At 61.3% G+C, this 111,085-nt stretch carries 114 protein-coding genes, 1 tRNA gene and 4 pseudogenes (1 of these 119 cut by a window edge); 65 read left to right on the plus strand and 54 right to left on the minus strand.

Translation table 11 applies throughout. From position 1 onward, the window contains the following. Positions 1–487 precede the first annotated feature (487 nt). The 7 genes and pseudogenes from G9X64_RS28460 to G9X64_RS28490 form a co-directional block, all read right to left on the minus strand. The gene (locus G9X64_RS28460; protein WP_171377851.1) at positions 488–2,458 is read right to left on the minus strand and encodes a hypothetical protein; all 1,971 of its coding nucleotides are present in this window, start codon (positions 2,456–2,458) and stop codon (positions 488–490) included. A 634-nt stretch (positions 2,459–3,092) separates the two neighbouring features. Next, positions 3,093–3,323: pseudogene (locus tag G9X64_RS28465) on the minus strand (magnesium chelatase domain-containing protein); the annotation flags it as partial. Positions 3,324–3,498: 175 nt separating this feature from the next. Then, a complete protein-coding gene (gene gshB, locus G9X64_RS28470) occupies positions 3,499–4,446 on the minus strand; it encodes a glutathione synthase (protein ID WP_171377852.1) in 948 nt (315 codons plus the stop codon). Between the two features lie 85 nt (positions 4,447–4,531). Next, positions 4,532–5,035, minus strand: a complete 504-nt coding sequence (locus tag G9X64_RS28475; RefSeq protein ID WP_168308000.1) for a cupin domain-containing protein — start codon at positions 5,033–5,035, stop codon at positions 4,532–4,534. Between the two features lie 115 nt (positions 5,036–5,150). Then, positions 5,151–5,519 carry a YraN family protein gene (locus G9X64_RS28480; RefSeq protein ID WP_168308001.1) on the minus strand — a complete coding sequence of 123 codons (369 nt, stop codon included), beginning with the start codon at positions 5,517–5,519 and terminating at the stop codon, positions 5,151–5,153. After that, complete coding sequence (rsmI, locus tag G9X64_RS28485) at positions 5,509–6,426, minus strand: 16S rRNA (cytidine(1402)-2'-O)-methyltransferase (protein ID WP_168308002.1); 918 nt, start codon at positions 6,424–6,426, stop codon at positions 5,509–5,511. The genes G9X64_RS28480 and rsmI overlap by 11 nt, the downstream gene beginning before the upstream one ends. Further along, positions 6,419–6,592, minus strand: coding sequence for a methyltransferase (locus G9X64_RS28490; RefSeq protein WP_168314398.1), 174 nt, complete (start codon positions 6,590–6,592; stop codon positions 6,419–6,421). Before G9X64_RS28490 ends, rsmI begins: the two co-directional genes overlap by 8 nt. Positions 6,593–6,685: 93 nt before the next feature. On the opposite strand from G9X64_RS28490, the gene dnaN reads away from it, so the two are divergent. The 8 genes from dnaN (at position 6,686) to G9X64_RS28530 (ending at position 12,630) form a co-directional block, all read left to right on the plus strand. Further along, positions 6,686–7,804, plus strand: a complete 1,119-nt coding sequence (dnaN, locus tag G9X64_RS28495) for a DNA polymerase III subunit beta (protein ID WP_003555981.1) — start codon at positions 6,686–6,688, stop codon at positions 7,802–7,804. A 54-nt stretch (positions 7,805–7,858) separates the two neighbouring features. After that, entirely contained in the window at positions 7,859–8,770 is a 912-nt protein-coding gene (locus tag G9X64_RS28500; protein ID WP_168308003.1) for a DUF72 domain-containing protein, read from the plus strand. 95 nt (positions 8,771–8,865) lie between these two features. After that, positions 8,866–9,465 (plus strand): phospholipid N-methyltransferase PmtA, encoded by a 600-nt coding sequence (gene pmtA / locus G9X64_RS28505; protein WP_128404583.1) that lies wholly within the window; start codon positions 8,866–8,868, stop codon positions 9,463–9,465. 1 nt (position 9,466) lies between these two features. Next, on the plus strand, positions 9,467–10,048 hold the full coding sequence (locus tag G9X64_RS28510; RefSeq protein ID WP_171377853.1) for a histidine phosphatase family protein: 582 nt from the start codon (positions 9,467–9,469) through the stop codon (positions 10,046–10,048). 6 nt (positions 10,049–10,054) lie between these two features. Continuing rightward, on the plus strand, positions 10,055–10,762 hold the full coding sequence (gene pyrF, locus G9X64_RS28515) for an orotidine-5'-phosphate decarboxylase (protein WP_168314655.1): 708 nt from the start codon (positions 10,055–10,057) through the stop codon (positions 10,760–10,762). Positions 10,763–10,791: 29 nt separating this feature from the next. Further along, the gene (locus tag G9X64_RS28520; protein ID WP_168308006.1) at positions 10,792–11,079 is read left to right on the plus strand and encodes a DUF1330 domain-containing protein; all 288 of its coding nucleotides are present in this window, start codon (positions 10,792–10,794) and stop codon (positions 11,077–11,079) included. Between the two features lie 112 nt (positions 11,080–11,191). Then, on the plus strand, positions 11,192–12,172 hold the full coding sequence (locus tag G9X64_RS28525) for a complex I NDUFA9 subunit family protein (protein WP_171377854.1): 981 nt from the start codon (positions 11,192–11,194) through the stop codon (positions 12,170–12,172). Between the two features lie 305 nt (positions 12,173–12,477). Continuing rightward, entirely contained in the window at positions 12,478–12,630 is a 153-nt protein-coding gene (locus G9X64_RS28530; protein ID WP_003544729.1) for a hypothetical protein, read from the plus strand. Between the two features lie 247 nt (positions 12,631–12,877). Here the strand turns inward: G9X64_RS28530 and G9X64_RS28535 are convergent, their stop codons facing one another. Then, complete coding sequence (locus tag G9X64_RS28535; RefSeq protein ID WP_168308008.1) at positions 12,878–13,675, minus strand: undecaprenyl-diphosphate phosphatase; 798 nt, start codon at positions 13,673–13,675, stop codon at positions 12,878–12,880. A 230-nt stretch (positions 13,676–13,905) separates the two neighbouring features. On the opposite strand from G9X64_RS28535, the gene G9X64_RS28540 reads away from it, so the two are divergent. The 9 genes from G9X64_RS28540 to G9X64_RS28580 all read left to right on the plus strand — a co-directional run bounded on the left by G9X64_RS28540 (position 13,906) and on the right by G9X64_RS28580 (position 24,103). Further along, the gene (locus G9X64_RS28540; protein ID WP_003544722.1) at positions 13,906–14,598 is read left to right on the plus strand and encodes a glutathione S-transferase family protein; all 693 of its coding nucleotides are present in this window, start codon (positions 13,906–13,908) and stop codon (positions 14,596–14,598) included. 12 nt (positions 14,599–14,610) lie between these two features. Next, positions 14,611–15,768, plus strand: coding sequence for a tRNA epoxyqueuosine(34) reductase QueG (queG, locus tag G9X64_RS28545; RefSeq protein ID WP_168308009.1), 1,158 nt, complete (start codon positions 14,611–14,613; stop codon positions 15,766–15,768). Beyond that, the gene (locus tag G9X64_RS28550) at positions 15,768–16,637 is read left to right on the plus strand and encodes an SDR family oxidoreductase (protein WP_168308010.1); all 870 of its coding nucleotides are present in this window, start codon (positions 15,768–15,770) and stop codon (positions 16,635–16,637) included. The genes queG and G9X64_RS28550 overlap by 1 nt, the downstream gene beginning before the upstream one ends. 407 nt (positions 16,638–17,044) lie before the next feature. Continuing rightward, complete coding sequence (locus G9X64_RS28555) at positions 17,045–17,407, plus strand: septal ring lytic transglycosylase RlpA family protein (RefSeq protein ID WP_018244428.1); 363 nt, start codon at positions 17,045–17,047, stop codon at positions 17,405–17,407. Between the two features lie 144 nt (positions 17,408–17,551). Then, positions 17,552–18,841 (plus strand): RsmB/NOP family class I SAM-dependent RNA methyltransferase, encoded by a 1,290-nt coding sequence (locus G9X64_RS28560; protein ID WP_171377855.1) that lies wholly within the window; start codon positions 17,552–17,554, stop codon positions 18,839–18,841. Between the two features lie 214 nt (positions 18,842–19,055). Then, positions 19,056–20,333 carry an imelysin family protein gene (locus G9X64_RS28565; protein WP_168308012.1) on the plus strand — a complete coding sequence of 426 codons (1,278 nt, stop codon included), beginning with the start codon at positions 19,056–19,058 and terminating at the stop codon, positions 20,331–20,333. 47 nt (positions 20,334–20,380) lie between these two features. Next, positions 20,381–21,919, plus strand: a complete 1,539-nt coding sequence (locus G9X64_RS28570; protein ID WP_168308013.1) for a di-heme oxidoreductase family protein — start codon at positions 20,381–20,383, stop codon at positions 21,917–21,919. Next, complete coding sequence (locus tag G9X64_RS28575) at positions 21,919–23,019, plus strand: imelysin family protein (RefSeq protein ID WP_168308014.1); 1,101 nt, start codon at positions 21,919–21,921, stop codon at positions 23,017–23,019. Before G9X64_RS28570 ends, G9X64_RS28575 begins: the two co-directional genes overlap by 1 nt. A gap of 4 nt (positions 23,020–23,023) precedes the next feature. Then, entirely contained in the window at positions 23,024–24,103 is a 1,080-nt protein-coding gene (locus tag G9X64_RS28580; protein WP_168308015.1) for a DUF1513 domain-containing protein, read from the plus strand. Between the two features lie 56 nt (positions 24,104–24,159). On the opposite strand, the gene G9X64_RS28585 is transcribed toward G9X64_RS28580, so the two are convergent. Next, on the minus strand, positions 24,160–25,236 hold the full coding sequence (locus G9X64_RS28585; protein ID WP_168308016.1) for a DUF2252 family protein: 1,077 nt from the start codon (positions 25,234–25,236) through the stop codon (positions 24,160–24,162). Between the two features lie 267 nt (positions 25,237–25,503). Between G9X64_RS28585 and G9X64_RS28590 the strand changes: the two genes are divergently transcribed. The 3 genes from G9X64_RS28590 (at position 25,504) to guaA (ending at position 28,266) form a co-directional block, all read left to right on the plus strand. Next, the gene (locus G9X64_RS28590; RefSeq protein WP_003544704.1) at positions 25,504–25,953 is read left to right on the plus strand and encodes a PaaI family thioesterase; all 450 of its coding nucleotides are present in this window, start codon (positions 25,504–25,506) and stop codon (positions 25,951–25,953) included. Beyond that, positions 25,950–26,588: a 5'-methylthioadenosine/S-adenosylhomocysteine nucleosidase gene (locus G9X64_RS28595; RefSeq protein WP_168308017.1), complete on the plus strand. Its 639-nt coding sequence runs from the start codon at positions 25,950–25,952 to the stop codon at positions 26,586–26,588. The genes G9X64_RS28590 and G9X64_RS28595 overlap by 4 nt, the downstream gene beginning before the upstream one ends. Before the next feature lie 115 nt (positions 26,589–26,703). After that, entirely contained in the window at positions 26,704–28,266 is a 1,563-nt protein-coding gene (gene guaA, locus G9X64_RS28600) for a glutamine-hydrolyzing GMP synthase (protein ID WP_027669259.1), read from the plus strand. A 131-nt stretch (positions 28,267–28,397) separates the two neighbouring features. Here guaA and G9X64_RS28605 read toward each other — a convergent pair whose 3' ends face one another. The 6 genes from G9X64_RS28605 to G9X64_RS28630 all read right to left on the minus strand — a co-directional run bounded on the left by G9X64_RS28605 (position 28,398) and on the right by G9X64_RS28630 (position 33,803). Continuing rightward, positions 28,398–29,624 (minus strand): MFS transporter, encoded by a 1,227-nt coding sequence (locus G9X64_RS28605; RefSeq protein WP_171377856.1) that lies wholly within the window; start codon positions 29,622–29,624, stop codon positions 28,398–28,400. Between the two features lie 57 nt (positions 29,625–29,681). After that, the gene (locus G9X64_RS28610; RefSeq protein WP_171377857.1) at positions 29,682–31,058 is read right to left on the minus strand and encodes an aldehyde dehydrogenase family protein; all 1,377 of its coding nucleotides are present in this window, start codon (positions 31,056–31,058) and stop codon (positions 29,682–29,684) included. Positions 31,059–31,082: 24 nt separating this feature from the next. Beyond that, entirely contained in the window at positions 31,083–31,382 is a 300-nt protein-coding gene (locus G9X64_RS28615; RefSeq protein ID WP_171377858.1) for a putative quinol monooxygenase, read from the minus strand. Between the two features lie 118 nt (positions 31,383–31,500). Beyond that, positions 31,501–32,184: a type 1 glutamine amidotransferase domain-containing protein gene (locus tag G9X64_RS28620; RefSeq protein WP_168308020.1), complete on the minus strand. Its 684-nt coding sequence runs from the start codon at positions 32,182–32,184 to the stop codon at positions 31,501–31,503. A 120-nt stretch (positions 32,185–32,304) separates the two neighbouring features. Then, the gene (locus G9X64_RS28625; protein ID WP_168308021.1) at positions 32,305–33,360 is read right to left on the minus strand and encodes an NAD(P)-dependent alcohol dehydrogenase; all 1,056 of its coding nucleotides are present in this window, start codon (positions 33,358–33,360) and stop codon (positions 32,305–32,307) included. 11 nt (positions 33,361–33,371) lie between these two features. Beyond that, on the minus strand, positions 33,372–33,803 hold the full coding sequence (locus G9X64_RS28630; protein WP_168308022.1) for a GlcG/HbpS family heme-binding protein: 432 nt from the start codon (positions 33,801–33,803) through the stop codon (positions 33,372–33,374). Positions 33,804–34,082: 279 nt separating this feature from the next. Here G9X64_RS28630 and G9X64_RS28635 point away from each other — a divergent pair, with 279 nt between their 5' ends. Next, the gene (locus G9X64_RS28635; RefSeq protein ID WP_171377859.1) at positions 34,083–36,947 is read left to right on the plus strand and encodes an ATP-binding protein; all 2,865 of its coding nucleotides are present in this window, start codon (positions 34,083–34,085) and stop codon (positions 36,945–36,947) included. A gap of 207 nt (positions 36,948–37,154) precedes the next feature. On the opposite strand, the gene G9X64_RS28640 is transcribed toward G9X64_RS28635, so the two are convergent. The 4 genes from G9X64_RS28640 to G9X64_RS28655 are packed head-to-tail and all read right to left on the minus strand — an operon-like array spanning position 37,155 to position 39,948. Continuing rightward, on the minus strand, positions 37,155–37,685 hold the full coding sequence (locus tag G9X64_RS28640) for a dihydrofolate reductase family protein (RefSeq protein ID WP_168308024.1): 531 nt from the start codon (positions 37,683–37,685) through the stop codon (positions 37,155–37,157). A 15-nt stretch (positions 37,686–37,700) separates the two neighbouring features. Beyond that, the gene (locus tag G9X64_RS28645; protein ID WP_168308025.1) at positions 37,701–37,874 is read right to left on the minus strand and encodes a hypothetical protein; all 174 of its coding nucleotides are present in this window, start codon (positions 37,872–37,874) and stop codon (positions 37,701–37,703) included. Between the two features lie 15 nt (positions 37,875–37,889). Next, the gene (locus tag G9X64_RS28650; RefSeq protein WP_168308026.1) at positions 37,890–38,924 is read right to left on the minus strand and encodes an SDR family oxidoreductase; all 1,035 of its coding nucleotides are present in this window, start codon (positions 38,922–38,924) and stop codon (positions 37,890–37,892) included. A 28-nt stretch (positions 38,925–38,952) separates the two neighbouring features. Continuing rightward, entirely contained in the window at positions 38,953–39,948 is a 996-nt protein-coding gene (locus G9X64_RS28655; RefSeq protein WP_171377860.1) for an aldo/keto reductase, read from the minus strand. 105 nt (positions 39,949–40,053) lie between these two features. Here G9X64_RS28655 and G9X64_RS28660 point away from each other — a divergent pair, with 105 nt between their 5' ends. Then, positions 40,054–41,001 carry an AraC family transcriptional regulator gene (locus tag G9X64_RS28660; RefSeq protein ID WP_168308027.1) on the plus strand — a complete coding sequence of 316 codons (948 nt, stop codon included), beginning with the start codon at positions 40,054–40,056 and terminating at the stop codon, positions 40,999–41,001. A gap of 238 nt (positions 41,002–41,239) precedes the next feature. Here G9X64_RS28660 and G9X64_RS28665 read toward each other — a convergent pair. Then, a pseudogene (locus tag G9X64_RS28665) lies at positions 41,240–41,766 on the minus strand (AraC family transcriptional regulator); the annotation flags it as partial. An 89-nt stretch (positions 41,767–41,855) separates the two neighbouring features. Further along, complete coding sequence (locus G9X64_RS28670) at positions 41,856–42,698, minus strand: SDR family NAD(P)-dependent oxidoreductase (RefSeq protein WP_168308028.1); 843 nt, start codon at positions 42,696–42,698, stop codon at positions 41,856–41,858. Between the two features lie 177 nt (positions 42,699–42,875). Here G9X64_RS28670 and G9X64_RS36775 point away from each other — a divergent pair. Beyond that, positions 42,876–43,030, plus strand: a pseudogene (locus G9X64_RS36775) (GNAT family N-acetyltransferase); the annotation flags it as partial. Between the two features lie 169 nt (positions 43,031–43,199). On the opposite strand, the gene G9X64_RS28675 reads toward G9X64_RS36775, so the two are convergent. After that, positions 43,200–44,171 carry a LysR family transcriptional regulator gene (locus G9X64_RS28675; protein ID WP_168308029.1) on the minus strand — a complete coding sequence of 324 codons (972 nt, stop codon included), beginning with the start codon at positions 44,169–44,171 and terminating at the stop codon, positions 43,200–43,202. 77 nt (positions 44,172–44,248) lie between these two features. On the opposite strand from G9X64_RS28675, the gene G9X64_RS28680 reads away from it, so the two are divergent. Then, entirely contained in the window at positions 44,249–44,773 is a 525-nt protein-coding gene (locus tag G9X64_RS28680; RefSeq protein WP_168308030.1) for a DUF8737 domain-containing protein, read from the plus strand. Positions 44,774–44,819: 46 nt separating this feature from the next. On the opposite strand, the gene G9X64_RS28685 is transcribed toward G9X64_RS28680, so the two are convergent. Then, positions 44,820–45,716, minus strand: coding sequence for a LysR family transcriptional regulator (locus tag G9X64_RS28685; RefSeq protein ID WP_168308031.1), 897 nt, complete (start codon positions 45,714–45,716; stop codon positions 44,820–44,822). Positions 45,717–45,820: 104 nt separating this feature from the next. Here G9X64_RS28685 and G9X64_RS28690 point away from each other — a divergent pair, with 104 nt between their 5' ends. Both G9X64_RS28690 and G9X64_RS28695 read left to right on the plus strand, forming a co-directional pair. After that, positions 45,821–46,192, plus strand: a complete 372-nt coding sequence (locus G9X64_RS28690; RefSeq protein ID WP_168308032.1) for an Atu4866 domain-containing protein — start codon at positions 45,821–45,823, stop codon at positions 46,190–46,192. Positions 46,193–46,367: 175 nt separating this feature from the next. Further along, positions 46,368–47,102: an SDR family oxidoreductase gene (locus tag G9X64_RS28695; protein ID WP_171377861.1), complete on the plus strand. Its 735-nt coding sequence runs from the start codon at positions 46,368–46,370 to the stop codon at positions 47,100–47,102. 111 nt (positions 47,103–47,213) lie between these two features. Here the strand turns inward: G9X64_RS28695 and G9X64_RS28700 are convergent, their stop codons facing one another. Next, positions 47,214–47,777 (minus strand): methylated-DNA--[protein]-cysteine S-methyltransferase, encoded by a 564-nt coding sequence (locus tag G9X64_RS28700; RefSeq protein ID WP_171377862.1) that lies wholly within the window; start codon positions 47,775–47,777, stop codon positions 47,214–47,216. 281 nt (positions 47,778–48,058) lie between these two features. Between G9X64_RS28700 and G9X64_RS28705 the strand changes: the two genes are divergently transcribed. From G9X64_RS28705 to ybaK, 4 genes are all read left to right on the plus strand, one after another. Then, entirely contained in the window at positions 48,059–48,658 is a 600-nt protein-coding gene (locus G9X64_RS28705) for a 2'-5' RNA ligase family protein (protein WP_171377863.1), read from the plus strand. 101 nt (positions 48,659–48,759) lie between these two features. Continuing rightward, positions 48,760–49,821: a M14 family metallopeptidase gene (locus G9X64_RS28710; RefSeq protein WP_171377864.1), complete on the plus strand. Its 1,062-nt coding sequence runs from the start codon at positions 48,760–48,762 to the stop codon at positions 49,819–49,821. 119 nt (positions 49,822–49,940) lie between these two features. Next, complete coding sequence (locus G9X64_RS28715; RefSeq protein ID WP_171377865.1) at positions 49,941–50,291, plus strand: ArsC family reductase; 351 nt, start codon at positions 49,941–49,943, stop codon at positions 50,289–50,291. Between the two features lie 30 nt (positions 50,292–50,321). Beyond that, complete coding sequence (gene ybaK / locus G9X64_RS28720; RefSeq protein WP_171377866.1) at positions 50,322–50,795, plus strand: Cys-tRNA(Pro) deacylase; 474 nt, start codon at positions 50,322–50,324, stop codon at positions 50,793–50,795. Between the two features lie 75 nt (positions 50,796–50,870). Here ybaK and G9X64_RS28725 read toward each other — a convergent pair whose 3' ends face one another. After that, on the minus strand, positions 50,871–51,314 hold the full coding sequence (locus G9X64_RS28725; RefSeq protein WP_171377867.1) for a MarR family winged helix-turn-helix transcriptional regulator: 444 nt from the start codon (positions 51,312–51,314) through the stop codon (positions 50,871–50,873). An 83-nt stretch (positions 51,315–51,397) separates the two neighbouring features. Between G9X64_RS28725 and G9X64_RS28730 the strand changes: the two genes are divergently transcribed. Together G9X64_RS28730 and G9X64_RS28735 are read left to right on the plus strand one after the other, a co-directional pair. Then, entirely contained in the window at positions 51,398–52,081 is a 684-nt protein-coding gene (locus G9X64_RS28730; RefSeq protein ID WP_168314683.1) for a glutathione S-transferase family protein, read from the plus strand. A 119-nt stretch (positions 52,082–52,200) separates the two neighbouring features. Continuing rightward, on the plus strand, positions 52,201–53,454 hold the full coding sequence (locus G9X64_RS28735) for an aminopeptidase (protein WP_168308040.1): 1,254 nt from the start codon (positions 52,201–52,203) through the stop codon (positions 53,452–53,454). A 173-nt stretch (positions 53,455–53,627) separates the two neighbouring features. Here the strand turns inward: G9X64_RS28735 and G9X64_RS28740 are convergent, their stop codons facing one another. Next, positions 53,628–54,221, minus strand: a complete 594-nt coding sequence (locus G9X64_RS28740; RefSeq protein ID WP_168314684.1) for an NAD(P)H-dependent oxidoreductase — start codon at positions 54,219–54,221, stop codon at positions 53,628–53,630. Positions 54,222–54,223: 2 nt separating this feature from the next. Continuing rightward, positions 54,224–55,804 (minus strand): exodeoxyribonuclease VII large subunit, encoded by a 1,581-nt coding sequence (gene xseA / locus G9X64_RS28745; RefSeq protein ID WP_168308042.1) that lies wholly within the window; start codon positions 55,802–55,804, stop codon positions 54,224–54,226. Positions 55,805–56,144: 340 nt separating this feature from the next. On the opposite strand from xseA, the gene G9X64_RS28750 reads away from it, so the two are divergent. Continuing rightward, complete coding sequence (locus tag G9X64_RS28750) at positions 56,145–56,390, plus strand: hypothetical protein (RefSeq protein ID WP_003544643.1); 246 nt, start codon at positions 56,145–56,147, stop codon at positions 56,388–56,390. A 120-nt stretch (positions 56,391–56,510) separates the two neighbouring features. On the opposite strand, the gene G9X64_RS28755 is transcribed toward G9X64_RS28750, so the two are convergent. Beyond that, positions 56,511–58,358: a hypothetical protein gene (locus G9X64_RS28755; RefSeq protein ID WP_168314685.1), complete on the minus strand. Its 1,848-nt coding sequence runs from the start codon at positions 58,356–58,358 to the stop codon at positions 56,511–56,513. 161 nt (positions 58,359–58,519) lie between these two features. Between G9X64_RS28755 and G9X64_RS28760 the strand changes: the two genes are divergently transcribed. Together G9X64_RS28760 and G9X64_RS28765 are read left to right on the plus strand one after the other, a co-directional pair. Then, on the plus strand, positions 58,520–59,527 hold the full coding sequence (locus G9X64_RS28760) for a glycosyltransferase (protein ID WP_171377868.1): 1,008 nt from the start codon (positions 58,520–58,522) through the stop codon (positions 59,525–59,527). Then, on the plus strand, positions 59,524–59,901 hold the full coding sequence (locus tag G9X64_RS28765) for a GtrA family protein (protein ID WP_168314687.1): 378 nt from the start codon (positions 59,524–59,526) through the stop codon (positions 59,899–59,901). Before G9X64_RS28760 ends, G9X64_RS28765 begins: the two co-directional genes overlap by 4 nt. Before the next feature lie 103 nt (positions 59,902–60,004). Here G9X64_RS28765 and G9X64_RS28770 read toward each other — a convergent pair whose 3' ends face one another. Further along, complete coding sequence (locus G9X64_RS28770; RefSeq protein WP_168314688.1) at positions 60,005–60,991, minus strand: Gfo/Idh/MocA family protein; 987 nt, start codon at positions 60,989–60,991, stop codon at positions 60,005–60,007. Positions 60,992–61,172: 181 nt separating this feature from the next. Here G9X64_RS28770 and G9X64_RS28775 point away from each other — a divergent pair, with 181 nt between their 5' ends. After that, positions 61,173–62,120, plus strand: coding sequence for an aldo/keto reductase (locus G9X64_RS28775; protein WP_168308047.1), 948 nt, complete (start codon positions 61,173–61,175; stop codon positions 62,118–62,120). 13 nt (positions 62,121–62,133) lie between these two features. Continuing rightward, positions 62,134–62,577 carry a GNAT family N-acetyltransferase gene (locus G9X64_RS28780; RefSeq protein ID WP_168308048.1) on the plus strand — a complete coding sequence of 148 codons (444 nt, stop codon included), beginning with the start codon at positions 62,134–62,136 and terminating at the stop codon, positions 62,575–62,577. Between the two features lie 8 nt (positions 62,578–62,585). Here G9X64_RS28780 and G9X64_RS28785 read toward each other — a convergent pair whose 3' ends face one another. After that, complete coding sequence (locus tag G9X64_RS28785; protein WP_168314690.1) at positions 62,586–63,239, minus strand: hypothetical protein; 654 nt, start codon at positions 63,237–63,239, stop codon at positions 62,586–62,588. A gap of 113 nt (positions 63,240–63,352) precedes the next feature. Between G9X64_RS28785 and G9X64_RS28790 the strand changes: the two genes are divergently transcribed. Next, positions 63,353–63,850, plus strand: coding sequence for a YciE/YciF ferroxidase family protein (locus G9X64_RS28790; RefSeq protein WP_097617111.1), 498 nt, complete (start codon positions 63,353–63,355; stop codon positions 63,848–63,850). Positions 63,851–63,883: 33 nt separating this feature from the next. On the opposite strand, the gene G9X64_RS28795 is transcribed toward G9X64_RS28790, so the two are convergent. Beyond that, complete coding sequence (locus G9X64_RS28795) at positions 63,884–64,792, minus strand: LysR family transcriptional regulator (protein WP_168308050.1); 909 nt, start codon at positions 64,790–64,792, stop codon at positions 63,884–63,886. Positions 64,793–64,919: 127 nt separating this feature from the next. Here G9X64_RS28795 and G9X64_RS28800 point away from each other — a divergent pair, with 127 nt between their 5' ends. Beyond that, a complete protein-coding gene (locus G9X64_RS28800) occupies positions 64,920–65,915 on the plus strand; it encodes an aldo/keto reductase (protein WP_168314691.1) in 996 nt (331 codons plus the stop codon). 107 nt (positions 65,916–66,022) lie between these two features. Beyond that, on the plus strand, positions 66,023–66,382 hold the full coding sequence (locus G9X64_RS28805) for a nuclear transport factor 2 family protein (RefSeq protein WP_168308052.1): 360 nt from the start codon (positions 66,023–66,025) through the stop codon (positions 66,380–66,382). 54 nt (positions 66,383–66,436) lie between these two features. On the opposite strand, the gene pheT is transcribed toward G9X64_RS28805, so the two are convergent. From pheT to infC, 5 genes are all read right to left on the minus strand, one after another. Further along, on the minus strand, positions 66,437–68,860 hold the full coding sequence (pheT, locus tag G9X64_RS28810; protein ID WP_171377869.1) for a phenylalanine--tRNA ligase subunit beta: 2,424 nt from the start codon (positions 68,858–68,860) through the stop codon (positions 66,437–66,439). Positions 68,861–68,876: 16 nt separating this feature from the next. Then, the gene (gene pheS, locus G9X64_RS28815; protein ID WP_168314693.1) at positions 68,877–69,959 is read right to left on the minus strand and encodes a phenylalanine--tRNA ligase subunit alpha; all 1,083 of its coding nucleotides are present in this window, start codon (positions 69,957–69,959) and stop codon (positions 68,877–68,879) included. A gap of 150 nt (positions 69,960–70,109) precedes the next feature. After that, positions 70,110–70,514, minus strand: a complete 405-nt coding sequence (rplT, locus tag G9X64_RS28820) for a 50S ribosomal protein L20 (protein WP_012759783.1) — start codon at positions 70,512–70,514, stop codon at positions 70,110–70,112. 38 nt (positions 70,515–70,552) lie between these two features. Continuing rightward, positions 70,553–70,756 carry a 50S ribosomal protein L35 gene (gene rpmI / locus G9X64_RS28825; protein WP_003544621.1) on the minus strand — a complete coding sequence of 68 codons (204 nt, stop codon included), beginning with the start codon at positions 70,754–70,756 and terminating at the stop codon, positions 70,553–70,555. Between the two features lie 325 nt (positions 70,757–71,081). Next, a complete protein-coding gene (gene infC / locus G9X64_RS28830; RefSeq protein WP_075225634.1) occupies positions 71,082–71,618 on the minus strand; it encodes a translation initiation factor IF-3 in 537 nt (178 codons plus the stop codon). Positions 71,619–71,796: 178 nt separating this feature from the next. Between infC and G9X64_RS28835 the strand changes: the two genes are divergently transcribed. Together G9X64_RS28835 and G9X64_RS28840 are read left to right on the plus strand one after the other, a co-directional pair. Continuing rightward, positions 71,797–72,663, plus strand: coding sequence for an alpha/beta hydrolase (locus G9X64_RS28835; RefSeq protein ID WP_171377870.1), 867 nt, complete (start codon positions 71,797–71,799; stop codon positions 72,661–72,663). 138 nt (positions 72,664–72,801) lie between these two features. Beyond that, on the plus strand, positions 72,802–73,401 hold the full coding sequence (locus G9X64_RS28840; protein WP_168308056.1) for a transglutaminase-like cysteine peptidase: 600 nt from the start codon (positions 72,802–72,804) through the stop codon (positions 73,399–73,401). 381 nt (positions 73,402–73,782) lie between these two features. Here G9X64_RS28840 and mbfA read toward each other — a convergent pair whose 3' ends face one another. Beyond that, positions 73,783–74,766 (minus strand): iron exporter MbfA, encoded by a 984-nt coding sequence (mbfA, locus tag G9X64_RS28845; protein ID WP_168308057.1) that lies wholly within the window; start codon positions 74,764–74,766, stop codon positions 73,783–73,785. Between the two features lie 171 nt (positions 74,767–74,937). Here mbfA and G9X64_RS28850 point away from each other — a divergent pair, with 171 nt between their 5' ends. Next, positions 74,938–75,405, plus strand: a complete 468-nt coding sequence (locus G9X64_RS28850; RefSeq protein ID WP_171377871.1) for a group III truncated hemoglobin — start codon at positions 74,938–74,940, stop codon at positions 75,403–75,405. Positions 75,406–75,407: 2 nt separating this feature from the next. On the opposite strand, the gene G9X64_RS28855 is transcribed toward G9X64_RS28850, so the two are convergent. The 3 genes from G9X64_RS28855 to G9X64_RS28865 all read right to left on the minus strand — a co-directional run bounded on the left by G9X64_RS28855 (position 75,408) and on the right by G9X64_RS28865 (position 78,236). Next, a complete protein-coding gene (locus G9X64_RS28855; protein WP_171377872.1) occupies positions 75,408–76,319 on the minus strand; it encodes an EamA family transporter in 912 nt (303 codons plus the stop codon). A gap of 330 nt (positions 76,320–76,649) precedes the next feature. Continuing rightward, a complete protein-coding gene (recX, locus tag G9X64_RS28860) occupies positions 76,650–77,201 on the minus strand; it encodes a recombination regulator RecX (protein WP_171377873.1) in 552 nt (183 codons plus the stop codon). A 9-nt stretch (positions 77,202–77,210) separates the two neighbouring features. After that, positions 77,211–78,236, minus strand: a complete 1,026-nt coding sequence (locus G9X64_RS28865; protein WP_171377874.1) for a histone deacetylase family protein — start codon at positions 78,234–78,236, stop codon at positions 77,211–77,213. A 133-nt stretch (positions 78,237–78,369) separates the two neighbouring features. Here G9X64_RS28865 and G9X64_RS28870 point away from each other — a divergent pair, with 133 nt between their 5' ends. After that, entirely contained in the window at positions 78,370–78,981 is a 612-nt protein-coding gene (locus G9X64_RS28870; RefSeq protein ID WP_171377875.1) for an HAD-IA family hydrolase, read from the plus strand. A 14-nt stretch (positions 78,982–78,995) separates the two neighbouring features. Here G9X64_RS28870 and G9X64_RS28875 read toward each other — a convergent pair whose 3' ends face one another. Next, on the minus strand, positions 78,996–79,514 hold the full coding sequence (locus tag G9X64_RS28875) for a GNAT family N-acetyltransferase (RefSeq protein WP_171377876.1): 519 nt from the start codon (positions 79,512–79,514) through the stop codon (positions 78,996–78,998). 21 nt (positions 79,515–79,535) lie between these two features. Next, positions 79,536–80,102, minus strand: a complete 567-nt coding sequence (locus G9X64_RS28880; protein ID WP_171377877.1) for a helix-turn-helix domain-containing protein — start codon at positions 80,100–80,102, stop codon at positions 79,536–79,538. 138 nt (positions 80,103–80,240) lie between these two features. Between G9X64_RS28880 and tenA the strand changes: the two genes are divergently transcribed. The 3 genes and pseudogenes from tenA to G9X64_RS28895 all read left to right on the plus strand — a co-directional run. Further along, positions 80,241–80,939 carry a thiaminase II gene (gene tenA / locus G9X64_RS28885; RefSeq protein WP_171377878.1) on the plus strand — a complete coding sequence of 233 codons (699 nt, stop codon included), beginning with the start codon at positions 80,241–80,243 and terminating at the stop codon, positions 80,937–80,939. 76 nt (positions 80,940–81,015) lie between these two features. Further along, entirely contained in the window at positions 81,016–82,848 is a 1,833-nt protein-coding gene (lepA, locus tag G9X64_RS28890) for a translation elongation factor 4 (protein ID WP_017962846.1), read from the plus strand. Positions 82,849–82,906: 58 nt separating this feature from the next. Next, a pseudogene (locus G9X64_RS28895) lies at positions 82,907–83,017 on the plus strand (type II toxin-antitoxin system CcdA family antitoxin); the annotation flags it as partial. A 34-nt stretch (positions 83,018–83,051) separates the two neighbouring features. On the opposite strand, the gene G9X64_RS28900 reads toward G9X64_RS28895, so the two are convergent. The 6 genes from G9X64_RS28900 to G9X64_RS28925 all read right to left on the minus strand — a co-directional run bounded on the left by G9X64_RS28900 (position 83,052) and on the right by G9X64_RS28925 (position 89,527). Continuing rightward, on the minus strand, positions 83,052–83,801 hold the full coding sequence (locus G9X64_RS28900; protein ID WP_168308067.1) for a ribonuclease activity regulator RraA: 750 nt from the start codon (positions 83,799–83,801) through the stop codon (positions 83,052–83,054). Between the two features lie 20 nt (positions 83,802–83,821). Beyond that, positions 83,822–84,985 carry a mandelate racemase/muconate lactonizing enzyme family protein gene (locus G9X64_RS28905; RefSeq protein WP_171377880.1) on the minus strand — a complete coding sequence of 388 codons (1,164 nt, stop codon included), beginning with the start codon at positions 84,983–84,985 and terminating at the stop codon, positions 83,822–83,824. A 34-nt stretch (positions 84,986–85,019) separates the two neighbouring features. After that, the gene (locus G9X64_RS28910; protein ID WP_168308069.1) at positions 85,020–86,117 is read right to left on the minus strand and encodes an ABC transporter ATP-binding protein; all 1,098 of its coding nucleotides are present in this window, start codon (positions 86,115–86,117) and stop codon (positions 85,020–85,022) included. A gap of 10 nt (positions 86,118–86,127) precedes the next feature. Continuing rightward, positions 86,128–87,018: a carbohydrate ABC transporter permease gene (locus G9X64_RS28915; RefSeq protein ID WP_131645200.1), complete on the minus strand. Its 891-nt coding sequence runs from the start codon at positions 87,016–87,018 to the stop codon at positions 86,128–86,130. After that, positions 87,015–87,974, minus strand: a complete 960-nt coding sequence (locus G9X64_RS28920; RefSeq protein ID WP_168308071.1) for a carbohydrate ABC transporter permease — start codon at positions 87,972–87,974, stop codon at positions 87,015–87,017. The genes G9X64_RS28915 and G9X64_RS28920 overlap by 4 nt, the downstream gene beginning before the upstream one ends. A 74-nt stretch (positions 87,975–88,048) precedes the next feature. After that, complete coding sequence (locus G9X64_RS28925; RefSeq protein ID WP_168308108.1) at positions 88,049–89,527, minus strand: ABC transporter substrate-binding protein; 1,479 nt, start codon at positions 89,525–89,527, stop codon at positions 88,049–88,051. A 206-nt stretch (positions 89,528–89,733) separates the two neighbouring features. Between G9X64_RS28925 and G9X64_RS28930 the strand changes: the two genes are divergently transcribed. The 4 genes from G9X64_RS28930 to G9X64_RS28945 all read left to right on the plus strand — a co-directional run bounded on the left by G9X64_RS28930 (position 89,734) and on the right by G9X64_RS28945 (position 94,307). Then, positions 89,734–90,444 (plus strand): GntR family transcriptional regulator, encoded by a 711-nt coding sequence (locus tag G9X64_RS28930; protein ID WP_168308072.1) that lies wholly within the window; start codon positions 89,734–89,736, stop codon positions 90,442–90,444. A gap of 53 nt (positions 90,445–90,497) precedes the next feature. Next, the gene (locus G9X64_RS28935) at positions 90,498–91,664 is read left to right on the plus strand and encodes a mandelate racemase/muconate lactonizing enzyme family protein (RefSeq protein ID WP_171377881.1); all 1,167 of its coding nucleotides are present in this window, start codon (positions 90,498–90,500) and stop codon (positions 91,662–91,664) included. Positions 91,665–91,728: 64 nt separating this feature from the next. Then, positions 91,729–93,090, plus strand: coding sequence for a mandelate racemase/muconate lactonizing enzyme family protein (locus tag G9X64_RS28940; RefSeq protein ID WP_171377882.1), 1,362 nt, complete (start codon positions 91,729–91,731; stop codon positions 93,088–93,090). 17 nt (positions 93,091–93,107) lie between these two features. Next, positions 93,108–94,307: a mandelate racemase/muconate lactonizing enzyme family protein gene (locus tag G9X64_RS28945; protein ID WP_171377883.1), complete on the plus strand. Its 1,200-nt coding sequence runs from the start codon at positions 93,108–93,110 to the stop codon at positions 94,305–94,307. Positions 94,308–94,414: 107 nt separating this feature from the next. Here G9X64_RS28945 and G9X64_RS28950 read toward each other — a convergent pair whose 3' ends face one another. The 3 genes from G9X64_RS28950 to G9X64_RS28960 all read right to left on the minus strand — a co-directional run bounded on the left by G9X64_RS28950 (position 94,415) and on the right by G9X64_RS28960 (position 96,393). After that, positions 94,415–94,867 carry a GFA family protein gene (locus G9X64_RS28950; RefSeq protein ID WP_168308076.1) on the minus strand — a complete coding sequence of 151 codons (453 nt, stop codon included), beginning with the start codon at positions 94,865–94,867 and terminating at the stop codon, positions 94,415–94,417. A 189-nt stretch (positions 94,868–95,056) separates the two neighbouring features. Continuing rightward, positions 95,057–95,605 carry a sugar O-acetyltransferase gene (locus G9X64_RS28955; protein WP_168314705.1) on the minus strand — a complete coding sequence of 183 codons (549 nt, stop codon included), beginning with the start codon at positions 95,603–95,605 and terminating at the stop codon, positions 95,057–95,059. A gap of 11 nt (positions 95,606–95,616) precedes the next feature. Then, entirely contained in the window at positions 95,617–96,393 is a 777-nt protein-coding gene (locus G9X64_RS28960) for a type 1 glutamine amidotransferase (RefSeq protein ID WP_171377884.1), read from the minus strand. Between the two features lie 90 nt (positions 96,394–96,483). Here G9X64_RS28960 and G9X64_RS28965 point away from each other — a divergent pair, with 90 nt between their 5' ends. Beyond that, complete coding sequence (locus G9X64_RS28965; RefSeq protein WP_171377885.1) at positions 96,484–96,777, plus strand: Rdx family protein; 294 nt, start codon at positions 96,484–96,486, stop codon at positions 96,775–96,777. A 10-nt stretch (positions 96,778–96,787) separates the two neighbouring features. Here the strand turns inward: G9X64_RS28965 and G9X64_RS28970 are convergent, their stop codons facing one another. Further along, positions 96,788–97,210, minus strand: coding sequence for a BA14K family protein (locus G9X64_RS28970; RefSeq protein ID WP_168314707.1), 423 nt, complete (start codon positions 97,208–97,210; stop codon positions 96,788–96,790). A gap of 168 nt (positions 97,211–97,378) precedes the next feature. Here G9X64_RS28970 and G9X64_RS28975 point away from each other — a divergent pair. The 13 genes from G9X64_RS28975 to G9X64_RS29030 all read left to right on the plus strand — a co-directional run bounded on the left by G9X64_RS28975 (position 97,379) and on the right by G9X64_RS29030 (position 109,163). Beyond that, a tRNA-Leu gene (locus G9X64_RS28975) sits at positions 97,379–97,465 on the plus strand. A gap of 735 nt (positions 97,466–98,200) precedes the next feature. Further along, positions 98,201–98,485 (plus strand): poly(hydroxyalkanoate) granule-associated protein, encoded by a 285-nt coding sequence (locus G9X64_RS37170; protein ID WP_168308081.1) that lies wholly within the window; start codon positions 98,201–98,203, stop codon positions 98,483–98,485. A gap of 520 nt (positions 98,486–99,005) precedes the next feature. Next, entirely contained in the window at positions 99,006–99,779 is a 774-nt protein-coding gene (rfbF, locus tag G9X64_RS28980; RefSeq protein WP_171377886.1) for a glucose-1-phosphate cytidylyltransferase, read from the plus strand. After that, complete coding sequence (gene rfbG / locus G9X64_RS28985) at positions 99,770–100,831, plus strand: CDP-glucose 4,6-dehydratase (RefSeq protein WP_171377905.1); 1,062 nt, start codon at positions 99,770–99,772, stop codon at positions 100,829–100,831. Before rfbF ends, rfbG begins: the two co-directional genes overlap by 10 nt. After that, positions 100,828–102,063 (plus strand): class I SAM-dependent methyltransferase, encoded by a 1,236-nt coding sequence (locus G9X64_RS28990; protein WP_171377887.1) that lies wholly within the window; start codon positions 100,828–100,830, stop codon positions 102,061–102,063. The genes rfbG and G9X64_RS28990 overlap by 4 nt, the downstream gene beginning before the upstream one ends. Then, a complete protein-coding gene (gene rfbC / locus G9X64_RS28995) occupies positions 102,060–102,602 on the plus strand; it encodes a dTDP-4-dehydrorhamnose 3,5-epimerase (protein ID WP_171377888.1) in 543 nt (180 codons plus the stop codon). Before G9X64_RS28990 ends, rfbC begins: the two co-directional genes overlap by 4 nt. Beyond that, entirely contained in the window at positions 102,599–103,843 is a 1,245-nt protein-coding gene (locus tag G9X64_RS29000; RefSeq protein ID WP_171377889.1) for a glycosyltransferase family 2 protein, read from the plus strand. The genes rfbC and G9X64_RS29000 overlap by 4 nt, the downstream gene beginning before the upstream one ends. A 122-nt stretch (positions 103,844–103,965) precedes the next feature. Further along, complete coding sequence (locus tag G9X64_RS29005; RefSeq protein ID WP_168308086.1) at positions 103,966–105,114, plus strand: DegT/DnrJ/EryC1/StrS family aminotransferase; 1,149 nt, start codon at positions 103,966–103,968, stop codon at positions 105,112–105,114. A 31-nt stretch (positions 105,115–105,145) separates the two neighbouring features. Further along, the gene (locus G9X64_RS29010; RefSeq protein ID WP_168308087.1) at positions 105,146–105,898 is read left to right on the plus strand and encodes a cephalosporin hydroxylase family protein; all 753 of its coding nucleotides are present in this window, start codon (positions 105,146–105,148) and stop codon (positions 105,896–105,898) included. Beyond that, a complete protein-coding gene (locus tag G9X64_RS29015) occupies positions 105,883–106,431 on the plus strand; it encodes a GNAT family N-acetyltransferase (RefSeq protein ID WP_246271045.1) in 549 nt (182 codons plus the stop codon). Before G9X64_RS29010 ends, G9X64_RS29015 begins: the two co-directional genes overlap by 16 nt. A gap of 1 nt (position 106,432) precedes the next feature. Further along, the gene (locus G9X64_RS29020; RefSeq protein ID WP_168308088.1) at positions 106,433–107,158 is read left to right on the plus strand and encodes a WbqC family protein; all 726 of its coding nucleotides are present in this window, start codon (positions 106,433–106,435) and stop codon (positions 107,156–107,158) included. Then, positions 107,155–108,009, plus strand: a complete 855-nt coding sequence (locus G9X64_RS29025) for a phytanoyl-CoA dioxygenase family protein (protein WP_168308089.1) — start codon at positions 107,155–107,157, stop codon at positions 108,007–108,009. Before G9X64_RS29020 ends, G9X64_RS29025 begins: the two co-directional genes overlap by 4 nt. After that, a complete protein-coding gene (locus G9X64_RS29030; RefSeq protein WP_171377890.1) occupies positions 108,006–109,163 on the plus strand; it encodes a class I SAM-dependent methyltransferase in 1,158 nt (385 codons plus the stop codon). The genes G9X64_RS29025 and G9X64_RS29030 overlap by 4 nt, the downstream gene beginning before the upstream one ends. Positions 109,164–109,198: 35 nt before the next feature. On the opposite strand, the gene G9X64_RS29035 is transcribed toward G9X64_RS29030, so the two are convergent. Next, complete coding sequence (locus G9X64_RS29035; RefSeq protein WP_171377891.1) at positions 109,199–109,531, minus strand: hypothetical protein; 333 nt, start codon at positions 109,529–109,531, stop codon at positions 109,199–109,201. Positions 109,532–109,590: 59 nt separating this feature from the next. Further along, positions 109,591–111,085: the 3' portion of a GumC family protein gene (locus G9X64_RS29040; RefSeq protein WP_171377892.1), read on the minus strand. 113 nt of this gene lie beyond the right edge of the window; only the last 1,495 of its 1,608 coding nucleotides appear in the window; its start codon lies off the right edge, out of view; its stop codon occupies positions 109,591–109,593.

The following is a 111,085-nucleotide window of genomic DNA, read 5'->3' on the forward strand; positions in this document are numbered from 1 at the left end:
CTCAATTCTCAATGGAAATTATGCGCCTAACCGGCTCAGTTCTGCGTGGAAAACAACACTGGTGTTCGTAGACATCTTTCAAAGTGGCGCACGTGAGGGGGACGAATGTCCGCGTTCTTTCCTATTTTCCATTCGTGTTTCCATCGGATGAAATTTAAGTGTCTTCGGTGTAGCGGCCCGACGCTGGAAGCGGTTGTCAACCACCCAACTGGTGGCGGCTCCAAGGAAAGGTAAATGAGCAGCTTTGCAGTGATGAGATCGAACTCCACGGACGGATCATCCAATCTAGCAAAGCTTGGCCAACCTTTGATCGGGACGTCAAAACGGATAACCTGCACTTTGACGCGTTCCCGATTTTTCCGCGATGTATCAATTTTCCACACATCGTCGGTAAATTGGCAGTCCCTGGTAAGCCACCACCGGGGCGCAAGCGCAGCTATGATCTGATCATGTTTGCTTCGGCGGGCAGGTTTAGGGTCTATGCTCATCAATATAACACCGGGAGCACGTCGTCGTTCGCTGCCAAGCGCTTCTGTACTATCGCAATAGCTCGCTGGAATCGCAACCTATGCCTGCCCCGCTCTAGCAAATTGCAGTAACCGTCAATGATGACTTGGTAAGGCAGCCATGATCGTACCCAACGCCAGGGATTCAGCGACTGCAAACGCTCGCGAAGCCTTCCCAACGCTAGCCTGGCAAGATGTAATATCTCTAAGGAACGATCATCAACGACGAGGAGACGGTTTTCTTCGCTAACCGTACCGACACTCGGTACAATATCCTCTTTCGAGCTATGAACGGATGCAAAATCAAGCCCGGAACCGAGACCTAGTTGCTGCCTCTTCTTTAGGTCATGTTCACTCAAGCCTAGCCAGCGAGCAGCATCGACGATACCAATAGACGCGGTGCTCTCCCAAAGCTCCATGAAAATTCGCATTTTTGACGAGTACACGGCATGTATTGTTGTTTCAGTCAGGTACTGATGCGTCATGTGCTCCGACGAATGATCCGCCAGAGCCATCGGAAGCCGTACGTTGAAAACGCCTTTGGCTGCCTCGATGTTTATGAAAGTCTTTCTGATAGCCCGATGAGTGAATGGGAGGCCGCCCAGTCTGGGATGGGGCGCAAGACGATCTAAGAATGCATACCACCAGCCTTTGTCCACTGAAGCTATATTGCTGGAGGCGTTCCCGTCGAACCGCTCTCGCCAAATCCAGAGGCTATTAGCCGAAACATTGCCATCGCGATCCGCCTTCTCCCGTAGGGGCAAACTCATGTCGAGCCATTGTTCAATGAGCTTTACTCCTGGGAGACGACCGTCCTGACCCTTGATCGGAAGGTTAGCTTCCGAAGTGTCAGTGTCCGAGAGAACGCCATTGATCTTCAAATTGTTAGCTCTGTTTTTAGCCGAGCCAACGGATTTAATTCTTCGCCGACCACGACTTGCTTCACCGACGAACGGGTTTCGCCCTAAATCTGCGCATGGCTGCATATTCCAGCCGGTGTCGATGAGAACGATTACAAAAGCGGCATGAAGCGCGCGAGGCGTGGCTCCCAGGTACGGTCGCAGTTTCGATTGGCCTCCAGCCGATACGATAAAACCTTGGACGCGGCATTGGGGTGATGCGCACTTGTATTCGTCATAGGTAATTGAATACAGAAGCTTTATTCCTAATTCAAAACGCTTCCGACTTCCCTTTTTTCCAAGGCTATGGCTGGATATTCCTTCTTTCATAAGTATCTCGTCAATTTGCCGAGCTGATGGTGTACCGTCGTCGAACACGATGCGTTGGCCGTCGAGGAACAGCTTGTACTCTTCAACGAATTCGTTCTCCAACTCGTCCCGGAGCAGCTGTAGTAACTCTATATTTTCCTTCAAAGCCGCGTCCTCGGCTTCTAACCAGGACACCGATGGCTTTAGTCGCCCTATCTCGCGTGATAGATCGGCAAAGACTGGTGTCCTCGTTCCGGGAATATGTGGAATGTGACCCGATACCGTGAACGGAGGCAGAAAGTTAACGTTTGCCAACAGCTTGCTTAGCCGTTTGATGCCATCCCAGAAGCCCGCCCTCGTTTTATCGTTTGTTGACGAGGTAAAGCTAAAATCATCGAAGTTCTTTAGTCTTTCGAAAGCGTCGGAGAGGGCACGCTCGACGTCGGCTTTGACTATCCTTTTGAGGTTCCCGTCCATTATCGCCCGAAAAAAATCGCTACCTTCCGCCTTACAACGTGCGGCGAGTCCCCCTTGCAACATAAAGCGTCGCCACGGGCCGAAGTAGTTCGCGCCTGTTGTCGCATTCAAGCCTCGTAACGTGGCTTGGAGTGCGGTGACTAGCGGCTGCAAGCGCGCCAAACCGTAGACCGGAACAAGCACGCTTAAGTCGTACTTCGCATGTCCGGGAACATAAAACTCCAACGCCTCAGTTGGCGCGTCAAATTCAGTGAAATCCTCATCCATTGGCAGATCAGCTCACGTCTTATCGAACTTTTCCTTCATGAAAGGAATTCTTGCGGAAGAATCCCGAAAACCACGAATTAGTGTTTTTTTCTTTTTTTTGACATCTAGATCAAAGAATTCCTTTATGAAATCGTTTCTACGTAGAATATATTTCCACTCCCAGGACATGTCAAGCGCCGGAGCGCAAGGTCCGGCACACACCCGCATTTGGTGTGAAAAGGGTCGCCGGATGCCGCTCCAGCCCTGTCCATGAGGTTTCCCCGGAGACTTCACACAATCGACAATGCGACTTGGAGTTGTTCAGCCCTGGATGAGTGTTGTCACGATGCTCAGTGCAAACCTGTTCGCCCGAACGGCGACATCTTTACCGTCGGACAGGAATTCTCATCCGAGAGCCGTTCTTCGCAACGACAGGAATTCCTTGAAAATCTTTCAGACCTTTTCTGAGCTGGCAAAAAAACGATGCGAGCGCGAACAGCCTGCAATTTGTGAGTTGCAGGCCACCTCTTAATCGAGCCGGTAAGGTCAGCGCCCACTAATCGCAGCGCGATTGACGTATCATCAGCAGGTGATTAATTTTCTTGTAAACTCAAAAACTTAGATCAGATACATTTTTTCGATGCTGGTTTCGGTCGCCTTCCTTCGGCAGGTCGGCAGGCGCCAGATTGACCGTCACCCGCTTCGCCGGCAGCGCCAGGCCTGAGGCGTGGAGGGCCGCCTGCACGCGCTCGCGGCTTTCGGCAACCGCCTTGTCGGGCAGACCGACGATCTGCATGCCGACCTTGCCGGGAGCGACCATGACCTGGACCTCGACCGGCACACCTTCGATACCCTGAAATGCCACCGTACTGACACGCGCGACCATATGCCCATCCCTTGTCCCGCAAACTCTTATACCGCCCCCGGCCGTTCAGGGCCAGCGGTTGCAATCTGGCATGGAAGCTGGAATAAAACAAGAACAATCAAAGAACATAGTCAGGCATCCGCTGTGACCTTGGTTGTGCTCGGTCGCGGGACCAGAACGGTCATGAGCGGCTGGCTCAGCCGCGCTTGCGCTCGATCGCATCCCAAAGCAGCGCTGCTATATCGGCGCCGCCGAACTTCTTGACCTCGCGAATGCCTGTGGGCGAGGTGACGTTGATCTCGGTCATGTAACCGCCGATCACGTCTATGCCGACGAGCAGGAAGCCGCGCTCCCTCAGCGCCGGGCCGATGCGGGCGCAGATTTCCTGTTCGCGCGGCGTCAGTTCGGTCGCCTCGGCGCGGCCGCCGACATGCATGTTGGAGCGGCTGTCGTGTTCGGCCGGAACACGGTTGATGGCGCCGGCGAATTCGCCGTCGACCAGGATGATGCGTTTGTCGCCCTTGCGCACGTCGGGCAGATATTGCTGGGCGATGAAGGGTTCGCGGAAAAGCTGGCCGAACATTTCCAGCAGCGAAGAGAGGTTGCGGTCGTCGCGGGTCGAATGGAAGACGCCGGCGCCGCCATTGCCGTAGAGCGGCTTCAGGATGATATCGCCCATCTCGTCGCGGAAGCGGCGGATCTCGGTGGCATCCTTGGTGATCAGCGTCTTCGGCATCAGATCGGAGAATTCGGTGACGAAGATTTTTTCCGGCGAATTGCGTACCCAGGCCGGATCGTTGACGACGAGCGTCTTCGGGTGGATGCGCTCGAGCAGATGCGTCGAGGTTATATAGGCCATGTCGAAGGGCGGGTCCTGGCGTAGCAGCACGACGTCCATGGTCGAGAGATCGACGCGCTCCGGCGCGCCAAGCTCGAAGTGATCACCCTTGACGTCGCGCAGCATCATCGGCTCGACGTGGGCATAGAGCTTACCGTCGCGAAAGCTCAGGCGGTCGGGGGTATAATGGAAGAGCTTGTAGCCGCGCGCCTGGGCTTCCAGGCTCATGGCGAAGGTGGAATCACCTGCGATATTGATGCCTGCGACATGGTCCATCTGGACCGCTACATTGGTGATCTTGGCCATTTCCATCCCTCGCTGAATGCCGGACAGATGTAGGTCGGCCAGATATCAAACGCAACGGGCAATCAAGGGCTTCCGGTCGCAGTTTTCAGGCGGCGATGCCCTGGTTGCCGTTGTTGCGCAGCATGTTGCGGAGACGGTAGGCAATTGCCAATGGCTTCGGGAAGGGCTTGCGCAGGAAGGCGACCTTGCGGACGTAAGTGTCGACCCGCCAGCTCGCCCAGGTTCCTCCGGCGAAAAAGGCGACGTCGCCGGCGCAGAGCGTTCGTTCGGTGCCGTCCTCGGCAGTGATATGGACCTCGCCTTCGAGGATCATCACCGTCTCGTCCCAGCCGAAGCGCCAGCGGAATTCGCCCGCCGTGCAATCCCAGATCGCCGTCAGCGAGGCCTCGTCATGGCCGCGCGAATGTTCGGCGGTGCGGGCCTGCGGATTGCCGCTGATAATCCAATCCGGATTGATCGGTGTGGACTTCAGCGGCAGCAGATCGCTCGCATGCGCCACGAAGGATTTTCCGGCCGGCTTCGCCACCGCATACGGCACCGAGCGCGCGGCCATGGCGACCGCACTTGCAAGCATCAGCTTCCAGGCCATGAAACAACCCCAATTGTTATCCCTACCAAGACTGCGATAGCAGAGAGTCGTAACGACCTGGTTCAAGCGGGAGCTAAAATTTTAACGATCCGGAAATCCGATGGGTCGAAAGAGGTCAGAAGGCATCCGGAAAGTGCCGCGGCAGCCGGCCGGGCATGATCGCGACGATGTCATAGCGCTGGGAAAGGCGAGCCTGATCCGCCTGGCGGGCGAGCCAGAGATCGCTTGCCGCCCGTATCCGCTTCTGCGAGGCGACAGAGACGGCATCGACCGCCGCGGCCTCGCCATGGCGGGCCTTGACCTCGACAAAGACGGCAAGATCACCCTTGCGGGCGATGATATCGATCTCGCCGAGCCGGGTGCGGTGGCGTAGCGCCAGAATGCGATAGCCTTTCAGCATCAGGAAGGCTGCCGCGACATATTCCGACATGCGGCCCCGGCGCAGCGCCTTCCTTCTGATCGTTGCGAGATCATTATCGCCCATCGGCGTTCTTGATCTCCAGCAGGCGCTGATAGAGCACCTTGCGCGGCAGGCCGGTGAGGCGGGCAGCCTCGGTCGCGGCGCCGGCCGTCGGCATCGACTTCGACAGGTCGGCCAGCATGGCTTCGACATCGGCCTCATCGGTCTCGACCGGCTCCGGCGGACCGATCACCAGGACGATCTCGCCCTTGACGTTTTCCACCTGCTGGTAATGGGCGGCGAGGTCGGCAAGCGTGCCGCGACGGAACTCTTCATAGGTCTTGGTCAGCTCGCGGCAGACGGAAGCGGGGCGCGTGGGCCCGAGCACATCGGCGGCTGCCAGAAGCGTTGCGCCGATGCGATGCGGCGATTCAAAGAAGATCAGCGTCGCGGGTACTGCTGCAAGTTCACCGAGACGGTCGCGGCGGGCCTTGTCCTTGGCCGGCAGGAAACCGGCGAAAAAGAAAGCATCGTTCGGCAGGCCGGAGCCGACAAGCGCTGCGAGCGGGGCGGAGGCGCCGGGAATGGGAATGACGCGGTAACCTGCCACTATCGCCTGCTGCGCCAGCCGATAGCCAGGATCGGAGACCAGCGGCGTGCCGGCATCGGAAACCAGCGCCACCGAACGCCCGGCTTCGAGCGCCTGCAGCAGCCTGGGACCGGCCTCGTCGGCATTGTGCTCGTGATAGGCGAAGGGGCGGTTCTGGATGCCGTAGCGGTCAAGCAGCACGCGGGTGACGCGCGTATCTTCGCAGGCAAGCACGTCGGCGCCGGCCAGCGTTTCGAGCGCCCGCAGCGTGATGTCGCCGAGATTGCCGATGGGGGTGGCGACGAGATAGAGCGCCGACTCCAGCGGCCGTGCCGGCACCGTTGCATTGTGCAGGCGGAAGCTTCGCCGGCTGGCGGCGTCCGCTGTCGTTTCCTCATTCATGCCATTTGCTTTCGTCCCGCCGGCTCGTCGCCGGCATCGAACCCTTATGGGCGAGCCGCACCGCTTCGGCAAGGGTTTGGATTTCTGTGAGCATTGCTCTGGAAAACCGCAAATGCAGGGGTGCCGGCGTCCATGCCTCTTGCAAAGCAATGCTGAAGTCTGCCATTTTGCCCGTCCACTCCCCCGGCCGCAAGCCGGGACAGCATTCTTCGGGTGCTCGACGCGCCCGGACAGTCACGGTCGAAAGCGGTAGCATCCCATGCGTATTACTATTGAGCGGTCAAACCTGTTGAAATCGCTGAACCACGTCCACCGCGTGGTCGAACGTCGCAACACGATCCCGATCCTGTCCAACGTATTGCTCAAGGCCGACGGCCAGAAGCTCGACATGAAGGCGACCGACCTCGACCTCGAAATCACCGAGGCGACACCTGCTAGCGTCGAGCAGCCCGGCGCAACCACCGTTCCCGCACATCTTCTCTACGACATCGTGCGCAAGCTTTCCGACGGCTCGGAAGTGCTGCTTGCCACCAGCCCCGATGGCGGCGCGATGACCGTGCAGTCCGGCCGCTCGAAATTCTCGCTGCAGTGCCTGCCGGAATCGGACTTCCCTGATCTCACAGCCGGCACCTTCACGCATTCCTTCAAGCTGAAGGCGACCGATCTGAAAATGCTGATCGACCGCACGCAGTTCGCGATTTCGACGGAAGAGACGCGTTATTATCTCAACGGCATCTTCTTCCACACGATCGAGAGCAATGGCCAGCTGAAACTCAGGGCGGTTGCGACCGACGGCCACCGGCTGGCGCGCGCCGATGTCGATGCGCCCTCCGGCTCCGAGGGCATGCCCGGCATCATCATTCCGCGCAAGACGGTCGGCGAACTGCAGAAGCTGGTCGACAATCCCGAAACGACGGTGACCGTCGAGGTTTCCGACGCCAAGATCCGGCTGACGATCGGCTCGATCGTCATGACCTCGAAACTGATCGACGGCACTTTCCCGGATTATCAGCGCGTCATCCCGACAGGCAACGACAAGGAAATGCGCGTCGACTGCACGAGCTTCGCACAGGCCGTCGACCGCGTCTCGACCATCTCCTCCGAGCGCGGACGCGCCGTCAAGCTGGCGCTTTCCGAGGGGCAGCTGATGCTGACCGTCAACAATCCAGACTCCGGCAGTGCGACGGAGGAAGTCGCCGTCGGCTACGACACGGATGCGATGGAAATCGGCTTCAACGCCAAATATTTGCTCGACATCACTGCCCAGCTTTCCGGCGAGGAAGCGATCTTCCTGCTTGCCGATGCCGGCTCGCCGACACTGATCCGCGACACCGCTGGCGACGATGCGCTCTACGTGCTGATGCCGATGCGCGTCTGACGGGAACGAAGGCCGCCCGCTGCCGTTTTTCCTCCTGTCAAAACGGAGGATCTCATGGCCAAAAAGACGGGAGCGGTGCGCATCGGCATATCCGGCTGGACCTATGCGCCCTGGCGCGGCCAATTCTACCCGGAGGACCTGCCGCAGAAGCAGGAGCTTTCCTACGCCGCCCGGCACTTCCGGTCGATCGAAATCAACGGCACATTCTACAGCTTGCAGCGTTCCGAAAGCTTCGGCCGCTGGCGGGATGAAACGCCGGATGATTTCGTCTTCGCGGTCAAGGGACCGCGCTTCATCACCCATATGCTGCGGCTGCGCGATATCGAGACGGCGCTCGCCAATTTCCTCGCCTCCGGCCTGCTGCGGCTTGGCCCCAAGCTCGGGCCGATCCTCTGGCAATTCCCGCCGAACATGGCCTTCGATCCTGATCTTTTCGAGAATTTCCTGGCGTTGTTGCCGCATAATGGGGAAACGGCGGCAGACCTGGCCCGGCGGCACGACGGACACGTCAAGGGGCGAGCCTGGCTTGAAAGCGACGGGCACCAGCCGATCCGCCACGCCCTCGAAATCCGCCACGAGAGCTTCCGCTCGCCCGCTTTCATCGAGATGCTCAGGCGTCACAGGGTCGCTCTCGTCTGCGCCGATACGGTGAAATGGCCGCTGCTGATGGATATCACCGCCGATTTCGTCTATTGCCGCCTGCATGGCTCCGAAAAGCTCTATGTCAGCGGCTATGAGGACGAAGCACTCGACATCTGGGCGCAACGCATCCGCGCCTGGGCCACGGGCGGAGAACCTGAGAATGCGACGCGGGTGCTGGCACCCGTAGCGGCGCGCAACAAGGGCCGCGACGTCTATCTCTATTTCGACAATACCGACGTGAAGCTGCGTGCTCCAGTCGACGCCGATCACTTGAGCGAAAAGCTCGCCGATCTCATGCCGCGTGTAGCGCCAAAAGCTGCATGAACTGTTGACGCCGATGTCCTTGTTGCGAAAATCCTTGTCCCTTAAGCGACAAGCGGCATATTAAGGCATTCGATCAACATGCGGATGGGTGGAGAATGAGCTTACGGGTCAAGGTGAAGGAACGGTTCGGGAAGAGGTTCGACGACGAGATCCGCTTCTTCCGAGGCATGATGCAGGGGCCGAAGACGGTGGGCTCGATCGTGCCGACCTCCTCGATCACGGCGAAGCGCATGGCAAGCGTCGTCGATATTCATTCCGGGCTGCCAGTGCTTGAACTCGGACCGGGCACGGGCGCCATCACCAAGGCCATCCTCGGCCGCGGCGTCCGGCCGGAAAATCTCGTTGCGATCGAATATTCGACAGATTTCCACAAACATCTGCTGCGGACCTATCCCGGCGTACACTTCATCAACGGCGACGCTTTCGATCTTCAGACCACTCTTGGCAATTTCAGTGGCCTCACTTTCGATTCCGTCGTCTCGGGCATTCCGCTTCTGAATTTCCCGATGGCGAAGCGCATCTCGCTGCTCGAAAGCCTGCTCGATCGACTGCCGGCCGGCCGGCCGATGGTGCAGATTTCCTATGGCGCGATCTCGCCGATCGCCGCCAATCCCGACCGCTACCATATCCAGCATTTCGACTTCGTCATGCGCAACATTCCGCCGGCGCAGCTCTGGATCTACAGGCGCGGCTGAGATGTTCGGGATCTACATCACCCATCCGCAGGTCAGGATCGACGCCAACGTGCCCGTGCCGAAATGGGGACTTTCCGATGTCGGCGCGGCGCGCGCCCGCAAAGCGGCAGAGAGCGGCTGGGCGAGGCAATTGCGGCGCATCATCTCCAGCAACGAGACGAAGGCGATCGAAACGGCCGAAATTTTGGCGAAAGCTTCCGGTGTTGCGATCGAGATCGTCCACGCCATGCACGAGAACGACCGCTCGGCCACTGGCTTCCTGCCGCCGCCGCAATTCGAAGAGGCTGCCGACTGGTTCTTCGGCCATCCGGAACAAAGCTTCAAGGGCTGGGAGCGCGCCGTCGACGCGCAGGCCCGCATCGTCGAGGCTGTGAACGCCGTTCTCGCCACGCACGATGCGACGGCGCCGATCGCCTTCGTCGGCCATGGCGGCGTCGGCACGCTGCTCAAATGCCATATAGCCGACAGGCCGATCTCCCGCGACCGAGACCAGCCGGGCGGCGGCGGCAATCTCTATGCTTTCGGTCTTGCGGATCGCCGCTTATCATGCGACTGGACACCCATCGAAGACTGGCAGGGGTGACTTCAGATGGACGCACGCGAGCGGTTGATCGTCGGCCTGGATGTTCCAACGATCGGCGAGGCGGAAAGACTGGTTTCCACGCTCGGCGACGACATTCTCTTCTACAAGATCGGCTATCAGCTGGTCTTTGCCGGCGGCCTGGAATTCGCCCGCGATCTTGCCGCAAGCGGCAAGAAGATCTTTCTCGACATGAAGCTGCTCGACATCGACAACACCGTGGCCTCCGGCGTCGAGAACATCGCCAAGATGGGTATGTCGATGCTGACGCTGCATGCCTATCCGAAAGCCATGAAGGCGGCGGTCGAGGCCGCGGCCGGCTCTGGCCTCTGCCTGCTCGGCGTGACCGTGCTGACCTCGATGGACGCCAACGACCTTACCGATGCCGGCTATAGCCAGGATCCGCACAGCCTGGTGCTGCGCCGCGCCGAACAGGCGCGCGCCGCCGGCATGGGCGGTATCGTCTGCTCCGCCGAGGAAGCAACTGCGGTGCGCGAGATCGTCGGACCCGACATGGCAATCGTCACCCCCGGCATTCGCCCGACCGGAAGCGACAAAGGCGACCAGAAGCGGGTGATGACGCCTTTCGACGCGCTGAAGGCGGGAGCGACGCATCTCGTCGTCGGCCGGCCTGTCGTCAGGGCGCCGGATCCCCGAGATGCCGCCCGCGCGATCCTCAGCGAGATGGTGAGCGCACTCTGGCCGGCAAATCGCTAACCAGAGTCAACGACAAAAGGGAGAAGACCATGGCCAAGGGATACTGGATCGCCCGCGTCGACGTTCGCGATGCCGAGCGCTACAAGGATTACGTGGCGGCGGCCAAGCCGGCCTTCGAAAAATACGGCGCGAATTTTCTCGCGCGCGGCGGCGCCTTCACCGAACTCGAGGGCAAGGCACGCACCCGCAACGTGGTGATCGAATTCCCCTCGATGCAGCATGCGGTCGACTGCTATAATTCGCCGGAATACCAGATCGCCGCGAAAATCCGCCAGGAAGTCGCGGATGCGGAAATGGTCGTCGTCGAGGGCGTCTGAGCAACTTCGCGTTCGCAAAAACTGACGGCGTGATGGGCCTTCCCGTCGCGCAGGGATTCGGCTAAGACGAGAGCCTATTCAGCATCCCGCAAAGCCTTTCGAGGAGCCTGCCATGACCCTTGCCAACCTGCCGCCGCTCGTCACCGTGTTCGGAGGGTCCGGCTTCGTGGGCAGGCACGTGGTTCGGGCGCTGGCCAAGCGCGGCTATAACATCCGCGTCGCCGTGCGCCGTCCCGATCTCGCCGGCTTCCTGCAGCCGCTCGGCAATGTCGGCCAGATCTCCTTCGTGCAGGCAAACCTGCGCTACCGCAGCTCGATCGATCGCGCCGTTGATGGTGCGAGCCACGTCGTCAACTGCGTCGGCATTCTGCATGAGACCGGCCGCAACACTTTCGACGCCGTGCAGGAATTCGGCGCTCGTGCGATTGCCGAAGCCGCGCGCGGCGCAGGTGCGACGCTGACGCATATTTCGGCGATCGGCGCCGACGCGAAATCCGATTCTGACTATGGCCGCACCAAGGGCCGCGCCGAAACGGCCATCCTCTCGGTTAAGCCCGATGCGGTGATCTTCCGTCCGTCGATCGTCTTCGGACCGGAGGACAGCTTCTTCAACAAGTTCGCCGAGATGGCACGCATGTCGCCAATCCTGCCGCTCGTCGGCGGCGGCAAGACGAAATTCCAGCCTGTCTATGTCGAGGATGTCGCCGAGGCCGTCGCCCGCGCCGTCGACGGCAAGGTCGCCGGCGGCAAGGTCTATGAGCTTGGCGGGCCTGAGGTGCTGAGCTTCCGCGAATGTCTCGAGACGATGCTGAAGGTAACGTGCCGCAAGAACCCGCTGATATCCCTGCCCTTCGGCATCGCTTCGATGATCGGCAGCATCGCTTCGCTGGTCCCCTTCATAACGCCGCCGATCACGCCGGACCAGGTGCGCCTGCTGAAGCGCGACAACATCGTCTCCCGGGAAGCCGAGGCGGAAGGCCGCACGCTGAAGGGCCTTGGCATCACGCCCACCATGGTGGCATCGGTGTTCGGCTCCTATCTGGTGCACTATCGTCCGCACGGCCAGTACACCGGTACCGGCAAGGCCGCCTGACCGTCTTTTCGAGACGATGAGACTTTTTTCCCGACGATGAGGCTTGGCCGTCTGCGGATGCCGCGGGCGGCCTTTTGGCCATGCCGTGTCCCGCAAAGCCCGGCGCAAGTTTGAGGTGTTCTGGTGCTCGGCATATTCAGTAGCGTTGCATAAAAGACGCATCGGAAATTTTGTGGAATTAACGCCAAATTTAGCAGGAACGTTTATTGCTATTTGCCATTCCACTGACTACCAAACCCGCGCGTCTTCCAACGGACTCAACGCCTGTGGTCGCGCGCGGCAATCACTGTGAAAGGCAATTCTCAATGGGCAAGTCAATCGCGCTCCTGTTTGCGTGTGCGGCGCTGGTTATCCTTGCAGGCTCTTTCGTTGCGCCCGGTTCGGTCGCGGCGGTAAAGGGCGATTGCTCGCCGGCCTACGGCGTCGATCCTTGCTCTACGGCTTCGATCATCCATTGACGAAAAGGCCGGCCCTGCGCCGGCATCCTGCTCCAAGCAAGCAGTCGATCGGAACGCCTTAAACAGCGCGCTCCACAATGAACGTCAGCCATGCCTGCTTCAAGCGGCGGCGGACGCTTATCTTCTCAATATCGCCTATCTGAAAGATTGGCGGCTTCTGCCGGCAACAGAGTGTCTGTTCGCGGAGTCCGACGGGGCATTTGCATTCGCGCCGGGAGTTGCGCGAATGCAATGCGGGACGGGTGTCTCAGGCAATGAAGCCGGTCGCTGCCATGCCAAGCAGCAAAACACCGAGAATGATGCGGTAGATGGCAAACAGCGTAAACCGGTTGCTTCTGATATAGGCCAGCAGCCATTTGACGGCGATGAAAGCGACGATCGTGGACACGACGAAGGCGATGCCGAGCGCCGTCCAGTCTTCGCCCGCCGCTCCGCCATCCCTGAACGTCTTCAGCAATTCATAGCCGCTTGCGGCGTACATTGTGGGTATGCCGACGAGAAAGGCGAATTCGGTCGCCGCGGCGCGGTTGCCCGTGCCTGCCAGCATGGCGACGAAGATCGTGGCGCCAGAGCGCGACGTTCCCGGGAAGACGCCGGCAACGATCTGGGCGATGCCGACCAGGATGGCGACAAGCCAGGTGATCTCTTTATGGGGCGGCCTGCGCGCAGCGGCCCACTCGGCAAAGATCATCCAGATACCGCCGATGATGAGCGCCCAGGCGATCGGTGTCGCGGTCTCCGGCAGTTCAAAGCCGAGCTTCTTGACGACCAGTCCGAGAATGGCGGTGATGAGAAAGGCGACGATCAGCTTGGCGGCATAATCGCGATTGGCAGGGTCGCGCCAGCCAAGCACCAGATCCACCAGACGACGCCAGTAAATGATGGTGACGGCGAGGATGGCGCCCGCCTGAATGACGATGTTGAACATGTCCGACCGGTGGCCGAGCCATTGTTCCGCAATGATCAGGTGGCCGGTGCTCGAGATCGGCAGAAACTCGGTGATCCCCTCTATGATACCGAGAATGATAGCACTGATATAATCCATACATTGTCTCCGGTTTAAAGTTCGGCCGGGCCTGAGCGCTTGGGTCGATCAGGCCGCCGCTTCCATTCGTTCATTAGACCGTGTTTCGCCATCGTCAGATGGGGTAAAATCCGATTCGCTTGTATTGGCGGGGCCAAGCTCCTATAGCTTCAACCAATGAGTCATGACTAGGGCGCTATAATTGAGCTGCCCCACAGTCCTGTAACAGCAATCACAAAGCTCGAGTATCGATGCCCACGCTTTATCATCATCCCATGTCATCCGCATCTCGCTTCGTCCGGCTGATCCTGGCGGAATACGGCTATCAGGCGGATCTGATCGAGGAGCAGACATGGGAGAAACGCCGGGATTTCCTGGCGCTCAATCCGGCCGGCACGCTGCCGGTCTATGTCGACGACAGCATGCGCGCGCTCTGCGGCGCGAGCGTCATTTCCGAATATCTGGACGAGACGCACGGCGTCTTGAAGCGCGACCGGCGGCTGCTCGCCGAAGACCCTTTCCAGCGGGCGGAAATCCGCCGGCTGACCGAATGGTTCATGCAGAAGATGGAAAACGACGTGACCAAGCCGCTCGCCCGCGAGCGTGTCTATAAGTTGCAGATGACCGCCGATCAGGGCGGTGGAGCGCCGGATTCGAAGGTTCTGCGCACGGCCCGCGCGAATATCCGCCAGCATATGCGCTATCTCACCTGGCTTGCCGGCTCGCGTCAGTGGCTGGCGGGCGAACGGATGAGCTATGCCGACCTTGCCGCCGCGGCCTCGATCTCGATCCTCGATTATCTCGGCGAGATCGAGTGGGCGGATTCGCCCGTCGTCAAGGACTGGTACCAGCGGCTGAAGTCGCGTCCATCCTTCCGGCCGATGCTGACCGAGCGCGTGCGCGGCCTGACGCCGGTTTCACACTATGCCGATCTGGATTTCTGACGAGGGCTCTTCATGCCCGAAGCTGACAATGACGACAAAGAGCGCCGCCGCCGCGACAATTTGACCGAGTTCGTCCGGGCGGAATCTGCCGCCAAGGGCTTCGATCTCTGCCGCATCACGCGACCGGACGCGATCCCCGAAGCCAAGGAGCGTCTCGGCCAATTCATCGATGCCGGGCGCCACGGGACGATGGACTGGATGGCGGAGACGCGCGACCGGCGCGGCGATCCACGCACGCTGTGGAGCGAGGTGCGCTCCGTCGTCGTCTTCGGCCTCAACTACGCCCCGGAAGAAGATCCCCGCGCTATCCTCGACAAGCCGGACAAGGCAGCGATTTCCGTCTATGCCCGCAACCGCGATTATCACGACGTCATCAAGGGCCGGCTGAAGGAAATCGCCACGCGCTTTGCGGCGCGGGCGGGCGCCGATGTGAAGGTCTTCGTCGATACGGCGCCTGTCATGGAGAAGCCATTGGCGGCGGCGGCCGGGCTCGGCTGGCAGGGCAAACACACCAATCTCGTCAGCCGCGTTCATGGCTCCTGGCTGTTCCTCGGCACGATGTTCACCACCGCAGATCTTGTGGTCGACGCGCCTGAGAGCGATCATTGCGGCTCCTGCCGCGCCTGTCTCGACATCTGTCCGACGGCTGCCTTCCCGGCGCCTTACCAGATCGACGCGCGGCGCTGCATCTCCTATCTCACCATCGAGCACAAGGGACCGATCGACGCCGATCTGCGCGTGCTGATCGGCAACCGCATCTATGGCTGCGACGACTGTCTTGCCGCCTGTCCCTGGAACAAGTTCGCAAGCTCCGCCTCCGAGATGAAGCTCAAGGCGCGGGAAGATCTGAAGGAGCCGTCGATCGCCTTTCTGCTGACACTCGACGAGGCCGCCTTCCGTGCCTTTTTCAGCGGCTCCCCGGTGAAGCGGATCGGCCGCGACCGTTTCGTCCGCAATGTGCTGATCGCCGCCGGCAATTCCGGCGAGAAAGGGCTCATCGGGCAATGTCGAATGCTTTCGGGCGATCCCTCACCCGTGGTACGCGGCATGGCGGTCTGGGCGCTTTCGCGGCTGATGGAGGCTGGCGAATTCTCAGTCTTTGCCGCACAAAGGGCGGATGAGAGAGATGACGACGTCCTGAACGAATGGCGATTGGCGGGAGTGGGCTGATGCATGTGATGATCTTTGGCTGCGGTTATTCCGGCACGGCAATCGCCAAGGCCTTTGCCGGCGACGGCGTGCGCGTTTCCGGCACGACGCGCTCGCCAGACAAGATGGAAGCGCTTAGCCGGAACGGCATAGCGGCATTCCTTTTCGACGGCGAGAGCATGGAAGACGGGTTGCGCCAGGCTTTGGACGGCGTTACCCATCTGGTGCAGTCGATCGCCCCTGGAAAGGCCGACCCGCTGCTGCGGCTGCTTGGTAAAGACAGCGCACGCCTGCTGCCAAAGCTCGAATGGATCGGTTATCTCTCCACCGTCGGCGTCTATGGCGATCACAAGGGCGCCTGGGTGAGTGAGGAAACGCCGTGCGTGCCCGTTTCCGGGCGATCGAAGGAGCGGCTCGAGGCGGAAGAGGGCTGGCTGGCAATGGGCCAGGAACGCGGCGTGCCGGCGGCGGTGCTGCGCCTTTCCGGCATCTATGGGCCGGGCCGCAACGCCTTCTGCAATCTGGACAAGGGCACGGCGCGACGGCTGATCAAGAAGGACCAGGTGTTCAACCGCATCCGCGTCGAGGATATCGGTGCGGCGACACGCTTCCTGTCTGAGCGCGGTCTCGGCGGCATCTATAATGTCACCGACGACCGGCCCGGCCCGCCGCAGGATGTGATCGTCGAGGCAGCCCGCCTGATGGGCGTCGAACCGCCACCCGAGCAGGCGTTCGAGACCGCCGAACTGACGCCGATGGCACGCTCCTTCTATGGCGAGAACAAACGCATCTCGAATGCGAAACTCAAGGCCACCGGCTTCGAATTCTCCTTCCCGAACTATCCGATGTCGCTTGCGCAATTGTGGCAGCACGGGCGCTGGCGTGGTTAGAACGCAGTCTTGTTTGCGACGGATGCACTCACCCAAAATGAGTAGGAAATTCCTACTTTCCCGCTTTGGCCGGACAATTTTCGCCGCATCTTATGGTTAACGGCCTTTAAATTTGCCCAAATGTGGCAACAAATATGGCGAAATCGGAAAAATATTTTCGCGATTTTCGTGAACGCCAAGGCGTTAACTATCCCTTCGGAAAATTCGTTCGGATTTTAGCTGATTTTATTAGGTTTTTTCCACATTTGGCGGTGGCATGGATTCCTGAGATTCCATCACCGCGCTCACGAATATTACAGATTGTAATATTCCGTGAACTTGTCCGGCACTTTTTCGCCACTTTTTCACAGATTTAAGCCCCCGCCGCCTGCAAGGGCGTGAGCTCAATAGTTGAGGGATACTCTGTTTTGAAGAAAATACGCCGTTCTATTATCGTCGCCGCAACTATTGCCGCCTGTTCTTCCATGCTTCCGGCGGAAGGTTTTGCTGCAAATGGCTGTGGCGGTGCTTCATGGTACGCACTTCGCTCCAAAACTGCTTCCGGGGAACGTATGAACCCTGCCATCTTGACTGCCGCACATCGTTCGCTTGCTTTCGGCACCAAGGTGAAGGTCACCAACCGCAACAATGGCCGCACCGTCGTCGTTCGCATCAACGATCGTGGTCCGTTCATCCGCGGTCGTGTGATCGACTTGTCGCGCGCCGCCGCCCAGAATATCGGCATGGTGAGCTCCGGCACTGCGAAGGTCTGCTACCAGGTCATCAGCTGAGGCCACCACTGACTGCGCCGGAAGCGGCGCTTGCTCTTGCCGTCAATCGCGGTTACCACCCGGTTGAGACTTGTGAACAATCCACTGCGTGACCATCGCGTTTTCGCTGGTCGTTCACATGCCACGGCAACAGGAGACATGTGAATGCGTCTGGGCGGCCGCCTCGAAGGGGCGATTTCTGTGCTCGCGGACATCGATGCCCGCAAGCGGCCCGTCGCCGACGCGCTGAAGGACTGGGGCCTCGCGCACCGCTTCGCCGGCTCCGGCGATCGTGCAGCGATCGGCAACATCGTCTATGACGCACTGCGCATGCGGCTTTCCCATGCCTGGCTGATGGATGACGACAGTGCCGCGGCCATTGCCCATGCCGTCATGTTCCGCCAATGGGGTTTCACCCCGGATAGCCTTGCCAGTGAGCTGGCGGATGAAAAGTTTGCGCCGGCGCCGCTCTCGGCCGACGCTGTTGCGGCCTTTCAAAGCCGCTCGCTCGACGATGCGCCGCCGCATATCCGCGGCGATATTCCCGAATGGGTCCAATCCTCCTTCGAACAGGCCTTTGGCGCCGGCTGGCTCGCCGAGGCACAGGCGCTCGCCGCCCGCCCGACGCTCGATCTGCGCGCCAACCTGCTCAAAGCCTCCCGCGACAAGGTCGTCAAGGCGCTCGAAAGAGCCCACGCGCATGCAGCAAAGATCGCCCGCCACGGCATCCGGATTGCCGCCGGCGAAGGCGCCTCGCGTCTTCCCAACGTGACAGCCGGGCTTTCGTTCCAGAAAGGCTGGTTCGAAGTTCAGGACGAGGGATCGCAGATCGTCGCCGACCTGGTGCTCGCCCATGATGGCGAGCAAGTTCTCGACTATTGCGCCGGCGGTGGCGGCAAGACGCTCGCCATGGCGGCGGCCATGCAGAACAAGGGACAGGTTCACGCCTATGACGCCGACCGCAAACGGCTGGCGCCGATCATCGAGCGGCTGAAGCGAGCGGGCACACGCAATGTCCAGGTGCATGACGACGCCAAGGCGCTCTCCGCCCTCGCCGGACGCTGCGACAAGGTGCTGGTCGACGCGCCCTGCACCGGCACCGGCACGTGGCGCCGCCGCCCCGATACGAAGTGGCGGCTGACGGCCAAGAACCTCGACGAACGCACCGCCCAGCAGCAGGACGCGCTGGCGCAGGCGAGCGGCTTCGTCAAGCCCGGCGGCGATCTGATCTACGTGACCTGCTCGGTGCTGCCCCAGGAAAACGAGGAGCAGGCGCGCCGCTTCACGGCCGCCAATCCTGATTTTCAGATCGTCAGCGCCCTGCCTGCTTGGGATCAGCTCTTCGGAAAGGACGCCCCGCGTCCGCATTCTTCCGACGGACTGACGGTGACGCTGACGCCCGCCTCCACCGACACGGACGGCTTCTTCTTCTGTCGTATGCAGCGGAAGGGCTGAGGCGGTTTCGCGGAGGCCTGTGACGGATAGCGATGCCGCAGCGAAATGGCGCGGTTGCTGCGAATTTTTCAAGCAGATACCGTTCAAAAACGACCGGTTAGCCGCGCCTGTCCATTCTTAAAATCATTCCAAACTAGAGTGTTTGACACCAGTTTGCTTTTGCGCGAAGAGACGGAGCCCGATTAGACGGAAAATCCCGTCACAGGAGAGGATCATGAAGCTCAACCGCAAATTCCGCGCAGCCGTGCTGGCGATCGCCCCCGCAGCCCTGCTCGCCCTTCCCGCGCATGCCGAGACCGATGCTGCTAGCGTGGTGAAACACTACGCCGACGTGGCGCATGCGAAATACGAGGACTCGCTGACGACGGCCAAGGCGCTCGACGCCGCGATCGACGCCTTCCTTAAGGCGCCAACCGATGCGACGCTCAAGGCCGCCAGGGAGGCCTGGATCAAGGCGCGTGTCCCCTACCAGCAGACGGAAGTCTATCGCTTCGGCAATCCGATCGTCGACGACTGGGAAGGCAGGGTCAATGCGTGGCCGCTCGATGAAGGCCTGATCGACTATGTCGATGCTTCCTACGGCACCGAGAGCGACGAGAATTCTCTCTATGTGGCCAATGTCATCGCCAACAAGACGATCAAGATCGACGGCAAGGACGTCGACGCCTCCAAGCTGACGCCGGAATTCCTCTCCGGCACGCTGGCCGAGGCCGGCGGCATCGAAGCCAATGTCGCGACCGGCTATCACGCCATCGAATTCCTGCTTTGGGGTCAGGATCTGAACGGCACGGGTCCCGGCGCCGGCGACCGCCCGGCAACCGATTACGACCTCAAGAACTGCACGCACGGCAATTGCGACCGCCGCGCCGAATATCTGAAGTCCGCCTCCACCCTGCTCGTTTCCGATCTGCAGGAAATGACCGACAACTGGAAGCCGGATGGTGCCGCGACGAAGAACGTCGAAACCGATCCGAAGGCCGGCCTCGTGGCGATCCTGACCGGCATGGGTTCGCTTTCCTACGGCGAGCTTGCCGGCGAGCGCATGAAGCTCGGCCTGCTGCTGCACGATCCGGAAGAAGAGCATGATTGCTTCTCGGACAATACCTACAACTCGCATCTCAACGACGCGATCGGCATCGCTGCCGCCTATACCGGCAACTATACCCGCGTCGACGGCAGCAAGCTCAGCGGCCCATCGCTGCACGATCTGGTAGCCGCCAAGGACAAGGCGCTCGATGCCGAAGTGGACGGCAAGCTCAACAAGACGCTCGATGCGATGAATGCCATGGCAAAGCGCGGCGAGACGGTCGAAAAGTACGACCAGATGATCGGCGAAGGCAACAAGGAAGGCAACGCCGTCGTCCAGGCCGCCATCGACGGGCTGATCGACCAGACGAAATCGGTGCAGCGCGTTATTGCCGCACTCGATCTCGGCACGGTTCAGCTTGAAGGTTCCGACAGCTTGGATAATCCTAACGCCGTCTTCAAATAAGCAAAAAGGCGGGCCGCTTCGACAGCCGGAGCGGCCCGGACCCTGAAATGTCGCATGCCCCGGCCCGCCGATTTTTCGCCAGCGTAGCGCTCTGCGCCACGCTTGCCGGTTTTTCCGTCAGCATCGCCGCCGGTTTCGACCTGCCGAGGAAACGCACCGACCTCTCCGAGGCCGATCTGAAACGTGTCGCCGATGTGACGCGGCCGACGGCGGATTTTTCCAAGGTCGAACAATACGAAGCCATGCAGGCGGGTGCGACGACCTCGATCGACCCTGTCACCGCAGACAGCTTCTCGCATATTTCGGCCAACATCCCTTTCGACGAAGAGCAGAATTTCAAGCTCGGCAATGCGCTCTTCCGCAAGCTCTGGGTGTCCGCTCCCTCCTCGACGCAGGCTTCCGATGGTCTCGGGCCGCTGTTCAACGCCCGCTCCTGCATGAGCTGCCATGTCAATGACGGCCGCGGTAAACCGCCGGAGGGAGGCCCGAGCGCCACCTCGATGTTGCTGCGGCTTTCCCGCGCCGCCACGACGCGGGAGGACGAAAAGGCCATCGCGCAGGCTGATGTCGTCAATTTTCCCGATCCGGTCTACGGCCATCAGTTGCAGGATCTCGCCGTCCCCGGGCTTGCCGCCGAAGGGAAAATGGCGATCAGCTACCGCGAAGAGAGGGTGACGCTCGGCGACGGCGAGACCGTGTCGCTGCGCCGGCCGAGTTATGCGGTGACGAACCTTGGCTATGGGCCGCTCGACCCCGCGACGACGACTTCGCCGCGTGTCGCCTCGGCGATGATCGGCCTCGGACTGATCGAGGCCATTCCCGAAGCCGATATCCTTGCCCATGCCGATCCGGACGATGCCGACGGCGACGGCATTTCGGGGAAGGCGGCGATCGTGCGCGACCATCGCAGCGGCAAGATCGCCCTCGGCCGCTTCGGCTGGAAGGCGCAGAACGCCACGGTGCGCGACCAGAGTGCCGATGCCTTTGCCAACGATATCGGCATCTCGACGCCCGATCACCCGGATGCGCAGGGCGATTGCACCAAGGCGGAAGAGAAATGCCTCGATATGCCGACCGGCGTGCAGAAACGGTTGGGCGCAGAAGAAGCGCCAGGTCCCATTCTCGACCTCGTCACCTTCTATTCCGGAAATCTTGCCGTTCCGGCACGGCGCAAGGCGAGTTTCCCCGAGACGCTGCAGGGCAAGCGGATCTTCTACGAAAGCGGCTGCATTTCCTGCCACGTGCCGAAATTCGTCACCCGGCGGGATGCGCCCGACAAAGCGCAGTCCTTCCAGCTGATCTGGCCCTATTCCGACTTTCTTCTGCATGACATGGGCGACGGGCTTGCCGACGGGCAGCAGGTCGGCCTTGCAAGCGGACGTGAATGGCGCACGCCGCCGCTATGGGGTATAGGACTGACCCGGACTGTCAGCGGACACAGCTTTTTCCTGCATGACGGCCGTGCGCGGAGCCTCACCGAAGCGATCCTCTGGCATGGCGGCGAAGCTGAAAAGGCCCGCAACGCTTTCTCCTCCCTGCCGAAAGACGACAGGGCGGCCCTGATTACATTCCTGGAGTCACTTTGATGCGCCTTTGGCACCCCCTGCTCTGCCTTACTCTGATCGGCCTCGCTACATCCGCGGCCGCCCAGACGGCCACTCCCCCGGCAGGGCTGAACGAGGATGCCGTTCCCGCCGTCATGCAGCGCGCCGTCGACGAGGTGATCCGTCCCGGCTATCGCAACATGCAGCAATCGGCCGCCCGGCTGACGACGGCGATGAAGGATCTTTGCGCCGACGGCACGCAGCAGACGCTCGACAAAGCGAAGTCCACCTTCGACGACACGATCCGCTATTGGTCGATCATCGAGATCGTCCAGACCGGGCCTGTTATCCAGGACAATCTCTTCGAGCACATCCTGTTTTATCCCGACCGCAAGGGCGTCGGCCTCAAGCAGGTGCAGGCGCTGATCGCCAAGGCCGATCCGAACGATGCGACCGTTGATGCGATCGCCGGCAAGAGTGTTGCGTTGCAAGGGCTGACGGCGCTGGAATACGTGCTTTACGGCAATGGCTCCGACGATCTTGTCGGGCAGAAGGGCAGTTTCCGCTGCCTTTACGGCCAGGCGGTCGCCGGCAATATCCAGCGTGAGGCCGGCGAAGTCGTCGCCGCCTGGGAAAAGCCCGACGGCGTGCAGGCGAGCTGGAAACATCCAGGCCCGCAGAGCAATGATTTCATGGACAACAAGGAAGCGGTGACGGCGCTGCTCGGCATTCTCGTCCATGGCGCGGAGAATGTCCGCGACCAGCGGCTGGAGCAGTTCTACAAGGGCAAGGACACCACGCCACGGCCGCGCATGGCGATCTACTGGCGCTCCAAGAATACCTGGAAATCGATGGCCGCCAATCTGGAGGGCCTGCGCACGCTCTGGCAGAAGGCCGGCATGGCCGAACTTCTGCCGCCGGACAAGCAGCCGATTGCCGCCGCGATCGACGAGGACTTCAAATCGCTGCTCGACAGCGTACCGAAGCTCAATCCCGACATCGACGTCGCCACAAGCGATGCGGAGAAGGCCAAGCTCGATACGCTGCTTGCCGAAAGCCGCGACCTGATCACCCGGATCAGCGACGAATATGGCGCAGCCATCGGCCTTTCGGCCGGCTTTTCCTTTTCGGACGGAGACTGAGACGATGATGCAAAGTGCCGCAATCGACCGACGCAACTTCGTCAAGGCGGCCGGCCTTGGCTTCCTTGCTTCTTTGGCGCCGAGGTCGCTGATGGCACTCGAGCGGACCGATGCGGTCTATGCCTCGGGCATTCGGGCAGCCGACGGCTCCTTTGCCATTGCGACCGTGACCGAGCGCGGCGAGATCGTCGATCAGGTGGCGCTTCCCGCCCGCGCCCACGGCATGGCCTTCAGCGCCAGTACCGGCAAGACTGTCGCCTTCGCGCGCCGGCCCGGCACCTATGCGATGATCTTCGATCCCTGGAACAAAAGCGAGCCGATCGTCATCAGCTCCAGGGAAGACCGGCATTTCTACGGCCACGGCGCCTTCTCTCCTGACGGTCGTTTGCTCTACGCCAGCGAGAACGACTTCGACGGCAATCGCGGCATGATCGGCCTCTACGACGCCACGAACCGCTTCACCCGCATCGGCGAATTCGAAACCTACGGCATCGGTCCGCACGACATGACGGTGTCGGATGACGGACGCCTTCTCATCGTCGCCAATGGCGGCATCGAGACACATCCGGATTTCGGCCGCACCAAGCTCAATCTCGGGGAAATGCAGCCGTCGCTGGCGCTGATCGATGCGGCAACCGGTGCGCTGGTCGAAAAACATGTGCTGCCGGCGGAATGGGCAGAACTCTCCACCCGCCACGTCGATCTCGACGGCGAGGGCCGCATCTGGTTCGCCTGCCAGTATGAAGGCCACCGCAAGGATTTGCCGCCGCTCGTCGGCCATTTCGCCAAAGGCGAGAATCTTACCTTCATCGACCTGCCTGAGGAGACGACGCGCAGGCTTGCCAATTATGTCGGAGCGATCGCCGTCAATCGCAGGGAGGGCCTCGTCGGCATCACCTCGCCGAAGGGCGGCGCCTCGGTGACCATCGACGCTAGGACGGGCAAAATGCTGGCCGAGACTTCCGTTCCGGATGCGGCAGGCATCGCCCCGGCAAGAAGCGGCTTTGCCGTCTCCTCCTATGACGGCGATTTCCTGTCGACCCGCAGCGACGTCGCCTGGGATCAGCACATCGTGCGGATCTAAATCAGAGAAGCGCAATTCCGGACGCAAAACCGCTGCACACTTTTGCTGGAATTGCTTTAGCCGGCGCGGGAATAGGCTTTCTGCTCGGCGCTGACGCTCGATGCCGCGGCCCTTGCCGCCTCGTGCAGCCATTCGTTTCCCCGTGCCGCCAAGTCCTTCAGGATCGCCGCAGCCGCCGCCGCATCGTCGGAATGGCAATTGGCGATCTCGAAGCCCATCAGCTCGAGCATCGTCGGCGAAAGCAGGATCTCCGGATGCCGGTCGATTTCGATCTTGCAGCTGTTCGGCGAGAGCCGACGCACGAGGATGCGGCCGGAGACCCGGTAGTGCGGATCGGCTGAGCGCGCCCGCCCATTGGCGATCTCACTTGCATGGATCGCCACATCCCGTGGCCTGTGGCGAAGCGACCAGGCGGACGGCACCAGCGCCTTTGCCTCGCGCAGCACCGGTCCACCCTGCCATTCGGCATAGACGACGAAACGCGGCCGGCCGAGGCTGCCGGTGCCGCCGCTGCGCGGCTTCGCCACGAAAGGTCCTGATCCCAACGGCAGCGCGTCTGCGAGCGCCTTGACATAGGCTGATGGTGCCGGCTTCTTGCCGGTCTGCAACATTTCGTATTTCTCCCAGAACTCCCGGCGTTCGGAATTCGGCAGCAGCAGCGCCTTGCGCAGCCATTTGTGGTCGCGCTCGAGGATGACGGGCAGTGGATTTTCAAGGCCCCGGCGATAACCGCTCAAGATTAATTCGCCGATCATGCGAACCGAGGGACCGTCACCTCCGCCGGCCAGGACGGCGCTTGCGGCAAGGCGAACGAGATCCAGCGCATAGGGCATCACCGCCGCGTCGTCGAAATCATTGACGCCCCAGACGAGCCGGCCCTCGACATCGCGCCAGGTGCCGAAATTCTCCAGATGCGTATCGCCGATCGCCAATACCCCGGGAGTGCGGCCGAGTTCCGGGCAGATGTCGAGGATGATCTCGCACCAGCGCCAATAGGTGGCGCGCAGGAAGACGAAATCGTCGCTCCGCATCTTCTCGTGCTTCTCCCGCAGATCGTCCTTGACGAGATCGTCGCCGAGTTCGCCGGCCAGCCAGGTCTCGAAATTTCGCACCGATTGCGATATCGTCGTCATGCTGGCGCTCCATCATTTCGCAACCCGATGCGGAGAATACGCGCACCGCGCGAAGCTGCAATCCTCTTCGCATCGGATCGCCACAATCCAGCGGTACTGGCCAGCGGTACCGGCCAGCCGTACCGGCTTGCACGGCGGCGGAAAGGTGAAGGGTTGCCCCGGCGACACGGTCCCGGGTTTCCATCGCCGCCCGGACCGATTTCAACAATGTCCAGCTTGTCGAATGCGGCGCGCCATGCCACTTTCGCGGCTGCAAGAGGGGCAGACATGAGCGAGACTGACAGGGGCGATTTCCGCGCGCGAATCCGCCGCAATTTTGCGCGGCAGGCGGCGATGGAGACAATCGGCGCGGAGTTGACGCGTGTTGAGCACGGCGTCGTCGAGATCGAGCTTCCCTTCGACGTCAAACTGACACAGCAGCACGGCATCCTACATGCGGGCATCATTTCCGCCGCGCTCGATTCGGCTTGCGGCTTTGCCGCCTATAGCGTCATCGACCCGGAAGCCTCGATCCTGACGATCGAGTTCAAGGTCAATCTCATGTCGCCGGGGCGTGGCGATCGTTTCCTGTTTCGCGGGGAAATCACCAAACCCGGCTCCACCATCATCGTCGCCGACGGGCGAGGCTACGCGATCAGCGACGGGCCGGCCAAACTCATCGCCTCCATGACCGGAACGATGATGGTGATCCGCGGTAGAGAGGGCATTACGGGATGAAGTTCGAACTGAAATCGGTCGCCGGGAAATCCATCCTTTTCGTCATGGCGGCGGAGGCCGAATACGGTCCCTTCCTGCGCTCGCGCATCGAACCTTTGATGACCGGCGTCGGCCCGGTCGAGGCGGCCATCGCGCTGAGCAAGACATTGGCGCGGCTGGATGCAGCCGACGACCTGCCCGATCTCGTCGTGTCCCTCGGCTCGGCCGGCTCCGCGAAACTGGAGCAGACCGAAATCTATCAGGTGACCTCGGTTTCCTACCGCGACATGGACGCCTCACCGCTCGGCTTCGAAAAGGGCAAGACACCCTTTCTCGACCTCCCGGCAACGCTCGAGCTGCCGCTGCGCATTCCCGGCATTGCCGAAGCAAGCCTTTCCACCGGCGGCAACATCATCTCAGGCGCCGCCTATACCAATATCGACGCCGACATGGTCGATATGGAGACCTATGCGGTGCTGCGCGCCTGCCAGGGCTACAAGCTGCCGCTGATCGGCCTTCGCGGCATTTCCGACGGCGCCGTCGAACTGCAGCATATTTCGGGCTGGACCGAATATCTGCACATCGTCGACCGCAAGCTCTCCTATGGCGTCGACAGCCTGTTCACGGCGCTGGAGGACGGGGTTTTCTGGTTCTGAGCCCTGAAGCGCCGCGCGCCTTGTCAGACGCGCGGGGGACAATCGGAACAATAAAAACCTGATGCCGCCGATTTCCCGGATTGCAAGGCGAGGCGCTTTTCATTAAAGCCTCGCCATGACCCAGACAGCACATCCCGACTCCGTTCTCATCGTCGATTTCGGCAGCCAGGTGACCCAGCTCATCGCACGACGCGTGCGCGAGGCCGGCGTCTATTGCGAGATCGTCCCCTTCCAATCGGCCGAAGAAGGCTTCAACCGCCTGCAGCCGAAGGCCGTGATCCTGTCCGGCAGCCCGGCTTCCACGGTGGACGAGGGATCGCCGCGAGCGCCCCAGATCATCTTCGACAGCGGTCTGCCGGTCTTCGGCATCTGCTACGGCCAGCAGACGATGTGCATGCAGCTCGGCGGCAAGGTCGAGAGCGGCCACCACCGCGAATTCGGCCGTGCCTTCCTCGACGTGGACAGGGACTGCCAGCTGTTCGAGGGCCTCTGGTCCTCCGGCTCGCGCCATCAGGTCTGGATGAGCCATGGCGACCGCGTCACCGCGCTGCCGGATGGTTTCGAAGTGGTCGCCACCTCCTCCAACGCGCCCTACGCCTTCATCGCCGACGAGAAGCGTAAATATTACGGCGTGCAGTTCCACCCGGAGGTGGTGCATACGCCTGACGGCGCCAAGCTGATTGGCAATTTCATTCATAACATTGCCGGCATCAAGGGCGACTGGTCGATGTCGGCCTACCGCCAGAAGGCGGTCGAGCAGATCCGTGCGCAGGTGGGCGACAAGCGCGTCATCTGCGCCCTTTCGGGCGGTGTCGACAGTTCCGTCGCAGCGCTCCTGATCCACGAGGCCGTCGGCGACCAGCTGACCTGCATCCTCGTCGACCACGGGCTGATGCGCAAGGATGAGGCGGCCGGCGTCGTCGCCATGTTCCGCGAGCACTACAATCTGCACCTGCTGCACGTCGATGCCGCCGATCGCTTCATCGGCGAACTCGAGGGCGTCAGCGATCCGGAAACCAAGCGCAAGATCATCGGCCGGCTGTTCATCGAGACCTTCGAGGAAGAGGCGAAGAAACTCGGCGGCGCCGACTTCCTCGGCCAGGGCACGCTCTATCCCGACGTGATCGAGAGCGTTTCCTTCACCGGCGGCCCGTCGGTGACGATCAAGTCGCACCACAATGTCGGCGGTCTGCCGGAGCGCATGAAGATGCAGCTCGTCGAGCCGCTGCGCGAGCTCTTCAAGGACGAGGTGCGCGCGCTCGGCCGCGAACTCGGCCTGCCCGACAGTTTTATCGGCCGCCACCCCTTCCCGGGCCCCGGCCTGGCGATCCGCTGCCCAGGTGGTATCACCCGCGAAAAGCTGGAGATCCTGCGCGAGGCCGATGCGATCTATCTCGACGAAATCCGCAAGGCCGGCCTCTACGACGCCATCTGGCAGGCCTTCGCCGTGCTGCTGCCCGTTCAGACCGTCGGCGTCATGGGTGATGGCCGCACCTACGAATTCGTCTGCGCGCTGCGCGCCGTCACCTCGGTCGACGGCATGACGGCGGACTTCTACCACTACGACATGGAATTCCTCGGCCGCGCCGCCACCCGCATCATCAACGAGGTGCGCGGCATCAACCGCGTGGTCTACGATGTTACGTCGAAGCCGCCGGGCACGATCGAGTGGGAGTGAGGGAACGGCAATCGTGGCTTAGTTTCGACGGCAGTTTGCGCTGCCCATCGGCTGCCATTCCCATTGTTCCTCGCTCTCGCCTGGTGATGTTGGATCTCGCAGCTTCAGCCAGCGCCTGGTTTTTTGCGCGTCTAAGCCTGCACGACCGAAGCGCTTCGCGGAAGCGCGATGAAATAGACGAGCAGCCCTGCAGCGGTCAGCAAAAATCCGGCAAGCGGTGAAAAGAGGACGCTGTATCCCGCGGCGATGACCAGTCCACCGCCCCAAGCCCCAAGAGCATTCGCCACATTGAGAGCGGCCAGGTTCATTGCCCCCATCAGTGTCGGGGCTTCCGGTGCAAAATGCGTCATCCGCACCTGAATGGTTGGAATCGCCGCCATCATCGCAGCACCCACGCAGAAGAGGCAGAGCATGAAAACCCATGCGTTCGTCCCAAAGCACGACAAGATAACAAGGACGATCAGCGTTATCCCGTATCCAAGGATGAGGCCGCGAAACGCAAAAGTGTCTGCGAGCTGACCACCGACTGCGTTGCCGACCGTCATGCCGACGCCAAAGACAGCAAGCGCAAGGGGGATCCTGGATTGATCGAGCTGCACCACATCGGTCACCAATGGTCCGATAAAGGCATAGACCGCAAAAATGCTCGATATTCCGAGCGCCGCTACGACGATCATTGCCCAAACATTCCATCGACGAAGCCCCGACAACTCATGGAGGACCGAGCCCCCGTGAAGGGCTTCCGTGCGCGGCACGAACAGGAACAGCGCAAGAAGCGCGACTGCGCCGAGCGCGGCCATGGCGAGATAGGTGTTCCGCCACCCGAGCGTCTGACCAAGGAAGGTTGCCAAGGGCGAACCGAAGATCGTTGCGATCGTCAGACCGGTCATGACCAGCGCGAAAGCCTTTCCGGCGCGCTCCGCGCCGAAGAAATAGGCCGCGACAACCGCTCCCGCTCCAAAATAGGCGCCTTGCGGCACGCCGCTTATGAACCGGGCCGCCGCAAAGAGGCCGATATTGCTCGCCATCGATGACAGGACGTTTCCAACTACCCATAGCGCCATCAGACACAGCAACAAAGTCCGACGATTGAGTCTGGCCGCGACAAGCGTGGCGAGCGGCGCGCCAAGGACGACGCCGAAAGCATATCCGGTAATCGCATTCGTCGCCGTTGGAATATCGATGCCGAAGTCTTCGGCATACAATTGTATGATGCCCATGCTGGCGAATTCTGACGTTCCGATGCAGAAACTGCCCAGTGCAAGCGAGAAAAGAGCCAGCGCCTGGCTCTCATGGTGAGCACTGGACGGGGTAAACTTCATTGCCTGGCATTGCGCTTCGTAAGCCTTTCCAAACATCGATCGATCTCCAATCCGGTGGTTGCACGAGGCGTAATTTTGGAAGATCCGCTGGCGCTAGCGCTTGAAGACGATCATCTTCTCCGCGGTCATTTCGCGGGCCGTAAAGGGAATGCCGCCGACGCCGTAACCGGATTCGCGCCGGCCGGCAAAAGGCATCCAGTCGGTGCGGAACGCGCTGTGATCATTCACCATCACCGCCGAGGCATCGAGCTTCTCGGCCGCGTTGAACGCGACATCCAGATCGCGTGTGAAAATGCTCGCCTGAAATGCTACCGGCAGGGAATTTGCTGCAGCAATCGCATCCTCGACCTCGTCATATCCGTAAATGCAGGTGACAGGCCCGAAAATCTCATGCGTCGAGACCTTGGTGTCGCGCGGCGGATCGACGAGTATGGCCGGCTTGAGCGTGGTATCGCTCAGGCGTCCGCCGCCGATCCGACGGGCTCCTGCCGTTGCGGCTTCATCGATCCACGCCTCGACCCGCGTGGCTTCGTCAGGCGTGATCAGGGGGCCGACCTCTGTTTCGGCGCGGGTGGGATCGCCGACACGGAGCTGGTCGGCCCGCGCGGCGAACCGCTCGACGAAAGCCTCCTTGAGTTCGGCGTGTACATAAATGCGCTGCACGGACACGCATACCTGGCCAGCATGATAATAGCCGCCTTTGGCAAGGGGTTCGATGATCTCGTCGAGATGGGCACTCCGGTCGACAATGACGGGTGCGACGCCGCCATGCTCAAGGGCGCAACGGGTGCCGGGAGCCAGGTTTGCGCGCAGGCGCCAGCCTACTTCCGCTGACCCGATGAAGCTCAGGAACGCGATGCGCGCATCGCTCGCAAACGCGCTTGACAGAACGCGACTTTCGGGAAGAAAGGCCTGCACCCAGCCCTCCGGCATCCCGGCCTCATGAACCAGCTTGACCAGTTCGAGACAACAAAGCGGCGTAGCTGCTGCCGGCTTGATGATGACGGGACAGCCGGTTGCAATCGCCGGTGCCACCTGATGGACGATCAGATTGAGCGGGTGATTGAAGGCGGAAATGGCGGCCACGACACCGATCGGCTCCTGAATGGTCCAGGCACGTCGATTGACACTTGCCTGCGTAAGGCCCATCGGAATCTCGACGCCACCGCGGGTCCGCAGCACATCGGCAGCATTACGAATGCCGTCGATCGCGCGGTCGGTCTCGACGAGTGCGTCGGTGTAGGGCTTGCCGCCTTCGCATGCGATGCGCTTGGCGAAGACCTCGCGCTGCAGCCCGACAAGGTCCGCGAGTCTCCGCAGCACTGCCATCCGTTCATGCGGCGCAAGCCAGTCGTTGCGATTCAGAAAGCGTGCGCGCGCAGTCGCGAGCTTCGATTCCAAGGCCGCAGCATCGTCCGTCGGCAGATCGGCGATGTGTTTCCGATCAAAGGCTTGCACCACTTCAAGCATGATGTTCTCCGATCCTCGACAGAACTACGACACGGCTACCGCCTCGAGTACCAGCGCCGACCGCTCCGCCAGCGAAGGAATGCGTGCCAGATAATCCTGGTAGTGCGGCGTCCGGCGATGCGCCTCCACCGCCTCACCGTCGCGATAGAGCTCATCCAGAACGTAGCGCTCGGGAACGGCCTGGTCGCGCCAGCCATCCCAGCGCAGATTGCCGGGTTCGGCTCTGCAAAGCGGTGCCATGCCGACAAGCAGTGATCGCAGGTCAGCGGCTTTGCCGGGGTGAGCAGTAAGGACGGCAGTGATCTTGGCCGGCGATTGAGTCATGCGATAGGCTCCCGATAAAGTGCGCATGTGCACTCGTTTGAGTGGGCGGGGCGAGAAGCTGCGAGCGCGGTTGCGGTATGAGGGCACGCCCGAATCTTTCAGCCTGCATCTCATCAATTCACGCCGGAACAGCAGCCCGTTTGAGGGCGGCGACCAGTTCTTTTCCCAGCGGCCCCGCCGAGGCGGGGTTCTGGCCGGTGATAAGGCGGCCATCAACGACGACGTGAGGTTCCCAGTTGGATGCAGATGAGTACTCGGCACCCTCCGCCCTTAACGCATCCTCAAGTTCGTAAGGCACGTCATCGCGGGCGTAGTCGTACTCTTCCTTCTTCGAGAACGACGTAAGCTTCCTGCCGCGCACGAACGGCGTGCCATCACCGAGGTCGACGCTGAGCAGCGCGCACGGACCGTGACAAACAGCGGTTACGAGCTTTCCGGTGGTCCAGGCGCGCACGATGGCCCTCTGGACATCCGCGTTACGCTGGATGTCGACCATGGGCCCGAGGCCACCGGGCACTAGGATGGCGTCGTAGTCCGCAGCGTCCACTTCGGACAACTTTCGGCTATGATTCAGGCGACGAAAGGCCTTGCTCTCGAGAAACTCTTTTTGGGCGGGGTCTTTCTCGTCGTACGCGTCGTAGGGCGTCCATCCGCCAGCGGGAGACGCGAACTCTACGGCGATCCCCGCCTTGTCGAGCACGTCGAAAGGATGAGCGACCTCGGCGAAAAAGAAGCCGGTCTTGCGATTGTGCGGACCGATCACGGCTGCGTTGGTGACGATGAACAGGACATGTTGAGTCACGATCTTCTCCTTGAATAAATTATGATGCGTTCAAAGATTGGGTTTCATTCGGACATGAAGTCACTTCGGCGCAGGATACTTGGCGCGGCGGTAGTCCGGTCTCGTTGCGCCCTCACGCTGTCAGAACGTCACGACGGCACGCCCAACGATTTTATTGTCGCGCATCAGGTCGATATATTCGTTGATGTCATCGAAGGAGATCGTCTTGATCGTGTGCTGGATTTTGCCTTCGGCCGCGAGCGCCATTACCTCGGTGAGATCCGCGTTGTTGCCCCAGAACGATCCGTGAAAAGTCTGCTCGCCCGACACGCGGGGGAACAACGGGATATCGATGCGATCGCCGATGAACCCCACATCTGCATAGTGGCCGCTGATCGCCAACCGCGAGAAGGCGAGCTGCATCATCTCGGTCGCGCCGGCGCAATCGATGATCGCGTCGAACTTGTCCTGGCCAGTGGCTTTCTTGAGCTCCTTGCCAACGTCCTCGGAGGACTTGCCCTCTATGGCGATGATATGATCCGCGCCATATTTCTTGGCCACCTGCAACTTTTCTTCATTGCGGGCGACCGCGACCACCGGACCGCCGGCGCCAAGCAATTTGGCATATTGGACGGCGTATGCTCCGAGCCCGCCGATGCCGAACACACCGATCACCCGATCCGGGCCGAGGCCACCGGCGTTACGGATTTTCTTGAGGCCGCGGTAGGGCGTCAGCCCGGCGTCGGTCAGCGGCGCGAGCTGCTCGAACTTCAGGTGTTTCGGCACCTTAATCACATAGCGTGCCGGTACCGGGATATACTCCGCGAAGCCACCATCGCGGCCGAAGCCGGGCCAGCGGACATTGGGACAGATGTGCGTATCGCCGACCATGCAATGGCGGCAGACACCGTCGCCCCAACCGGGTGCGACCACCACGTGATCGCCTTCCTCGATACCAGCAACCTTCGGCACGACGCTGCCGATTTTCTCGATCGTGCCCGTAATTTCATGGCCGGGAATGACCGGTGGGGGGATATCGCCATAGCCCTGGAAGAAGCCGTCGATCAGCAACACATCCGACCGGCACATACCGCAGGCGGCAACCTTCACCAGCACCTCGTCGGGCTGAATATCGGGGACCGGTATATCCTCGAGAACCAGGGCCTTTTTATACTCCAAGATGCGCGCTGCTTTCATCGCAAGTCTCCCTACGGTTTCGCGTTTGGTGAAATTGCTTCTGCTGCCGCCATGGCGACCGCGATGTCTTGCTCGACCGAACCGGCGCTGGTGCCGACCGCGCCGATGATCTGGTCGTCGTACTTTACCGGCAGACCACCGCCGAAGATCACGACATTGCCACCATTGCTCTGTTCGATCCCGAACAGCGGTGCGCCCGGCTGAGCGAGCTCGGCAAGATATTCCGTCGTCTTGTCGAACATGCGCGCTGTCTTCGCCTTACTGATCGCAAGATCGATGCTCCCGGCGAGCGCACCGTCCTGGCGGGTGAATGCGATCAGCGCGCCTCCGGCATCGACCACCGCGATATTATAGGGGATGCCGAGGTTTGCTGCCTTGGCCTCGCCGGCCTGCAGCATCTGCTTTGCATCTGACAGCGTCAGTGTGTTGAGCGCGCGAGGCATGCGGCCGTTCCTTCAATCCGGTTTCCGCTCTGTCAGTCCGACACGAGCGCTACCGGGAATGGCCACCGGAGGTAGAGCGCCCAAGTGCCTGAATGTTTCCTGCCGACCGACTTGCGCCCGAACCAACCGGTTCAGCCTTTTCTCAAGTTGGCCTGGGAACGTAAATAGCATCGAGGCGCTGACGGCGCCGGTTAAAAAAGGTAAAATTAATGCAGCCGTGGAGATTACCTCGGCCAGGCCCGAGCTTGAGTCCGTGTCGTCGCAGCAAAGGGAGCTACGATGGAAGAATTGGAAGAGGCCAACATAACAACCTATTGTTTTGGCGACTGCCGCTTCATTCCCGCTCGCCAGCTGTTGCTTCATCGCGATGTTCCAATCCGTGTCGGATCCCGTGCGATCGATCTACTTCATGCGCTCGTGCGCCGGCCTGGTATCGTTGTCAGTAAGGACGAGCTCTTTCGCGCAGCCTGGCCGAACGTTTTCGTCGATGAGAGTAACCTCAAGGTCAATATCGCAGTGTTGCGGCGCGCTCTGGCGCAGGTGGAGCCCGACCTGACTTGCATCGCAACCGTGCCGGGCCGCGGCTATCGGTTCGTCGCGCCACTGCGCGTCCTCGGCGGTGCTGACGAGGCAGCTCTTTCCGACGCGGTCAGAGGCATTACAGGGGAATTGCCGGCCCCACCGGCGCTGATCGGGCGCGACGAGGCTATGGCCGACCTCGCCGGCGCGCTTGCCGAGACCAGGCTGCTTACAATTGTCGGCCCGCCCGGCGTCGGCAAGACGAGCGTAGCAGTCGCCACCGCATGGCAGGTCGGTGAGAGCTTGAAGGACGGCGTCTGCTTCGTCGATCTTGCGGCGATCGACTCTCCGCATCTGGTCGCGCCGGCAATTGCCTTTGCGTGTGGCCTGAACAGCAGTCTCGTCAATATCCTGGCAGGCCTTGTCGAAATGTTGCGCGACCGTGAATTGTTGCTGGTGCTCGACAATTGCGAACATGTGTTGAACGCCACGGCGACGGTTGCAGACCATCTCAATCACGCGCTTCCGAGGCTTCTCGTCGTCACGACGAGTCGGGAGCCGCTCCGGTGCAGGCGGGAGTCGGTCTATCGTCTCGCGCCGCTTCGCTTTCCGCCCGCGGGGAGCGAGCTGGACGCGGCGGCGGCGTTAGGCTTTTCGGCCGTAGAATTGCTGGTACAGCGCGCGGTGACGCAGGGATATCGGCTCGACGATGCGGACGCCTCTTCGCTCGCGGCCATTAGCCGTCGCCTCGATGGTATCGCGCTGGCGATAGAATTGGCGGCGCCGCGGCTGTCCACCGATGGGCCCGCCAAGCTGGCCGACCTGTTGGAGAATGCCTTCGATGCGTTTGTGTTGCAGGGGAACGCGGCGGCGCCTCGGCATATGACGCTGATGGCGATGCTGGACTGGAGCTATAGGTTACTTCCCGAGCGCGAAGCATGTCTGCTGCGTCATCTGTCACTATTTAGTGGAACGTTCACGCTGAACGATGTTGTCGGGATCTGCGGCCATCTCGGGTCGGCAGAGGATGTCGGGGCGTGGCTGGAGAGCCTTGCCGCCAGATCGTTGTCGTCTGTCAGCTATCATAGCGGACACCGGTACTATCGCCTCCTTGACAGCACGCGCAGCTTCGCCAGCGAACGCCTTCGCGCGAGCGGCGAAGAGCAGGCGGCGATGGCGAGCTATACGCGCTACCTGCTGGCTGTGTTCGAACAAGGCGAAGTCGAGTGGAACTGGCGAGCACGCGAAGATTGGACCGCACGCTACGGCCGTTGGGGAAATGATCTCCACCGAGCCATCGATTGGGCGTGGCGTGATGGACACGACAGGGAATTCGGCATCCGGCTGACCGCAGCCGCCATTCCACTGTGGAACGAGCTGTCCTCCCTCTCAGAGACCCGAACGCGCGTGGCCGAAGTGGTGGAGGGGCTCAATGGTCTGGCTATGGACGATGTTGTGCTCAGATTGAAACTCGTGTCTGCGCACGCCCTCAATCTCAATTTCGGCGACGATTGCGGACCGGAGATTGAAGCGGCGTGGCGTGAAGCGAGGACCCTTGCCGACGAAACCGGGAATGTCGAGTACCGGCTGCGAACGACGATGGGCTGGGCCGGCGCGAAGACATTCGCCGGAAATCATCGCCAAGTCCTGTCCGCCCTTTCCGAACTCCGCGGCCTCCTCAACCAGGAAGGAGGTCACTCGGCGGTGCCCGATGTCACGAGACTGGAATTGGTCAACCGTTTCTACTGCGGCGATATCGAGACTTCGGTCGCGGGCCTCAAGGCGTTGGCACGCAGTCATTCCACGGTCGCCTATCGCTCGCAGACGTCAAGGTTTCAACTCGATCGCTTCGTTGGAATACGGTCCTATCTCGCGCCGATGCTGTGGGTCGTCGGCGAGCACCGGGAGGCCTTCGATGTGGCGCAGGGATGCATTTCGGCCGCAACGACGATCGGCCATCCCGTCTCGCTCATGCATGCGTTGGCAGTGGGGGGACTTTCGGTATCGCTTTGGTGCGGCCGTCTTGATGTGGCGCGGGACCAGTTGACGCGGCTGGAAGCGCAGTACCAAATCTGTCAGCTGGACATTTGGCCCCCCCTTATTCGATTCTATCGTGCTGCCATCGACACCGCTGGCCGTGACGCGCAGGCGGTAGACAGAATGCGTGACGCTATCGGCGGACTCAGGAGCCGCAATCTGCGGATTCATTTCGCAATGAACCTCGTGATGCTCGCGGACGCCGCCCTGTCCCATAATCGTCTCGATGTCGCGCGCGCCGTCGCGGCGGAAGCCGGCGATTGTCTGGAGCGGGACGAGGTTTGGTGCCGCCCAGAGTTGTTCCGCGTCATTGGCCTGACGCGGTGGCGCGAAGGTGATGTCCATTCCGCCGCGGAAAATTTGGCCACGGCGGTGCGGGCGGCGCAGCGAAGCGGCGCTCTAACTCTCGAACTGCGGGCTGCGACCCAACAGGTCAAACTCGCGCTGCAAACCGGACATGGTGATATCGCGCTAAATCACTTGGCCTCCGTGTACCAATACTTCGAAAGCGGCTTGCATACCGCCGATGTGGTCGCGGCGCGCGAACAGCTGGAGGTTGGTCCGATGATCTCACGGGGCAGCTCTTAATCTGCCCACCTCAAATCGTGATTGAGGCCGCCGCCCAATGCTTCTTTGGAGGATGAAGTGGAGGGTGACATGTCGAGTGTCGAGAACGAGGCTGATCGCGTGTGCCGGCGGCGCGAAAGGGCTTCCCGTCCAGACCGTCGGCGTCACGGGGGATGGCCGCACCAAGACCAGACTTCCGCGGCGATTTTCATCTGGCGAGTTGCGAGATCAGGCCGGAACGTAGGTCAACCTGATCACATCCTCGCCAATCCGGTCATGAGCCATCAGGCGGAGCGGCGGCCGGGGTCCGGCGAAATATGGCTTGCCGTGACCGAGCACGACGGGGTGAAGGTAGATTCGATACTCGTCGATCAGGCCAAGTTCGGTGAGGCTTTGCGCCAAATTGGGGCCGGCGACTTCGATCTCCCCGTCGCGTTCCGACTTCAGCTCGCGGATCGCGGCCTCAAGATCTTCCCCAACAAGCCTGGCGTTGGGACCGACCGACTTCAACGAGCGCGAGACGACCCATTTCGGCTGGTTCCGCCACGCGGCCGCGAAGGCCTTTCGCTCTGCATCCCATTCAGGATGTTCGTCGTCCCAGTAACGCATGACCTCATACATCTGGCGACCGTACACACTGCCCGCCTGCCGCTGAGCCTCCTTGATGAAGTGGCGGAAAAGCGTGGGGCTTGGCCCAAACGCCATATGATCGACGTAGCCGTCCAGGGACTGGTTCATTCCGAACACGAGCTTGGCCATACTCACTTCCTCTCCTTAAAAGGCATATCCGCGCAAGCTGATTGCACTATGCAATCGGTTGTAAGTTAGTTCAACTGGTTTTTGAAATGCGCATAAATCCGCGACCTGATATTCGCCACCCGCCGTGTCCACACTATAATCGGCAGGCGGCGCATTTCGTTGCCGTAGGGAACCGCCGTCGATCTTCATAGCTGTCTCCAATTTCTAATCCGTCGTGTTGACCAGGCCGAGGCGGATGAGGCTCTCGGCCGTGGCGCCGATTGCCTCTTCGCGCGAGCGGGGCTCCCAACCAAGCAGGCGTTGGGCCTTCTCGCTACTGGCGTTCATATTGACGCCGAGATGCGGCACGATCCCCTTCATCGCCGGATTGAAAAGTGCGACGACGCGGACGAACCAGTTGGGCAAAACGCGCGTGGACACCTTGCTCGCCCCTTTCCCCAGACGTTGCTTCAGCAGCCTGGCGATCTCGACCATCCATAGGCTTTCGCCCGACGCGGCAAGGAAGCGCTCGCCCCTTGCGACGGGATCGGTCATCGCGCGTAAATGCAAGTCGGCGACGTCGCGCACGTCGACAACGCAGGTATTAATCTTGGGACAGCCCGGCTGACCGTCCAGCAAGTTCTTGATGAGACGGATCGAGTGGGAATAGTCGGGGCCGAGCGCGGGCCCGAACACGGTCGTGGGATTGACGCTCGCAAGCTCGAGCCCGCCGCCCTCGCGGGCAATGAAATCCCACGACGCTCGCTCGGCCAGCGTCTTCGATCTCTGATAGGGCGCCACATGCCCGTTCAGGTCACTCCAGTCGGTCTCGACGAAGGGGCGGCTTCGCGGTTTGTGGCCGACGCCGATCGCACCGAAGGCCGAGGTGAGCACCACCCGCTTCACGCCCGCATCGCGTGCCGCGCGGAGCACGCGCAGGTTGCCGTCGACCGCAGGCCTGACCCAATCTTCCTCGCGCAGCTGATCGCCGGACGGCGTCGGCGAGGCGCCGTGGATCACAAAGGTGCAGCCTGCGGCAGCCTCCGCCCAGCCGTCGTCGGCGGTGAGGTCAGCGGCGATAAACGAAAGGTGGCCACCCGGCTCGGCACCGCCGGTCCTGAGGTTGCTGAGAACCTCCGCCTCTCGCGACAGTGACCTGAGCGTGGTCCGCACGCGATAGCCCGCCCGCAACAGCGCCAGGATGCAATGCTGCGCGATGAACCCGCTTCCGCCGGTCACGAGCACCAGTTCGCCACTCATAACGATCTCCAGACTTGCTTGTTGCGCATCAGCGGTCGATCCCCGCCATGACCCAGTCGGGATAGCGATTGCCGGAGACCGTGCCGGACGCCAGTGCATCGTCGAGCGTCTGCATCTCGGCAGGCGTCAGCCGGACAGCGTCTGCCGCGACATTTTGCTCGAGGTAGGCGCGACGCTTGGTGCCGGGGATCGGCACGATAAAATCGCCCTTGTGCAGCAGCCAGGCGAGCGCGATCTGTGCGGACTTTACACCCTTGGCTTCAGCGATGTCGAACACTGCCCGCGCGGCCCGTAGGTTGGCGCCGTAATTCTCGCCCTGATACCGTTCATCGATGCGGCGGGTATCGCCTTCGGGATAGTCTTCCGCGCGTTTCACTCCGCCGGCCAGGAAGCCGCGTCCGAGCGGACAAAACGGCACAAGACCGATGCCCAGGTCACGCAAGACCGGGATCACGTCGGCTTCGAGATTGCGTTCCCACAGCGAATATTCGCTCTGCAGCGCCGAGACCGGATGGGTGGCATGCGCGCGGCGCAGCGTGGCGGCACCTACCTCGGATAGGCCGAAGAAGCGGACCTTGCCTTCCTTCACCAGCTCGCCGACCGTACCCGCCACATCTTCGATCGGTACCTTGCGATCAATGCGGTGCTGGTAGAGCAAGTCGATATGGTCGGTTTGCAGCCGGCGCAGCGAGCCCTCGACCGTCTGGCGGATCGCGGCGGGGCTGCTGTCGGTCTCGGTGCCGAGCTGGCGACCATTCTCGAATCGGAAGCCGAACTTGGTGGCGAGGACCACTTTCTCCCGACGGTCGCGGAAGGCGCGGCCGAGAAGCTCTTCGTTGGTGTACGGGCCGTAGCCTTCCGCCGTATCGAAGAAGTCGCAGCCGAGCTCGATGGCGTGATGCAGGGTGGCGATGGATTCGGCCTCGTTGGCCGGTCCGTAGGACTGGCTCATGCCCATACAGCCCAGGCCAATCGCGCCGACCTTGAGGCCCTGATGTCCAAGGTGCCGTTTGCTCAATATCATTGTCATTGGCCTCGTCGTTCTGGCGTTCGTGTGGCAGTGAACATAGATGCGACAGGGCGGACGTTGAATGCTTGAGAATACGCAATACTTGCGCGAGAATACGAAATGACCGCTGATCCCTTCTCCGACATTCTCAAGCTTGCGCGGGCGGAAACGCTGGTCACGGGTGGATTCACCGCTGGAGGCCCTTGGGCGATCCGTTTCCCCGTGCCGAAGACGATCAAGTTCTTCGCCGTCGTAAAGGGAGGCTGCTGGGTGACGCTCGACGGCGAAGCGCCTATCCGGTTTGCAACTGGTGATGTGGGGCTGCTCTCGGCGCCACGAGCATTCGTACTCGCCAGTGATCCGGATGTCTCTCCTGTCGACGCGATGACGTTGTTCTCCGGAGTCGGGCGAACGACGGCTCAACTCGGCGACGGTGACGACTTCGCGCATGTCGGCGGACACGTCCTGCTCGATCCCGTGAGCGGCCGCCTGTTGGCGGACGTGCTGCCGCCCTGGATCCACGTGCAGGCGAACTTGCCCGCCGCCACGACGTTCCGCTGGCTGCTCGACCGGCTCGTCGAGGAGCGAACATCCGATTTACCAGGCGCTGAACTCGCATCCGCTCAGCTGGCGCAGCTGCTTTTCATCCAGATCCTGCGGGCCCATCTGGCCGGAGCACATTGCGCAGGCAGCGGCTGGCTAAGGGCGCTAAGCGATCCGCGCATCGCGCCGGCCCTACGTTTGATGCACGAGGATCCAGCGCGGGCATGGCGCCTTGAAGATCTCGCCGCTGCCTGCGCCATGTCGCGGACGACGTTCGCCGACCGGTTCCGAACCGTCGCTGGCGTCGCGCCCCTGGCCTACCTGACACAGTGGCGCATGCGACTGGCTGAGCAGGCACTGCGGGACGAGGCAGGAAAATCGGTGGCGTTGATCGCGCGCTCAGTCGGCTACACGTCGGAGAGCGCTTTTAGTAACGCGTTCAAGCGGGTAGCCGGTAAGTCGCCGAAATCTTACCGAGACAACAATATGCACAAACGCAGTTTGACACAGGTCAAGGATATCTGATGCACTCCGGACCTTGGCTGTTGCGCACCTCTCAGGTGTTCGAAGGCTGACGCTGACGGTACTTCTGCCGCGTTCGCGGTTCGGACCTGGAATGGTGCGCTAAGAGCCGATGTAGTCGGTAGATGGCTTGCGGGGATTGTAGACATTCCCCCGGGGCTCAAGCCCCCGGCCGGCCTGAGGCGGACAACGGCCTGTGCGCTTACAGCGATCAGCATGGACAGGCCGCCGCCAGAGGGCGCTATTTCAGCGGCAGGAACAGTTCCGCCACCGCTTCATGCTCCGGCACTTCGGGGAAGAAGCTCAGCCGCTGGCAATAGATCGGGAAATCGCGTGCTTCCTCGCCGCTGGCCGGAAGCCAGGCGCGATAAACGTAGAGCGCGGCGGGCTCCAGATTGTCGGTGTTGCCGACGACGCGCAGCGTCCGCCAGGGATCTCGCCGGCTTTGATCTCTTTGCCGTTCGCTTCGATCGGTTGGTCGGTCCCGACACAAAGGTCCACTCTATAGTCGGCAGGCGAGTGAGGACCGCTCGGAACGCCAGACATTGAAGGTCGGACTTGTCCGGGGGTGCAGGCCAGCGGCCTTGCGCCAGGCGATGAACCGCTGGATGGTGGCGCCGAGCGTCGCCGGGTCGCCCGGTGCTCCATGATCGCCACCGGCGTGGTGGGGACATTGCGAATTATCACGTCGTCAGTGGTAAAACTCTTCTGCATGAGCTTGCTCCTTGCATTGTCGAGAGACCCGAAGGCGGCAAGCCACGGCTCCCACGGCCTCCTGCCCGGCAATCGAAGTGCCACGGCGTCCCGTATGCGGGAGAGGCGCCCCCCTGATCTCACACGCGCCAACAAGGGAGTATTCAACCGTTCGCAAAGTCCGCGGCTGTGAGGGGAACAGGTCTGTATCCGTCGACGTCAGCAATGTCGTATTCCGCAGCCAGCTCTGCCGTGACCAAGACGTGCCCGGATTTTGACATCAGCGCAGGGTCTCGCCAAAGTCCGGCGATGACGTGGCCGATGAATCCGGGGGATTCGGAATTGGACAAGTCGAAATATTCAGCGTTCTGCAAGACGGCTTCGGTGCGGACGAGACCCGGATAGAGTGCGACGGCCGCGACATTATGTGGGCGCAGATCATGTGCGAAGTCTGCAGCCATCTTGTTGGCTGCAGCTTTGGCGACACCATAGATCGCGTTCCCCTCGTAGAGTTGAGCCGCCCAGAACGAAATGTTGACGATGAGACCGCGCTGCGCCGAGATCATCATCGGCGCCACTGCGCGCGACATCATGAAAGCCGCCCTCAGCGCCGTGCCGATCATGGCATCCCATCGCCACGCAGGCTGATCCCAGAAAGCTCGAGGCCAGGTAAATTCGCCATCCTCCACCATGTTTTCATAGCCGGGCCATGCATTGTTCACCAGAATGTCCAGCCTGCTGCCGGCTCGAATCTCTTCGGCCACCCGCTCGGTCTCAGTGTCGTTGCAGTGGTCACAATGATGAATGACCACTCGTCCAGGCAGGTTCGCAGCTTCAAGCTCAAGCCCCTCCAGCGAGCCCACGCGCTTGCCTCCTAGGCTTGCCTCTGCCTCGGAACGCGTTCTGCCCGTAACATGTACTGTGGCTCCTTCAGCAAGCAGAGCAAGCGCAATCCCGCGGCCGACGCCGCGGCTTCCGCCGGTTACCAAAGCGACGACGTCTTTCATGTTGGTAGCCTCCTGGATGATGGTTATGCATCGGCACGGCAGAAGGGAGTGTATTTGGCTGCGACTTGCCTGGCCGGCAAAAATACGGCGCCACCGAGCCATTGTGAAGACCGACGGAACAGCAATGCTCCCGGCCCCCCATCGAACTAACCACTCGTGACTTCGAAGCACTGCTGAAGGGCATCGCCTCGCGTGGCGCTGATCTCCGCGGAAACCGGGGCGGCGATATCGCCTCACAGCGTGTCCTTGAAGCCAATGGCTTCACCCGCGCCGGCGAGCGTATCGACGCCGAAGACGGTCCGTTGATTTGCTGGGAAGCAGTGACCGTGTAGGCTGGAAGCCCGCACAGGAAACGGCCGGCCGAGGTTCAGTCACCTCGGCCGGTCGTTATCATGAAAGAGACGACTGCGTTCCGGCTTCAGCGGCCGTAAGTGACCTCGACGGAGGCCGCCCATCGTTGATCTGCTTCGGTTTGGGTCTATTCCAGTCACGCTTCCCACCTCAGCGCATTTTCGTGGCTGGCGTTTGCTTGTCGTCGATGTGAATTCGGGTTTTGTCGGCAGCGTCCGCCCGGCTTTTCACGTGATCGATGAAGGCCCGCAGCTTCGGCATCACCTGATGACGGCTTGGATAGTAGAGGAACACACCTGGCGCCATCGGGGCGAACGCCTCCAGGACGCGGACGAGTTTTCCCGCCTTCACCGGTCCGGTGGCGATTGGCTCCGGCACTTGCGCAAGCCCCATATCTTCGACGGCGGCTCCCAGCATGGTGGGAAAATCATGGGCGATCAGCGGCCCGGAGACGACTGCCTCGATCGGCTTTTTGCCGCTGACAAACGACCACGGCGCGATTGAGCCGTTCGAGCGGCGCATGCGGATGCAGGCATGTTGACGCAGATCCTCGATGCGCTCGGGCCGCCCCCTCCGCTGCAGATATTCGGGGCTGCCGACAACCACCAGCGGGAAGGACGGCGTCAGCCGGACCGCGACCATGTCGGCTGCGATGAACTGGCCGAGCCGGATACCGGCGTCAAATCCCTCGGCGGCGATATCGACCAGTTCCTCATTCGCGGCGACCTCCACCTCGATCTCGGGAAAGGCCTGGCAGAAGGAGGCAATCAGTGGCTCCAACAGGATCGGCACCACTGCCGGCGGCACCGTGAGACGCAACAGTCCAGCCGGTCTCTGCCCGAGCTCACGCGCAACCTCGCTTGCCGCGACCAGTTCCTCGAAGGCGGGCTTTGCGCGCGTCAGGAACCGCTCGCCGGCTTCGGTCAGGCCGACACTGCGCGTCGTGCGGATGAAGAGTACTGCGCCGACACGTTCCTCGAGAGCGCGGACGGCCTGGCTGATTGCCGATGGGGTTACCCCGAGTTCCGCAGCTGCTCTGCGAAAACTGCGGTGCTGGGCAACGCTCAGAAACGCCTCAACGCCGTCGAGCGCGCCTTGCCTGACTGTGAAGTTCTGCTTCATACCGCATCGATATTATCGCCAATAGTCGATCACAGGAAGCGGCCGTACATCTGGACCCCACAAATCTGGAGTGCCCGATGTCGACGGAATCGATCTTTCAAACCCATCTCGTGCTAGGCTATGTCGCGTGGCTGCTTTGCTTCGGCGCCTATATTCTGCCCTGGCTCACATCGATGGACAGGGTCAAGGCGCACCGTGCCATCGCCACTCTGCACAGCTTCCGCTTCTTCGGGCTCGTCTTCATTCTGCCCGGCGTCGTCGGTCCCAACCTGCCCACCAGCTTCGCCACCTTCGCTGCCTATGGCGATCTCGCGGCCGGGCTGCTTGCCATGCTCGCGCTCCTAACGATCAGGATACGCCAGGTCTTCTGGCTGTTCGTGGTCAACTTCAATCTCGTGGGAATGGGCGACCTTGCCCTCGACTATTATCACGCGATCCAGGTCGGCCTGCCGGCGCGGGCGGGGGACTTGGGCGCTGCATACGCGATCCCGATCATTTACGTGCCCCTGCTGATGATCAGCCACGTCTTTGCATTCTATTTGCTACTGCGTCCTCAGCCTAAGGCAACCCAGGCCGTCACTGGCGAGGCGGCAGTATCTTAACCTCCGCCATCTCAGGCGTCGCACCTTCCGATCGAAGATCGCAACTCTAGCGCCCGTCAAATCTGCGGACATAATCGACCAATGCGCGCAGCTTCAGCGGCTGCCTCTGGCGCCTGGGATAGTAGAGATAGAAGCCCGGAAAGGGTGGGCAGAAATCCTCCAGCAGCGGCACGAGTTCACCGCGGTCGATGAAGGACTGGAAAGTCTCCACCATGCCGAAGGTGATCCCTGCCCCGGCGCAGGCCATGCGGATCATCATTCCCATGTCGTTGGTCGTCACAGTGGGATCGACGGAGACGTCGAAGTCGCGATCATTCTCGGTGAATTCCCAGCGATAGGGCGCCGTATCCGGGCGTGGCCGCCATCCGATGCAGGCGTGGTTCTGCAGTTCGCGCGGATGGTGGGGATGGCCGCGGCGCTCGAGATAGGCGGGGGATGCGGCCGCGCATTGGCGCTGCTCTTCGGAGACTGAGATCGCGATCATGTCCCGTTCGATCACTTCGCCGAGCCGGACGCCGGCGTCGAACCCGGCCTCGACGATATCGAATTCGTCATCGGTGATGGTGATATCGAGTTTGATATCAGGGCAGGCTTCCATGAAGCCGGCCAGCAAGGTGCCGGAGAGGAAGTTCTCGGCGATCGAGGAAACCGTGATCCTGAGCCAGCCGCTTGGGCGCGCCTGCATTTCCCGCACCGTCTGCATCGCATCCTTGACCTGGCGGACCGATGGACGAACCGCCTCGAAGAACACTTCGCCGGCTTCGGTCAGGCTGACGCTGCGCGTCGTGCGCTGGACCAGAGCGACGCCGACCCGATCCTCCAGGCGCTGCAGGGCCTGGCTGACGGCGGAGCGGGTGACGCCGAGGCGCTCGCCGGCGAGCCGGAAGTTGCGCGCCTCCGCCACCGCAAGAAAAACTGAAATGCCTTCGAGATCGTCGACCATTGGTTAGCATTTCTAACCAAGGCATCCTGGATTGGCAACTTAATCGCTCTGGCTCTCCATATTATCTTTCAGTCGAGGTCAACAAGGCTTCGAAAGGCAAGACAATGCGAAGGATTTTCAAAAGCCCCGTCCTGCAGTTTTTCACGGCGGTCACCCTGGCTGGCGCGGCGACCAGTTCCGCCGCCGATACCGTGAACGACCGAGAAACTCAGCAGCAACAAACAAGCGAGAACACAATGCAGCAACATCCCTATGTCGGCATGTGGGTTACGGATGATGGCCGCGTCCGCCACGAACTTCTGCCCACTGGCCGCTACGACGAGGCCCGCGGCAGCCGGGAAAGCGCCTACCGGGGACGCTACGAAGTCACCGGAAGCCACATCGAATATTGGGATGACACGGGCTTCACGGCCGACGGCGATTTCGTCGACGGCAACACCCTCCATCATGGCGGCATGGTGCTTCGGCGCAAATGACGTGCCGCCCGAAAGGCAATGCCACACAGGAGAAGGCCGCGTTTGTCTGCCGGAAAGGATGACGATCATGTCGCTGCGCGCAAATTTCGACACCTGGGCGGAGACGACGCTGAGCGCCGATTTCCCGAACTGACTGCACGCCAAGAGAACCCTCAATCTGCAAATGGAGCTTGAAATGTCTGATATCAAAGGAAAAGTCATTGCCATCACCGGCGCCAGCAGCGGCATCGGAGAGGCCGCGGCAAAGGTGCTGGCTGCCGCAGGCGCCCATGTCCTGATTGGTGCCCGCCGCACCGAGCGTCTGGAGGAACTCGCCGGCGACATCGCGGCAAACGGCGGGTCGGTGCGCCTGCAAAAGCTTGACGTCACCGACCGTGCTCAGGTGGAGGCCTTTGCAGGCTTTGCCCGCTCCGAATTCGGCCGGCTGGATGTCATCGTCAACAATGCCGGCGTCATGCCGCTCTCGCCGCTAGACGCCCTAAAGGTCGACGAATGGGACCGGATGGTCGACGTCAATATCAAGGGCGTTCTCTACGGCATCGCGGCGGCGCTTCCGATCATGAAGGCGCAGGGATCAGGGCAGATCATCAACCTGTCTTCGATCGGCGGCCACAGCGTCTCGCCGACGGCCGCGGTCTATTGCGCGACGAAATACGCGGTGCGGGCGATCTCGGACGGGCTGCGGCAGGAGACCGATCGTATCCGGGTGACCGTCATCTCCCCAGGCACGACGACATCGGAACTGGCCGAGACGATCACCGATCCGACGGCGCGGGATGCCATGAAGGCTTTCAGGGCGATCACGATCAGCCCCGAGGCCATCGCCAATTCGATCCTCTACGCCGTCAGCCAGCCTGATGACGTCGATGTCAGCGAGATCATCATCCGGCCGACGGCCAGCCCCTATTGATCCGCTGAGATTGCTGCCAAAGCAATTGCAGCAAAAATGCAGAACGGTTTTGCCAGGCAGAGCGCGAAGCGATTTTGCCGGGAATTGCGGAAAACGAAAAGCCTTCGCCGCCTAAAAACCCAGCGACTGCTGGGCAGGCGGCGGCGGTGCAAGGTTGACGCCTTCGAGCTCCAGCATGCGGGCCTTCGATGACGAACCGCCGGGAGCGGAGAAACCGCCGATCTTGCCGCCGGCCGCAAGCACCCGGTGGCAGGGAATGATCAAAGCGACCGGGTTTTTCGCCATCGCCCGGCCGACGTCGCGAGCGGCTTCCGGCCCGACGCCGAGCTCCTTGGCCAGCGCGCCGTAAGTGGTGGTGCGGCCCCAGCCGACACGCCTTGCCGCTGCATAAATATCCCGGAAGAAGGTATCCTGGCCGGCAAGATCGAGTTCGACGCCGGAAAAATCCGTCTCCTCGCCCTGGAAGTAACGCTTCACCGCAGCGACCGTCTCCAGCACAGCAGGCGTCGGCGCGCCGGCTTCGGCGTCCGGCAGGCGGCGCAACAGCAGTCGTTCGGTTGCTTCCGCTGATTTGGTCGGCAGTTGGAAGCGGGTGATGCCGGCGTCGCTCCAGGCGATGCCGCAGAAACCGCCCGCGGTTTCGAAGATGAGATAGTGGTGCGTTGTCTTAGCCATGACACAGCCTCCGCGTTTTCAATGATCTCAAAATCGTATGGGACGGCCGCCGTTTCAACCCGTTTCTTGCGCGCGCCGCGCTTCCAAGAAATATTGCGGTGCACCCCTGCGATGTCGGTCGAACTCCACCTCAACCGATCCTGAGCGGCGGTTCGGATGAGTGTGACGTCGAGTATATCGGGTAATTATGTTCTTCTTTTGTTCTTGATGCTGCGTCCTTTCAGAGTATTCTTCGTCGCGTTTTGACAGCGACAAGGTGGGTCATGACGACCTGAAACTCCATGAACCAAATGCCCCTCGACTTCGGAGACGACAAAAATGGTCTCGGACGGCGGAGCGAAAGCTACGCCAGCGGAGACCGACTTTTCTTTGCGCTCTGCACTCCTGATGCCGTCGAGCAGCAGGCGGCCGCAATCGCCGATGACTATCGTCGAGCCTTCTCCCTTTCCGGGATGCCGCGGCTGACGACATTGCATGTGTCGATCATCTGGGTCGGCGACTATCCGAAGCTGCCGGAGGATGTGGTCTTCGCGGCACGACAGGCCGGCGCCACAGTCGAGAGTGCGCCGATCGCAATAAGCTTCGACCGGATCATGCGATTCCCGCAGGCGCGATCGCTTGTGCTTTGCGGCGAAGGCGGACGGAAACCACTCACCCGAGTGCATGTCCAACTGGGCGTCGGCATGCACAATGCCGGCTTGCGGCACAATATCAACCGCGATCTCACGCCGCATATGACGCTGCTCTATGACCGCAACGCCGTGCCGCCGACGAGCCTCGATGCACCCGTTTCATGGACCGCGTCCGAATTCCTGCTCATCCACAGTGTTCTCGGAAAAACCGAACATCGGATCATCGATCGCTGGCCGCTGCTCGGCTGAGACAATGATGTCTCCGGACCACGCTTGCGCTTGCCCTATTTCCGCTCATATAGCTCGGGATGCCTAACCGGGCGCTGGTTGCAAACGGGAGCGAAATCAGCATGGACGTTTCAGAGATCATCATCCCTGGAGATACGCCGGGAACGGAGTGGCGGTTGCCGGTGCTGCGCTTTACGGGCCGCGATCCGAAGGCGCCGAAGACCTATATCCAGGCGGCACTGCATGCCGGCGAGTTGCCGGGAACGGTGCTGCTGCATTTCCTCTGCGAGCGGCTGCGGCAGGCGGAAGACCAAGGCGGGATCGCCGGCGACATCACCATCGTGCCGCAGGCCAATCCGATCGGTGCGGCGCAATCGCATTTCGGCGAGCTGCAGGGTCGTTTCGACTTGGGCTCACGTACCAATTTCAACCGGGATTTTCCGCTGATCTCCATTGTCGATCGCGCCACGCTGATCGAGGATCTCGACGATTACCCGGCTACCGACAGATTAAAGCGGCAGCTGCTGCATATGGCGCTTGGGGCCGATTTCGTGCTCGACCTGCATTGCGACGACGAATCCCTGCAATATGCCTATATCGACGAGGCCTTTTGGCCGGAGGCGGCCGATCTCGCCGCCGCGCTCGACATGGCGGCCGTGCTGCTTTCGGATGGCGAAAGCTCGGCCTTCGAGGAGGCCGTCGGTTTTGCGTGGAAATATGAAGTTCCAGGCGAACGCCGGCCCCGGCTGCCCGGCAAGCTCTCCGTCACCGTCGAGCTGCGCGGCAAGCGCGATGTCGATCCGGTGCTGGCGAAAAAGGATGCGGATGGGCTCTGGCACTTCCTTGCGGCAAGGGGGATCGTTATCGATGGGAAACCCGCGGCAACGATATTTTCCGGTCCGGCCGTACCGCTCGACAATGTCGAGATCATTCGCACTCCGGAAGGCGGCGCCGTGCTTTTCCATCGCAATATCGGCGAGAGGGTTGCGGAAGGCGACCGCCTAGTGACGATCGTCACCCGGCCAGGGCAGCCGGGCGGCAGCATCGAACTCACCGCGCCGCAGGACGGGCTGATCCTGACCCGGACCTCCGACCGGCTGGTGCGGCGGCGCGGCGACCTGATGAAGATCGCGTGCGACGAACCCAGCAAGGCTTCGCGCAAGGCCGGCACGCTGGAGAATTGAACGGGGCCGGTTTTGTCCTGCGGCGATTGTCGACGCGCTCGGGGATAAAACGTCGCACGGCGTTTGCGCCGGCCGTCGTGCATGTTATCTCGCTGCCATCACACGGAGATCGATCGGGCATGGCCGTCACCATCTATGGCATCAAGAATTGCGACACGATGAAGAAGGCCCGCAGCTGGCTGGAAGAACATAGCATCGCCTATGAGTTTCACGATTACAAGGCGCTCGGTATCGACCGCGCGCATCTCGAAACCTGGATCGACCAAGCCGGCCTCGATACCGTGCTCAACCGCGCCGGCACCACCTTCCGCAAACTGCCCGATGCCGAGCGCGAGAACCTGACCCGGGAGAAGGCGATCCAGCTGATGCTCGACCAGCCATCGATGATCAAGCGGCCGGTGCTGGAGGCGAAGGGCAAGCTGCTGGTCGGCTTCAAGCCGGAGATTTACGCCGGTGCGTTCGGAAGCTGACAGGCGCCGCTGAACTCACGAGGGGAAGAGATGTCCAAGACCACGCGCGCGACACAGCTTCTTTCGCAGGCGGGCGTCGCCTTCACAGTTCATGCCTATGACTACGACCCCAATGCCGAGCGCGTCGGGCTGCAGGCGGCCGAAGCGCTCGGCGAGGCGCCGCATCGGGTGTTGAAGACGCTGATGGCGGAAGTGGACGGCAAGCCGGTCTGCGTCGTCGTGCCATCGGATCGCGAAGTCAGCATGAAGAAGCTTGCCAGCGCCTTTGGCGGCAAGTCGGCCAATATGATGAAGCCCGCCGATGCCGAGCGGCTGACGGGCTATCATGTCGGCGGCATCAGCCCGTTCGGCCAGAAGAAGACCGTGCCGACGGCGATCGAGGAAGCCGCCCTTGGCGAACCGCTGGTCTATATCAATGGCGGGCAGCGCGGGCTGCAGGTGCGGCTCGATCCGAAGGCTGCGTTGAAGGCACTGAAGGCTGTTGCCGCGCCGCTGATTGCCTGATCGGAGCATGATGCCGAAAAGTGTGAGTGGTTTTCCGACGACATCTTGCTCTCACTCTTTAATTGAGAACAGGATTCAGAGGAAGCGGTCGAGCAGGCCGGCGATCGCTTTCGCCTCGTTTTCGGCAAGCTTGCAGCCAATATGGGTCTCGATCGATTTGGCATAGACCGTCCACATGCGCTCGCGAAGTTTTCGGCCGGCATCTGTGATCACCACCCAGCGGCCGCGTCCATCCTCAGCGAAGGACTCGCGCCGGACCAGCCCCTCTTTTTCCAACCGAACAATCAGCCGGGAGAGATTATACTGCGCCAGCAATGTCCGCTCTTCAATCTCGTAAGGGCGCAGCTTGCCGTCTTGCGAGCGCGCCAATTCCCAAAGCACGTCGTACCAGGCAAGCGGCGGCATGCCGGCCGCTTTCAGATCGGCTTCGATGGCAGCGAGTAGCCGTTCGCGGGCGCGCATGATGCTGGTCCAGGCAGAGGTGACGGCTTCGCTTGGATTCGACGTTTTTTCGGACATAAATGCAATTACATCTATCTTGAATTCCGCTGCAAGCGATATTAGATGCAATTACATCTATCATCGTTGCCAAGGAGACCATCATGAGCAAGCTTACCCTCGTCAGCCATCATCTCTGCCCCTATGTGCAACGCGCCGCGATCGCGCTTCTCGAAAAGGGCGTGCCCTTCGAGCGCATCAATATCGATCTTGCCAACAAGCCGGACTGGTTCCTGAAGATCTCGCCGCTCGGCAAGGTGCCGCTGCTGCGGATCGAGGAGGAGGATGGCAGCGAGGCGGTGCTTTTCGAAAGCAGCGTCATCTGCGAATATCTGGAGGAAACGCAGCCAGGTGTGGCGCTGCATCCGAAGGATGCGCTGACGCGTGCCCGCCATCGCGGCTGGATGGAATTCGGTTCATCGGTGCTTTCCGATCTCTGGGGTTACGAGACGGCTGAGGATGCCGTGCAGTTGGAGGCCAAGCGCAAGGCGCTCATCTCCAAATTCGCAACTGTCGAGAAGGTGTTGACGGACGGCCCCTATTTCGCCGGCAACGACTTCAGCCTTGTCGACGCCGTCTTCGCGCCGGTCTTTCGGTATTTCGATCTCTTCGACACACTCGGCGAGAGCGGCATCTTCGAAGGGTTCGAGCGGGTGGGGCGCTGGCGCAAGGCGCTTTCCGAGCGGGCGAGCGTCAGGGCCGCCGTTGGCGCGGACTACCCGCAGCGGCTGATGGAATTCCTCGAGAAGCATAACTCGATCCTGCTCAGGCTGCCTGCCGCCGCCTGAAGCGCGCCCGGCGGCCGGACATATATCCGGCCGCCTGCAATTCGGCGGCTTCATTTTCGCCGCAAACGGGTCTAAGTCTTCCAGCCTCCCACCGTCGATGACAGAAGGCAGGTTGAACCATGACTTTCATGCCCCAGAGCCAGAACACCGTTGATCCCGTCAAGCTGGAAAAGCTTGCGGAAGTCGCCATCAAGGTCGGGCTGCAGCTGCAAAAAGGTCAGGATCTGGTGATCACCGCGCCTGTCGTGGCGCTGCCGCTCGTCCGCCTGATCACCAAACATGCCTATCTGGCCGGCGCCGGGCTGGTCTCCGCCTTCTATTCCGACGAGGAAACGACGCTGGCGCGCTATCAGTATGGCAGCGACGAGAGCTTCGACCGCGCCTCCGGCTGGCTCTACGAGGGCATGGCCAAGGCCTATGCCAACGGGACGGCCCGTCTTGCGGTCGCCGGCGACAATCCGATGCTGCTGTCCGAGCAGGATGCCGGCAAGGTCGGCCGCGCCAATCGCGCCAACTCCACCGCCTACAAGCCGGCGCTGGAGAAGATCTCGAATTTCGACATCAACTGGAACATCGTCTCCTATCCGAACCCCTCCTGGGCCAAGGTGGTCTTCCCCGACGATCCGGAGCCGATCGCGATCGCCAAGCTCGCCAAGGCGATCTTTGCCGCCTCGCGCGTCGATGTTAGCGATCCGGTCGCCGCCTGGGTCGAGCATAATGCCAATCTTGGCAAGCGCTCCGCCTGGCTGAACGGCGAACGCTTCGCCTCGCTGCATTTCCAGGGACCGGGCACCGACCTGACGGTCGGCCTTGCCGATGGACATGAATGGCACGGCGGCGCTTCCACCGCCAAGAACGGCATTACCTGCAATCCGAACATCCCGACCGAGGAAGTCTTCACCACGCCGCATGCGTTGCGCGTCGAAGGCCATGTGTCGAGCACCAAGCCGCTTTCGCACCAGGGCACGCTGATCGACAATATCCAGGTGCGCTTCGAAGGCGGGCGCATCGTCGAGGCCAAGGCCTCTCGCGGCGAAGAGGTGTTGAACAAGGTGCTCGATACCGACGAGGGCGCGCGCCGGCTCGGCGAAGTGGCGCTCGTGCCGCATTCCTCGCCGATCTCGGCCAGCGGCATCCTGTTCTACAACACGCTGTTCGACGAAAATGCCTCGTGCCACATCGCGCTCGGCCAGTGCTATTCCAAGTGCTTCCTCGAAGGCGCGACACTGAGCCAGGAGCAGATCAAGGCGCAGGGCGGCAATTCCAGCCTGATCCATATCGACTGGATGATCGGCTCCGACAAGGTCGATATCGACGGCATCAAGCCGGATGGCTCGCGGGTTCCGGTGATGCGGCAGGGCGAATGGGCCTGAGCGGCGTCATCGTGCACTGACCGAGCCAGACGCTGGCGCACAACAACTAGCCCTCATCCTGAGATGCGAAGGCCGCAGGCCGTAGCCTCGAAGGACAGGGGCGGGTGGCGAGGCGCTCGGCAACATTCGCAAGTCCGAACGCAAACCTGCTGCACACTTTTGCTGGATTTGCTTCAGCGGATCGCCGATAGCAGCTTGCGCACGCGATCGAGATGCGCCCTGCGCTTTGCATCGGTGGCGCGGTCCATGTCGTGCAGGCTGAGCATCTTGAAATTCAGCCGCTTCGAGCAGAAGGCGGCGATGCCGCGCTTCAAGAGCCGGCGCACCGGATCGCCCATATAGAGACGCACCAGCCACCAGGGCGAACCTGTTGTCGTCAGCGCATAGAGCAGCCTGATATTGGTCAGCTGCGGTACGATACGGCCGCCGGCGGCATCATGGCTGAAGGCGACACCGGGGGCAAAGATGCGGTCGAAGAAACCCTTCAAGATGGCGGGGAAATTGAACCACCATTGGGGAAAGACGAGGATGAGGCCGTCGGCAGCCTTCAGACGGGCAACGATATTAGCAACGGCCGAGGTGTCGTAGGGCAGATCGAAATAGCCGCGGCGTTCAGCTTCGGAAAGACGCGGATCGAAATTCTCGGCATAGAGATCGAGCAGATCGACGACATGGCCGGAGGCCTCCAGCGCTTCGCGGGCCGTGCGCGCCACCGAAGCGGCAAAACTTTCCGGCAGCGGATGGGCAAGCACCAGCAGGATCCGCATCGTCAGAACAGGCTTCCCTGCTTCGGCGGTTCTGCGGGTTTTACGCTGCGCTTCTTGGCGCCGGCCGGCGGTGTGCCGCCTTCCGTGGTCATGGCGCCGACACGACCGTCGGCGAATTCGATGGCGATGCCCATGCCGGCGGAGAGTTGAGCAGCCTGCGAGACCGGCCTGTTATCCTCATCGCGGATGACGGCGTAGCCGCGCTTCAGCACATTCTTATAGGAGAGCGACTGCAGCACGCGGTCCTGCGCGGAAAGCTCGGCGCGCGCGCGGGTCAGCTGGTGGCGGATCGCCGTATCGGCATGGCGCGAAAGATTGCCGAGGCGTTCGCGGCCGCGGTCGGTCTGGGCCTTCATCCGGGCAGGCAGCGAGGCGAGGATTGCTTCGGCGCGGTCTACACGTGATTTCGAGCGGTCGATCAACCGCTCGACCATGCGCTCGGCCCGGGCCATGCGCTCGTTCAGCGTCTGGCGGCGCTCGGCGATGCGGCCGGCGAGCAGATCCGGGCGCAGATGCGAGCCGACGCGCTCGAAGCCGCGGCGCTTGTTGATGGTGTTGAGCTCCAGTCCGCGGCCGAGACCGGTTGCCGCCTCGTCGAAACGGCGGCGCGGCAAGGCGAGAAGCTGATCGAGCGACGGCAATGCCCGCATCAGCGCGCGCACCGACTGGCGGCGCTGATCCATCTGCCGGTTCATGCAGCCCTGCAGGCGCGCGGCAAGAGCGGCGGCCTGCGCCTCGAGCTCCGCCTTCACCGGCACCGCCATTTCCGCTGCCCCCGTCGGCGTCGGGGCACGGACATCGGCGGCATAGTCGATCAGCGTCCAGTCGGTCTCATGGCCGACGGCCGAGATCAGCGGTATCCGGCTTTCGGCCGCAGCGCGCACAACGATTTCGTCGTTGAAGCTCCAGAGATCTTCCAGACTGCCGCCGCCGCGCGCGACGATCAGCACGTCCGGGCGCGGGATGGCGCCCGAAGGTTCAAGCGCGTTGAAGCCGCGGATGGCGTTCGCCACCTCCTCGCCGGAGCCCTCGCCCTGGACCTTCACCGGCCAGACGAGGACATGTACGGGAAAACGATCGGAGATACGGTGAAGGATATCGCGGATCACGGCGCCGGTCGGCGAGGTGACGACGCCAATTACGCTGGGCATGAAGGGCAGCCGCTTCTTGCGGGCGGCATCGAACAGGCCCTCGGCGCCGAGCTTGCGCTTACGCTCTTCGATCAGCGCCATCAGCGCGCCGGCGCCGGCCGGCTCCAGCGTCTCGATGACGATCTGATATTTCGAGGAGCCCGGAAAGGTCGTGACCTTGCCGGTAGCGATGACTTCCATGCCCTCTTCCGGGCGGAACTTCAGCCGTGAGAAGGTGCCCTTCCAGATGACGGCGTCGATGCGGGCGCGGTCGTCCTTCAGCGCGAAATAGGCATGGCCCGAGGAGTGCGGGCCACGATAGCCGGAGATTTCGCCGCGCACGCGAACCTGGTCGAAGGCGGTTTCGACAGTGCGCTTGATCGAGCCGGAAAGTTCCGAAACCGAATATTCGGCAAGGTTGGTCGGCGAATCGCCGTCGAAGACGTTGCTCATCCCTCTTTGTATGTCGCTCAGCGATAAACGGGAAGCTCAGCCTTGGCGCAGGAACCTGTTTTCCCGGCCGTTGAAATCGTTGTGGGAGGGGTTCGTCGCCATTGCATCAAGCGCGCTCGTCTCAATGCATCCTGCACATGCACTCGTTGCAGCCAGGTGGACAAACAACAAAATCGTGTAAATCTGTTTTGTTGCGGAACGGATAGTTAGAATATGCGTTTTACCCGAAAGGGATTGCTAACCACCGCAATACAAAGGCTTTTCGGCGAAGATCGCCGGTAAATCTTTGTTAGTTGGCGCTTCCTATGCTTCCCCTCGTTCTCTCTGGGAAGGTGCTGAAATGATTATTCTCACAGCAGCAGCATTGGGCGTCAGCGCCGGGCAGACGCGTTCGGCTGGCGTGATCGCGCTGGTCGCCGCGCTGATCGGAATGACATTCGCGTTGGCGGCGATAACCTCGCCCGGGCCGGTGTCTATTCTCGCATTCGTCTATGCCGTGCTCGGTTATAATGGCGGCCTCATGCTCTTCGTGCTCGGGCTCTATGCCAATCAGCGTCTTCGCCGCGCCATGCGGGTTTCGCACTGACAACGCGTTTTCACACTGATTAGCGCGTCGCGATCTTTCAGATTGGCTTGCCGCGTTTGTTTTGTTTTTACGCATGTCGTTATCGCGACATGCTTTTTCCCATCCTGAAGATTGCCGGCGTCAGTTCGTCGCCGGCCGATAGCGAAAGAACTGAACGCCCACGTCTGCCGCCTTCGGAAGCGGTTCCAGATAGGGCGGGATATTGCCCTTGCCGAGCTCAGCATAGAGCCCATCCGGCTTCAGTTTGGTGATCTCGCGGGTCTGCAGGTCGCCGGGGCAGAAGGCGAGCACCGTCACGCCGGTCCCCTTCAGGAAGGCTTCCGCCTCCTGCGGCGCCGCCATGCCGATATGCAGCTCCGTCAGCATGCCGCCCTGATTGCGATGATATGGTGCAGAAAGAACCCTGTTCGCGGTGAAGCGGAGGATGGGCACGCCCATTTCCGACGGCGCCGAGACCAATCCGGCCGGCAGCCCGGCGAGCGGCGCCAGCGCCGCTTGCGATGTGCATGAAATCTTCTTTGCCGGCTCCGTCGCCTTCTCCCGCGCGGCATTCTCCATCTGCAGCGAGACAAATCCGCCGCCGACGGCCCAAGCGGCCGGAGCACTGGCGAGCACGGTGACGATATAGACGAAGGCGGCTGCGACATTCTCGCTGTCGCCGTTGGAGATGCGGCGGACATCTATAATCAACAGGGCAAGCGGCAGGATGGAGATCAGGTTCGAGAAGGTGGAACCGCGCACCTGGACCAGCGCGATTGCCCAGCTCGTCATCAGCAGGAAGAGCAGGATCAGGTGGATCTGCACGCGGTCACGCTGAACGATACGGAAGATGCAGACGGCGATACCGAACAGGCCGGCCGCATAGAAGCCACCGATCGAGAAGGGGTCGGTGCGTGCGAGAGCGAAAATCGACTGCGCTTCTGAAACATTTCTCAGCCAGAGCTCGACCAGCATCGGATCGAGACCGGCCAGCGGATCGCTCAGGCATTGCGGTGCGATCACGATCGCCGAACCGAGGACGCCGGCGCCGACGACGGCGAGTGCGGCAAAGCGCATGGGCCGGCGCAAGCGGCTGGCAAAAACCGCCGAAAACAACAGCAACCCGCCGCCGATCGCCGCCAGGCTGTAATAGCCGAGCGAGAGATTATCGCAGGTGACCATTGAATAGAGCCGGGGCGGCACGGTTGCGAAGAACAGGATGCTGATCGCAGTCGCCAGCGCCAGCCCGAAGGCCTTGGCGGCGACGGCAAAATCTTCGCCCTCCCATGCCCAGAGCAGGGCGACGATCACGCAGACGGTAGCGACGAAGGGCGTCGTCTCGGCGCCGATGGCGATGGCAACCGCCGCCGCGACGCCAGCGACCGCATAGCACCAGGCGCGGCGTTCGGGATCCAGCAGCATCGCGATCATCGTCGCGACCAGCGCCAGCTGCGCATTGTGATGATCGATGGCGCCCGGCGCGAAACGGTTTCCGGTGTAAATCGCAAGACCGGTCAAGCCGAGACTGATATGCATGGCGGCAATACCGCCGATGCGCCGGCCGACAACCGCCATGGCGAGCATGGCGGGCAGGATGAGCGATACCGGCCAGATGGCGAGCGCCAGCGCTTCGGCCGTCTCGCGGGGCGCAAACAGGCCGAAGAACCAGATCAGCGAGGCGATCGGCAGATCGATCAGCCGCGACCAATGCATGAGCGTGCCGCCATCGAGGCCGAGACGGTATTGCATCAGATCGAACCAGCCCTGCCCGGCCAGGAAATCACGAACCTCGACGAGACGCATTCCGTCGTCATTGTCGGGGCCGACGTAATCGGTGGCGCCGGAAAGCTTGGTGATGAGGATGGCGGCGGCAAGGATGACACTATAGGCGATGACGGTCGGCCAGAGACGCGTCAGCAGGTCGCGCACCCCGCCCCTGGAAGCGTCGATCGCGGAGGATGCATGCGGGATCGGCTGCACAGCGTTCATTGTGGTTAGCGCTTCGTTTCGATACCCGAACTTTAGCCACCGCCGATCAAGAAAGTGTAAAAGCCGTTTGTGGCAGCCGCCGATTTTGCCTGCGTCATAGGGTCTTATTAACGGCGCATGATTTAGGCTGAGCGCGGCTTTCAAGTGTAACGAGTAGAGTCATGGCCCGATCGCGCACCGATAATCTCAATATTGCCGTTCTGCTTCCCTGCTATAATGAAGCCGCGACAATCGGCGCTGTCGTGCAGGGTTTCCGGGCAACGCTGCCCGATGCTGCGATCCACGTCTACGACAACAATTCCACCGACGGCACCGCTCTGCAGGCGATGCTTGCCGGCGCGCATGTCGTTCGCGAGCGGCGTCAGGGCAAGGGCCATGTCGTGCGCCGCATGTTCGCCGATATCGAAGCCGACATCTACATCATCGCCGACGGCGACGGCACCTATGCGCCTGAGGATGCCGAGGAACTGGTCCGCACGCTTCTGACCGAGCGCGCCGACATGGTGGTCGGCACCAGGCGTGGTGTGCACGCCGATGCCGGCCGTCAGGGCCATGCGCTCGGCAACCGGCTTTTCAACCTGCTTTACCGGATGATCTTCGGCCCCGACTTCACCGATATCTTTTCCGGCTACCGCGCGTTTTCGCGCCGCTTCGTCAAGAGTTTCCCGGCGGTATCAGGCGGCTTCGAGATCGAGACCGAGATGTCCGTGCATGCCTCGCGGCTGAAGCTGCCGGTCAGTGAGCTGGAGCTCGATTATGGCCGCCGGCCGGAAGGCTCGCATTCCAAGCTTTCGACATTCCGCGACGGCGCCAAGATCCTCTGGATGTTCGCGATGCTGATGAAGGAAACCCGGCCCTTCGCCTTTTTCAGCGCAATCAGCGCCACCTTCATGCTGGCGAGCCTCGGCTTCATGGCGCCGGTGCTGGCGGAATATTTCGAAACGGGTCTCGTTAGCCGCATGCCGACCTGGGTGCTGTCGACGGCGCTGATGATGATTTCCTTCATGCTGTTCACCGCCGGCGTCATTCTGGATTCCGTTGCGCGTGCCCGCGCCGAACAGCTTCGTATCCATTATATAGGTCTGGAAAGGCCGAGCGCTATAAAGGCGCCGCTCGGCGACGCAGGGCCGGTCTCGCGCGCGCCGCCCGGCAAGGCGGATGCGGCATGAAGAAGCTCGTCCGCTTCACCATCGCCGGCGGCATCGGCTTCCTCGTCGATGCCGGCATCCTATCGGCGCTGCTCCATCTCACGCCGCTCGGGCCTTTTCTGGCACGGCTCATCGCGATCGCCTTCGCGATGGCCGCGACCTGGGGTTTCAACCGGAGCTTCACCTTCGATCGCTCCGGCCGTTCGCTTGCCGCCGAAGGCTTCCGCTACGGCTCGGTCGGGGTGACGGCAGCGCTCGTCAATTACGGCCTCTATTCCGCGCTTCTGCTGTCGCTGCCGGCGCTTCAGCCGCTAGCGGCCATGGTGATCGCCAGCATCGCCTCGATGATCTTCAGCTTCTTCGGCTATTCGCGCTTCGTCTTCCGCGCGGAATAATTAGAGCGCCGCGCGTCCAATAGGGCGCGCTAAGGACGCTCTAACCCTCTGAAGTGGCGCATAATCCTTTCCGAAAATCGATTCCGATTTTCGGGGTTAATCGCTAGACCGCTTCCCAGCCGTCCTTCTCACTGGCCCGGTAGATCGCGTCGATCACCTTCTGATTCAGCTTCGAATTTTCGAGCGTGACGATCTCTTCCTTGCCGTTCGTCACCGCCCGGGCGAAGGCCTCGACCTGCCGTTTGTACTGGCGGCTGTCCTGGAAGCGGAAGATGCGCGATTCATTGTGGCTGCGGTCGGCAAGCTCGATCTCTTCCGGTCCCCAGCGATTGGCGTTGAACGGCGATTTGACCTCGATATACCCTTCGGTGCCGTGGAAGACCATGACCTGGCGGTTGGCCATCTGCGTCGAGATATAGAAGCTCAGCTCGAAATCGCCGAAATCGGCCTTGACGCTCGAATAGATATCCGTGCCGAAATCCGCATCGCGCTCGGTGATCGCCTGGATCCAGAGCGGCTCCTTGCCGGTGGAAAAACGCGTGCCCATGACCGGATAGACGCCGATATCGGGAAGGCCGCCGCCGCCGAGCTCGGGGATATTGCGCATATTGCCGGGGTCACGGTTGAAATAGGTGAAGGCGCCCTGCACATGCCGAAGCGACCCGATGGCGCCCTCGTCGATCAACGAGCGCACCTTCTGCCAGACCGGGGAATAGGTAATCATATAGGCTTCGGTGACCACCACCCGGTTGCGGTCGCGGGCGGCGATCAGATCGTCGATATCGCCGGCCTTCAGCGCTAAGGGCTTTTCGCAGAGCACGTGCTTGCCGGCATCGGCTGATTTGATCGACCATTCGATATGCTGCGAGGTCGGCAGCGGGATGTAGACAGCGTCGATGAGGTCGGAGGCCAGCATCTCCTCGTAGGAGCCGAAGGCATGCGGCACCGAGAATCGGTCGGCCATCTCCCTTGCGCGCGCCAGATCACGGCTGGCAATCGCCGTGACGACGCAATTCTCCGCATCCTGGATCGCCGGAACGACATTGTCGCGGCCGATCTTCGCCGTTGAAATGATACCGAAACGCAGCATGATCCAAGCCTCCCCAAAATGAGTTCGGCGAACCATATTCAGGCCTTAGCCGTGGCGCAATGGCGCGACATGAAATCACGGAAGTTTGGTTTCCCTAATGCCCCGATCGCGCTAGGTTCTCGTCAGGGCGGCGTTCTGTCGTATCCGCGATTTCAATTCCTTCACACTTCTGGAGAGCGTCATGGAAATGCGCCGGCTTGGAAAAACAGGTCTATCGGTCGCGCCGATCGTCATCGGCGGCAATGTCTTCGGCTGGACGGCCGACGAGAAAACATCCTTCGCCATTCTCGACGCCTTCTTCGACGCAGGCCTGAACACGATCGATACGGCGGATGTCTATTCCGCATGGGTTCCGGGCAACAAGGGCGGCGATTCCGAGGAGATCATCGGGCGCTGGCTAAGCCAAGCCAAGGTCTCGCGCGACAAGGCCGTTATCGTCACCAAGGTCGGCTCCGACATGGGACAGGGAAAGACGCTGAAGGAGACCTATATCCTGAAGGCGGTCGAGGATTCGCTGCGCCGGCTGCAGACCGACTATATCGACCTCTATCTCTCGCACTGGCCGGATGAAGATACGCCGCACGAGGAAACGCTCGGCGCCTATGCCAAACTGAAGCAGCAGGGCAAGATCCGCGCCATCGGCTGCTCGAATTATGATGCTAAACTGCTCCAGGCCTCCTTCGACGCTGCCGAAAAGGCCGGCCTGCCGCGTTACGACGTGCTGCAGCCGGAGTATAATCTCTATGAGCGCGCAAGCTTCGAGGGGCCGCTTGCCGATCTCTGCGTCAAAGAAGACATCGGCGTCATCACCTATTTCAGCCTCGCCGCCGGCTTCCTCACCGGCAAATACCGCAGCAAGTCCGATACGCAAGGCCGCGCACGTGAGGGCCGGGTTTCAAAATATCTCGACGACAAAGGCCTGCGCATCCTGGCCGCGCTCGACAGGGTTTCTGCCGAGACCGGCGCCAAGCCGGCGGAAATTTCGCTCGCCTGGCTGCTGCGCAAGAAGGGCGTGACGGCGCCGATCGCCAGCGCCACCAGCCTTTCGCAGCTTGAAAGCCTGGCGAAATCGGCGACACTGGCGCTTTCCGATGACGCGATGGCGCTCCTCGACCAAGCCGGCGCCTGAAAGATTAGAGCCCATGACCGTGACGATACGTGATGCCCGCCCCGAGGACGAAGACCGCTGGCGCGAACTTTGGGCGGCTTACCTCGCCTTTTACGACGTCACGGTCGATGCCGATATCACCGATTCCACATGGCTCCGGGTCTTCGATCCGGCGTCGGCAATCGCGATGCGTGTCGCCGAAATCGACGGCAGGACCATGGGATTTGCACTCTATCTCACCCATGAGGGCACGTGGATCCGCGGCAGGGACTGTTATCTCGAAGACCTGTTCGTCGATGCCGATGCGCGCGGCAAAGGCGTCGGGCGGGCGCTGATGGACGATCTCGTTTCGACCTGCAAAGCCAAAGGCTGGTCGCGGCTCTACTGGCATACGAGCGAGCAGAACAGAACCGCACGAGCGCTCTATGACAGCTACGTCGAAAGCGACGGCCACATCCGCTATCGCATCACCTTCTGAGCACCGCATCAGTTTCTGAGCGGGGGAAATCCTTCGTAAAAGGCGGCGTGATCGCCTTCCCAATTGGCCATGCCCGGCTTGGTGAGGATGCCGCGTGGCCTGACATAGCTCTGGATCACCCGCTTCGGTCGTTCGTGCCACTGGATATTGAAGGCCCAGAGCCTCGGGAAGAAGCAGAGCGAGGCATAAGGCAGGTGGTCGTGAATCCACCAGGCGAGCCGCTGCCAGTCGCTTTCATCGTGGTAGTGGTCGACCATCCACGGCACCGCAACGCAGACGGCGGCACCCATGCAGCCGTCAAAGTCCCTCACATCCCAGATGTGATGCGAGGCGGTGGACGCATTGGTCGAACAGTTCAGATTGTTCTCATTGCCGAACCTGTTGACCGCGGACGAACGATAGCCGGAACGGACATGCAGGCGCCCGAACGTCGCCTCCAGCGGCTCCAGCAATTCCTCGCAGAGCCTCTTGCCCGCTTCGATCGCCAGATCGGGATCCTCGGGGATATTGGGGATGCCATAGAAATCGGCGATTTCGGAATGCAGGAAATCGCGAAGGAAGAAGTTTTGCGACAGCCGCACGCGGCCGAGATCCTCCAGACCCTTCATCGAATTCGGCTTTCGCATGACGTTATTCTCCTGCGCATCGACGGCAGGAATCATTGCCCGGCACCGATTTCCAGTCCACCCGAAATTGATCGGGAACAATTAGCGGGATCTTCTCTTCTTAATGTGTCGCCGCATTCGCGGTTTTCCCCAGAACAAGGATCGAGAAAATGGCCAAGGAAAAGACGTTGGAAGATCTATTCCACGACACACTCAAGGACATCTACTTTGCCGAACGGCAGATTTTGCGCGCCCTGCCGAAGATGGCGCGCGCCGCCCAGTCCTCCGAACTGAAGGCGGGCTTCGAAAAGCACCGTGAGGAAACCGAAGCTCAGGTCGAGCGCCTGCAGCAGGTTTTCGAACTGATCGGCAAACGCGCCCAGGGCAAGACCTGCGAGGCGATCCAGGGCATTCTGGCCGAGGGCGAAGAAATCATGGAGGAATTCAAGGGCACATCGGCCCTCGATGCCGGCCTGATCTCTGCGGCTCAGGCGGTCGAGCATTATGAAATCGCCCGCTACGGTACGCTGAAGACCTGGGCCGCGACGCTCGGCCTCAAGGATGCCGTCCGCCTGCTCGACCAGACGCTGCAGGAGGAAACGGCCACCGACAAGACCCTCTCCCAGCTCGCCACCACGGCGGCGAACCAGAAGGCAAAGGCTGCCTGATGAAATGATGGGAACGGGCGGCTGTTTCAGTATTTATCGGCCGCCCGCATCCTTCTCGGCATATCTGAAGAAATCGATGAAGGCGCGCAGTGCCGGCCGCATCTGCCGCCGGCTGGGATAATAGAGAAACGGCCCGGAATAGGGCGCGCACCAATCCTCCAGCACCCGCACCAGCTTGCCGGTCGCGAGTTCCGCATAGACCCGCATGTCGAAGAGATAGGCAAGACCGGCGCCATTCAACGCCGCAAGCAGCGCGAGGCGATCCTCGCTGACGATCAGCGGCCCGTCGACCGAAACGACCAGTTCCTGCCCGTCCTTTTCGAATTCCCAGCGATAGATCGAGCCGTTGGTAAAGCGCCGCTTGATGCAGCGGTGATGGACGAGATCGCGTGGATGCTGCGGCTTCGGATGATACTCGAAATATTCGGGCGAAGCGGCGATCACCGTCGTCAGATTGGGGGAAACCCTGACCGCGATCATATCAGCCTCGAGGCTCTCCTCCAGCCGGATGCCGGCATCGAAACCCTCCTTGACGATATCGGTGAAGCCGTCCTCATTGGCGATCTCCAGGGTGATATCGGGATAGAGGTTGAGAAAGTCGCCGAGGCGCGGGGCGAGCAGCAGATCGGAGGCGAAGCGCGGCGCGGTGATGCGCAGGTTTCCGGCCGGCTTGACGCGCGTATCGCGGACGGCCTCCAAGGCAATATCGATCTCCTCGAGTGCGGGACGAAGTCTTTCAAGAAGCAGGCGGCCCTCCTCCGTCGGCGCCACGCTGCGGGTGGTGCGCGCCAGCAGCCGCACCCCCAGACTGTCTTCTAGGCTGGAGATCGCATGGCTGACGGCCGAGGGCGCGACGAGGAGTTCCTTTGCAGCGGCCCTGAAGCTGCGATGCTCCGAGACGGCGGCGAGAACGGCGAGTTGCGAGAGCTGGGTCCTGTTCATTGATCGAAATGATAGAACAACCCGTTTGAAACTGCATGTATTTTCTGATCGATGCTGCAGCGATATGGTCTGCTGGTGCCGCAACAACCGATCAAGCGGTTTCAAAATCAGCTCAAAGGAGCACTTCATGAAAACCCGGAAACTCGGAAACGATCTGACCGTCTCTGCCGTCGGCCTTGGCTGCATGGGCATGAGCTTCGCCTACGGCGCCAGCGACGATGCAGAATCGATGAAGACACTGCATCGCGCCATCGATCTCGGCGTCACCTTCTTCGACACCGCAGAAGTCTATGGTCCCTTCACCAACGAGGTTCTGCTCGGCAAAGCGCTGAAGCCATTCCGGGACCGCGTGGTGATCGCTACCAAATTCGGCTTCAAGATCGATGCCAACAAGCCGGGTGCTGCCGCCATCGCCGGCGTCGACAGCCGCCCCAAGCATGTGCGCGCGGTCGCCGAGGCTTCGCTGAAACGCCTCGGCATCGACACCATCGACCTCTTTTATCAGCACCGGGTCGATCCCAATGTGCCGATCGAGGAGACCGTCGGCGTGATGGCGGAACTGGTGAAGGAAGGCAAAGTCCGGGCGCTCGGGCTTTCGGAAGCCGGCAGCGCAACCATTCGCCGCGCCCATGAAGTCCATCCGATCGCAGCCCTGCAGAGTGAGTATTCGCTCTGGACGCGCGATCCTGAAGAGGAGGTGCTTGCGACATGCCGCGAACTCGGCATCGGCTTCGTACCTTATAGCCCGCTTGGACGCGGCTTCCTGACCGGGTCGATCCGCAAAGTGGAGGATCTAGCTGCCGACGATTTCCGTCGGCAAGTGCCGCGGTTCCAGGCGGAAAATTTCGACGCTAATGCCGCCCTCGTCGCGACTCTCGAGCGGCTTGCCGCCGAGAAAGGCGTGACGGCGGCGCAGCTGGCGCTGGCCTGGGTGTTGAACCAGGGCGACGACATCGTGCCGATCCCCGGCGCCCGCAAGCTTCACCATCTCGAACAGAATGCGGCCGCTGCCGATATCGTGCTGAGCCCGGCGGAACTCGAGCAGCTCAGCGAAGCGATCCCCGCCGGACAGGTGGCCGGCAAGCGCTATTCGGACGCCTCGCTTGCCATGACGAATATCTGAACCCCTACCGAAACAAAGAGCGAAAGCCCGGTCGGCAACAACCGGCCGGGCTTGCCTTCGGGGCTGGCGAAACTATCTAAGGCCATCTCGGAGAACGGGATGACAATATGTCGGACAGGCAGGCAGTCGAACAGACAGTTCATCTCTATGTCGAAGGCATGGCCTTCGCCAATGAGGCAGCCTTGAAAAAGGCCTTTCACCCGCAAAGCTCGATCATCGGCCATTACGAAAATGCGGTCGAATGGCTGACGCGGGACGAGTTCATCGCCGCGATCCTGGCGGAAGAGCCGGCGCCACCCGGCACGCAGCCCTACATGGACATTCAGAGCGTCGATGTCGAGGGCGAAGCGGCAAGCGTCAAGGTGACAGACGACTTTGCCGGAATGCGCTTTACCGATTATCTCTCGCTGCTGAAGATCGACGGCCGCTGGACGATCGTCAGCAAACTCTTCCATCTGCATAGGTGAAAGGACCGGCCGCCATTCGCGACCGGTCCATTATTTGACAACGTTGGGTGAAGCTCAGCTTCTGAGGACACCGCCGGTGAATTTGGCGACGCTGGCGACGATCTTCTGCGTCAGCGCCTCGAAATCCTCGTCCGTCAGCGTGCGCTCGACCGGCTGGATCTGAACCTCGATCGCCACCGACTTCTTGCCGTCGCCAACCGATGCACCCTCGAAGATATCGAAGACATTGACGCCGGTCACCAGCTTGCGGTCAGCCCCGGTCGCAGCCTTGACGATGGCGCCGGCTTCCACCGTCTTGTCGACGACGAAGGCGAAGTCGCGCCGCACCACCTGGAAGGGCGACAGCTCAAGCGCCGGCTTGGTGCGCGTCGCCTTGCGCTTGGGCTCCGGCATGGCGTCGACATAGACCTCGAAGCCGCAGAGAGCGCCGGAGACGTCGAGCGCTTCCAGCGTCAGAGGATGGAATTCGCCGAAATAGCCGAGCACGACTTTCGGCCCCATCTTGATCGTGCCGGAACGGCCGGGATGATACCATTCCGGTCCGCCCTGCTCGATCTGGATATTGCCCATCGGCAGGCCGCAGGCTTCGATGACGGCGAGCGCATCGGCTTTGGCGTCGAAGACGTCGACCGGCTTGCCCCCGCCCTTGGCGGCGTTCGACCAGGCGCGACCGGCGCCGGCAAGCGAGGCTGTGCCGCGGCGAATGCCGCCGGCCACGCGGCGCTGACCGTCCGCCCTGTCGTTCTCATAGGTGCCGGAGACCTCGAAGAGGGCGACGTCGGCGTAACCCTTGTCGGCATTGCGCTGGGCTGCGGTCAGCAGGCCCGGCAGGAGTGACGGGCGCATATCCGACATTTCGGCGGCGATCGGGTTGGCAAGCTTGAGGGCGGGCGAGCCGCCGCCGAACAGCTTTGCCTGGTCTTCCGGAATGAAGGACCAGGTGACGGCTTCGAGCATGCCGCGTGCGGCGAGCGCCCGCTTGGCGAGGCGGCTGCGGATCTGCAGCGTCGTCAGGATCTTGCCGTTGACGGCCGCGTGACTTTCGAGCGGCGCCGGCTTGATATTGTCGACGCCGTGGATGCGCATGACTTCTTCCACGAGATCTGCCTTGCCGTCGACATCGGGACGCCAAGAGGGAACGGCGACGGAGACCCGCTCGCCGGAACCGGAGACCTTGAAGCCAAGGCGCGTCAGGATCGTGTTGCTTTCCTCATTCGAGACGTCGAGGCCCGTCAAGCGCTTGACCTCCGAATAGGGGAAATCGACGATCTTCGGCTGGTAACCCTTGTAGCCGACGACCTCTGCTCTGGCGGGTTTGCCACCGCAAAGTTCCACCACCAGTTCCGTCGTGCGTTCGAGACCGGGGACCATATATTCCGGATCGACGCCGCGTTCGAAGCGGTAGCGGGCATCGGTGATGATGCCGAGGCTGCGGCCTGACTTGGCGATGTTCATCGGGTCCCAGAGGGCGGATTCGATCAAAACGTCGACGGTGCTCTCATCGCAGCCGGAATGTTCGCCGCCCATGATGCCGCCGATCGATTCGATGCCATCCTCATCGGCGATGACGACGTTGTTCGGCGAGAGCTTGTATTCGCGCTGGTCGAGCGCCAGAACCGTCTCGCCCTCGACGGCGCGGCGGACGGTCAGGTTGCCCTTGATCTTGGCAGCGTCGAAGACGTGGATCGGCCGCCCCTGATCGAAGGTCATGTAATTGGTGACATCAACAAGCGCGTTGATGGGGCGCAGGCCGATGGCGATCAGCCGCTGCTGCATCCAGCGCGGGCTCGGGCCGTTCCTGACGCCGCGCACGAGGCGCAGCGCAAAACCCGGGCAAAGCTTCGGATCGTCGAGATCGAGCGTCAGCTTCACCGGCGTCTCGCCTTCGACGGCGAAGGACGGCGCGGGCCGCGTCTTCAACGTGCCGAGGCCGGAGGCAGCGAGATCGCGGGCGATGCCGTGGATCGAGGTGCAATCCGGCCGGTTGGGCGTCAGGTTGATCTCGATTATCGGGTCGTCGAGATGCGCATAGGCGGCATAACTCTGGCCGACCGGCGCATCCTCGGGCAGATCGATGATGCCGTCGTGACTATCGGAGATCTGCAGCTCCTTTTCGGAGCACATCATGCCATGGCTTTCGACGCCGCGGATATTGCCGACGGCGAGCGTCACGTCGATACCGGGAACATAGGTTCCGGGCGCTGCGAAGGCGCCGACGAGACCGGCGCGCGCATTCGGGGCGCCGCAGACGACCTGGACCGGCGCGCCGGATCCGGTATCGACCATCAGGACCTTCAGGCGATCGGCCTGCGGATGTTTTTCGGCCGAGACGACCCTGGCGATAACGAAGGGCTTGAATGCCGCCTTGTCGTCGACGTCCTCGACCTCCAGTCCGATCTCGGTGAGGCGCGTGCAGATTCCATCGAGGCCGGCATCCGTTTCCAGATGCTCTTTCAACCAGGAGAGCGTGAATTTCATCGTCCCAATTCTCCGTTCAAGCGCTGAGGCCGCCGAACAGCGTCGGCATGTCGAGCGGGCGGAAGCCGTAATGCGTCATCCAGCGGACGTCGGCGTTGAAGAAGTCGCGCAGGTCGGGCATGCCGTATTTCAGCATGGCGATGCGGTCGAGGCCCATGCCCCAGGCAAAACCCTGATATTCGTCCGGATCGAGCCCGCCGTAACGCAGCACGTTCGGGTGGACCATGCCGCAGCCGAGGATCTCCATCCAGTCGGTGCCCTCGCCGAACTTGACGATCGGGCCGGAGCGGTCGCACTGGATATCGACCTCGAAGGAGGGCTCGGTGAAGGGGAAGAAGGACGGGCGGAAACGCATCGTCACGCTGTTGACCTCGAAGAAGGTCTTGCAGAATTCTTCCAGCACCCAGCGGAGGTTGGCGACATTGGCCTTCTTGTCGACGACCAGGCCTTCGACCTGATGGAACATCGGCGAATGGGTGGCGTCCGAGTCCTGGCGGTAGGTCTTGCCGGGAATGATGATGCGGATCGGCGGTGTCTGCGCCTCCATGGTGCGCACCTGCACCGGCGAGGTGTGGGTGCGCAGGACCTTGCGCTCGCCATTCTCATCCGGGTTGAAGAAGAAGGTGTCGTGCATCTCGCGGGCCGGATGGCCTTCGGGGAAATTCAGCGCGGTGAAATTGTAATAATCGGTCTCGATGTCGGGACCTTCGGCGATCGAGAAGCCCATGTCGGCGAAGATCGCGGTGATCTCGTCGACGATCTGGCTGATCGGATGGATACGGCCGCGCTCGGCCGGCGAAGAGCGCACCGGCAGGCTGACGTCGACCGTCTCGGCCTTCAGCCGCGCATCGATCGCCGCTTGCCGGAGCGTCGTCTTGCGAGCGGTGAGCGCCTCGGTCACCGCGTTCTTCAGAACATTGATCGCCGCGCCCTTGCTTTGGCGCTCTTCCGGCGTCATGGCGCCGAGCGTCTTCAACAGTTCGGAGACGGAGCCCTTCTTGCCGAGGGCGGAAACGCGCACGGCTTCGAGCGCCGTTTCGTCATCGGCGGCGGCGATTTCGGCGAGCAGCGATGCATTGAGCTGGTCGATATCTGACATTGTCACTTCTTTCCGTCCAGTATCAGGCGGGCGATCGGGAGGCAGGCGGCGCCGGCCGGCGCCAGGAATATAAAGAAAGAAAAACCCGCGCTAGCCCAAACCAGCGCGGGTTTCCCAAAATCATAAATTCAAAAGCTTGGGAAGCGCTGGTTACTTGACCGCGCCTTCAAACTCGTTCGTCGTGCCGGCTTCCTTGAGGTATTCAAGAGCCTTCTTGGCAGCGCTGACCAGCGCGCCGAATGCTTCCGGCTCGTGGATCGCCATGTCGGAGAGAACCTTGCGGTCGACTTCGATGCCAGCCTTGTTCAGGCCGTCGATGAAGCGGCCATAAGTCAGGCCGAATTCACGCACAGCGGCGTTGATGCGCTGGATCCAAAGCGCACGGAAGTTGCGCTTGTTGACCTTGCGGTCGCGGTAGGCGTACTGCTTCGAACGATCGACAGCAGCCTTGGCGGTACGGATGGTGTTCTTGCGGCGGCCGTAAAAGCCCTTTGCGGCCTTCAGAACCTTCTTGTGCTTGGCGTGAGAGGTGACGCCTCTTTTGACACGTGCCATATCATGATCTCCTTAAATCTAGCGTTCGCGGACGAGTCTCAGAGACCGTTCGGCAGGTAATTCTTGATAACCTTGCGGCCATCCGGTTCTGCGAGAACCATGGTGCCACGTGCATCGCGAATGAACTTGTTGGAACGCTTGATCATGCCATGGCGCTTGCCGGCAGCGGCAGCCTTGACCTTGCCGGTTGCGGTGATCTTGAACCGCTTCTTGGCAGAGGACTTCGTCTTCATCTTGGGCATTTTGCTACTCCTTCTGTCCTCCCTGCGCGCTTATCAAAAAAGCCCTTCTCGCGAAGTCCGGTTCTCCGGCCGTCGCAACCAGGTGCGGGAGCGTTTGTTGTTGATCTGCGGCATCGGCGACGAACCGTTCCGCAAGCATTCGAAACTGCCACGGCATGCCCTGCCGGTCAGTTCGGACGCGCGCTTATAACCGCAGCGTCATGAAAGTGCAACGGGGCCGCGGAGGAATCTTCGCGCATCCCAAAATACAATGACCCAAAGCAGAATGGCATAAAGCACAAAAGCCGCCCTTGCGGACGGCCTTGGGCGAAAAACTGCCTGGCGCTTATTTCGGCGCCAGCACCATCATCATCTGGCGGCCTTCGAGCTTGGGTTCAGCTTCGACCTTGGCGAACTCGATCGTATCGGCCTTGACCTGCTGCAGAAGCTTCATGCCGAGTTCTTGGTGGGCCATTTCGCGGCCGCGGAACTTCAGCGTCACCTTGACCTTGTCGCCTTCGTCGAAGAAGCGACCCATCGCCTTCATCTTCACCTCATAATCATGGGTGTCGATGTTCGGGCGCATCTTGATTTCCTTGACTTCGACGATCTTCTGCTTCTTGCGCGCCTCGGCAGCCTTCTTCTGGTTGGCATATTTCAGCTTGCCCAGGTCGAGGATCTTGCACACCGGCGGTTCGACGTTGGGGGAAATTTCGACGAGATCGAGGCCGGCTTCTTCCGCCATTCTCAAGGCCTGGTCGGTAGGCACGACGCCCATATTCTCACCGTCAGCCCCGATCAGCTGAACTTTGGGAATGCGGATTTCACGGTTCGAACGCGGTCCGTCCTTCACGGGCGCGTCGGTTTTAAAAGGTCTGCGAATGGTCGTATTCTCCTCGCGTTGTTTCGGAACGTTGCAGCATCGCGCTCCCAATCAGGGGTGCACAAACGTGTCGCGTCATCGCTGCAACGGAGTCAATATCATCCTTTAGCGGAAAAATCACCCGCTGTCAGCCTGCCAAGAATCTGTTTTATAGGCCAAAACAACAGGAGTTTCGCCGATGCCCGATCAGTTGTCCATTGCCCAACCGCAGTTCCTGACGGTCGGCGAGGGTGAGGCGGCGCGTGAGATCGCCATGCTTGTCCGCCCGGCACGGGCCGGCAATGGCGCACCGGCACTCGTCTGGCTGTCCGGCTACCGCTCCGACATGAGCGGCACCAAGGCGGTGGAACTCGATGGGCTGGCGGCGGACCTTGGGCTTGCCTGCATCCGCCTCGACTATTCCGGCCACGGGCTTTCCGGCGGCAGCTTCAGCGACGGCACGATCTCGCGCTGGCTGGAGGAGGCACTTGCCGTCCTCCGCCATGTCGCCCCCGATCGGATAATCCTCGTCGGCTCGTCGATGGGCGGCTGGATCGCGCTCAGGCTGGCGCAGGAGCTTGCGCGCCAGGGCGGCGTAACGCTCGAAGGCCCAAAGCTCGCAGGGATGGTGCTGATCGCGCCGGCCCCCGATTTCACCTCCGAGCTGATCGAGCCGAATCTGAAGGCCAAGGAGCGCAAGTCGCTTGCCGAGCGCGGCTATTTCGAAGAGCGCTCGCAATACAGCCCAGAACCCAACATCTATACGCGGGCGCTGATCGAGGACGGCCGAAAGAACCGGGTGCTCGACGGCATCATCGAAACCGGCTGCCCGGTGCACATTCTCCAGGGCATGAAAGACGCAGATGTGCCGCATGCGCATGCGATGAAACTGGTCGAACATCTTCCCTCCGACGACGTTGTGCTGACCTTCGTCCGCGACGGCGACCACCGCCTTTCCCGCCCCGGCGATATCGCGCTTCTCTTGAGTGCCGTCAAAGGCATCATTCGTTCATCAACAAATAGGCAGATGCCCGCTCGAACGGCAGAGGCGGATAAATTCGCCTGATGCAGGTCCCCCAACCCGTTGCATTTTAACCATATCGGCGGGTCGTAAGGTCCTCCCAAGAAGTAACGATTGACTCTTTCCGGCCCTCTCCATTAACACTTTGTTAATAAATAAGGGCGATGCAAGGAAAGAGCGGGCGTGCGGATCAAGGGTATCTTTGTGGCCATGATGGCCATGTTTGCGATGGCGACGGCCGCCATACCAGCCCCCAGCAGAAATGCTTCCATGGTGACAGGCAATGCCACCTCACAGCCGATCGGGCACTATGATTTCTGTCAGATTCACCGCATTGAATGCGGCGCAAACCGCAACGCCGGCCCCGTTGCCATGACCCTGGGGAAGTGGTCGCTCGTGCGTTCGGTCAACGCCACGGTCAACCGCACGATCACGCCGATGACCGACAAGGAAATCTACGGCAAGGATGAGGTCTGGGCCTATCCGACCACCGCCGGCGACTGCGAGGATTTCGCGCTGTTGAAGCGCCGCATGCTGATCCAACGCGGCTTTCCGGCTGCCGATCTGCTGATGACCGTCGTGCGCAAGCCGGATGGTGAAGGTCATGCGGTGCTGACGCTGCGCACCGCCGAGGGCGATTTCGTGCTCGACAACCTCGCCGCCGACGTCAAGCCGTGGTTCGGCACGCCCTATTCCTTCGTCAAGCGCCAGTCGAGCTACAATGCCGGCCGCTGGGTCACCATCGAGAACGGCCGCGACGTCCTAGTCGGCGCGCTGCGGTAAGGGTTGCAATAGAGAATGTGGAAAGGCCGGCGCTTTGCCGGCCTTTTGCTTTTGGGGATGGTTCTCTTTGTCCTTATGTGGAGAGGAGGGCTGCCGCGGCCTTTCGCTTGCGCTCAAGGCGTTCGTCGCTACCGCTCCTCACCCCCTTGCCCTGCCGGCATCGACCGCGGTCGAGACCCGTGGCTCGACCGCGGTCGATGCCGGCAGGCAGATGAGGGGGGGAGCGGCGAGGCCGCGAGTGCACTGAGCGCAGGCGAAGGGCACGGACCGCTTTTGATGCCGGGTATGACGCACCGTCTCCCGGCCCTTCGCTTTGGGCTCAGGGCGTTCGTCGCTGCAATCGATTCACTGGATCGATTGCTCGGCTTCGCCGACCGCTCCTCACCCATTCCCAATCAAAATCCCCGCGCCGAGCACCAGGCCGCCGCCGAGCACCACCTGGAAGGCGGCGCGCAGGAAGGGGGTTTCCATGTAGCGGTTCTGGATGAAGGCGATGGCCCAGAGTTCGAAGAAGACGACGACGGCGGCGGTGATCGTCGCTGTCCAGAAATGCGGGATCAGATAGGGCAGCGCGTGGCCAAGGCCGCCGAGCGTCGTCATGATGCCGCAGGCAAGGCCGCGCTTTACCGGCGAGCCTCTGCCGGAGATCTTGCCGTCGTCATGGGCGGCCTCAGTGAAGCCCATCGATATGCCGGCGCCGACAGAGGCCGAAAGGCCGACGAGAAAGGTCTGCCAGGTATCCTGCGTGGCGAAGGCGGCGGCGAAGATCGGCGCCAGAGTCGAGACCGAGCCGTCCATGAGTCCGGCAAGACCCGGCTGCACATAGGTCAGCACGAATTGCCGATGCACCGTCGCGTCCTCGTCGTGCTTGACGTCTGCGGGCGTATGTTTGTCGCCCAGCATGCGGGCGATATCCTCATGTCCCTGTTCGGCGAGGGCGAGATCGCCGAGAAGCTCACGCGTCGAGGCGTCCGCAGTCCGTTTTGCCGCCTCGACATAGAAGCGATAGGCCTGCTCCTCCATCGCCTCGGTTTCCTGCCGCATCGCATCCAGCGAAAGGTTTGCCCTGAGCCAGTCCGGCTTTCGCTCGTAAAAACCCTGCACATGCTCGCGCCGGATCAACGGGATGCGCTCGCCGAAACGCTGGCGATGGATCTCGATCAACGACTTGCGATGGGTATCCTCGACTTCGGCCATGTCCTCGAAGACTTTGGCCGAGGCCGGAAATTCGCGGCGCAGCCTGTCGGCATAGGCAAGATAGATGCGGGCATCGTCTTCCTCGGAGGCGATCCCAAGGGCAAGAATCTCCTGCTCGGACAGCGACTCGAAAGATCGTTTCGAGGATCTGAAAAATCGCGTCAGCATGACTTTCTCCAATTTTTAGAATTATTCTAAATCTAAAGAACGCAATGATGACGGTCAAGTGCGCGAGCAAGCCCGCTGACAGATTGCCGCAAGCGGCGCGGACGACTTTGGCGCGCCGCCATAAACACCTATATGAGAGGGCGCCGCATCACGCGGCGCCGGGGATTTGGAATGGACAATGACATTCAGGGCCGCCCTGCCCATGTCGCGGCGATCCGCGAAAGGGCGGAGGCCGAAATGCAGGCGATGGGCGTGGACGCGGCCTTCATCGACAGGCTGGTCGAGACCTTTTACGCACGCGTGCTAACGCATCCCGATCTCGGCCCGGTGTTCGACGCCAGGCTGTCCGGTCGCTGGCCGGAGCATATGGCGAAGATGAACGACTTCTGGTCGGCCGTCGCCTTCCGCAGCGGCGCCTATGGCGGCAAGCCGGTGCAGGCGCATACGGGCGTCCAGAACCTGACGCCGGATCTCTTTCCGAAATGGCTGTCGCTGTTTGCCGCAACGCTCGACGATGTCGCCCCGTCACCGGAGGCTAAGGCCTGGTTCATGGCAACGGCGGAGCGGATCGCCAAAAGCTTGACACTGTCGCTGTTCTACAATCCGGCGCTCGACGATCCCGCGCGCAAACCCGCCTGATCTCAGGCCTTTTCCGCCGAGGCGGTGGCGCCGACACTGGCCGCCACGACGAGCGCCGTACCCAGCATCTGCAGCGCGGTCATCGGCTGGGCGAGGATCAGAAAACCGGCGAGCGCGCCGAGCGCCGGTTCGAGGCTCATCAGGATGCCGAAGGATGCCGCCGGCATGCGCCGCAGCGCCACCATTTCCAGCGCATAGGGCAGGAGCGGCACGAGGATGGCAAGGCCGAGAATCTCCGCCAACCCCTTCAGCGTGAAGGCGCCCCCTGTCTCGGCAAGACCGAAGGGGGTTGCGACGAGGCCGGCGGCGAGCAGCGACATGGAGAGACCTTCCAGCCCCTTGAAGGCAGCGCCGACCTTTTTCGTTAGCAGGATATAGACCGCCCATCCCACAGCCGAGCCGAGAGCGAAGAGGACGCCTGAGAGATTGCCGACCCAGCCTTCGCCGTCATGGGCGAGGAAGAGAATGCCGGCTGCAGCGATCAACGGCCAGGTAAGTCGCCAGCTCAGGCCATAGCCAAAGACGGCGACCGAGAGCGGCCCGAGGAAATCGATGGCGATCGCCAGGCCGAGCGGCAGCCGCTGAATCGCCGCGAAGAAGCACAGCGTCATGGCAGCCGTCGTCGTGCCGAGCAGCAACGTCGCCCGCCATTGGGCGCCGCTATAACGCAGCACCGAAGGCCTGACGACGGCGGCAAGGATGATCGCCGCGAAAGCAAGCCGCAGCCAGGTAGCGCCGGCAACGCCATAGGTCGCAATGGCTGACGAAGACAGTGCCGCCCCGAACTGGATCGAAGACATCGACATCAGGCACATGGCGATACCGGCCGCCAAGCCGCCCGAAGTCGGCGATACGCCCGGCTGCGCAATCAAGGCCGCGCCGTCCGTCCCACTCTCGATATTCTTGATGTCCATGTGGCCCCCGATCCTGGCGCGGTTCTAAGCCGAAGACGGGGGAGGGCCAAATTCAAACTTTTCATGCCGGGATCAAGAGCGCTGATGCTGAGGCGCCAAGGAACGGCCGGCGAACCCCTCATCCGCCTGCCGGCACCTTCTCCCCGCTGGCGGGGCGAAGGGGATATGCCGCGCCCTCTCCGTACCTCTCCTACCGCTCGCAGGGCACGTCCCCTCTTCCCGTTTACGGGGGTCCAAAGGACGGGTCGAGGCGAGTGGCTCGACCCCGCTAAGATTAGGGTGAGGGGCAGCCATTAGCGCAAACCGGACCGCAAAACCCTTGATGCAATATCACAGACGGCCCGCGAGGATGACCTCTTCGGCATCTTCGAAGCTCATGTCGAAGACCTTCCTGCCGATGTCTAAACTAAAGCCGTTGCGAGCGAAGGCCGAAAGCTCTTTCGCCTTCCGTTTTTCGTCGAGCTCGACCCGGCGGAAGGGACCGAAGGCGCGTTTGCGGGCAAAAATCGCTGCGGCATAGAGATCGTCAGCCTCCTCAAGTGCCGCCTCGACCTTGTCGCTGGAGACGCCCTTGGCAGCAAGCTTCTGGGCGATCGCCCGCTTCGATTTACCGCCGCGCACGGCCGAGCGCGTGCTGATCTCCGCATAGGCGTGATCGTCGAGCACCTTGTTGTCATAGGCAAATTTGACCGCGAAATCGGCGATGGCCTTGAGTTGCGCCGCACTGATACCATCGAATTTCTCCTTGGCCTTGCGGGAGATGGCGTCAAAGAGCTGCTTTTCCGTCATCATCCGCCGCTCGAGGCGATAGACGGTGGAGTTGCGCGCCCAGCTCAGCATGCGTGATGTCGGAATGTCGGATGGAACGGTCTCGTCGGTCATCGGCAGGGATCAGGCTTCCAGACCCTTGAGGACATTGGCGACGTTGAGGCCGATCTCCGGCACGCCGTAGCCGCCCTCCATGCAAGCGAGCACCGGCAGGCCGGCGGAAGCGATCATCGCGCCCATGCGGGTGAAATCGTCGGAGGTGAGGCTGAAGAAGGAGATCGGGTCGCGCTCGAAGGTATCGACGCCGAGTGCCACGACGATCGCCTCCGCGCCGAAGGCCTTGATGCGGGTGAGCGCATCGGCAAGGGCCGAAGACCAGACATCCCAAGGCGTGCCCGGGAGCATCGGATAGTTGCGGTTGGCGCCTGTGCCCTCCCCCTCGCCTTCCTCGTCGGCATGGCCGAGGAAATAGGGAAAGGCATGCATGGGATCGCCATGCAGCGATGCGGTGAAGACATCGCCTCTGTGATAGAAGAGATCCTGCGTACCGTTGCCATGATGGAAATCGACATCCAGCACGGCGACTTTCCTCGCACCATGGTCGAGCAGCCGCTGCGCCGCGACACCTGAATTGTTGATGAAACAATAGCCGCCGAAGAGATCGATGCCGGCATGGTGGCCGGGCGGGCGGCAGAGCGCGAAGGCGAAACGATTGCCGGTATTCAGCCAGTCAGCGCCTGATATCGCGCAGCGCATGGAGGCGATCGCCGCCGCGTAGGAACCCTTGGTGATCGAGGTATCGGCGGCATTGGCGTAGTGGCCGATCGCGCCGACGATATTGTCGGGCACGCGCTGGCTGGTGCGGCGAACGGCGAAGGAATTGGCGATCGCCTCGCCCGTAAAACCGGCCGCCACCCAGCGGTCCCACACGGTGGCAAGAAAATCCAGATAGGCGGGATCATGCACTTTTAGCGCCGTTTCCAACCCGTGTGCATCGGGTGCCACGACATCGGTAAAGCCCGCCTCCTTGACCGCCGCCAGAATCCATTCGGCGCGAAACGGCGCCTCGAAAGGCGTCACCAGCTGGCCGGCGTGCAGCTCGGTCCTGGCATCGCGCAGCTTATGGTCTTCGGAATAGATGACGCGCATTTCAGATCCTGCCTTTGATTGCCAATGGAGATTTACACGGCTCGGCCCTGACAAAAAAGCGGTGCAGGCCCTTGATCGTCTGGAATAATGCCGCCACCTTCGTCGGTGTTTTGAGAACCAGGAAATTTTCCGCATGAAAGTGCTGATGGTCGATGTCGACGGCGTGCTCATTCATGGTCGTCCAGTGGATGGCCTGCCTCATTTCACCCATCTTGAGCGCGATCTCGGCCTGCGTGTCGACCTGCTGCAGCAGGAGTTCTTTCAGATCCACTGGCGCGATATCATCATCGGGCGCGAGGCACTGGAGCCGAGGCTCGCCGGCGTTCTCGCAAAGATCGCGCCCCACCTCAGCGTCGAAACACTGATCGACTACTGGTTCGAAAACGATTCCCGCCTCGATCTCAATCTGCTCGAAGAACTCGCGGCTCTCAGGCAAAGCGGCATCACTCTCTTGCTGGCGACCAACCAGGAGCATAGGCGGGCACGCTATCTGATGGAGCAGATCGGCCTTAGCGCGCATTTCGACGACATCATCTATTCTGCAGCACTCGGACACAGCAAGCCTTCCTCTGACTTCTTCCGGCTGGCGACCGAGCGGGCCGGCGTGCTGCCCGGCGAAATCGCCTTCATCGACGATATGGCGGTGAATATCGAAGCGGCGCGGCAATTCGGCTGGAATGCCGCGCAGTGGACGGCGGGCGCGACGCTCGGCGGCGCGCTTCCGGTCTTGGCCAAGTCGGCCTGAGCGGGCCGGCGCAATCAAGTGAGCCGCTTGTAGAACAGGGTGGTGGCGCAGAAGCCGCCTTCCGGCCACAGCGCATAATCGGGGATGACACCGACACGCTGCCAGCCCAGGCGCGGATAGATCGCCTCGGCATCGCTGCCGGTGGCCGTGTCGAGCACGAGCAGGGTCTTGCCGCGGCTTGCCGCCTCGCGCTCGGCAGCCTCCATCAGCAGCCTGGCGAGGCCCTTGCCGCGGGCGGAGCGGTGTACCAGCAGCTTCTTCAGGTCGCCGCGGTGCGGCTGGTTCGGCATCTGCGCGGCCCCCACCTGCACCGTGCCGACGATCCTGCCGTCGAGTTCGGCAACCAGCAGCAGGCTGCCGCCCGCAGCGACGGCATCGGCGACATCGCGCCAATAGGGCTCGGCATCTTCAGGCCCATAGGGCTGCATGAAGCCGACGGAGGCGCCACCCGCGACGCAATCGGCAAGCACTTGCGAAAGGGCCGGAACGGCGGCGCGGGCCTCCTCGGCGGAAAGGATACGAATGTCGGGCATGCTGTTCTCCTCAGAATATTGTTAGCGGCCACCGCGATCGAGCACGACGCAATAGCGCGCGGGCATATTGCCGGGATTATGGAAGACGTGACCCTCGCCGACGGGCATGAAGAGGCAATCGCCAGGCCGCAGCCGGTAAACCACCTCACCCGCCGTCATCTCCAGCTCGCCGTCGAACAGCCAGATATGCTGCGTCATGCCATGGGCGCTCGCATGCGGGGGGAAGCTGACGCGGGCGCCAGGGGGGAATTCGACCTCGACGATATCGACATCGGAGGCCGTGCCTGGGGGCGAAACAGACCGGCGCATATATCCCGTCTCCGGATCGCGCCAGACCTGCTGTTCCTGCCGACGGGCGAGCGGCGAGGCCTGCCCCTCTTCCGCAAAGAAGGCCGACAGCGACAGACCAAGTGCTGCGCAGATCCTTGCCAGCAGCGACGCGGTCGGGCTCGCCTCCGCCCGCTCGATGCGCGAGATCATCGCCCGGCTGACACCGGAGGCCGCCGCAAGATCATCGAGCGTCAGAGCCTTTTCCTGCCTCAGCGTGCGGATGCGGATGCCGATCGCCTGTTCGAGTTCCGGTTCCATTTCCCAGTCCCATTATTCTACTATAGGAGAAATGCATTATCCGATGATGGAATCAAGTGCCTGCGAAAAGCGACCAAACGCGCCTTGCTTTCGCCGCTGCACCGTCCATATATGGCGGCGTAATCCGAGGAGAGAGTAATGGACGCCAGCACGCAGAGCACGGAACTGACAGGAAGCTTCACGGCTGCCGCCTGGGACAGGATCGCTCCGATCATGGCTGAAATCGAAGCCTTGCCGCTGCTGCAGCAGCTTTCGGATGGCACACTGCCGCCGGAGGTTTTTCGGCACTACATCCTGCAGGACGCGCTCTATCTCAAGCATTATGCGCGATGCCTTGCGATCGTCGCGGCCAAGGCGCCCGACAATGCGCAGGTCCTGCGCTTCCTCGGTTCGGCGCAGAAGGCGATCACCGTCGAGCAGGGCCTGCATGCCGGCTTCCTCACCCAATTCGGCATCAGCTCCGCCGATGTTGCATCAGCCGAGCCCTCGCCTGCCGGCTTTGCCTATACGAACTTCCTGCTTGCCACCGCCTATCACAGCTCCTACGCGGTGGCGCTGTCTTCCATCCTTCCCTGCTTCTGGATCTACTGGCACGTCGGCGAAGCGATCAAGAACCGGCCTGTTATCGAGGGCAATGCCTTCCAGGCCTGGATCAATACCTATGGCGATCCGCAATTTGCCGCCGGTGCCCGCGAAGTGATCGCGCTGACCGACATCGCCGCCCGTGCCGCATCGCCGGTGGAGCGGGCGCAGATGACCGATGTCTTCGTGCGCGCCTCGCAATATGAATGGATGTTCTGGGATTCGGCCTGGCGGCTGGAGACGTGGCCGGTCTGATACGCGCCCGGCACAGGACGAAATAGCGTAAACAGCAGGATAATTACCGCTTTGCGGCAGGGGGCGGCGCTGCTATATGGCGCGCATGAGCACCAATTCCACCACTCCGCTGTCCCATATCCGCAACTTTTCGATCGTGGCCCATATCGACCACGGCAAATCGACGCTGGCCGACCGCCTGATCCAGACGACGGGCGGCCTTGCCGAGCGCGAAATGTCCGAGCAGGTGCTCGACAATATGGACATCGAGCGCGAGCGCGGCATCACCATCAAGGCCCAGACCGTGCGCCTGCATTACCAGGCGAACAACGGCGAGAAATACATTCTCAACCTGATCGACACACCCGGCCACGTCGACTTCGCCTATGAAGTCTCACGATCGCTGTCGGCCTGCGAGGGCTCGCTGCTCGTTGTCGATGCCAGCCAGGGCGTCGAAGCGCAGACGCTCGCCAACGTCTACCAGGCGATCGACAACAACCACGAGATCGTCACTGTCCTCAACAAGATCGACCTGCCGGCCGCCGAACCCGACCGCATCAAGGAACAGATCGAGGAAGTGATCGGCATCGACGCTTCGGAGGCCGTGCTGATTTCGGCAAAGACCGGCCTTGGCATTCCCGATGTGCTGGAAGCGATCGTCCACAAGCTGCCGGCGCCGAAGAGCCCAGGCGGCGAAAAGGCGCCGCTGAAGGCGCTGCTCGTCGACAGCTGGTACGACGCCTATCTCGGCGTCATGGTCCTCGTGCGCGTCATCGACGGCGTGTTGACCAAGGGCCAGACGGTACGGATGATGGGCACAGATGCGAAATACCAGGTGGAGCGCGTCGGCGTGCTGACGCCGAAGATGGTCAATATCGACCGCCTCGGCCCCGGCGAGATCGGCTTCATCACCGCTTCGATCAAGGAAGTGGCCGATACCCGCGTCGGCGATACGATCACCGAGGACAAGCGGCCGACGGCCCAGGCGCTGCCGGGCTTCAAGCCGGCCCAGCCGGTGGTGTTCTGCGGTCTCTTCCCGGTCGATGCCGCCGATTTCGAGGATCTGCGCGCCGCCATGGGCAAGCTTCGCCTCAACGACGCTTCCTTCTCCTTCGAAATGGAATCGTCCGCCGCCCTCGGCTTCGGCTTCCGCTGCGGCTTCCTCGGCCTGCTGCATCTCGAAATCATCCAGGAACGGCTGGAGCGCGAGTTCGACCTCGACCTCATCGCCACCGCACCCTCGGTCGTCTACAAAATGTACATGACCGACGGCACGGAGCGTGAGTTGCACAACCCGGCCGACATGCCCGATGTGGTGAAGATCTCCGAAATCCACGAGCCGTGGATCCGCGCGACGATCCTGACGCCCGACGACTATCTCGGCAGCATCCTGAAGCTCTGCCAGGACCGGCGCGGAATCCAGATCGAGCTTACCTATGTCGGCACGCGCGCGATGCTGACCTACGATCTGCCGCTCAACGAAGTCGTCTTCGATTTCTACGACCGACTGAAGTCGATCTCGAAGGGTTATGCCTCTTTCGACTATACGCTCACCGACCACCGCGAGGGCAACCTGGTGAAGATGTCGATCCTCGTCAACGGCGAACCGGTCGATGCGCTGTCGATGATGGTGCACCGGACGGCGGCCGAAAAGCGCGGCCGCGACATGTGCGAGAAGCTCAAGGAGCTGATCCCCAAGCACATGTTCAAGATCCCGATCCAGGCGGCGATCGGCGGCAACGTCATTGCCCGCGAGACGATCTCGGCGCTGCGCAAGGACGTGACCGCGAAATGCTACGGCGGCGACGCCACCCGCAAGCGCAAGCTGCTTGACAAGCAGAAGGCCGGCAAGAAGCGCATGCGCCAGTTCGGCAAGGTGGAGATTCCCCAGGAAGCCTTCATCGCGGCGCTGAAGATGGGCGACGAATAACGCCTCTCAACAGCATCTTATGCGCAGATGATCTGCGCATAAGATCAAGGAGATCGTTATGGCTCAACTTGATGAAGGTCTCGTCTCCCAGGCGCGCGAACTGAGGATCATTATATCTCGGGCGGCAGAAGATGGTATCGCACAGGCCATAAAGGCGGAGCGCAAGCGCGCTTTCACGTCCATCGCCTAGGGTAATCCATAGGCTAACTTCGGTTCTCCAGGCGGTTTGTTTCGCGCCACTCTTCGTACTCTCCGCGGGCATCGTCATGCAGCGGATAGTAGCGCTGCAACGACCCGCCCTCCATAAGCTTCACTCGCGAGAACTCCTCCCAATCGTGATGCTTTTGCGACTCTTCGATTACCTTCGAGGCCATTGCGACTGGAAGCACCACCACCCCGTCATCGTCGGCCACGATTATGTCGCCGGGGATTACCGTGACGCCGCCGCAGGCAATCGGAACGTTGACGGCATTGGGATAGATGCTGGTCTGCACATGATAGTTGGGAGTCCAGCCACGTAGCCATAGGGGGAGATCCAGCTTCTCGACATTGGGCCGGTCGCGCATACACCCGTCGATTACGATGCCGGCGCCGCCTCTACCTTTGAAATAGGTCGACATCATATCGCCGAAGACGCCCGAGCTCATGTCGCCGCGCGCGTCGACCACGACCACATCGCCCTCCTGCGCGTGATAGAGCACGTGCCGGTGCAACTGCGTCTCCGGATCGGCATATTCTCCTTCGGTAAAGAGGTCCGGCCGCTGCGGCATGAACTGGAGAGTCAGCGCCGGTCCGACGATCGACTTCCCGCGGTTTTGCGGCACGGGACCGACCATGTGCGGATTGCGGAAGCCCATGTGGCCAAGCGTGCCGGCAACCGTCGCGGTGCCGATTTCCTTCAATGCGTCGATCATATCTTTGGGCGGTCGCGTAATGTCGGGAGTATGCGTCATTTTGGACTCCGGTGGATGAACTACCAGTTCGTAACAGAACCGTCGCGGCGCCTCAGGTGAGGCGCTTCCCAGAACCGAAAGCTCTCCGCCTTGACCGCCTCTTCGTTGACCTCGACGCCGAGCCCCGGCAGATCGCTGACAGGATAGTCTGGGCCGTCGAGCCGGGGTTGCACGGGGAAGAAGTCGGAATTATCGAAGCCGAGCTTTGCTTCGGGTGCCCTGGTCTCGAGCCAGGCGAAATTCGGTACCGCGGCGGCGAGATGGATGGTCGCGGCCGTGCAGACCGGGCCAAGGGGATTGTGGGGCATCAGGTCCACATAGTGCGCCTCGCTCCAACCGGCGACCTTCATCGCTTCGGTGAGCCCGCCGACATTGCAAACGTCGAGCCGGTTGAACTGGTGGATACCACGTTCGACGTAGGGCAGGAATTGCCACTTGCTGGCAAATTCCTCGCCGATGGCAAAGGGGATGTCGGTCATCGTGCGCAGGGATTCGTAGGCTTCAGGCGTCTCATCTCGTATCGGCTCCTCGAGGAAATCAAGCACGCCACGGCCGAGCTTGTTACAGAAGCTCGCCGCCTCTGCCACCGACAGCCGATGATGATAGTCGATGCCGAGGACGACCTCGTCGCCCAGTGCCTCGCGCGCCTTATTCAGCATAGTTGCGGTCGCGCCGATCGAATGGCGCGGTTCAAAGATGTCCTTGCTGTTTTGCCCGATCGGAAAGAAGCGGATCGCCTGCCACCCTTCTTCGCGTAGTTCGCGGGCTCGTTCGATGGCAACATCCCCCTCGGCCTCGTCACCGGTCGAGGCGAAGGTAGGAATTCGGTCGCGCTGCTTGCCGCCCAACAGTTCGTAGGCCGGCACCCCCAGCGCCTTGCCCTTGATGTCGTGAAGGGCAATGTCGATAGCGGAAATTGCCGCCTGCAGAACGCGCCCGCCTTCGAAGTATTGGCTGCGATAGGCTTCTTGCCAAATCCGACCAATCTGCATCGGATCGCGGCCGATGAGAAACTCGCGATAGTGCTCGATCGCGCCGGCCACGGCCTTCTCGCGACCGCTCAAGCCGCTCTCGCCCCAGCCGAAGATGCCGCTGTCGGTCTCGACCTTGACCAGCATCTGGTTGCGCGTTCCCACCCATACCGGATAGGGCTTGATTGCCGTGATTCTAAGCTTCGTAGTCATTCACGCCCCTCGTTTCGCACGCATCGGCTCTGTCTCAGTGGGCCTTGAGGGCCATTTCTGTTTCGCCGTCGAACAGATGCATCCGCTCCTGATCGAACTCGAGCCAAATCTGTTCGTCGGGCGCGACGGCAATGGTCGGCGGCACGCTGACGTTGACGATGGCGCCAGACAAAAACGCCTGAACGAAGGTGACGTCTCCGGTCGGCTCGACCGTGTAGGCCTTGGCCGGAATGCTGCCTGGCACCGCACTCTTGTGCAGCTTGATCGTCGAGTGACGTGCGCCGAGCACGACTTTCTTGGTGGTTGCCCTCGCGACCTTCTGCGCGTTGATTGGCGAAAGGTCGAGGCGCCAGCCTTCCGCACTCGTCAACACAGTGTTGCCGCTTGCCGTTGATGCCTCCAGCGGAACAAGGCTCATTGCCGGGCTGCCGACGAAGCTGGCGACGAACATGTTCACCGGATGGGCAAAGACCTGCGCCGGTGAATCGTATTGCTGCAGGTAGCCGCCGTTCATCACCGCCATCCTGTCGGCCATGGTTACCGCTTCGAGCTGGTCGTGCGTCACGTAGATGATCGTCGCCTTGAGGTCCTGGTGGAAACGCTTGATTTCCGACCGCATCTGCACGCGCAGCTTCGCGTCGAGGTTGGACAGTGGTTCATCCATCAGGAATACCGCCGGGTCGCGAACGAGGGCACGGCCCAGGGCGACGCGCTGCTGTTGACCGCCCGAGAGTTCGCGCGGCTTGCGCTCGAGCAGCTGCGTCATGTCGAGCACGCGCGCTGCTTCCTTGACCTTCTTGTCAATCTCGTCCCTTGGCAGTTTGCGCATCTGCAGCGGGAAAGCCAGATTTTTATAGACAGATTTCTGCGGATAGAGCGCGTAGTTCTGGAACACCATTGCGATGTCGCGGTCCTTGGGGTCGAGGTCGTTGACCACCCGGTCGCCAATGACAATGTCGCCAGATGTGATGGGGATGAGCCCGGCCACAAGATTGAGCGTGGTTGTCTTGCCGCAGCCTGAAGGGCCGACGAGCGCAACAAATTCGCCGTCGTTGACCGTCAGCGAAACATCGTTGACAGCTTTGAAGCTGCCATAGGTCTTGACAAGATCTTTGAGGACCACGTGGGCCACCGGCAACTCCCTAGTGCTTGACTGCGCCCTCAGTGAGGGCGCGTACGAAATATCGTTGCAGGACGAGGAACAGGACCACGACGGGCACGCTCATCATAAAGCTGGCCGCCATCAGGCCGGGAAAGTCCGTCGTATTTTCTGAGAAGAAGCGCTGAATGCCGACGGGCAGTGTCAGCTGCTCGTTCTTGGAGAGGAAGGTGTAGGCGTAGATGTACTCGTTCCACGCGCCGATAAAGGAATAGATCGCCGTGGCGATAATTCCTGGCGCCGAGAGCGGCATCACGATCAGGAGAAAGGCCTGTAACCGCGTTGCCCCATCGATGCGCGCGGCCTGCTCGAGTTGCACCGGGATATTGTCGTAGAAGCCCTTGAGGAGCCAAATTGCCAGCGGCAGTCCGAATGTGAGGTAGGTGAGGACGAGCGACCCATGCGTATTCACCAGCCCGATCGCCCGCATCAGGATGAAGAGCGGCACGAGAAAGATTACCGCCGGGAACATGTTGCGAAGCAAGACGGCGAAGAACAGAAAGTTCCGGCCCGGGAAAGTGAAGCGCGAAAACGCGTAGGCCGCAGGAACCGCCACGATCACCGAAAGGATGGTCGTGGCAGTGGAGACGAAAAGGCTGTTCCAGAAGAAACGAAGGAAGTCCTGGCCGACGCTGTTTTGCGGATCGAGCAGCTTCTGGTAGCTGGCAAGAGTGGGTTGATCCGGCCACCACTGCGGCGGGAATTGCATGGCCGCGAAGCCGGACTTGATCGAGGTGATCAGCATCCAGATCATCGGCAATGCGGTGTAAAGCAGCATGAACACAAGGAAGATACGTCCGCCCCACCGCCATCCGTCGATGCGCATACGGTGACGCGCCTGGCCTCGAGAAGCAGTCTCGGCAATCGTGCTCATTCGCTCCCACCCTTCTGGTCGTTGCCGCTCAGCGCACGAACGTAGAAGTAGCCGAGCGACATCAGGATCAGGAACAACAGCACCGAATAGGCCGATGCCACCCCCCAGCGCTGGCGGCCGAAAGCGAGTTCGTAAATGTGGGTGATCCAGATATGCGATGCGTTGGACGGCCCGCCGCCGGTCATGATCCAGGGGATGATGAAAGAATTGAAGTTGGCCACTGCCAAGAGAAGGATCGTCACCGTCGAGACGTTTCTCAAGTGCGGAAAGGTGACGTGCCAGAACCGCTGCCATGCATTGGCTCCGTCGACTTTTGCGGCGCGCAGCAACTGGTCGGGAACCGTCTGCAGGCCAGCCATCATCATGATCATGGCGAACGGAAACTCTCGCCAGATATTCACGACGATCAGCGAGGGCAGCACGGTACTGACGCTGTCGATGAAATTCGGTGGCCGGTCGCTCAATCCCAGGCCAACCAACACTGCGCCAATGATCCCAAAGTCCGAATGGTAGATCCACTTCCAGATATAGGACGCGGCAACTGCGCTGATAACCCATGGAATGATCAGGACGGCGCGCAGGATGGCGCGGCCGGCAAAGTCCCGATGAAGTGCGAGGGCGCAACCGAACCCCAGGACAAACGCGATCATGGTCGATCCCAATGTCCAGATCAGAGTGTTCGAGGTAACCGTCCAGAACACCGGGCTTTTGAGGATGGAAGTGTAGTTGTCGAAACCGACGAAAATCTTGTCCCGAAGCTGCAGGCCAGGCGGTGTATTGAAGAACGACAGCTCGATCGTGTAATAGATCGGGTAGGCTATGACGATGAGCATGACGGCGATCGCAGGAAGCACGTACGCGTAGTCAGCGCGATGCTCCCAGATCTTTCGTAGCACTCCGGACCTACGAGGTTGCATTCGTCGGGGAACCTCGGCCTTCGCAGTCAAGATCGTCACTGTGCAGAGCCCTCATCCTTGGGAACGAAACCGGCTGCGATCGCTGCGCAGCCAGTCAGATCGTCGGACTTGCACTAGAGCCCACCGTCCATCAGGTCTTTGACCTTCTTGGCCGCGTCGTCCGCTGCCTGGTCGACGGTCATGGCCCCAGTCAAAGCATTCTGGAGCATGTCCGGGATGATGATGTTCATGATCTCGGGGGCCTGTGGCAGTGCGGGGAACGGGATGCCGTAAGGCAGCATCGAGGTCGTGACATCAAGGAACTTGATGCTGTCCAGACGTTCCTTCATCCACTTCGTCTTGAAGCCGTTGAGGTTTCCCGGGTTCGAGCCGGCATAAGCCATTTTAAGTGACCATTCGGGGCTCGTCCACATGCAGATGATAGCTTTTGCCGCCGGCTCGTCTACCTTGCCGCCCTCCACATATTCGGGCTTGAGGATGTGAATGTTTGAACCGCCAAATACCACGGCACGCTTGCCGTCAGGGCCGGTCGGGATCAGGCCGTACCGCATATTGTCGATAACGGTCTGCGCCTTCTCCTTGTCGGTGTCCGTCGCCTTTTTCTGCAGGTCGAGCATAACGTCGTAATCGGACGGATGCGAGATCATCATGCCAAGCTGGCCAGCCAGGAAAAGGGGCTGGTTGTCGGCCTGCTGGTTGGTCAGCGCCGAAACCGGTACCGACTTGTCGCGAACATACATATCGTAGGAGGCTTGCAATGCCGCCTTGCTCTGCGGGCTATCGAGCTCGACCTCCTTATAGGTCGGATCGGCGGTGGCCTCATCGAAGACGCCGCCCCCATAGGCCCACAGCTGCGGCATGAAGCGGTAAGGCGTATTGCCGGCATTTTTGCGAGCCACGAGGCCGTAACCGGCAATGCCGAGCTTGTCGTGGATCTGCTTGGAATACTTGACGACGTCCTCCCAAGTTGCTGGGGCCTTGTCCGGATCAAGGCCTGCGCGCTTGAAAATGTCGGCGTTCCAGATGAACGCCATCGTCTCGTTGTTTGTTGGAATGCCGTAAGTCACATCTTCCCAGGTTACAGCCTTCATGGCGCCGGGCCAAAAATCCTCCGTCGAATACCCTACATCCTCCGGCTTCAGAGGCTGCAAATAGCCCTTTGAGGCGAACTCAGTGCCACCTAGGATTTGCAGGCGGACCGCCATGGGCGCGGCATTGCCAAGCAGCGCGGTGCGGAACTTGTCCAAGAGGTCGTTATAGGTGAGGGCTTGCTCCTCAAGCTGGATGTTTGGATAGGTCTTGCGAAAGGTCGCGAAGAAATCCTTGTAATACTGACGCAGCAGGTCGGGGTCGCCCTCGAACACGCCCTGATACCAGAAAGTCAGTCGCCCCTTGTAGTCGAGGGGAGTGACCTTGCCACAATCAGCTGCCGTGTCAAAGTTCTCTGTACCGGCAATGGAGCGCACATATTGCGGCGACCACTTGCTCAAGTCGACCGGTGCGCCGAGCGCCGACGCGGACATCAGCGATACCATCAAAGCAGTGGAAACAGTGCCGCGCAGGACGGCACCGCCGAGTGAAATCCTCGTCATAGGGTATCCTCCAGGTTCTCCCATGCCGCTCTGCGTCGAGGCGAGCGGTCGTTCCTTCCGGTCGCGGGACTTTCCACCCAATGTATCCCTTTGACCTCATCGTACGTTTTCAGATCATAGATTGCCTGTCAACTAGCGAAATCGTACATTGTTTACCGAAACATCGCGTGATATCCGAGCAATGTATGTATTGATTGGGGACAGCCTTGGCCGAAACAAGCGATTTTAAAGCACAGCCACCCGAAGGAATCGACGCTATCGGGGCCTCCAGCGAGGGTGCCTCGCTTTATCAACTGATCAGGGAAGACATCATCGAAGGGCGGCTCGCTGCCAACGAACGGCTTGTGGTCACCGATCTCGCCCGGCGCCACGGCACTTCGACCAACCCCGTGCGCGAGGCTCTGCAGCTGTTGCGCGGGGAGGGCTTTGTCACCTTAGTTCCCAACCGCGGAGCGCGCGTGCGGCCCATAGATCAGGATTTTGTTCGCGACATCTACGAGATCGGAGTCTTGATCGAGCCAGCACTGACGCGATGGTTCGTGAATATGGCCACCGTCGAGGACATTGCTGAACTCGAACGCATCCAAGGCCTGATTGAAGAGAACGACTTCGCTGACACGTTGAGGCACAGCGAGCTGGACACCGCCTTTCACACCGTCATGTACCAAAAGCACTACAACCGCCATGCCGCGGAGCTTTGGTGGAAGCATCGCGAAGTGCTTCGAGCTGTGAGCCGGCGGTTCAACTTCACGCTCGCCCGGCGGGCCGCGATCCTTAGCGAGCATCGCGAGCTCATCGCGCATGTAAAAGCGGGAAATGCGAACGAGGCAGCCGAACTCATTGCACGCCACGTCGAGGGCTCCGGCCGGCACATCCTCGAACACATGCGTGCGCGCAGCGCCGCTCGGGCAGGATAGAATACAGGCCTAGGAATATCATTATCCCGATCACTTCAGCAAAGGCAGTTGAGATGAAAATCACCAGCGTTCGGCCGTGGCTCATCAGATCCGATGCTTCCTATTGGGGAGAGTTTCTGTTCGTCGAAGTGACGACCGACGAGGGGGTGAGCGGCTGGGGAGAGATCACCACCACGACAAGGCTCGCCAATCGCGCCCTCTGCACGATCCTGCGACAGATTGGTGCCGCTGTGACGGGCGAGGACCCGGCGCGTATCGAGTATCTGTGGCACAAGATATTCCGCAGCTTCACCTATATGGGCAGTCGCGGCGCCGCAGTCGAATGCGTGAGCGCCATCGACATAGCCCTTTGGGACATCCGAGGCAAAGTTCTTGGTAAGCCGATTTACGAGCTGATGGGCGGACCGATACGCGATGAAATTGCGCTCTACACCCATCCCAACCAGGCCAAATTTACCAGCAAGGAGGGTGTGGTCCGGGAAATTCTGGACATCGTCGAGTCCGGCCACACTGCGCTCAAGTTCGATCCTTTCCCCCACCAGGGCCGCACCGCCGATGGACAGCCTCGCGAACAGCGGGACGGCTACCTCGATGGCAGCATGACCCGCAAGGATGAGCGCGAAGCCGCCGAGCTCACGGCTCTGATCCGCGAAACGGCGGGCTCTGATGTCGACATCCTCATCGATGCGCATGGCCGGTTCGACGTTCCCACCGCCATTCGCCTCTGCCGGAGCCTCGAGGAAGCCGGTCAGATCGACTGGTTCGAGGAGCCCTGTCCGCCCGAGAGCCTCAACGCCCTCAAGCAGGTCCGTGAGAAGGTCAGCGCCGCTATCTCGTGGGGCGAGCGCGGCCACACGAAATGGGATTTCGTGCCTGTGCTCGAAAACAAGCTCGCCGACTACATCATGCCTGATGTCACCTGGACCGGCGGCATTACCGAACTCAAGAAGATTTCGGCCCTATGCGAAGCCTATTACATCCCGGTCTCGCCGCATGACGCCGCAGGACCGATCAACGTGGTTGCGGGAGCGCAGGTGATGATGACCGTTCCTAATTTCTACAAACTTGAAACGTCGGAGTGGAACCTGGGCAAATACGATCACCTCATCGACAGACCGCTCGATGTTTCGAACGGCAGCCTTAAGCTTACGCCCAAGCCTGGTCTCGGCGTCGAAATGAACCGCGACTACCTTCAAAGCCACGAGATAGAGCTGGATTAGCGACGCTCTATGCCGCCGCAGCCGCGCGCGGCGACGAACCCCGCCGACAGAACGAGGATAAATCATGCCAGAGGCAGATGGAGCCGACGAGGCGCTCAATCGGGTGAACACGCATTCCAAGCCGTCCGACCTTCGCATTACCGACATGCGGGTCGCCGAAATTGTCGGCGCGCCGTTCACCTCGGTACTGCTCAAGATTTACACCAACCAGGGCATCGTCGGGCTTGGCGAGGTGCGCGACGGCGCCAGCGCCACCTACGCGCTGATGCTGAAGAGCCGGTTGCTCGGCGAGAACCCTTGCAACATCGATCGACTGTTTCGCCGGATCAAGCAGTTCGGCGGGCACGGCCGGCAAGGCGGCGGCGTGTCGGCGGTTGAAATCGCGTTGTGGGATCTTGCCGGCAAGGTCTACGGCGTCCCCATCTACCAGATGCTCGGCGGCCGGTTTCGGGAGAAAGTGCGCGTCTACTGCGATACCGACGCCACCGTGCCGAGCGGCACCGAGACCGGCAAGCGCCTCAAGCAGCGCATGGAGCTCGGCTTCACCTTCCTCAAGATGGATTTGGGACTGATGCAGATTGCAGATGTGCCCGGTGCGGTCGTGTCTCCTGCCGGCTCACTGGAAGGCTACCGCGACCATCCCGGCCGCGGCCCGCTGAAGACCATTGAAGAGCGGCGCATCCGCAACGCTACATACGATTTGCATAACGTCCCGCACCCGTTTACCGGCCTCCACTTTTCCGACAAGGGCCTCGACTTCCTTGAGCAATACATTGCCGAGGTTCGTGAGGTCATCGGCATGGATGTGCCGCTCGCCATCGACCATATCGGCCATATCTCAGTGCAGAACGGCATTCGCCTTGCCAGGCGCATTGAAAAATACGTGCCAGCCTGGCTCGAGGATGTGATCCCATGGCAATATAGCGGGCAATACCGACAATTGCAGGACTCCACCACGGTGCCGATCTGCACTGGCGAGGACATATACCTCAAGGAGGGCTTCGAGCCTCTGCTCAAGAGCGGCGGCGTCTCCGTTATCCACCCGGACCTGCTCACCAGTGGGGGCATCCTCGAGACCAAGAAGATCGGAGACATGGCGCAGGACCATGGTGTCGCCATGGCTATCCACATGGCAGAAAGTCCAATCGCCGCAATGGCCGCCGCACACGTCGCGACGGCGACCGAAAATTTCATGGCGCTCGAATACCATTCCGCCGATGTCGACTGGTGGGACGATATCGTCACGGGCCTTCCCAAGCCGCTGGTGAAGAACGGCTTCATCACTGTTCCGGACAAGCCGGGACTGGGGATTGACGACGTCGTCGACGAGGTGATCTCGCGGCATCTGCAGCCGGGTGTCACCGGCATCTGGCAGCCTACGGATCACTGGGACGATGAATATTCCTGGGATCGCACCTGGAGCTGAGGCGAAAAGGAACGAAAATGAAGATCACTGATCTGCGCTGCGCCGTTATCGGCAAACACCCGATCGTCCGCATCGTTACGGACGAGGGCCTCTATGGCTTGGGTGAAGTCGAATTCACCAAGTCCTACCTCAAGCCCTTTGTGCTGCATTTCCGCGAGGCGCTGATCGGCGAGGACCCGACCGACGTTGAGAGAGTGATGCTGAAGATCCGCCAACGCGGCTCTTTCAAGCCATACGGCGCGGCGGTGAGCGCTATCGAGCATGCGCTGTGGGATATTGCCGGCAAGGCCGCGGGCGTGCCCGTCTATAAACTGCTCGGCGGCAAGGTGCGGGACAAGGTGCGCGTTTACAATGGCTCGATTCGCCAGAAACGCAGGGGTGACCGGCCGGAGGATTACGCCGCTGACGTCAAATGGATGATGGAGCAGCCGCAGAACTTCTTCATGGTCAAGCAAGGAATCTCCTTCCACTCCAACATGAAGGACACCATCGAGGACTTCCACTACGGCGTGACGCAGAAGAAGGCCGGTTATCACGGCGCCATGGATCAGGGCATGATCAGCGAGCGCGGTTTCAATCACATGCTCGACTGCGTGATCGCGATGAAGGAAGTGCTGGGCGACAAAGTCAGCCTGGCGCTCGACTGCGGCCCGGGCTGGATGCTGCCCGATGCGATCAAGTTCGCTCGCGCGGTCGAGAAGTACAATTTGATGTGGCTCGAGGACATGCTGACTGGCGACTACGTGCCGTGGGTCAATCCGCAGGCCTATCGGGAACTGACAACCTCCACCTCGACGCCAATCCACACCGGTGAGCAGATCTACCTGCGGCACAATTTCAAGGAACTGATCGAGACGCAGGCGGTACGCGTCATCGGCCCCGATCCAGCCGACGTTGGCGGCATTGCCGAGCTCAAATGGGTCGCCGAGCACGCCTATATGCACTCGATCCTGATGGCACCGCACGGCACCGCCAACGGCCTGCTGGGGCTCGGCGCGTTGATCAATGTCTGCGCCACCTTGCCTGCCAATTACATCGCGTTCGAATATCCGACCGCCTCCGACCCCTGGTGGGACGATCTGGTAATCGGCTTGCCGCCGCAGATCGTGAAGGACAGCATGGTGGACCTACTGGAAGCGCCGGGGCTGGGCCTCGATATCGACGCCGAAGCGGCCAGGAGATATCTCAGAGAAGAGGATGTGGGCTTCTTCGACTGAACCTCTCTCCGCCTCCACGACATGAATCGTCTACGCAATTACTGTCCGGAATGACACGTTTCGGGTCATGCATCATACAAGCGCTTTCTCTTCCGGGGCGTCTGAGATCAACTTCGCGCCATATACTCCTTCACCAGTCCCTCATACGCGTCCATCTCAGGCAGCGCTTCGTAGCTGTATATCGCCCCGGTCTCGGCGAATGACAGTTTCTCGCTCGTCCATGTCTCGATGAAGGGCGTGAACCAGCTAGGATCATCCAGCATGGTCGCGCGCAGATTGACGAACCAGTCCATGCCTTCCGGCCGGGTGAACATCCAGCTCATGCAATGCGGGCAGAAATAATGCTTCGTGACGCCATGCAGGCCGCCGATGACCGGCTCGCCCTGTATCACCTCAAAGCCTTCGCTGGGGATGGCCGCACTCAGCGAATAGGCGCTTGATGTCATCTTCTGGCACCCCGTGCAATGGCAGGCCATGGTGAGCAGTGGCGGGGCGCTGATCTTCAATCGCACCCGGCCGCAACGGCAGCCGCCTTCCATGGGTAAGGTTCGCTCGCTCATGATGTCCTCCCGTTTGCCTTCTGATCTAGTGGAGCTTTCGTCGCTGTCGAGGTGGCGAGGTCATCGCGGAATGGCGGCCTTGCCGGCGTTAGAGCGTTTCCGTTTTCTCCGAATCACGGAAATGCTCTATCTCTTTGTTTTCACGCAATTCCGGACGCAAAACCGCTACGCACTTTTGCTGGAATTGCTCTAGCGGATGCGGGCCGGATTGCCGACCATGGTTGCGCCGGCCGGCACATCCCTGGTCACCACCGCGCCGGCGCCGACGATCGCACCGTCGCCGATCACGACGCCGCCGAGGATGATGGCGCTGCCACCGATCCAGACGTCACTGCCGATGACGACCGGCCGGGCGATCTCGATGCCTGTGCTGCGCAGTGCCGGATCTTTGTGATGCTCGGCGCAATAGATCTGCACGCCGGGGCCGAACATGCTGCGGTCGCCGATGGTCACCCGGCCGGAATCGAGGATGGTGCAGCCGGCATTGAAATAGACGCGCTCGCCAAGAGTGATATTGATGCCGTAGGAGCAGTGAAACGGCGCTTCGATGAAGATATCGGGCGTGGCCTGCGCAAAGAGCGCTCGCAGGGCCGGCGCGACGGCGCCGCGCTCGTCCGGCGGCAGCGTGTTATGCGCGTGGACCGCGGCACGCGCCTGCCGGCGCAAGACATCGAGCTCGTCATCGAGGCAGCAATACCATTCGCCTGCCGCCATCTTCTCGCGTTCGCTCGCCGGCATCGCCTCACCCCTCACGCCGAGGCCTGCGACAGCGTTTCTGCCTCTTGCCGATCGATCAGGCTGACCCAGGCGCGGGCGATGGCAAGGCCTGCGGCATCGGCGGCAACGGCATGTCTTGCTGCCAGTTCGGCATGGTTTTCCAGCCAGCCCGGCGCAATGCGCGCGATCGTATCGGGGAATTCGGCCTTCCATTGCTCGACGACCGCTGAATTGGCCTCGAAATGGAACTGGGTGCCATAAACGGCGCGGCCGATGCGGAAGGCCTGGTTCTCGGCAACGGCGCTCGAGGCAAGACGCACCGCGCCCTCAGGCAGAGAAAACGTATCGGCATGCCATTCGAAGATGGTGAATTCGCCGCCAAGCGCCGATAGCAGCGGATCGGCCCGGCCCTCGCCGGTGACGCCGATCCCGTGCCAGCCGAATTCGCAGGCAGTCCCTAAGAGATTGTCGGCGCCATAGGCGCGGGCGAGGATCTGGCTGCCGAGGCAAATGCCGAGCACGGCCTTGCCGGCATCGCCAAAGCGGCGCGTGAGCCGGACGAGCTCCGGCAGATAGGAGTGGGTTTCGTCATCCAGCGCGCTCTGCTCACCGCCGAGAACGACCAGCGCGTCATGGCCGGATATGTCTAGCGGCAGTATGCCGTCCTGCCACACCCGGAACCACTCGATCTCTGCTCCTGCCTCGTCGAGGGCCGCGGCAAGTGCACCGAGGCCGGTATTCCTCATGTTTTCGATGACTGCGACGCGCATAGGCTCTTCCTGGTATGGCCGACCATCGGAAGAGACCATGGCGGAGGGCGGCGCGCAAGACGCTCATGCGAGGGCGATTGCGCGCGCACGCCACAGGGCTTAAATCTCAGCAAACGAAAGGACATTGCCATGACCGAGAAAGCCCGCGTCACGATCCTCTACTGCACCCAATGCAACTGGCTCCTGCGCGCCAGCTGGATGGCGCAGGAGCTGCTGCATACCTTTTCCGACAGCCTCAGTGAAGTGGCGCTGATCCCCGCCACCGGCGGCAATTTCGAGATCCGCGTCAATGGCGATCTGATCTGGGAGCGCAAGCGCGACGGCGGCTTTCCCGGGCCGAAGGAGCTGAAACAGCGGGTCCGCGACATCGTCGAGCCCGGCCGGGATCTCGGCCATGTCGACCGCGCCTCGCTGGAAAGCTGACGACGAAGGCTCAGCGATAGGGCGAGCGGCAGGTCTTGTAGATGCCCTCATAAGTGAGGAAACGATCGGTCCTCGGATTGTAGGAACGGTACTCATTGCTGCACCAGGCGGCATGGCTGTTCATGTCGCGCGGCTTCGGCTGCACTCGGCGCACCGGCGGCGGATCATAAGTTAGCTGCGGCCGGCCAGCGGCCCCCGGCTGGTAATAAGTCGGCCCCGTCGCACCGCGCGGCCGGTAGTTCGGCTGGACATAGGCGGGACGATGCCATTGCTGGGGCCCGAAACCGAAGCAGCCGCGAAAATCGCAAAGCGTCGATCCAGTGTTGAGCGGCCCGACCCCCGGCTTGCCGAGCTTCAACGAATCAGCCTCGGCGACTGCAGGCGTGAGAATGGCGAGAAGGCCGGCGAGCAATAGCGTGCGAGGAGCGGGCATGAGGCATTCCTTTCGATATTTCCTTTATATAGGGCGGACCAGCCGGAGCGCTATGCCCGTCTCAGGCCACTCCCGCCCATGTGATCGGCAGCTTTCTCGCCAAGTGTCAGAAAAACTTCAAAAACCCAGTTGACAGTCAGGAGCCACCCCCTTACATCGCTCTCCGTCGCCCAGATGGCGGAATTGGTAGACGCGCCAGCTTCAGGTGCTGGTACCCGAAAGGGTGTGGAGGTTCGAGTCCTCTTCTGGGCACCATTCCCATTTTATCCCCTTTGAAATTGTTGAATATTCACCCTTTCAAAGGGGTGGCCGTTCTCGACTGCTACAGCGGCCCACACTATGGTGCTACGATTTCACGGCCCATGGCTAACTTGGGACGAAGTAAGCAATATGCGAAGCAGACGAAGGCAATTGGGTTCGGCCATGACGCTTCCTGCCGTCATACTAGGCGCGAGCCTTCTTTCAGGCTGCTACCTACCTATCGCCTTCTCTGAAGATCACTCATATATAATCTTTCAACGCTCGCAGATCACCTACCGTAGGCACGACAGACCCGAGACAAAGTGTCGGCCGAATGCCGCGCTGCAAGTCATGGTATGTGAGGACGGCACGACATCGAAACTGCAAAGGGTTCGGCTTCCAAATAGCGAAGACGAAGTGACCGAGTTCGATGGTCGCCGATTTTGCCGTATGTTCTTCAATGCAACCCAGGCGGATGGTTCACGCAAACTAGTTTGTTACGACCGAGTGGGGTTCGAGCTGGATGCCGCAACAGCGGCGCCGATGAAATGACGATGCAAGGTGCCCGGCCCCTCAACTCCAAACGTCATCCCCCCACGAAACAATTGTCTCTCCAGGATGGGCTTGAGTCCGAAAGGGCCGCGCTAGCTGAATTGTAGATCCAGGATCGTCCCCGCCGGAGATTGCTGGCCTCCATTGACTCCCTCACCCCAAAATGTGAACATATAGCGAACATAATGGAGTCTTGCGATGATCCGATACGCCACGTCCGCAGCCAGCAACCCCGAGCCTATAAAGGCCCGCGAGGTGTCAGCTGCCAAACCGGCCATTGAAATGCCGCCCCCGAAGCCGGTCATTGACGTAGCCGCTACGGCGCCTAGGGCCGGCCTGCTGCTGCCCAGCTCCGAGGCGGACGAGCTCGGCTCCGACCCTCAACCGAAAACCACCAAGCCAGCACGCCGTGCGGCAACAAAACGTAAGTCCAAGGTCGTCGAGGCACACGACACTTCCCTGCAGCTTAGTCTAGAGGCTTAGCCGCACGATCCGGCCAAGATATGGCGGCAGCAAACTCTCACCATAATCTATATAGCACTTCGGAAACCCGAAATTGGCTGCGGGCCTGAAATCATTGGATGTTTTTCCAGGATGACAGCCCGCGAAAGGCGGCGAATTTCGGGATCCCGAAGTGGGATTTTTTCTTCGGCCCGGCGCGCCGGGCCTTTGCCCGGGGGCAATCGGCTGGCAGTATCTGACGTTTTCCTATCAGGATCGGCCGCTTCTGGCCGCATCAATTGCGCCAGCTTGGCGCTCCTCGTAAAGCTGGAAGGACGTGCCTTCGGCCAACGGGATTTCCGAACGGCGAGCCTGTTCCATTGCTCAACGCACGGCCTGCGAAACGCGCGGCTGCCCGTTCCGACAGCCCCGCAAGCCTCGCACAAGAACGAAATCGGATACCGGGGCAAGGATGAACATACGGCCGTTCCGCCTGTAAAGAGCCCGGGCGGCTCTGTGGGTGGTCGGGAAACCTGACTAGACACTCTGGAGTTCGCTTGGGATGAAAGTCGTAATTCTCGCCGGTGGCCTTGGCTCTCGTCTTGCCGAGGAGACCAGTATCCGACCCAAGCCTCTGGTCGAAATAGGCGGCATGCCGATCCTCTGGCACATCATGAGCATCTATGCTCATCACGGGCTTAATGATTTCATCATCTGCGCCGGCTACAAGGGCTACATGATCAAGGAGTATTTTGTAAACCTTGTTCTGCACCACAACGACATCACCGTCGACCTCGCCTCCAACAGCATCAATTATCACGGCGGCACGCGGCCGAACTGGCGCGTGACTGTGGTCGATACCGGCATGCATTCGATGACTGGCGGGCGTATCGCGCGCATTCGCGACCATCTGACACCCGGCGAGCCTTTCTGCCTGACCTATGGCGACGGCGTCGGCAACGTCGATATCGCCGCCGAAGTCGCCTTCCATCGCAGCCATGGCCTCAAGGCGACGATGTGCGCGGTAACTCCCCCGGGACGCTACGGCGCCACGAATATCGAGGGGCAGTTCATCACTTCCTTCGTCGAGAAGCCGAGAGGCGACGGCCAGCGCATCAACGGCGGCTTCTTCGTGCTCGATCCTTCGGTGGTCGACCTCATCCCGGACGACGATACGATCTGGGAAGGCGGGCCACTGGAATGGCTCGCCGCCAACAACCAGCTCGCCGCCTTCAAGCATGACGGCTTCTGGCAGCCGATGGATACGCTGCGCGAGCGCAACCATTTGGAAGAACTCTGGAATTCCGGAAAGGCGCCGTGGAAGCTATGGGCCTGACGGACTTCTGGAACGGGCGGCGGGTTTTCCTGACTGGACATACCGGCTTCAAGGGCTCGTGGCTTTCCCTGTGGCTGGAGCGGCTCGGCGCAGAGCTGACCGCGGTGTCGCTGGCGCCGGAGACCGAACCGTCGCTCTATCGCAAGCTCGCTCCCTGGCACGATCGCGGCCATCACATCGTCGACATCCGCGACGCCGAGGCGCTTCTTAATCTCTCCCGGCGTTTCGAGCCGGAAATCGTCATCCATATGGCGGCGCAGGCGCTGGTGCGGCGCTCCTATGAGAACCCGGCCGAGACCTTTTCGACCAACGTCATGGGAACGGCCAATGTTCTCGACGCGATCAGGCAGACGCCCTCCGTTAAGACCGTGCTGGTCATCACCTCCGACAAGGTCTACGCCAATAACGGCAGCGGCATACCCTTCGTCGAGACCGATACGCTCGGCGGTAAGGATCCCTACAGCAATTCCAAGGCCTGCACCGAACTCGTCTGCCAAAGCTACCGCGACAGCTTCTTCAAAGGGCGCGATCTCAGGCTCGCCACGGTCCGCGCCGGCAATGTCATCGGCGGCGGCGACTGGTCGAAGGATCGGCTGATACCGGATTTCATCCGCGCCTTCGAAGGCGGAGAGCCGATCATGCTTCGTTATCCCGCAGCGATCCGCCCCTGGCAGCATGTGCTGGAGCCGCTTGGCGGTTATCTCAGCTTCGCTGAGGCACTTACGGAGCGCGGCGGGGATCTGCCGGATGCGCTGAATTTCGGTCCGCATCCCGAGAGCTTCGCCACCGTTTCCGAACTCGCCGAAGCGCTTGGACGCGCGCACCGCGTCGAAAACGTATGGCGGCTTGCGCCTGGCGAACATCTGCCGGAAGCGCCGGCGCTGACGCTGAGCTCGGCGCTTGCGCTCGACAGCATCGGCTGGCGCCCGCGCCTCAGCCTGCAACAGACCATCGACTGGACTGCCGCCTGGTACAAGGCCAACCGCGAGGGCGCAGACATGCGCGCCTTCTCGCTCGCCCAGATCGCGGCATATGAGGAAGCAATATCATGACAGCGCATAATTGCCGGTTTTGCGATGCCCCGCTGAAGCATCGTTTCGTCGACCTCGGATCGACGCCGCTCGCCAACGCCTATCTGACGGAGGAGCAGCTCGAGCAGCCCGAGCCCTCCTATCCGCTGCGCGCCTTCGTCTGCTCTGAATGCTGGCTGGTGCAGGCCGACGCCTTCGTTCCGCCGGAGGACATCTTCAGCCACTATGCCTATTTCTCCTCCTATAGCGACGGCTGGGTGGAACATGCGCGCCAGTTCACCATCATGGCACGGCAGCGTTTCGGCCTCGACGCCACATCGCAGGTCATCGAAGTCGCGAGCAATGACGGCTATCTGCTAAAGCATTTCGTCGAAGCCGGCGTGCCGGTGCTCGGTATCGAGCCGGCCGAAAACGTCGCCGACGTCGCGCGCGCCATCGGCGTGCCGACAGAAGCGCGGTTCTTCGGCACAGCGACGGCTCAGGATCTCGTCTCGCGCGGCCACGCCGCAGACATCGTCATCGGCAACAACGTATTGGCGCATGTGCCTGACATCAACGATTTCGTCGGCGGGCTTTCGGCCGTACTGAAGCCGGACGGCGTCGTCAGCGTCGAATTCCCGCATCTGCTGCGGCTAATGGAAAACATCCAGTTCGACACTGTCTATCACGAGCATTTCTACTATCTGTCACTGCTCGCCGTCGAAAAGGTCTTCGCGGCGCACGGCCTCAAAGTGTTCGACGTGGAAGAATTGCCGACCCATGGCGGGAGTCTCCGCGTACTGGCCAGCCGTGCAACATCCACGGCTCACGCAACCGGCCACGGCCTTGCCAAGGTCCACGCCGACGAGATGGCCGCCGGCTTCGACAAGGTCGAGACCTACGAGGCTTTCCAGAGCCGCGTGGCGCCGATCAAGGATGGCCTGCTCGCCTTCCTCGAACAAGCCAAACGCAACGGCAAGAAGGTCGCCGCCTATGGCGCTGCCGCCAAGGGCAACACGTTGCTGAATTTCTGCGGCGTCAGCACGGATCTCATCGAATATGTCGTCGATCGCAATCCGCACAAGCAGGGGCATTTCCTGCCGGGGAGCAAACTGCCGATCTACGCGCCGGAGAAGATGGACGAGACGCAGCCGGATTACATTCTCATTCTGCCTTGGAACATCAAGAATGAGGTCGTTGCGGCCAACAGCAGGGTCGGCGCCTGGGGGGGACGCTTCGCGGTCGCCGTGCCGGAACTGACGGTGCTCGGATGAAATTCGTTCCGACCGCGGTTTCGGGTGCCTTTGTCGTGGAAGTCGAAGCGCGCTCCGACGACCGGGGAATGTTCGCACGAACCTTCGACGCGCAGACCTTCGCGGCGCAGGGTCTCGTGCCCGTCTACCCGCAGTGCAATGTCTCGCAGAACCACAAGCGCGGGACGCTGCGGGGCATACATTACCAGGCCGAGCCGCGACCGGAGATCAAGCTGGTGCGCGCCACGCGCGGCAGGGTCTTCGACGTGGCGGTCGATCTGAGGCCGGATTCGCCGAGCTATCTCAAATGGGCCTCCGTCGAGCTCGATGCCATCAGTCACAACGCCTTCTATATACCTGCCGGATGCGCACACGGCTTCCTGACGCTCGAAGACGACTGCGAGCTCTTCTACCAGATGTCGGAAACCTACGTACCGGAGCTTGCCCGCGGCGTCCGCTGGGACGATCCCGCCTTTTCCATCGCCTGGCCGTTCACGCCGAGCATCATCAACGAGCGCGACGCCGCGCTTGAGAGCTACAGCCAGGAGACAAACCTTTGAGTGGCATCAAACTCAGCATCTGCATCCCGACCTATAACCGCGAAGCCTACCTGCGAAACGCGCTCGAGCATTGCGAAAAGTACAATTTCAGCTTTCCCTATGAGATCGTCATTTCCGACAACGCTTCGACGGATAACACGACCCAACTCGTAGAGCAGTTCATCGCCAAAGGGTTGCCGATCCATTATCACCGCCGTGCCATCAATGGCGGCTCAGGCCCGAACCTCGCTTGCGCCTTCCATCACGCAGTTGGCGAGTATTCGATCTACCTTGCCGATGACGATTTCCTCGTCCCGAGCGGCGTTGAGGCGGCTATGGCCTACCTTGACGCCAATCCTGATGTCGCCGCCTGCCACGCACCCTGGTATCTCTACGACGAGATCGCCGACCGCGACCTTCATCAATTTTATACAATCGATGGGAGCATCAAGTTCGAGCAGCGCAATTTTGCAGCGGTGTTCCAATTCATCTGCGAGCGCCATATCTTCCCGGAGATCGGCATCTATCGCGCTTCGGCGCTTCGCTCCTCCTGGGTTCCACGCGATTTCTGCTTCTGGGCCTTCTCCTATCTCGCGCATTTCGTCGATCAGGGTGCCGTCGCCTTCCTGCAGCAGCCGTTCTACCGCTCGGTCGCCGTGTCTTCGATCGCGCCGAACCGCCAGCAGGCCGGCAATGACGACGTCATGACCTCCTGGGACAAATATCGCGGCGGCCTCGAATATTTCCTCTATATCGGCTCTAAGCGTGGCAATCTCGCCACGACCCGCGAAGCCCGTATCGTCTTCGAGGAGCTCTGCAAGGTCTTCACGCTCAACCGCATGGCCGTCGCGTTCCGTTTCTGGGCGCAACGGAAGGATTTCATCAAGGCCTACGAACTCTATACACGCCTGGCGATCGGCGGCATGCCCGACCATCCCGAAGTCATCCGTATCCGCAACTCGCTGCCGCTGATGGTGGCGATCCAGACACTTGCCTATCAAGTCGGTGCGACGCAGGGCATCAGTCGGCTGATGCTCAGCGGCGTTGCCGACAGACGCTCGATCGAGGAGATGCTGCGCGATCTCGGCCTGCCGGGGGAAGTTGACGTCGTCGAGGAAACGGCGGGCCATGATGCCGACCTGACGAAGCACACCGCGGTTTTCATCGCCGACGCTGCGCGCCACGGCGAATTCGTCGCGCTCGGATACAAGCCGAACCTGATCTTCAGCGAGCAGGATCTCATCCAACACGTGATCATTTGAGGTGGGATGGTCGCGCGGAATTCTTCGATCAACGCTAAGCCTCGCGCCAGTTTCATGCGTTAGTCAGTTTTAATGTGCCCCGGCTTTACGAGTCCCAAGCCCTCATCCCAAGAGAATAAGGCATGACGAACAGAATATTCTACACCAAGCCATCGATCACCGAGCTGGAAACCGGTTATGCCGCCGATGCGGCCGCAAACGGCTGGGGCGCGCGCTGCTACGATTACATCAATCGCTTCGAGCGTGAGTTCGGCGCCTATCTCGGCAGCGGCTTTGCGATCGCGACGTCGAGCTGCACCGGCGCGATGCATATGGGGCTTGCCGCACTCGGCATCGGCCCCGGGGACGAGGTGATCCTTGCTGATACGAACTGGGTGGCGACCGTGGCGCCTATCATGCATCTCGGCGCGAGCCCCGTCTTCGTCGACGTCCTGCCCGATACATGGTGCATCGATCCCACCGCAGTCGAGCGCAGCATCACGCCGCGCACGAAGGCGATCATCGCCACGCACATCTACGGCAATCTCTGCGACATGGATGCATTGATCGAGATCGGCAAGCGTACCGGCATCGCCGTGATCGAAGACGCGGCCGAGGCGATCGGTTCGGTCTGGCACGGCCGCCGCGCCGGCTCGATCGGCACCTTCGGCACCTTCTCCTTCCATGGCACCAAGACGCTGACGACAGGCGAAGGCGGCATGTTCGTCACCAGCGACGCCGATCTCTATGAAAAGGTGCTGACGCTCAGCAATCACGGCCGCGCCCGCAGCCAGAAGAAACAGTTCTGGCCGGACGCGATCGGATTCAAATACAAGATGTCGAACATCCAGGCAGCGATCGGCTGCGCCCAGCTGGAGCGCATCGAGGAGCTCGTCTCCCGCAAACGGGAAATTCTCGCCGCCTACATGGTGCGCCTCTCGACACTCAACGGCATCAGCATGAATCCGGAATATACTGGGACGATCAACGGCGCGTGGATGCCGACGGCCGTTTTCCACCCTGCCACCGGCATCAACCGCGAAATGCTGCAGCAAGCCTTCGAAACCGCCAATATCGATGCGCGCGTCTTCTTCCATCCGCTTTCCAGTCTTTCGATGTTTGCGGAGAAGCCAGCCAACGTCAACGCCTGGAGCATTCCGGAGCGGGCGATCAACCTGCCGAGCTACCACGACATGAGCAAGGCCGACATCGACCGCGTGGCAGAAACGCTGATCTCAGTTGTACGTAGCCATCAGGACAATAGCGCCGTTCGCCTCCATAAGTCGGCCTGAGCGCAGAATATACAGAAGGTTTCCGAGAGTTATGACCACCAAGGACGATCGCCTCGAATTCGAAGCTCAGAAACGCGAAATGGCGCTTGCGCTTGGCAAGGACGAAGATGCCTTCCAGCAGGCGCTGAACACGCTGGTAGCGCTCGACAAATATGACTACGCCTACCTCTGGTCATGGATGGGCGTGCCGATCATCCAGATGCCGGCTGACGTAATGGCCACCCAGGAAGTGATCTGGAACACCAAGCCTGACGTCATCATTGAAACGGGCGTGGCCCGCGGCGGCTCGATGATCTTCATGGCTTCGCTGCTGAAGGTGATCGGCAAGGGCAAGGTGATCGGCGTCGACATCGACATCCGCGCCCACAACCGAGACTCCATCGAGAAGCACCCGCTTTCGCCCTTGATCACGTTGATCGAAGGCCCGTCGACGACGGCAGAGACGCTTGCCAAGGTCAGGGCCGAGATCCCGGCCGGTGCTTCTGTCATGGTCGTTCTCGACAGCGATCATAGCCGCGACCACGTTCTCGACGAACTGCGCTGCTATGGCCCGCTGGTCACCGAAGACCAGTACATCGTCGTTGCTGACACCCTGCTCGGCCGTGGAGACCTGTCGCAGACGCCGACCAAGCGCTCGAAAATCTGGTATCCCGGCGACGAGCCCTATGCGGCGCTCAACACATATCTCAAGGAGACCGACCGTTTCGAAACCGATGAGGCGCTGAACGGTAAGCTGGTGCTTTCCAGCTCGCCGGGAGGATATCTCAAATGCGTCCGCAAGTGATGGAGAGCCATGCTCCACACCAGGCGTCGGTTAGACTGCGCCCGGTGGTGGATGGCGACCGGCCATTGCTCTTTTCCCTCCGCCGCGACAGCGCGCTGCAATCACTCCTGCTGACGGTGGCCGATGCTACCGATGATGCGGCGCTCGACGCCTGGATCGAACGGCGGCGCAGCGAGACGGGCGGGGCATTTCTCGTCATCGAGGATCAGACCAGCGGCAAGGCCGCCGGCTACGTGCAGATCACCCAAGTCCATCTCCGAAATGCGACCGGCTACGGCGGCCTCGTTCTGGCGGAGGGGACGCGCGGACTCGGGTTCGGACGCGCGGCCCTTGCCGAACTTGCGCTCCATGCCTCTCGTGTGCTTGGCCTTCGCAAGCTAATGGCCGAAATCGACATCGATAATGCCGCCTCTGTCGGGCTACATTTGTCGCTCGGCTATCGCGAGGTCGGTCTTCTAGAAGCGCATTTCACCGACGCCAATGGCATAACCCGCGACGTGTTGCTGTTTGAGCGACGACTGGAGGATGAGTAACATGACTGCTGTGGTCATTACCCAACCGATGCTGTTCCCCTGGCCGGGCTTCTTCGAACAGCTCATGATCGCCGATAGCTATATCTATCTCGACGATACGCAGTTTTCGAAGGGCAGCTTCACTAACCGCATCCAGCTTCTGCGCGGCAACGATCGCTGCTGGATGACGATTCCACTCGCAGGCAAGGGCAGCTTTCAGAAGATTTCCGAACTTGCGGCGGCGGGCGACGACTGGCAGGCAAGCCACCGCGTACAGTTACGCCAGTCGCTGCTTGGCGCACCTTTCATCGACGATGCGCTCTCGATCTTCGACAGCGTCTATCGCCATTCCTCCTTGCTGGAGCTGCTGATCGCCAGCATCGAGGAACCGGCCCGCTATCTCGGCATCGGCAAGAGCCGGAAGATAGAAAAGACCAGCGAGATGGGCGTCGAGGGTATCTCCTGGCAGCGTGTGCTCGATATCGTGCTGAAGGCCGGCGGCACCCGCTATCTCACGGGTCACGGCGCGGCAAACTATATGGACCACGTGGCCTTCGAACGGGCCGGCGTCCAGGTGGAATACATGAACTACAGCCGCACACCCTGGCCTCAGCCAGTCGGCCCGTTCACGCCATATGTTTCGGTACTCGATCTTATCGCCCGAACGGGCCCGGAGGCGCGTAACTGTCTCATCCCGGCCACGGTAGCGTGGCAAGACTTCCTGAAGGAGGAAACGGTCACATCATGACAAACGCAAAGATCACCGACAGCCTGCGCGCTGATTTCGACACCAAGGGCTACCTCGTCATGCCGGGCTTTTATGATCCAGCCGCTGACATTGCGCCGATCCAGGAGGGTATCCGTCAGGTCCTCGAATTGATCTGCAGGAAGTATGGCGTCGACGCGCCGACCGAAACCACGCATGACGCAATGACGATCGCCTATCCGAAACTGATCGCCAAGAACCGGGCGTGGGGCGGCGAGGTTTATGACGCAATAAAGCAAATCCCCGCCTTCATGCGTCTCGTCACCAACATTACCAATGACGAAGCCTTCAAGGCACTGCGTCCGGACAGTGTTCCAGGCATTGCTGCCGGAGGCTACGGCATCCGCATCGACAACCCGGGCGAAGAAAAGTTCCGCGCTCAGTGGCATCAGGAATTCCCCGGCCAACTGCGCAGCGTCGACGGCGTCGTCTTTTGGACGCCGCTTCTGCCAGTCACGCAGAACATGGGGCCAGTACAAATCGCCGACGGCTCGCATGCAGAAGGCTTGGTTCCCGTTTACGAGGACGATGCCGGCGCCGGCAAGACGGGCGCCTACGCGTTGCATCTCGACCGAGCTGAAGAGCGCCTCGCCCGCTACAAGCACGTCGCGCCGCTGACAAACCCAGGTGACCTCGTGCTAATGGATTTCCTGACGCTGCACCAGTCTGGTCACAACGTCTCGACCACGCCGCGCTGGAGCATCCAATTCCGTTATTTCAATTACCTCGAGCCGATTGGCATCCGCATCGGCTGGAAGGGCTCGTTTGCCGCCGGAGTCAAGTTCGCCGACGTGCTTCCGGAGCTTTCCGTTCAACGTGAGGCCGCCGAATGACGGTTTGCCGCGTCTGTGGAGGGAAGATTGCGGAGCCGGCCTATGAAGCGCCGGCACCCGCCCTCACCTCGATCATGACCCTTCTCGACATTCATACGCGCGTCTACGTCTGCAACGGATGCGGCCATGCGCAGTGCGACGAAATTCCTGATATCGAAACATTCTACGATACCGGCTACCGCATTTCGCTGGGCAGCGAGGGCCAAGACCAGATCTTTGCGGTCAAGCCCGATGGCACTGTTATTTACCGGACGGACCATCAGGCCGAGATTGCGCGCAATCTGCTTAACCTTCCGGAGAGAGCGAAGCTTCTGGACTACGGCGCGGCAAAGGCCGATACGCTGCGCAAGATCGTCGCCAAGCGGCCCGATATCGAGCCCCATGTTTTCGATATTTCCCGCGATTACGCTTCAGCCTGGAATGGCTGGATCGCGCCGGATGCGCAGGCGGCCTATGAGGTACCGGCAGCATGGGACGGCCGCTTCGATGCGGTGATGAGCCATTTCGTCATCGAGCATGTGGCCGATCCGGTCGGTTTCGTCCGCAGGATACACAAGCTCCTAAAGCCGCGTGGCACGCTACTGCTTTCGATGCCCGACGCTTCGGCCAATCCTGGCGATATGACGGTTGCGGACCATGTCAATCACTTCAGCGAGGCTTCGCTGCGCCGGGCGCTGGCCGCCGGCGGTTTTGAAATGTCCGTGATCGACACAACGTCCTTCCCTGGCGCCTTTTTTGCCGTTGCGGTTCGTAGCGAAACACCAGTCAGGCAGGAGCAGGACGCCGCTCTCGTCCAGCAAGCCGTCGAGCGCGGGCTGGAGATCTGCGATTTCTGGCGAGCTTCAGCTGCCTGCCTCGAAAAACAGGCCGACACCTTCCGCGGGCGCAAGGCCGCCATCTATGGCGCGGGCTTTTATGGAAGCTGGATCTTCAGTCGTGTTGGCAAAGATGTCGAGCTGACCGCGTTCCTCGACCAGAATCCAAACCTACAGAACGCAATGCATTTCGGCCATCCGGTCATTGCACCGACTGCAATTGCCGATGATGCCGAGGCGTTGTTCATCGGCCTCAATCCGCTGAAGGCGCGTGCAGCGATCGGCAACATGCCGTACCTGCAGAAGCCGGGTCTGGAACTGATCTGGCTGGAAGCCTGAAAGCGATCAAGCCGGGGCGCTTTCGATTCCGGCGTTCACCGCACCGGCTGGTAGTGGCCGCGGAGCGGAACTTTGCCACCCGTGGTAACGAAGCCGTCGCGTTCGCAGACATACATCAGCGTCGGCATGCCGCCCGAGCGGAAGATCTCGTCATAACGACGGCGAATCTGAACGGTTTCGGTGCGACAATTGTAGGATTCCTCTTCCTTCTTGTCCGGCTGCGCCTTGACGCCGGGAAGACCCTTGTAGGGATAGAGGGGTTGCACGCCCGAATCGAGGGACTTCGTCCAGTCGACGGCAAAGGCGGACGCCGGGGCAAAGCCTGGCACGGCAACGAGCGATATCAGAAGCATCATCAATAGCCGCATGGCAACTCTCCCGCCGGCGATAGGCCGCTTCCCCGATGTAGGAAAAGCGACGACCGTCATCAAGCGGCCGCAGCGGGCGGTTTCCTGAAATAACTTCTGATCACGGGATGACCGAAGAGGCCGGCAAGGATCGCAAAGCCGGCGCCGACGACAAAACCGGCAAGAAAACCGCCGATGACGCCGGCGACCAGCAGGATTTTCTTTCCCGGACCGTCGGCCTTGACCGGAGGTTCGGCCGGCGAGATGACGCGAATGTTACTCTGGTTGAGGTTCTGCTCCTCGCTCGTCTGGCTGGAGCGCTTCAGCACCGTCTCGTAAATATCGCGCGCCGCAGTCGCCTTGCGCTGCAATTCGTTCAATTCCACCTGCTTGTCCGACGAACTCGCGTGCAGCGCCTTCTGCACGGCAAGCTCCTTGGCGATGCTGTCCTCGGCGGCCTTGGCCTGCTCGTATTCGCCCCTTGCCGAGGTGGCGAGACGCTGCAATTCGCCCCTGATTTCGACTGATATGCTCTGCAGCGACGAGCGGGCCGCCTGCAGGCGCGGATGACGCGTACCCATTTGGCTTTCGAGGCTGCCGACAGCGGCGGCCTGGGTAGCATATTGCTGACGCAGGCTGACAAGTGGCGAGGTGACGCCGCCCTCTGCCTGATTGCCGGCGACGATGTCCTCGACGCGGAGGTTAGCGACAGCATCGGCGCGCGCCTTCGCCTGGATGGTCTTTTCCTGAGCCGTCACTAGCATCGTGTTCAGCGAAACGAGCCGCTGGTCGGAAATCAGATTGCCCTCGGTCGCGGCCATGTCGTTGTCGGCGCGGAAGGTTTCGACAGCCTGCTCGGCCTCCAGCACGTTCTGGCGCAGGTCGTTGAGGCGTCCATCGAGCGTAGACGAGGTGTTTTCGTAAATGCCGTTCGAGGCGCTGTTCTCTTCCTCGGTGAAGGAGGTGACGACCTGGTTGGCAAGCCTTGCGGATTTTTCGGGATCGTTGGTCGTGGCAGCAAGCGAGACGACATAGGTGCTGGCCTCACGGGTGATGACCAGCGCCTTCTGCAGAGTGCCGATCACGGCAGCGCCATCCGTCCGGCCGCCGGTGAATTCGGGATCCTGGTCGAGCTTCATCGCCTCGACGACGCGGCGGAGCACATTGCCCGAGGTCAATATCTGCACTTGGCTGTCGATCAGAGCCGAGATCATTTCCGGCGAGGGCCCCGACGATTGCGCGCCGGCATCGGCAAGGCCGATCTGGCGCGGATCGAAATAGAGGCTGCTGACGGCCGTGAATTTCTGGGCGATGAGCGGCGCCACCGCCCCGCCGGCGAGGGCTCCGAGAAGCGCCAGGCCAAAGACGATCAGCCGCCGGCTCCAGATCGCGGCGATACTCGAGCGGAGGTCGAGAAGCGGTGCGGCAGGCGCGGACTCTGCCTTCGGCGGCGCGTCCACGACAGGCTGTTTTTCAGGCGGAGGCGCCGGACGCTCATATGGGCGGGTTTCCGCAATGCTTGCCGGCGGCACGTAGGGGGGCGGGGCGGGTTCGGGCGATGGCCGGACGAAATCA

The organism is Rhizobium sophorae, assembly GCF_013087515.1.
Classification (GTDB): Bacteria; Pseudomonadota; Alphaproteobacteria; order Rhizobiales; family Rhizobiaceae; genus Rhizobium; species Rhizobium sophorae.

Coding starts and splice junctions, on each gene's coding strand:
- G9X64_RS28460 (WP_171377851.1), bottom strand. CDS start 2,458: ATGGATGAGGATTTCACTGAATTTGACGCGCCAACTGAGGCGTTGGAG.
- gshB (WP_171377852.1), bottom strand. CDS start 4,446: ATGGCCAAGATCACCAATGTAGCGGTCCAGATGGACCATGTCGCAGGC.
- G9X64_RS28475 (WP_168308000.1), bottom strand. CDS start 5,035: ATGGCCTGGAAGCTGATGCTTGCAAGTGCGGTCGCCATGGCCGCGCGC.
- G9X64_RS28480 (WP_168308001.1), bottom strand. CDS start 5,519: ATGGGCGATAATGATCTCGCAACGATCAGAAGGAAGGCGCTGCGCCGG.
- rsmI (WP_168308002.1), bottom strand. CDS start 6,426: ATGAATGAGGAAACGACAGCGGACGCCGCCAGCCGGCGAAGCTTCCGC.
- G9X64_RS28490 (WP_168314398.1), bottom strand. CDS start 6,592: ATGGCAGACTTCAGCATTGCTTTGCAAGAGGCATGGACGCCGGCACCC.
- dnaN (WP_003555981.1), top strand. CDS start 6,686: ATGCGTATTACTATTGAGCGGTCAAACCTGTTGAAATCGCTGAACCAC.
- G9X64_RS28500 (WP_168308003.1), top strand. CDS start 7,859: ATGGCCAAAAAGACGGGAGCGGTGCGCATCGGCATATCCGGCTGGACC.
- pmtA (WP_128404583.1), top strand. CDS start 8,866: ATGAGCTTACGGGTCAAGGTGAAGGAACGGTTCGGGAAGAGGTTCGAC.
- G9X64_RS28510 (WP_171377853.1), top strand. CDS start 9,467: ATGTTCGGGATCTACATCACCCATCCGCAGGTCAGGATCGACGCCAAC.
- pyrF (WP_168314655.1), top strand. CDS start 10,055: ATGGACGCACGCGAGCGGTTGATCGTCGGCCTGGATGTTCCAACGATC.
- G9X64_RS28520 (WP_168308006.1), top strand. CDS start 10,792: ATGGCCAAGGGATACTGGATCGCCCGCGTCGACGTTCGCGATGCCGAG.
- G9X64_RS28525 (WP_171377854.1), top strand. CDS start 11,192: ATGACCCTTGCCAACCTGCCGCCGCTCGTCACCGTGTTCGGAGGGTCC.
- G9X64_RS28530 (WP_003544729.1), top strand. CDS start 12,478: ATGGGCAAGTCAATCGCGCTCCTGTTTGCGTGTGCGGCGCTGGTTATC.
- G9X64_RS28535 (WP_168308008.1), bottom strand. CDS start 13,675: ATGGATTATATCAGTGCTATCATTCTCGGTATCATAGAGGGGATCACC.
- G9X64_RS28540 (WP_003544722.1), top strand. CDS start 13,906: ATGCCCACGCTTTATCATCATCCCATGTCATCCGCATCTCGCTTCGTC.
- queG (WP_168308009.1), top strand. CDS start 14,611: ATGCCCGAAGCTGACAATGACGACAAAGAGCGCCGCCGCCGCGACAAT.
- G9X64_RS28550 (WP_168308010.1), top strand. CDS start 15,768: ATGCATGTGATGATCTTTGGCTGCGGTTATTCCGGCACGGCAATCGCC.
- G9X64_RS28560 (WP_171377855.1), top strand. CDS start 17,552: ATGCGTCTGGGCGGCCGCCTCGAAGGGGCGATTTCTGTGCTCGCGGAC.
- G9X64_RS28565 (WP_168308012.1), top strand. CDS start 19,056: ATGAAGCTCAACCGCAAATTCCGCGCAGCCGTGCTGGCGATCGCCCCC.
- G9X64_RS28570 (WP_168308013.1), top strand. CDS start 20,381: ATGTCGCATGCCCCGGCCCGCCGATTTTTCGCCAGCGTAGCGCTCTGC.
- G9X64_RS28575 (WP_168308014.1), top strand. CDS start 21,919: ATGCGCCTTTGGCACCCCCTGCTCTGCCTTACTCTGATCGGCCTCGCT.
- G9X64_RS28580 (WP_168308015.1), top strand. CDS start 23,024: ATGATGCAAAGTGCCGCAATCGACCGACGCAACTTCGTCAAGGCGGCC.
- G9X64_RS28585 (WP_168308016.1), bottom strand. CDS start 25,236: ATGACGACGATATCGCAATCGGTGCGAAATTTCGAGACCTGGCTGGCC.
- G9X64_RS28590 (WP_003544704.1), top strand. CDS start 25,504: ATGAGCGAGACTGACAGGGGCGATTTCCGCGCGCGAATCCGCCGCAAT.
- G9X64_RS28595 (WP_168308017.1), top strand. CDS start 25,950: ATGAAGTTCGAACTGAAATCGGTCGCCGGGAAATCCATCCTTTTCGTC.
- guaA (WP_027669259.1), top strand. CDS start 26,704: ATGACCCAGACAGCACATCCCGACTCCGTTCTCATCGTCGATTTCGGC.
- G9X64_RS28605 (WP_171377856.1), bottom strand. CDS start 29,624: ATGTTTGGAAAGGCTTACGAAGCGCAATGCCAGGCAATGAAGTTTACC.
- G9X64_RS28610 (WP_171377857.1), bottom strand. CDS start 31,058: ATGCTTGAAGTGGTGCAAGCCTTTGATCGGAAACACATCGCCGATCTG.
- G9X64_RS28615 (WP_171377858.1), bottom strand. CDS start 31,382: ATGACTCAATCGCCGGCCAAGATCACTGCCGTCCTTACTGCTCACCCC.
- G9X64_RS28625 (WP_168308021.1), bottom strand. CDS start 33,360: ATGAAAGCAGCGCGCATCTTGGAGTATAAAAAGGCCCTGGTTCTCGAG.
- G9X64_RS28630 (WP_168308022.1), bottom strand. CDS start 33,803: ATGCCTCGCGCGCTCAACACACTGACGCTGTCAGATGCAAAGCAGATG.
- G9X64_RS28635 (WP_171377859.1), top strand. CDS start 34,083: ATGGAAGAATTGGAAGAGGCCAACATAACAACCTATTGTTTTGGCGAC.
- G9X64_RS28640 (WP_168308024.1), bottom strand. CDS start 37,685: ATGGCCAAGCTCGTGTTCGGAATGAACCAGTCCCTGGACGGCTACGTC.
- G9X64_RS28645 (WP_168308025.1), bottom strand. CDS start 37,874: ATGAAGATCGACGGCGGTTCCCTACGGCAACGAAATGCGCCGCCTGCC.
- G9X64_RS28650 (WP_168308026.1), bottom strand. CDS start 38,924: ATGAGTGGCGAACTGGTGCTCGTGACCGGCGGAAGCGGGTTCATCGCG.
- G9X64_RS28655 (WP_171377860.1), bottom strand. CDS start 39,948: ATGATATTGAGCAAACGGCACCTTGGACATCAGGGCCTCAAGGTCGGC.
- G9X64_RS28660 (WP_168308027.1), top strand. CDS start 40,054: ATGACCGCTGATCCCTTCTCCGACATTCTCAAGCTTGCGCGGGCGGAA.
- G9X64_RS28670 (WP_168308028.1), bottom strand. CDS start 42,698: ATGAAAGACGTCGTCGCTTTGGTAACCGGCGGAAGCCGCGGCGTCGGC.
- G9X64_RS28675 (WP_168308029.1), bottom strand. CDS start 44,171: ATGAAGCAGAACTTCACAGTCAGGCAAGGCGCGCTCGACGGCGTTGAG.
- G9X64_RS28680 (WP_168308030.1), top strand. CDS start 44,249: ATGTCGACGGAATCGATCTTTCAAACCCATCTCGTGCTAGGCTATGTC.
- G9X64_RS28685 (WP_168308031.1), bottom strand. CDS start 45,716: ATGGTCGACGATCTCGAAGGCATTTCAGTTTTTCTTGCGGTGGCGGAG.
- G9X64_RS28690 (WP_168308032.1), top strand. CDS start 45,821: ATGCGAAGGATTTTCAAAAGCCCCGTCCTGCAGTTTTTCACGGCGGTC.
- G9X64_RS28695 (WP_171377861.1), top strand. CDS start 46,368: ATGTCTGATATCAAAGGAAAAGTCATTGCCATCACCGGCGCCAGCAGC.
- G9X64_RS28700 (WP_171377862.1), bottom strand. CDS start 47,777: ATGGCTAAGACAACGCACCACTATCTCATCTTCGAAACCGCGGGCGGT.
- G9X64_RS28705 (WP_171377863.1), top strand. CDS start 48,059: ATGAACCAAATGCCCCTCGACTTCGGAGACGACAAAAATGGTCTCGGA.
- G9X64_RS28710 (WP_171377864.1), top strand. CDS start 48,760: ATGGACGTTTCAGAGATCATCATCCCTGGAGATACGCCGGGAACGGAG.
- G9X64_RS28715 (WP_171377865.1), top strand. CDS start 49,941: ATGGCCGTCACCATCTATGGCATCAAGAATTGCGACACGATGAAGAAG.
- ybaK (WP_171377866.1), top strand. CDS start 50,322: ATGTCCAAGACCACGCGCGCGACACAGCTTCTTTCGCAGGCGGGCGTC.
- G9X64_RS28725 (WP_171377867.1), bottom strand. CDS start 51,314: ATGTCCGAAAAAACGTCGAATCCAAGCGAAGCCGTCACCTCTGCCTGG.
- G9X64_RS28730 (WP_168314683.1), top strand. CDS start 51,398: ATGAGCAAGCTTACCCTCGTCAGCCATCATCTCTGCCCCTATGTGCAA.
- G9X64_RS28735 (WP_168308040.1), top strand. CDS start 52,201: ATGACTTTCATGCCCCAGAGCCAGAACACCGTTGATCCCGTCAAGCTG.
- G9X64_RS28740 (WP_168314684.1), bottom strand. CDS start 54,221: ATGCGGATCCTGCTGGTGCTTGCCCATCCGCTGCCGGAAAGTTTTGCC.
- xseA (WP_168308042.1), bottom strand. CDS start 55,804: ATGAGCAACGTCTTCGACGGCGATTCGCCGACCAACCTTGCCGAATAT.
- G9X64_RS28750 (WP_003544643.1), top strand. CDS start 56,145: ATGATTATTCTCACAGCAGCAGCATTGGGCGTCAGCGCCGGGCAGACG.
- G9X64_RS28755 (WP_168314685.1), bottom strand. CDS start 58,358: ATGAACGCTGTGCAGCCGATCCCGCATGCATCCTCCGCGATCGACGCT.
- G9X64_RS28760 (WP_171377868.1), top strand. CDS start 58,520: ATGGCCCGATCGCGCACCGATAATCTCAATATTGCCGTTCTGCTTCCC.
- G9X64_RS28765 (WP_168314687.1), top strand. CDS start 59,524: ATGAAGAAGCTCGTCCGCTTCACCATCGCCGGCGGCATCGGCTTCCTC.
- G9X64_RS28770 (WP_168314688.1), bottom strand. CDS start 60,991: ATGCTGCGTTTCGGTATCATTTCAACGGCGAAGATCGGCCGCGACAAT.
- G9X64_RS28775 (WP_168308047.1), top strand. CDS start 61,173: ATGGAAATGCGCCGGCTTGGAAAAACAGGTCTATCGGTCGCGCCGATC.
- G9X64_RS28780 (WP_168308048.1), top strand. CDS start 62,134: ATGACCGTGACGATACGTGATGCCCGCCCCGAGGACGAAGACCGCTGG.
- G9X64_RS28785 (WP_168314690.1), bottom strand. CDS start 63,239: ATGATTCCTGCCGTCGATGCGCAGGAGAATAACGTCATGCGAAAGCCG.
- G9X64_RS28790 (WP_097617111.1), top strand. CDS start 63,353: ATGGCCAAGGAAAAGACGTTGGAAGATCTATTCCACGACACACTCAAG.
- G9X64_RS28795 (WP_168308050.1), bottom strand. CDS start 64,792: ATGAACAGGACCCAGCTCTCGCAACTCGCCGTTCTCGCCGCCGTCTCG.
- G9X64_RS28800 (WP_168314691.1), top strand. CDS start 64,920: ATGAAAACCCGGAAACTCGGAAACGATCTGACCGTCTCTGCCGTCGGC.
- G9X64_RS28805 (WP_168308052.1), top strand. CDS start 66,023: ATGTCGGACAGGCAGGCAGTCGAACAGACAGTTCATCTCTATGTCGAA.
- pheT (WP_171377869.1), bottom strand. CDS start 68,860: ATGAAATTCACGCTCTCCTGGTTGAAAGAGCATCTGGAAACGGATGCC.
- pheS (WP_168314693.1), bottom strand. CDS start 69,959: ATGTCAGATATCGACCAGCTCAATGCATCGCTGCTCGCCGAAATCGCC.
- rplT (WP_012759783.1), bottom strand. CDS start 70,514: ATGGCACGTGTCAAAAGAGGCGTCACCTCTCACGCCAAGCACAAGAAG.
- rpmI (WP_003544621.1), bottom strand. CDS start 70,756: ATGCCCAAGATGAAGACGAAGTCCTCTGCCAAGAAGCGGTTCAAGATC.
- G9X64_RS28835 (WP_171377870.1), top strand. CDS start 71,797: ATGCCCGATCAGTTGTCCATTGCCCAACCGCAGTTCCTGACGGTCGGC.
- mbfA (WP_168308057.1), bottom strand. CDS start 74,766: ATGCTGACGCGATTTTTCAGATCCTCGAAACGATCTTTCGAGTCGCTG.
- G9X64_RS28850 (WP_171377871.1), top strand. CDS start 74,938: ATGGACAATGACATTCAGGGCCGCCCTGCCCATGTCGCGGCGATCCGC.
- G9X64_RS28855 (WP_171377872.1), bottom strand. CDS start 76,319: ATGGACATCAAGAATATCGAGAGTGGGACGGACGGCGCGGCCTTGATT.
- recX (WP_171377873.1), bottom strand. CDS start 77,201: ATGACCGACGAGACCGTTCCATCCGACATTCCGACATCACGCATGCTG.
- G9X64_RS28865 (WP_171377874.1), bottom strand. CDS start 78,236: ATGCGCGTCATCTATTCCGAAGACCATAAGCTGCGCGATGCCAGGACC.
- G9X64_RS28870 (WP_171377875.1), top strand. CDS start 78,370: ATGAAAGTGCTGATGGTCGATGTCGACGGCGTGCTCATTCATGGTCGT.
- G9X64_RS28875 (WP_171377876.1), bottom strand. CDS start 79,514: ATGCCCGACATTCGTATCCTTTCCGCCGAGGAGGCCCGCGCCGCCGTT.
- G9X64_RS28880 (WP_171377877.1), bottom strand. CDS start 80,102: ATGGAACCGGAACTCGAACAGGCGATCGGCATCCGCATCCGCACGCTG.
- tenA (WP_171377878.1), top strand. CDS start 80,241: ATGGACGCCAGCACGCAGAGCACGGAACTGACAGGAAGCTTCACGGCT.
- lepA (WP_017962846.1), top strand. CDS start 81,016: ATGGCGCGCATGAGCACCAATTCCACCACTCCGCTGTCCCATATCCGC.
- G9X64_RS28900 (WP_168308067.1), bottom strand. CDS start 83,801: ATGACGCATACTCCCGACATTACGCGACCGCCCAAAGATATGATCGAC.
- G9X64_RS28905 (WP_171377880.1), bottom strand. CDS start 84,985: ATGACTACGAAGCTTAGAATCACGGCAATCAAGCCCTATCCGGTATGG.
- G9X64_RS28915 (WP_131645200.1), bottom strand. CDS start 87,018: ATGAGCACGATTGCCGAGACTGCTTCTCGAGGCCAGGCGCGTCACCGT.
- G9X64_RS28925 (WP_168308108.1), bottom strand. CDS start 89,527: ATGACGAGGATTTCACTCGGCGGTGCCGTCCTGCGCGGCACTGTTTCC.
- G9X64_RS28935 (WP_171377881.1), top strand. CDS start 90,498: ATGAAAATCACCAGCGTTCGGCCGTGGCTCATCAGATCCGATGCTTCC.
- G9X64_RS28940 (WP_171377882.1), top strand. CDS start 91,729: ATGCCAGAGGCAGATGGAGCCGACGAGGCGCTCAATCGGGTGAACACG.
- G9X64_RS28945 (WP_171377883.1), top strand. CDS start 93,108: ATGAAGATCACTGATCTGCGCTGCGCCGTTATCGGCAAACACCCGATC.
- G9X64_RS28950 (WP_168308076.1), bottom strand. CDS start 94,867: ATGAGCGAGCGAACCTTACCCATGGAAGGCGGCTGCCGTTGCGGCCGG.
- G9X64_RS28955 (WP_168314705.1), bottom strand. CDS start 95,605: ATGCCGGCGAGCGAACGCGAGAAGATGGCGGCAGGCGAATGGTATTGC.
- G9X64_RS28960 (WP_171377884.1), bottom strand. CDS start 96,393: ATGGTCTCTTCCGATGGTCGGCCATACCAGGAAGAGCCTATGCGCGTC.
- G9X64_RS28965 (WP_171377885.1), top strand. CDS start 96,484: ATGACCGAGAAAGCCCGCGTCACGATCCTCTACTGCACCCAATGCAAC.
- G9X64_RS28970 (WP_168314707.1), bottom strand. CDS start 97,210: ATGCCCGCTCCTCGCACGCTATTGCTCGCCGGCCTTCTCGCCATTCTC.
- G9X64_RS37170 (WP_168308081.1), top strand. CDS start 98,201: ATGATCCGATACGCCACGTCCGCAGCCAGCAACCCCGAGCCTATAAAG.
- rfbF (WP_171377886.1), top strand. CDS start 99,006: ATGAAAGTCGTAATTCTCGCCGGTGGCCTTGGCTCTCGTCTTGCCGAG.
- rfbG (WP_171377905.1), top strand. CDS start 99,770: ATGGGCCTGACGGACTTCTGGAACGGGCGGCGGGTTTTCCTGACTGGA.
- G9X64_RS28990 (WP_171377887.1), top strand. CDS start 100,828: ATGACAGCGCATAATTGCCGGTTTTGCGATGCCCCGCTGAAGCATCGT.
- rfbC (WP_171377888.1), top strand. CDS start 102,060: ATGAAATTCGTTCCGACCGCGGTTTCGGGTGCCTTTGTCGTGGAAGTC.
- G9X64_RS29005 (WP_168308086.1), top strand. CDS start 103,966: ATGACGAACAGAATATTCTACACCAAGCCATCGATCACCGAGCTGGAA.
- G9X64_RS29010 (WP_168308087.1), top strand. CDS start 105,146: ATGACCACCAAGGACGATCGCCTCGAATTCGAAGCTCAGAAACGCGAA.
- G9X64_RS29015 (WP_246271045.1), top strand. CDS start 105,883: ATGCGTCCGCAAGTGATGGAGAGCCATGCTCCACACCAGGCGTCGGTT.
- G9X64_RS29020 (WP_168308088.1), top strand. CDS start 106,433: ATGACTGCTGTGGTCATTACCCAACCGATGCTGTTCCCCTGGCCGGGC.
- G9X64_RS29025 (WP_168308089.1), top strand. CDS start 107,155: ATGACAAACGCAAAGATCACCGACAGCCTGCGCGCTGATTTCGACACC.
- G9X64_RS29030 (WP_171377890.1), top strand. CDS start 108,006: ATGACGGTTTGCCGCGTCTGTGGAGGGAAGATTGCGGAGCCGGCCTAT.
- G9X64_RS29035 (WP_171377891.1), bottom strand. CDS start 109,531: ATGCGGCTATTGATGATGCTTCTGATATCGCTCGTTGCCGTGCCAGGC.